The sequence below is a fragment of the Solibacillus sp. FSL W7-1464 genome (assembly GCF_038004425.1).
GTDB lineage: Bacteria > Bacillota > Bacilli > Bacillales_A > Planococcaceae > Solibacillus.
Genome location: NZ_JBBORC010000001.1, coordinates 1,147,741 through 1,263,083 on the forward strand (window position 1 = coordinate 1,147,741; position 115,343 = coordinate 1,263,083).

Sequence of the window (115,343 nt, forward strand, 5' to 3'; positions counted from 1 at the left end):
CGTTCTATAGAAAGGTCTCTTTTTCTGCTGTGAGAAAAAGAGACCTGACGGATTATTTAATCGTAAATTGTTTTGTTTGGCCTGATTGTAACGCTTGTTTTTGCGCTGATCGGACAGACGGCTCTACGTATAGCGTGTAGGTCTCGCCTGAAACATAGCCTTCAGTCGGGGCGAAAATATACACTTGATCGCCTTCTACTTTATACGTTGTATCCATTTTGTCACCTTGTGGATTCAAAACATAAATGGAATCTAGATTTACCGAATCTTCATCGACAGCTGCCGAAAATTTGATGGTCCATTTTTTATCCTGATCATAGGTTACAGAAGTTACTGGTGGTGCCGGGACTACTGGCTGGATTTGGATGACCTCACCTGTATATTTACTGCGATAATTTACTTCGTCCCAAAAGAATTCAACTGCATAGAAAGAATCATCTGATAATTTATAAATAGAAGCATCTGAATATTCTTTTACCACTTTTCCTGTCGCAGTCTCGATCAGCTGTGTGCTCAATCCGCCTTGCGGGTTATATTTCATGACCGCAAAATAGTAATCCGAAAGAACATCGGGATGATTGAAAACATCGTGAAGGGTATACATTTCTTCATTGGCTTCGTTTTTAACGACAATCGAATAATAATCATTCGCTTCAATAGTTTGGGCAGTATAGCTGCTGTTCAGCTTTGTCTGATCAAAAACCGGATTAACTGGCTGATTTAATTTTAATTCGTTCGTATTCAAATCGTAGACAGCATATTCGAATGTCGGTTTATAGTCATAATTAGGGTCATAGCCGATCCCTTTTAAATAAACTGTGTCATTTTTTTGGATGGCATCCCAATATTCCTGGGTTTTTGGCAGTTCGATTTGGTGCAGGACTGCTCCTTCTTTGGAAATCGTGTAAAGGGATTTAGTATCCGCAACTAAGTCTGTGGATAAGAATGTAAAGGTATCTTTAAATTCGAATAAATTATTTTCCGCAAAATTTTCAGAGCCAAGAACGGAAGCCAATGACATTTCCTTGTTTGCGATCTTTAATGCATTATAGAAATAGATGGTATGGGTTCTATTTTCAAAATCCCTTAAAATCTCATAGCTGACTGTTGGCAGTGATACATTTTCCACTAATTTCAGTTGTTTTAAATCATAGATCAGACTTGACTTGAAGCCCTCTGATTCACCGTAAGTACTTGCTGCAAAACGAATGTACTCATCTGACTGGTAAATGGAAATCTTGCTCTCGGAATATAAATTAAAAGGTTCTGTATCGATTAATGCAAAGTCTTCGTCATATACTTCCAGTTGTTTTTTTGCATAATTGAAAAACAGTACATAGGCCTTTCCCTCATAATACACTAATTTATTGAGACCGTTTTCTAACTGTTTCGTGTTTTTTACACCTTGTTCATTCAGCTTTACGACATCGTAATTATAAACTTGTTGGTACGTCGCACTATCATAGCCAATCTCCAAATCTTCTACTATTACATCGCCAGATCCTGTATATACAGGATCGCTGATGCCATGGTAATGGTTGTATGTATATTTGACCCAACTTTCAACTGCTGCTTGAGCAGGAGCTACTACTGTGAATAATAATAGCGCACTCATCAAAAAAGCTAATTTCTTCATCCGGACACACCTTTTTTCTTAATTTTCTTTTTACTACTTAGTAATATTATAATAGTTTTTTTATTGATGTTTATATCCATCTCCCTTGATTTATATTAATTAAATAATCGTAATTAACTATATTATTATAATAATTAAAAATCAACAGTATTTGTGGAATGCAGCGGATGCCCCGATAGTTTAACAAAAAAAACCAATACCTTAGAAGTAATCATAAATGAATCAAAATCTTAGCCGCCGGATTCTATCAAATTCTCTGATTAGACCAATGTATTCCCGTATAAAGATGAATCATTCTGCATGATGTTGTCCGTCATTTTTCCGCAATCTTAAAGGAAAACTTCCAATATGAGGAATATATTAAACTGCTCGGGACTATACTATTAAAAAGACTATATTCAAACTTTCTGAAATATTGCATCACTATTCATGTCACCTTTTTCTCACTCTATTATTCACAGCTGAATTTTTACTAATCTTCCTGAACCAGTCTTAGTTCGTAACGTGAAAAAAATAATAGAAGGAGCTGTGATTCGTTTATGCAAATCCCTGCACAAGCAAAGCGCTATGCTTTAACGCAAATCGTAAAACTGTCCCCAATTGCTGCAAGTAAATTATTGTATTGGAACACATTCAAAACTCGTTTAAACCTGGAGAATCCAAAAACCTTCAATGAAAAATTAATGTGGCTGAAACTGTTTGAAGATGTTGAATTTAAAAGAAGATTTACAGATAAGGTGAGGGCACGTGAATATATGATCACGGTCGGCTACAACTATTTACTGCCGCCGCTGATTGGTATTTTTGATGAAGTAGAGGATATTATTTTTGAGCAGCTGCCGAGAAAGTTCGTTTTGAAATGCTCGCACGGTAGGGGCATGACGATTGTTTGCGAGAATAAACGAGAAATGGATTACCCGAAAACGAGGCGGCAATTGGCAGAAATGATGGCGACAGATTACTCGCTGAAATATGCGGAGCCTCACTATGGATCGATTCAGCCTAGAATTATTATCGAACGTTTAATCGAATCATCAACTGGGGATGATGCACAGGAATACAACATTCATTGTTTCCACGGGATACCGAAAATTATCGAATCGACGTTCGACCGCTTTACACCAAAAGAGCAAACGCTCATGTTAACACCTGATTGGTTCAATACGAATTATTTGAAGAAAAAGCATCCGTTTGACGAAGCAAAAGCAAAGCCTGCACAGCTCGATGAACTGCTCGCCATTGCCAAAAAGCTGAGCAAGCCGTTTACGTATGTAAGGGTTGACTTAAAGGTAGTGGATGAAAAAGTTTACTTTAACAATTTTACTTTCACACCGGACGCTTGTTTAAATAACCAGATTCAAGAAGATGACAGTCTGAAGCTTGGACAATGGCTTGATTTGGATATTGAGAAGTCAAGGCACCCGGTTTCTGTAGCACGTACAAAATATTAAACACTTTACTGTTTAGGGGGATTTCCATGATACCGATTGTGTCTGTAATTGTGGCAACACATAATGTTGAATATTCAATCAGAGAATGTCTGAAAAGCCTGCAGCAGCAAACATTGCAAGAAATCGAAGTGTTGATTATGAATAACGGTTCTTCTAAAGGAACAGCTCTTATTTGTGAGGAATTCGTCAGTGAGGATGAGCGTTTTAGTTTATTTAACGCACAAAGACTGACGCTGAGTGAAGCGCGTAATTACGGGATTCAGGAAGCAACAGGTAAATATATTGCCTTTATGGATGGACATGATTTTGTGGAAAGTACGATGTATGAGAAGCTCGTGCAGCGTGCAGAGCAGAAACATGCGGATCTTGTCCTGTGCGGCTATACGAAATACTGGCCGGAAACGGAGCGCAGAAAACAGGTGAAGGTGAGTGAAGCCTTATTAACAAAACCGAACCCTGTTAATTATTATCTGACAAAGCACACTGAGGCGTATATCATGCCATGGAACAAACTGTTTTTGCGTTCCATCATTATGGAGGAACAATTATATTTTGATAACCACCCATTTTTTGAGGATGTCGAGTTTATCGCGCAGTACTTATCTTTTGCGAAAAAGATCGCGATTGTAAATGAACCGCAGTATAACTTTGTGCAATATGAAGACATGCTGATGAAAAACTACAGTCCATCCATTGCCCATTCCCATGCGCAGACATATGCACACTTGAAGCAGTTTTTTGATAAAAGGCAATACCGCAATGTGATGGAAGGTTTAAATTTACGTTTGTACATTCATCGTTATCATCATGTGTTGTTAACTTCGTCAAACACAAGGCAAGTGAAATCGCTGGAACGGCAGATTATCCGGGAAAGCAAAAATTTTTCACAGCTTCCATGGAATCTGCGCATGATGAAGCCGTTAGTGAAAATGAGGGTGTATCCGACATTTTTCCGGTTAGTTCATAAAGTAAAGGCCTAAATTTAATACTGTACAACTAAAATTCGAAGCTGGATAAGGGGGGATATTTGTGATATTAGTCGTTGGTGGAGCGGGCTTTGTTGGAAGTCATGTCGTAAATTTATTGCTGGAAAAAGGGCCGGTCGTTGTGTATGATAATTTATCCACTGGGCACCGCGGGGCAGTTGATGAGCGGGCTATTTTTATTGAAGGCGATTTAGCGGATCAGAAACGTCTAACGCAAATATTTACATTGTTTCCGGTTCACACAGTGCTCCATTTTGCAGCATCGGGTTCGGTCAAGGAGGCAATGGGCAATCCTGAATATTACTATGAAAATAATGTCGGCGGCACTTTGTCGTTGTTGAAAGTAATGCGGGCATGCCGAGTGAAAAATATTGTGTTATCTTCTGCTGCATTAGCTGGTACAGAGGAAAATGAGCTTATACAAGGGCAACCATGCATGATCGAACAGATGCTTGAAGTGTATACGAAAGCCTACGATATGAATGGCATCGTACTTCGTTATTGTAAGAGCGCCCGTGTCCAAGCTTCGGTTACGGGGAGTCCTGAAGCTGCGATTCCTGAAAGCGCAGGAAACCAGGAGGGTAGCAATATAAGCGATGTAGCAAATGCCTATGTTTCGGCACTCGAAGCGCTGGAGCGGGAGGAGCCGGCATTTAGGATGTATGATTTGTCGGCGGTTAGTTCAAAAAACAGACATCCGGAGCATGGCTGGCATGCAGAACGAAATGTCCATGAATTGATAGAAGATGCCTGGAATTGGCAACAAAACTCGAAATGTTAGCTTCTTACGCTGTTACAAATCATTTTGTAGCAGTTTTTTTGCGTCTAGCGTGGGAAAAATGATAAACTAGTACGATGTTGAAGAAGAGAAAGAGTGGTTTTTAAAAATGAAAGTATTATTTATTGGCGATATTGTCGGTTCAATTGGTCGCGATGCGGTAGAGCAGTATTTGCCTCGATTGAAGAAGAAATATAATTTGGATGTAGTGATTGCAAACGGTGAAAACGCTGCAGCAGGGCGCGGCATTACACGTGCGATCTACAATGATTTACTGCAAATGGGTGTCGATGTCATTACGATGGGGAACCATACATGGGACAACAAAGACATTTTTGATTTTATCGATGATGCCGATTACTTAGTACGTCCGGCAAACTTTTCGAAAGATGCGCCAGGACGCGGTATGACACAAGTGTCGAAAAACGGTGTGACCATTTCGGTTATCAATCTCCATGGACGTGTATTTTTACCGCCGCATGAAGATCCGTTTGCGATGGCAGTCGAAATGGTCGAAGAAGCGAAAAAAACGTCGCCAATCGTATTTGTCGATTTCCATGCTGAAGCAACAAGTGAGAAAATCGCATTAAGCTGGCATCTGGACGGCAAAGCATCCGTAGTTGTCGGAACACATACACATGTCCAAACAGCGGACAACCGCATCTATCCAGGCGGTACAGCCTACATTACGGACGTTGGTATGACAGGTCCATACGATGAAGTGTTAGGCATGGGGAAAGATAACGTCATTTATAAATTCCTGACAAATATGCCGGCGCGCTACGAAGTACCAAAAAAAGGTCGCGCTGTACTAAGTGCCTTCTTCGTAGAAATCGATGATAAAACAGGAAAAGCCATCCGCCAGGAACGAGTATTGATTAATGAGGATAATCCGTTTCGTGGTTAAATAGAATTTTAGACACCTATTACTGAAGAAGGGGTAACAGCCTTTTGCGTTCAGTGATAGGTGTTTTTTACTAAGGGTTATTTAGGGTAAAGATTTAAAGCTGAGTTGATTGGAATGGAGGGGAGGAGACTCCACCGGGAACAGCAAAATTTATTTTGCGACGAAAGCGAAGCGACAGGAGCACCGAGTGAGAGGAGGAACAAAAGCTAAAAACGCCACGTCCTGTGGCAACGCTTTTGTGACCAACATCGTGTTGGCCTCGTGCCCGGGGAAAGCGTCCGACCCGGAATGGAAATCAACGGACTTTATGAAAAGGCAAAAATTATTTAATCGCGTTTGAAGATTAATAAAATGTACTGAGGCTTACATTTGCAACCCATTCCACAAACCTGTAAAATCTGTTGAATATTTAGGAACAGACAATGGCATTCGAAAAGAAATTAGAATAAAATGGGAAATGCGTGGAAATAATAGTAGCACGGTAAACCGTCGAACAAAGATGGTTTGAATAAAAGAGGTGGAAACAAAAATGAGAAAAATACTCGCTTGGGTGATTGTTGTATTGTGGATGATGCTCATTTTTTACTTTTCACAACAACCCGTATTCGATTCAAGAGATTTGAGTTCTAGTATTACAAAACAACTGATAGAGTTTGCTGAAAAAGTGACACCACTGGAGAATGTACAGGAAAGCCAGGTGCATCACCTCGTCCGGAAAAATGCGCATTTCACGATTTACTTTTTCCTTGGTATTTTTGCACTGCTGGCATTGAAATTAACCGGTTTAAAGCATTCATGGAGTGCAGTCATTGCCTTAGTACTATGCATGGTTTACGCGGTTACCGATGAATATCATCAGCTCTTTGTTGAAGGGAGAGGGGCACAGCTGAAAGATGTTTTCATCGATTGGGCAGGGGCTGCGGCGGGCATTGCTGTTGCGACACTTTTCGGTTTGATCGGCAAAACAGCCAAGGCTCGTTCGGAAAACAGAAAAAGCACCCGTTTCAAAGTAAGCGAACATTAATTGCTAGGTTGTTGAATAATCATGAATAGCTCCCCGTTTTTATGAATATGTATATATGTACATGAAATAAAAGGAAGGGAGCACAGGATGAAAGAGCGATGGAAATGGGGGATTATCACCGTTATGGTTTTTTGCATCGTATCGCTGATCATCTCGCTCAATAGTTGAACGTGAACGTGATATTAGGTAAAGCCAATAGATGCTAATTGAATGATCGAGAGTAGAACTTTGTCGAATACAAAGTTTTACTCTCTTTTTTTAGGGAATATTGAATAGTTTCAAATCAATTAGAATATGATAAAATTACTATACATTTGGTTAAAGATGTAAATTACAATTTATCTTTCAAAATGTATAGTACTATTTTAAGTTATTTACATAAGAAAGGGGATAGCGTAAATCGTTCGGCATGCAAGAAAATATTTATCGCCAAATTTTCGGGCGGGTTGAGCCGTAATGCCTAACAATCCGGAAGTGCACAGAAATACTGAGGGAATCATCGGAATATATATTGTCTAGTCGGGGAGGATTTGGATTGAGCTATACTGCAAGATACACGACTTTTTCCATTTTGGATTCATTGATTGTCGTGTCGGCCATTTTTATCAGCTATTTTTTACTGCATCCGTCGTTAGCAGTCTATTCGGATACAGTCATTGTTTTAAGTGCCGTCACACTGCTGGTCAGCCATCATATAACGGCACATTTTTTCCATTTGTACAACCGACTATGGAGTTTGGCATCGGTTAAAGAGTTGCTCATTATCGGCTATGCCGTTACCACCTCTGTTATCGCAGCCAGTGCCATGCAATACGTCATTAAGCATGATATTTATTTTCGTGTGATGGCCGTTACTTGGCTCTTGCATATTTTATTGATCGGCGGTTCGCGTTTTTTGCTGAGAGTGGCTCATGACTGGTCTGTCCCCAAACCGGCTGCAGATGTAAAACGGGTATTAATTGTCGGTGCCGGGGAGGCGGGGACAATGCTTCTGCGCAGTCTTAAGCGCAATCCGTCTGAATATCAGGTGGTAGCCATAGTAGACGATGACCTCAATAAACAGCATTTAAAACTGCTGGACGTCAATGTATGCGGGACAACGAAGGAGATTCCACAACTTGTACAGACGAAGGGAATCCAGGAAATTATTTTAGCTATTCCTTCTTTAAGCAAAAAAGAAATCCGTGAAATTTATAACCGCTTAGGAGAAACAAAAACAACAATCAAGATTATGCCGAAAATTGAAGATGTGATGACGGGAAAAGTTTCGGTGAATGATATGCAGGAAATCAAAATCGAAGACCTGCTTGGGCGGGAGGAAGTCAAACTGGATATGGTGGCGCTCTCGAACAAACTAACGAATAAAAAGGTCCTCATCACGGGTGCCGGCGGATCGATCGGTTCGGAAATATGCAGGCAAACCGCCCAGTTCCATCCGAAACAAATTATCATGCTTGGGCATGGAGAAAATTCCATCTATAAAATCCATCTGGAATTATCTGAAAATACTGAATATGGGGATATCGAATTTATTCCGGTCATTGCGGATGTGCAGGACAGGGAGCGTATTTTTGAAGTTGTTCAGCAGTTGGAGCCGGATATTATTTACCATGCGGCAGCCCATAAGCATGTGCCGATGATGGAAAGCAATCCACGGGAAGCAGTAAAAAACAATATTTTCGGTACTAAAAATATAGCCGAGGCTGCCCATTTTTACGGTGTTCCGAATTTTGTCATGATTTCAACCGATAAAGCGGTCAATCCTCCGAATGTCATGGGTGCGACAAAGCGGATTGCGGAAATCATCATTCAAAACCTGGCAACATACAGCGATACAAATTTTGCTGCTGTTCGTTTCGGAAATGTTCTTGGATCAAGAGGCAGTGTTATTCCAAGATTTAAAGACCAAATTGCGGCAGGAGGGCCTGTTACGGTTACGCATCCAGATATGACCCGCTATTTTATGACGATACCGGAAGCATCCAGACTTGTGCTGCAGGCAGGAGCACTTGCCAGAGGCGGGGAAGTGTTCGTCCTCGATATGGGCGAACCGATGAAAATAGTCGATTTGGCGAAAAACCTCATTCGACTATCCGGTTTTTCGGAAGAGGAGATCGAAATTGAATTTACCGGTATTCGTCCTGGTGAAAAAATGTACGAAGAATTATTGAATGCAGAAGAGATACAGGAAGAACATATTTACCCGAAAATTCATGTCGGGAAAGCGAGCCGGATTGAAGGGCAGCTACTGTCAAATTTACTGCAAGATATTGATGAGTGTCAGCCGTCTGAGTTAAAAGCGAAACTGATTAAAATTGCAAATGCAAAATGGAATCAGGATCTGATCGGTGTGCAGGAGACGAGTGCCTGAATTATAAATAGAAGCAGTTGAGGGGGAAAACTATTGGGAGAAACAATCAGTCTACAGGAAATAATAAAAATCATCAAAAAACGGCTCGTACTAATAATCGCGCTTACAGTAATCGGCTGTTCAGTGGCAGCTGGCATCAGTTTTTACGCGATTACCCCGATCTATGATGCACAAACACAGATTTTAGTGAATCAAAAGGGCAATGCCGATCAAGTATATTCCATGCAAAGTACCGATACCGATTTGCGCTTAATTAATACGTATCAAGTTATTATTACAAGTCCGGTTATTTTAACTCCTGTACTGGAAAGCCTTGATTTGGATATAACGACAGGACAGCTGGCACAGCAAATCTCTGTGTTCAGTAAAACGGATTCGAAAGTGGTCAATATTCGTGTGGAGGACCCGATTCCGGCAAAGGCTGCGGACATTGCAAACACGCTGGCGGATGTATTTAAAGAGAAAATTCCGCAGTTGATGAGTATTGATAATATTTCGATTTTGTCCGCAGCGAAATTAAGCGAAAATCCGTCACCGGTAAAGCCGAATAAGCTGATGAATCTCGCTATTGGCGCGGTTATTGGGTTAATGATTGGGATAGGGCTGACATTCCTCGTGGAGTATTTGGATATGTCGATCAAAAGTGAGCGTGATGTGGAAGAATACTTGGAATTACCGGTAATCGGAATGGTTGATTTAATCAAGGAAGAAAATCAAAAGAGGTTTTCATGGATTCCCCGAAAAGCGAGGAGAGGTTAAATGGTGAAGCTGAGTCTGAGAAAAAAGAAGAAAGAGTTGCAAAGTTCAAATGTAGCAAGAAAACTCGTCACATTTACTGAAACGAAATCCCATGTAATCGAACAGTTTCGCACAATCCGTACAAATATTCGATTTTCCATGCCGGATGAACCATTAAAGACGATTTTAATTACTTCTTCTACACCGGGGGAAGGAAAATCGACAAACGCGGCGAATCTCGGCGTCGTGTTTGCACAGGAAGATAAAAAAGTGCTTATTATTGATGCCGATATGCGGAAGCCGACACTGCATCATACATTTAAAACGTTCAATAAAGTGGGCCTCTCCAATATTCTTGCAAGAAGATCCGTGTTGCAAGAGGCGATTCAGGAAACCTTTATCGTTGGGCTTGATGTCATTACGAGCGGTCCGATTCCGCCGAACCCTGCAGAACTGCTTTCTTCACAGGGGTTGGACGCATTATTTGATGAAGTGAAGAAACTGTATGACATCATCATTATTGATTCGCCCCCATTATTATCCGTGACCGACGCCCAGATCCTTGCGAATAAATGCGACGGGGCGATCATGATTTTAAATACGGGGGTGATCGACAAACGTGCCGCGAAGAAAGCGCAAATGCTGTTGTCAGCTTCCCATACAAAGATATTGGGTGTCGTGTTGAACAACTGTAAAACAACCAATCACTATCATTATTATGATGGATACCGTTACGCCGAATAAATTCTTTACGATGTTAGGAAAAACGGATTCTAATTAATCATTGAAGCGCATACAATGACGTACAGGCAATAAAAATTGCCTAAAAAAAAGATAAAGCAGTACTAGATGAGGAGGAAATAGCTGTGGATTCATTAAAAGTATCATCTCGTTCTAATCCTAATTCTGTTGCAGGAGCACTCGTTGCGGTTATACGAGAGCAAGGGTTTGCTGAAATGCAGGCGGTAGGTGCAGGTGCGTTAAACCAGGCAATTAAAGCAGTAGCAATCGCTCGAGGGTTTGTAGCCCCAAGCGGCACAGATCTGATTTGTGCGCCGGCTTTCGCGGACATCATCATTGCAGGAGAAGATCGTACGGCATTAAAACTACTCGTTGAAAAAAGAACTCGTTAATTCATGAAGACCCATACACCCGCTTAGCATCCATATTGGACTAAGCGGGTGTATTTTTGTTTTGCGGTTCTATTTAAATAGAAGAGATTAAAATTGATCGTAAATTTATCGGCGTTTTTTAATTGCCAATTTTGGTGGTTTATTAGTCAAATGCGTTTGCTTATTTGTCAGTTTCGCAAATATTCTTGCCACTTTGCAGTATATATTTGCCGATAGTTAGCGGATATTCGCCACTTCCCCTTTTACGCCTTATTTACAATGCAACCCACGTACATAAACAATCGTCCTCCACTAAAAGATTTCCCATCTAAATTTTAGGGAATAGAAATCTTGTTTTAATTCAAAACAATTTGTGTACAGAACTTTCCGTCAAAGGTCTGATTTTTTGGCTCGATATGACATTTGCAATAGTAGAGACGAAAACTTCATGTTAAACTAATTTAGGGAAAAACTATAAAATAGCTGTGCAATACGACAGCTGCCAGATAAAGCATCTTATACGCTTTATTTATAAATACAGAAATCTTAAGGAGATGTTGATATGTTACATCAGCTTTCATGGAAAGTCGGTGGGCAGCAAGGTGAAGGGATTGAGAGTACAGGTGAAATCTTCTCAATGGCAATGAATCGTCTAGGGTATTTCCTATACGGTTACCGTCATTTCTCTTCTCGTATTAAAGGTGGCCATACGAATAATAAAATTACGGTTCGTCCGACAGAAGTACGCGCAATTGCGGACGACTTAGATATACTCGTGGCGTTTGACCAGGAAACGATCGACGTGAACTATAAAGAATTAACACCAAGCAGTATCATTTTAGCGGATGCGAAATTTGATCCGAAAAATCCGGAAGACAGTGTCGCGCCATTATACGCGGTGCCGTTTACGGAAATTGCGGCAGAGCTAGGCACGTCTCTAATGAAAAACATGGTTGCGATTGGTGCAACAGCAGCACTTTTAAACTTGGATGAATCGGTTTTCCAAAGTGTTGTCAATGAAATTTTCGGACGTAAAGGTGAAGAAGTCGTTGCGAAGAACATTGAAGCGATCGAGCGTGGTCGTCAGGCGATTTCAGAGCAGATCGGTGACCGTGTAGGTACATGGGAAATTGCGCCTGCTGACGGAAAACGCCGTATGTTCATGATCGGTAACGATGCAGCGGCATTAGGTGCACTTGCAGCCGGCTCTCGTTTCATGGCGGCTTATCCGATTACACCGGCATCTGAAATTATGGAATACATGATTAAAAAGCTGCCATTAGTAGGTGGAGCAGTTATTCAAACTGAAGATGAGATTGCTGCAGCAACAATGGCGATCGGTGCAAACTACGGTGGTGTGCGTGCATTTACAGCATCAGCTGGTCCTGGTCTTTCATTGATGATGGAAGCAATCGGTCTTTCAGGTATGACGGAACAGCCGCTTGTCATTTTCGATACACAGCGTGGTGGTCCATCAACAGGTTTACCGACAAAACAGGAGCAGTCGGATTTAATGGCGATGCTTTACGGTACACATGGTGAAATCCCGAAAGTCGTGATTGCACCTTCTACAATGGAAGAAGCGTTTTACGATACGATTCAGGCGTTTAACATCGCCGAAGAGTTGCAATTACCGGTAATCGTCATGACAGACTTGCAGTTATCATTAGGTAAACAGTCGGTTGATCCGTTCGATTACAGCAAAATTGAAATTCGCCGCGGTAAAATTGTCGAAGCGGTTGAAGACGAAGAAACTAAAGACTACTTCAAGCGTTATGAAAATACAGAAGACGGCGTTTCTCCACGTGTCCTGCCAGGTACAAAAGGCGGTATTCACCACGTAACGGGTGTAGAGCACGATGAAACAGGGAAACCATCTGAAGCAACAGGCAACCGTCGCACGCAAATGGATAAGCGTATGCGTAAACTGCAGCATGTCCGTTTTGAAAACCCGGTATACGTGAACGCACCTCATGAAGATGCAGACATACTGCTTGTAGGCTTCAACTCAACGCGCGGAGCAATTGAAGAAGTTCAGGAAAAGCTGAACTCTGAAGGCGTAAAAGTCAACCACGCACATATTAAGCTGATCCACCCATTCCCGTCTGAAGAGATGAGTGCATTGATGGATAAAGCGAAAAAAGTGATTGTCGTGGAAAACAATGCGACAGGTCAGCTTGCAAATGTAATGAAAATGAATATCGGTGGTCACGCGAAGACTAAATCGATTTTAAAATACGATGGTACACCATTCCTGCCACGTGAATTAACAAACTTAGTGAAGGAGGAAATTTAATCATGGCAACATTTAAAGATTTCCGAAATTCCGTAAAACCTAACTGGTGTCCAGGCTGTGGTGACTTCTCCGTACAAGCGGCGATTCAGCGTGCAGCAGCAAATGTAGGCTATGAACCGAGCGAATTAGCGGTGATTTCAGGTATCGGCTGTTCAGGCCGTATTTCAGGCTATATTAACTCATACGGCTTCCACGGCATTCACGGTCGTGCATTGCCGATCGCGCAAGGCCTTAAAATGGCGAACAAAGACCTGAAAGTTATCGCTTCAGGCGGTGACGGTGACGGTTTCGCAATCGGTATGGGTCACACAATCCATGCAATCCGCCGTAACATCGACATTACGTATGTCGTAATGGATAACCAGATTTACGGATTAACAAAAGGCCAAACTTCTCCACGTTCTGCTGCTGGTTTCATTACGAAATCAACACCAGGCGGAGCAATCGAGCCATCATTAAAACCATTGGAAGTTGCGTTAACTGCAGGTGCGACATTTGTGGCACAAGGCTTCTCAACAGATATTAAAGAACTGACAGCAATGATCGAAGCAGGGCTGAACCATAAAGGCTTTTCATTCATCAACGTATTCTCGCCATGTGTAACGTACAATAAAGTAAACACGTACGACTGGTTCAAAGAGAACCTGACAAAGCTTGCCGACATCGAAGGCTATGATTCATCTAACCGTGAAGCAGCGATGCAAACAGTAATGCGCCATGAAGGTCTTGTAACAGGCATCATTTATCAGGATACTGAAACAACTTCGTATCAGGAGAAGATTAAAGGCTATTCAGAGCTGCCGTTAACAGATATCGATATTAGCTTATCTGAAGAACAATTTGATCAGCTGACGAAAGAATTTATGTAAATAATGATTTGATGACTATACAGGCTGGGGTTTCCGGCTTGTATAGTTTTTTGTTGCTGAAATGATCGATTTGGGTATTGTGCTTGTTGGTGATGCAGGTGGCGAGGAGGCACTGGCTTTTATTAGAACATTGTAGCGGTTTATTAGACAATAAGTTGAGTTTATTAGACAAAGTTGGTGTCTTATTAGAAAATCGAACAATAACATTTGAATAAAGCTTCTTTAGAGCTGTTTTTGCATTCAAATGCGATAGGGAATGAGTGAGCTTGGGTTTTTATTAGAACAATTGCATGGTTTATTAGAAAAAGTCACCGTGATATTAGCAGATCCGGAGGTAATATTTGAACATCCCGAACACTTATTAGAACAACAGGGAGATATATTAGAAAATCCGCATTTTATTAGAATAAATAAAAATATATTAGAAGATTTCTAAATATATTAGAACATCTCCAGCCGACAGCCTTCTTAATGCAAAAAGAACTATGGCCCAATCGTTCAATCAACATATTATCCGACACTATATACAGCTATTTCTATCCCCAACAATAATGCCTCTAAGAAAAAATCTTAAACACCATCCCACTTCCACGACCTCACACTTTTACAACAATTTAACATATTTACATTAATCCATTTACATAGTCCCTTTATACTGAATTAAAATACATAGATAAAAGAGGTAGTGTACCATGCGCTTTCGTAATGCGATTCAATTTAAAGACCGGCTTGCAGTGTTAATGATCATATGTATCTGTTCGAATATTATTCTGACCGTATTCAGTATGGACTATTTACGGAAAATGGAGAGGGAAGCACAGGCTTTATATGAAGAAAAACTGATGACACTTCATACGATACAAGACATTGAACAGCAGTACCTCCAGACAAATGAAATCCCGCCGCAATCCAGGGAACAATTAGCAGCAGCTTCATTCGATTCCAAAATGGAGTTTTATATGAAACAGCTGGCGAGTAACCCATCGGCCGGACTATTCGAGGAAATCGACACATACATAATCGAGCGGGCATCGGCGCAATTAGCCAGTCATGAGAACGATATAAAATTCGGCTACAGCCTCCTGTTATCCATATCCATCCTATTGATGCTGCTCGTACTGTTTTTCGGCGTTCAGGCGATCCGCTCGATCAATAAGCCGACGCGGGAACTGAAGCAGCTGTTTAAACTTGTACAGCAAGGAGATTTAACGAAGTACGCGACATACTCGGCACGCGATGAGCTCGGGGAAACAACGAAATATTACAATTTAATGATCGGGGATATGAAGGAGCTGCTAAAAACGGTCCGGAATAATACAGAATCGGCGTCAGAAGCGAATAACGAGCTTCAGACAAATGCGGAGCACATTACAACGGGGGCAGTAAGAATTGCCGCAAGCTCGGATGACATGACCGGTTCACTGCAATATGCAACAGCCCGATTATCGGATAATGCGGCATCCGTTCAGCAAGTAGCTGCAGGGATTGATGAAATAACCGAGCGCATGTACCATGTCGATCACTATATAAAAGAAACGATCGCACAGGCTGTGGACGGGGAAGCGATCGTCGGGCAAAATCTGCAGCAAATGCAAGATGTGCAACAGGCGGTGCAAATAGCCAGTAATACGATTACTCAGCTCAATGCACAGACACAGCATGTTTCGCGTGCGGTCATGATGATTCATTCGATTGCTGACCAGACGAATTTGCTGGCACTGAATGCCTCCATCGAAGCAGCAAGGGCCGGGGAACATGGGCGGGGTTTCGCAGTGGTTGCCCAGGAAGTGCGTAAGCTGGCGGAACAATCGCAGGAGTTCACAAAATCGATTGCAACAATCGTCGCGAGTATTCAGCAAGATGCCCTGGAGGCGGCAGACAATATGGAAAATGCAATGCGCAGTGTGGATACAGGGGTCTCTACAACGGAACATAGCGCGGCAAAGTTCAGGGAAATTACGATGCAAGTCCAACAAATCGGTCCGCAAATGGAGCATGTTTCTACTATTATGAATGAAATTTCGATGCATACTCGGGACGTCGCGCAAAGTTCGATTGAATTAAGCAACCGCTCCGAGGAAAATCTCCTGTCGATGCATCAAATTCAAGAGCAAATCGACATTCAAAAAAAATCTACGACCGAAATCTATGAAGATATCCAGAACATTGCAAAAAATATGCGTTCCTTAACACATGCAGTAAAACGATTTCACATTTAATCCAAAAAATGCTTTTTGACGTATTTTGTCGAAAGCATTTTCAATTTTGTTATATTACTGTAATATTTAATCATGATCATCGATAAAAGATAAAAATCCGATAAATTTTGTAATTATTTTCTGAAAAATGATGAAATTTATTATGAAAACTGTTATCTTTAATCAAGAAGTCATATTAATGAACGATATGTAAATTTATTCCATAATTCAATACACCTATAGTCATTGATTTAATATTAAGAATATTTTTAAGAATGTAGCTTTTAATAAATTATTGACTGTAGTAGAATAGGGTATAAAATTACGTGTTTTTTAGTTAATACGAAACCAGATAGAGAGAATGTTAGTAGATTATACTTGTTTTAGCTTCATTATTCAGAAATTTGCAAAAAGCAGTCGTTATGTTCACTGTGGCAAATTACTAATAATTGCTGTAATCAGTTAGGCTTGTTATTAGATAAATATATTAATTAAGGGGATGTATTTTATGAACAGTCAAATTCAACTAATCGCACCGAAATGGTTTGTCCAGGATGAGCTACATATTATCGAAACAATTGTCAGCAAAGTGTCAGCGAATACAGGTATTGTCATTGCAGGGGAAAACTTTGATGCAACAAAGCGTTGCCACCCAACGGTACGCGTTTATATGATCCAACTCTTGGATGATCAATATGAAATAACAAAAGAACTGGATGCCTTCCCATTCGACACTGCTGAAGAAGCACAACAATTTTGCGCAAAGCTGCCTGAAATGTCAGCTATTGATTTAATCATGTTAATGAATAACGAAGAGCCAGTATTTTCTATTTAATAAATGAATCCAGCTTTGTTGAATGAATCTTCATTTAGCAAAGCTTTTTTTGTTGTTCATTTCCGAGGGTCCGTATTTGTATTTTAGTGGAGAAAGGCTACAATAAAAGAGAACATCTAGAATAAGGAAGTGATTTAAATGGCTAGAGGTGTATATATTCACATTCCTTTTTGTCATCAAATTTGTAACTACTGCGATTTTAATAAAGTATTTTTTAAAAATCAGCCAGTAGATGAATATATTGAAGCGCTTGGACGGGAAATGGAAATGACGGTTGCCGGGATGCCGGAAGCGTTCACGAATATCGAAACGATTTTCCTTGGCGGGGGTACGCCAACCGCATTGTCCGCACAGCAAATCGAAAAATTATTGTCGCTTATTACGAAACATATTCCGATGTCATCCGTAAAAGAGTTTAGCAGTGAAGCAAATCCCGATGAGCTGACGATCGAAAAATTGCAGGCCCTTTACAACGGGGGCGTCAACCGCTTAAGTATGGGTGTCCAATCATTCGACCAGTCGCTCTTAAAGAAAATCGGGCGTACCCATTCAAATGAGCATGTATATGAAACAATCCAAAACGCTAAAAATGTTGGCTTTGAAAATATAAGCATTGATTTAATGTATGGTCTGCCTGGTCAGACGATGGAACAATGGCAGGAAACGCTTGAAAAGGCACTGGCACTGAAGCTGCCGCATTATTCGGCGTACTCGCTTATTGTAGAGCCTAAAACGATCTTTTATATCCAGTATGCGAAAGGGAAGCTCCATTTGCCGACAGAGGATCTGGAAGCGGACATGTACGGAGTTTTGATGGATACGATGGAAACGCATGGACTTCTGCAGTATGAAATCAGTAATTTCGCGAATGAAGGCTATGAGTCAACACATAATAAAATTTATTGGGATAATGACGAATACGCGGGATTTGGCGCTGGTGCTCACGGTTACCTGGAAGGGATACGCTATTCCAATGTCGCTCCGATCAAAAAATATATTGAAACAGTGATGGCAGGAGAACGGCCTTTACTTCATGAACATGAAGTGACAGTGGATGAGAAGCTGGAAGAGCAGATGTTTTTAGGACTAAGAAAGACTGCTGGCGTGACACATGAAGAATTTGAAACAAAATTCGGTCAGCCGATGCTTTCTATATATAAGGAAATCATCGAACGATTGCAGGAAGAACAACTGATTGAGCTTGACGCTGAAGGAATCCGTCTGACACGGAAAGGCCGGTTTATCGGCAATGAAGTATTTCAGCGGTTTTTGGTAGGGGAATGATCTTTTTACACAGGTGCTTGAAAAAAGTTAAAAAAAACGGACGAATTCATTGACATCAATTTAGAGATTTGCTAATTTATAAATATATTAGCACTCCTCTTAACCGAGTGCTAACAGAGGTGAGAAAGATGTTAACAAATCGGCAGTTACAACTATTGCAAGTAATCGTAGACGAATTTGTGATGTCAGCACAGCCTGTTGGTTCGCGTCAACTATCCAAAAAAGAAGGTATTACGTATAGTGCTGCTACAATACGTAATGAAATGGCAGATTTGGAGGAGCTGGGTTTTTTAGAAAAAACGCATACTTCTTCAGGCAGGGTCCCTTCTGAAAAAGGGTATCGCTTTTATGTCGACCATTTACTTCAGCCTCAAATTATTACGAGTGGCGAAGTAGCGCAAATCCAGTCGCTCTTTAAAAAGCAGATTGTTGAAGCAGAACAAATTATAAAAGAATCCGCAAATATATTATCGGAATTGACGACTTACACGACCATATTACTCGGTCCGGATGTGCAAAAACATCGTGTCAGAAAATTCCAGATTGTACCATTAACAGAACAGACAGCGGTGGCTATTATCATCACAGATAACGGTCATGTAGAAAATCGCACGCTAACGTTACCACCGGGTTTCAACCCGCATGATATTGAAAAAATGGTTAATATTTTGAATGACCGCCTAGTCGGTGTACCGCTTTATGAGCTTCCGGTAAAGCTTCAAACCGAGGCATTATCGGTATTGAAATCTCATATTCATGCATCCGATTCAATTATCCGGTCATTGTTATCCATTACTTCAAACAATCACGAAAATAAAGTTTATTACGGTGGTAAATCCAATATGTTGAATCAGCCGGAGTTCCATGACTTAGAAAAAGTGCGAATGCTGATGGATCTGATCGACAAGGAAAGCCAAGTTCAAACTTTATTCAATGAACAGAAAAATGGTATTCAAATCCGAATAGGTTCAGAAAACAATCATTTAGCGATGGAAAACTGCAGTGTCATCACCGCATCCTTCCTTGTCGGGGAGGAACAGCAGGGGGCGATTGCGATTATCGGCCCGACACGCATGGATTACCGACGTGTTGTCACATTATTGGATGTTATGGCAAACAGTCTGTCCCGGGCGTTTTTCGATAAAAAGCAGTAACACCATTGATTTTGCGGGCGTAGTGTTTTATATAGCCGCAGAATTCATAAATGATTGATACTCGAGGAGGAAAAGAAGTGTCAGAAACAAAAAACAATGAAGAATTGCAGCAGGAAGAAACTACGGAAGAAGTAGTGGGAACAGCTGAAACTACTGAAACCGAAGAAATCGCAGTAGATGAAAAAGATCAGAAAATTGCTGAACTTGAGGCGAAACTGTCAGAAGAGGATGCACGTTATCTGCGTCTGCGTGCCGACTACGATAACTTGGCCCGCCGCACACGTTTAGATCGTGAAGCAGCGGAGAAATACCGTGCGCAAAACTTGCTGACTGAACTTTTACCGGTGCTGGACAATCTGGACCGTGCACTGCAAGTAGAAGTGACGACTGAAGAAGCGGCTTCATTGTACAAAGGTGTACAAATGGTATATGACCAGCTACTTGCTGCAACGGAAAAAGAAGGTCTAACAATCATTCCGGCAGAAGGCGAAAGCTTTGATCCGAACTTCCACCAAGCTGTAATGCAGGAGCAGGACAGTGAAAAGGAAACAGGCATCATTTTACGCGAACTGCAAAAAGGATATCAGTTAAAGGACCGTGTACTGCGTCCGTCAATGGTATCTGTAAACGAGTAATTTAGTGCTTTTCGGTGCTATCTGTATATATTTATTTATTAGATTTTATGTTTTATCAAACACATTTTGTTTTTTACTATTAGGAGGAAAATTAAATTATGAGTAAAATTATCGGTATTGACTTAGGAACAACAAACTCTTGTGTATCTGTATTAGAAGGCGGAGAACCAAAAGTAATTCCAAACCCAGAAGGTAACCGTACATCTCCATCTGTAGTAGCATTCAAAAATGGAGAAAAACAGGTTGGTGAAGTTGCAAAACGCCAAGCTGTAACAAACCCGAACACAATCATTTCAATCAAATCAAAAATGGGTACGAACGAAAAAGTTAAAGTGGATGATACAGAGTACACGCCACAAGAAGTATCTGCAATGATTTTACAATACTTAAAAGGCTATGCTGAAGATTATCTAGGCGAAAAAGTAACAAAAGCGGTTATTACAGTTCCTGCTTACTTCAACGATGCGCAACGTCAAGCAACAAAAGACGCTGGTAAAATCGCTGGTTTAGAAGTAGAGCGTATCATCAACGAACCAACAGCTGCAGCTTTAGCTTACGGTTTAGATCAACAAGATGTTGACCAAAAAATCTTAGTATTCGACTTAGGCGGCGGTACATTCGACGTATCGATCCTTGAATTAGCTGACGGCGTTTTCGAAGTATTAGCAACAGCAGGTGACAACAAACTTGGTGGTGACGACTTCGACGACAAAATCATCGCTCATTTAGTAGAAGAGTTCAAAAAAGAAAACTCTGTAGATTTATCAAAAGACAAAATGGCAATGCAACGTTTAAAAGATGCAGCTGAAAAAGCGAAAAAAGACTTATCAGGTGTAACTTCTACTCAAATTTCATTACCATTCATCACTGCAGGTGCTGATGGCCCGCTTCACTTGGAAATGTCATTATCACGTGCGAAATTCGATGATTTAACAAAAGACTTAGTTGAGCGTACAATTGTTCCAACTCGTCAAGCATTATCAGATGCAGGTCTTTCTGCTTCAGAATTAGATAAAGTAATCTTAGTTGGTGGTTCTACTCGTATTCCTGCAGTAGTAGAAGCAATTAAAAAAGCAACTGGTCATGAGCCGCACAAAGGCGTAAACCCGGACGAAGTAGTAGCAATGGGTGCTGCTGTACAAGGTGGCGTATTAGCTGGTGACGTACAAGGCGTATTATTATTAGACGTAACACCATTATCATTAGGTATTGAAACAATGGGCGGCGTTATGACGAAACTGATCGATCGTAACACAACAATCCCAACATCTAAATCTCAAGTGTTCTCAACAGCTGCAGACAACCAGCCAGCAGTAGACATTCACGTATTACAAGGTGAACGTTCAATGGCTGCAGACAACAAAACACTTGGTCGCTTCCAATTATCTGATATTCCACCAGCACCACGTGGTATTCCACAAATCGAAGTAACATTCGATATTGATGCGAACGGTATCGTATCGGTTAAAGCGAAAGACTTAGGTACACAAAAAGAACAAACAATCGTGATCCAATCTGATTCAGGTTTATCAGAAGAAGAAATCGAGCGTATGGTGAAAGATGCAGAAGCGAACGCTGAAGCAGATGCAAAACGTAAAGAAGAAGCAGATCTTCGCAACGAAGCTGACCAATTAGTATTCCAAGTGGATAAAACAATTACAGACTTAGGCGAGCAAATCACAGAAGACGAAAAGAAATCTGTTGAAGATGCACGCGACGAGTTAAAAGCAGCTTTAGAAAAAGGCGAGCTTGAAGGCATCAAAGCTTCTAAAGAAAAATTAGAAGGCGTACTGCAACCGTTAGTAATGAAAGTTTACGAGCAAGCGGCAGCAGCTGCACAAGCACAAGGCGGCGCTGAAGGCTTCGAAGGCGCAGCAGACGCTGGTCAAAAAGACGATGGTATCGTAGACGCTGATTTTGAAGAAGTAAAAGACGACAAAGACAATAAATAATTCTTTCTGATTTCCACATAAAAGCCAAAGACCGCTTGCGGCTTTGGCTTTTAAGCTTGTATATGGTTAGGTGGAATCTTGCTACATTTATTTTGAAAAAGGTCAACCGTGCTACGAAGGTAGAACATCGTAGAGCTGAATTTAGTTAGAACACGAAACTGTATCCTAAACGAGAAGTGCTTGGAATGGAGGGGAGGCGACTCCAGCGGGAATAGCGTGACGCCTGAGCAAAAGGAACAAAAGCTAAGAACGCCACGTCCTGTGGCAACGCTTTTGTGACCAACATCGTGTTGGCCTCATGCCGTGCCCGCGGAAAGCGTCCAACCCGCAATGGAAAGCACTGGACTTTATAAAAAGAAGAAATTATATATTGCGAAAAGTGATGTAGAAAAGGTTTATTATTACTAACCGGTAGTTGTGCGGAGTGGAGGGGCCGACTCCTAGGGGATTAGCGTGCGCGGAAAATCCACTTGATGTATGCCGCCGTAAAGGCATACATCAAGTTAGTTGGAGCCACGCCCCCAGGAAAGCGTGCCCCGTAACGTAGCACAACGGGCTATATGGATACAACGAATCATTAATTGCATTCATTATGCAAAGCAAAAGCTATACATCAATTTTTCAACATGTTAAAATAGACGTTATGTAAAAAGAGCGGAGAGTGAACAATGAGTAAGCGCGATTACTATGAAGTACTTGGCCTGAGCAAAGGTGCAAGCAAAGATGAAATAAAAAAAGCGTATCGTAAATTATCAAAACAGTATCACCCGGATTTAAACAAGGAAGAAGGCGCGGACGAAAAGTTCAAGGAAGTCGCAGAAGCATATGAAGTGCTGTCAGACGACCAAAAACGCGCACGCTATGACCAATTCGGCCATGAAGATCCAAATGCAGGCTTTGGTGGCGGCGGCTTCGGAGGCGGCGCTGGATTCGGCGGTTTCGAAGACATCTTCAGTTCGTTCTTCGGAGGCGGTCGACGCCAAGATCCAAACGCCCCGCGTAAAGGCGACGATCTACAATTCCGTATGAACATCTCATTTGAAGAGGCAGTATTCGGTAAAGAAACAGAAATCGAAATTCCTAAAGATGAAACATGTGATACATGTCACGGTTCTGGCGCAAAACCAGGTACGCAGCCGCAAACATGTTCACAATGTAATGGTGCGGGCCAAATTAACCAGGCGGTTGACACACCATTTGGTCGTATGGTAAACAAACGTTCTTGTCCATCATGTCGTGGTCAAGGGAAAATCATTGTGGATAAATGTTCACCATGTCGCGGTACTGGTACGATTACGAAAAAGAAAAAAATCAAAATTACGATTCCTGCAGGTGTTGATGATGGTCAACAATTACGTGTGGCAGGTCAAGGCGAAGCAGGATTCAACAACGGTCCGGCAGGCGATTTATATATTATTTTCAATGTTCGCAAGCATGAGTATTTCGAACGTGACGGCGACGATATTTTATTTGAATTAAAGTTAACATTCCCGCAAGCAGCGTTAGGTGATGAAATCGAAGTACCGACAGTCCACGGAAAAGTGAAGCTGAAAATTCCTGCAGGTACACAATCCGGTGCACAATTCCGCCTGAAAGATAAAGGTGTAAAAAATGTACACGGCTATGGCATGGGGAACCAGTATGTCATTGTAAATGTAGTGACACCGACAAAATTAACGGAAAAACAAAAACAACTTTTACGTGAATTTGCAGAAATTAGTGGAGACATTCCGGAAGAACACGGAAGCTCACTATTTGATAAAATCAAGAAAAAAATTAAAGGTGACTAAGGAGTGTATTGCAAGTGAAATGGACAGAACTCTCGATTTTAACAACGCATGAGGCTGTTGACGCAGTGACGAACATTTTACATGAAGCCGGTGCAAGCGGTGTAGTAATTGAAGATTCAAAGGAATTAGACAAAGAGAGAATCGATAAATTCGGTGAGATTTATGCACTGAATCCGGAAGATTTTCCGAAAACAGGTGTCATTGTAAAAGCATATTTATCAGCTTCAAGTTTTTTAGCGGAAACAATCGAAGAAATTAAGCTTGCAATCGCAAATCTTGTAAACTTTGATATTAACATTGGTGAGAATGTATTGACACTATGCGAGGTTGATGAAGAAGACTGGTCAACAGCATGGAAGCAATACTACCATCCAGTAAAAATTTCCGAACGTTTCACAATTGTACCGACTTGGGAAGACTACAAACCTGTATCAACGGATGAGCTGATCATTGAGCTGGATCCGGGGATGGCATTCGGAACTGGAACACACCCAACAACGGTAATGTGTTTACAGGCACTTGAAAAAGTTGTACAACGTGACCATACTGTAGTCGATGTTGGTACAGGATCGGGCGTACTGTCAATTGGTGCTGCCATGCTTGGAGCGAAAAGCGTTCATGCGCTGGATTTGGATGAAGTGGCAGTAAATGCAGCACGTGAAAACGTTGAATTGAATAAAATGAGTGATATTGTTGAAGTATTCCACGGCAATTTATTGGATACAGTAAAAGAGCCGGCTGATATTGTCGTAGCGAATATTTTAGCAGAGATCATTATGTCATTTACGGATGATGCGTTTTCAATTGTAAAATCAGGCGGCATCTACGTTACATCGGGCATTATCGGAGCAAAGAAAGATGATGTAAAAGCAGCTCTGGAAGAAGCCGGATTTGTTATTGAAGAAGTATTGATGATGGAAGACTGGGTAGCGATTATTTCACGTCGTCCATAATTAGACCGTTTAATCGAAAATCGAACATTTTGCTATTGGGCAAAATGTTCGATTTTTACGTTACCAACCGACAAGGAGTGAAGACAATGCAAAGATATTTTGTAGATACAGTGGATCATGACACGGACCACTTTATCATTTCCGGAGAAAATGCGCGCCATATATCAAAAGTAATGCGTATGACGGCAGGGGAAGAGATCATTGTTGTGCATGATAATGTAGCATATATTTGTGAAATCATCGAGCTGGACCAGGATGTACACGCGAAAAAAACAGGTGTAACGATTCCTTCACCGGAAATGCCGGTAGATGTCGATATTGCATGTGGCTTACCGAAAGGCGATAAACTGGAACTGATTGCGCAAAAAGCGACTGAGCTTGGTATGCATGCGTTGATTCCATTTGCTGCGGAACGTTCGATTGTTAAATGGGATGAAAAAAAAGCGAAGAAAAACCAGGAACGTCTGCAAAAAATCGCCCAGGAAGCGGCCGAGCAATCGCACCGTACATATGTCCCGGAAGTTGTACAACCAATCAGTTTCAAACAGCTTGTACAAACTTTCCCTCACTATGACGCTGTATATATTGCCGATGAAGAAGATGCAAAATTGGCGACACGAACAACATTTAAACAAAAGCTGCAATCGTTAAATGCTGAAAAGACACCGCGCATCTTATGTATTTTCGGCCCTGAAGGCGGCATTTCCCGCAATGAATCGGCCGTTTTGCTGGAAGCAGGTGCACAGACAATGTCGCTCGGCCCTCGTATTTTAAGAGCGGAGACGGCACCGCTATATGCGCTGGCTGCGATTTCCTATGAATTTGAATAGTGGATTGGGTTTGGGGTAACAAAACCAATTGAAGCAAAAAAGCCTTAATTTCTCACACAAGAGATATTAAGGCTTTTTTTGCATACCGGAAACTTACTTTCACAAACTAAATGAATTTTCTCCTTGTATAACGTAAAACTATTATGTATAATGTTTGTATAACATATATCAGTATCTTTGGATAGATTAATAGTGTAAACAGTTAAAATGTGAAATTTTATTAATATTAACGGTGGGAAGAATTAAGAACACTTCTAAACATTATACAAACTTAAATTACCGAGTGAATCATTGTACAATATCGAATCGAAACAGGGAGGAACTATACATGAAAAAAATTGCAGTTGTAGGAGCAGGGCCTGGCGGATTGGCGGTCGCGATGTTATTGGCGCATAAAGGTTATGAAGTGACGATCTATGAAAAGCAGGCATATGTAGGCGGGCGAACAAGTGAGATTAAGCTTGGTGACTATAAATTTGATATGGGACCGACATTTTTAAATATGCTGTACATTGCGGAAGAAATTTTTGAATTAACAGGCCGCGATATTCACGACTATGTGGATCTGATTGATTTAAATCCGATGTATCAGTTAATCTACCATAATAAAAAGATTAATATGACACGTGATGCAGATGAAATGATTCGTCAAATTGATGAGCTTTTCCCTGGTAATGAGGGAAGCTATGAGCGTTACATGGAGCAGACCCAGAAGAAACTCGAAGTGCTGGCTCCTGTACTGCAGGCACCGATGAACAAGCTGACAGATCTGTTCAATCCGAAAGTAATGAAAGCGTTCAAGGAGTTGGAAGTAGGGAATTCGCTTGTTGATACACTGTCCAAGTTTTATAACGAAGAAGAACTGCAGCTCGCTTTCACATTCCAGGCAAAATATTTAGGGATGTCCCCATGGGAAAGTCCCGGCGCGTTTTCGATTCTTTCGTATATTGAACATGCGTACGGCGTCTACCACATTAAAGGCGGCATCAATAAGCTGACTGAAGCGATGGCGAAAGTTGTACTGGAATCAGGCGGGAAAATCCTGCTCAATAAGGGCGTAAAAAAATTAAAAACATCCGGCAGAAAAGTGACGGGCTTACTGCTGGAAGATGATCAGGAAATCGAAGCGGATGAAGTGATCATTAACGGAGATTTTGCACATGCGATGACAAAACTTGTGGAGCCGGGCCTATTAAAAAAATATACACCGGAAAAACTTGAAAAAAAACAGTACTCCTGTTCAACGTTCATGCTGTATTTAGGTGTCAATAAACGATTTGATTTACCGCATCATACAATCTGGTTTGCAAAAGATTACCGGAAAAATGTAGAGGAAATAACAAAAACGAAACTGATGTCCGAAGATCCGTCAATTTACATCCAAAATGCTGTAGTAACGGATGAAACGGTTGCACCAAAAGGAAAATCGACATTGTATATTTTAGTGCCGGTACCGAATAATATGAGCGGCATCGACTGGTCGGAAAAGGCAGGTCCTTTCCGGGATATGATTTTGAATATGGTGGCGGATAAACTTGGTGTTAAGGACATTTGGGAATATATCGAAGAAGAGCGGATGATTACGCCTGCTGACTGGGAACGTGATATTCATGTATACAAAGGAGCGACGTTCAACTTAGGTCATCAATTGTCGCAAATGCTTGTATTCCGTCCGCGCAATAAATTTGAAGAACTGGATCAGTGCTGGCTGGTCGGTGGGGGTACGCATCCGGGCAGCGGATTGCCGATTATTCTGGAATCTGCCCGAATTACAGCGAACGGCATTTTGCAGCAGGATAAACAGACGATGCTTCCTGTTAAACCACTGCCGAAAGTGGAACTGTATAAAAAAGCGCATTCACAATTACAGCATCAGCCTGCAGCGATTCAAACAAATGCTTAAAGAAGATTTCAGTGCAACGAAACTTTTAACTGAATGGAAACGTATATTAACTATTCGATTAAAGGAGGCAATACAATGTTCAAAAAATTAGCATCAGATGCATTAGGTCTATCAGATATAGGAGTAGTGATTTCAAGACAGGACTTTGACAAAACGGATTCGGATGATTTTATTTTTAATGAGGTCGATGAGAAAATCTACTTCCTGATCAAAACAAAAGCGGATGAGTATTGCTTCACAAACTATGCGTTAATCCATGTGGACGGCGCGAATGCGATGAGCAAAAAACGTATGCTGCGTCGCTATGACTATGAACATTTTGCGATTGAAGAAGTGCTGCTGGAAACTGCCGGTACAATCGATCTGGATGTTGAAATTAAGTTTGTCATCGGAAATGTGCCGTTAAGTATCGATATTCATAAAAAACACTTAACGGAAATTAAAGATCTGTACAAAGCGCTTCATGCGATTTCACTAGAACAAAAAGCGAATACATTCAGCATGGATGCGGCAAAACAAAGCTTGAATTTAGCTGCATCTGCAATCGGCCGCGCCGGCAGTGATGGTATCTCACCAGCTGCTGCATTTAAGGAAATCACGGCATTTTCACATAGATGGATGCTTGAGCAGAAGAAAGCATTTGTAAAAAAAGATTTTGGCGATGTTTTCGAGAAATATATTAACAATTAATCGTAGTAGACGACACCCATTTCTGAAATTGAAATAGGGTGTTTTCTTTTTGGTCATTTTCCGTTTTTTGACCGTATTTAAGGGGAAGAGAAACAATAAAGTGATTTTCCCCCTTTTTAATAATGAATGATGGCAGGTGGCGCTGATGAAAAAAATATTACTCGTACTAGGATTGCTGCTCATTACCGTTCCGCTAGGGATTTATTTAATGAATAATAAATCAGAAAAGGATGATGTAGATGTGGATTCCTCAACATCAAAACAACTTACCGCAACATCTGTTAAACCGGTCTATGAGCAGGATATTGCCTATAATGCGCGGGTATTAAGCGATCGGTATGAGGTACTGCAAAATGGCGAATGGCAGGAGATAACCGTTAAAGGGGTAAACATCGGGATGGCTAAGCCAGGTCTTTTCCCGGGTGAAGCAGGCATCACAAAAAAAGACTATACTAGATGGCTGGAATGGATTGGTGATATGCACGCAAATGCAATCCGTGTTTACACAATCCACCCACCGGCATTTTATGAAGCGTTGCTCGAGTACAATGAGTCACATGAACAGCCGATTTACTTGTTTCATGGGGTATGGCTGGAAGAAGAGCCGGTAGTAGAACAAATGGATGTATACGGTGAACCGACAGAAAAGTTTCAAAAGGAAATCAAACATATTATCGATATTCTTCATGGCAATGCGGAAATTGAACATCAGCCCGGTCATGCATCAGGGAACTATACGGCCAATGTTGCTCCGTATGTCATTGGGTGGATGATCGGCATCGAGTGGTATCCTTTTGCGGTGAATTCAGTGAATGAAAAATATAAAGGCAAGGCTCAATTCGAAGGCAGATACTTTGCAACAAAGGACGCCGCACCATTTGAAATATGGCTGGCTGAACAAATGGAATATGCTGCCCGCTATGAAATCGATCAATACAAATGGATGCGCCCGTTCAGTTTTACGAACTGGGTAACGACCGATTTACTGGCCCATCCTTATGAGCCGAGTGAAGAGGAAGATATGGCATCGGTAAACCCGAATGTTATTTATGAAAAGAAAGAGCTGCAGCAAGTAGGCCAATTCGCAAATTATCATGTGTATCCGTATTATCCTGATTTTATGAATTATACCCCTGACTATTTGGAGTATATCGACCACCGCGGTAAACGAAACAACTATGCGGCGTATTTGAATGATCTGAAGAAAGCGCACAGATTGCCGATTTTAATATCGGAATTTGGGATACCGGCTTCCCGCGGTTTGACGCATAAAAATCCGTTTGGCTGGAATCAGGGTTTTGTGACCGAGCGCCAGCAGGGGGAATATTTAGTCAGTCTCTATGAAGATATTCTGGATGAAGGCATGCTTGGAGGCTTAGTGTTCTCCTGGCAGGATGAGTGGTTTAAACGGACATGGAATACGATGGATCTCGATAATCCCGATCAGCGGCCATTTTGGTCAAATGCGCAAACAAATGAACAGCAGTTCGGACTGCTCAGCTTTGATACATTGAAAATAAAAGTGGATGGGGATACATCGGACTGGGCCGATAAAAAGCCGATGTATGAAACGGAACAGATGACCATTTATCTGGATTCTGATGAACGTTATTTATATTTACGGATAGACGCGGAAAATGTGGTGTTTTCTGATGATTATTATCCACTGATCTACTTCAGTACAGTAAAAGGGCAGGGGAATTTAACGTATCAGGGCTACCCGTTATTAAATGAAGCGGATTTTGTACTCACGATAAAAGAAGAAGACAACAGCAGAATTGAAGTTGATGCCTACTATGATCTGTTCCAGAAACTGTACGGCGATCGTTTAAAGCAAGTTCCGTTTGAAGGTACAAAGCAAAAAAACAGAGGCCAGTTTAACCCAATCGAATATGCACTAAACAAAGAAATGACGATTCCGGTACTGAACAAAACTCATCCATTCGAAAAATACGAAACAGGGAAGCTTCGAAAAGGAAACGGCAACCCGGAAAGTCCGGATTATGATTCACTTGCCGATTATGCGATTAATGAAGCGGACGGGGTTTTAGAAATTCGTATTCCTTGGCTGTTGCTGAATTTTACGGATCCGAGCCGTCTGGAAGTGTGGTCGGATTTATACAGAAATGAGGAAATGACAACGGAAATCACAAAGGGAATTGAAGTCGGTGCATTGATCATCGAAAATGATGAAATGAAAATAAAGATTCCGGAAAGTAAAACAGACCTGAAAACCTACACATGGAAAGGTTGGACAATACCGCAATATAAGGAACGTTTAAAGGAATCGTATTATATTTTGCAGGAAAAGTTCTCAAATATACAGTGAACTTTGGCGTAAAATCCGGGCGCCGGTTGGATTATATGTATGAACAGGGGTGAAATAAAAATGAAAGAAACGAAGAACCAGTTCGGTAATGGCATAGAGAATTTTCGGGATTTGAAGCATCTCTATAATTTGCAGCTGGCTTATGTCAGAAAAAAGGGGATTCATTTTTCGTTTGTTCTCGTGAAATATACAGATGATGCTTCCGCAAGTTATGAAGATTTCTATCAATTAGTAAAAGATCATTTACGTAAGTCGGATTTTGTTTTTGCGCATCAGTCAAAACAATATATCATTCTTCTTCTGTCAATCAGCAAAGTAATGGAATCACAATCTTTTCTAAGCCGGCTTCAATCTGCACTATCACCGTTAAAAATGCCGCTTGTCGCCGTTATAGCAGAAATAGCGAATTCTTTGCATCCGCTTGAAGAAGTGCTGGAAGCTGGTGAAGCAAAATTGTTGGGCCTGGATTTTTCAGATGCTCAAATAGTGGCAATTCCACATTTTGCGGAAAAAGAGCGAATCAAGATGAAGATAAGCATAATTGAAAATGATCCTATTACACAATCTATTTTTTCGAATCTGTTTCATAATCTGGAAACAGCTGAGCAGAATTTGGAGGTTAAGGTGTTCAATGACGGACTTGAATTTGTAGAATCAGACTGGTACCGAAGTGAGCATCATCATATTGTCGTGCTGAATGATATTTTACCTAGGAAAAATGGCTTTGAGGTTTTGCATTATTTGCGCGGTTTACCTAATGAACAAAAGTATTTAATTTTATTCATATCATCGCGCAATTCCGAGGAAGCCCAGCTTTACTGTCTTGAAAATGGTGCTGATGCTTACTTTGTCCGTCCCTTTAATTTGAAGATATTTGAGATTCGCATTAAAAATCATTTGAGAAGGTCGCGGTAATATGATTGATCGCCAATTTTTAGTCGGTGCGGTCATAGTGGGCGCCATCTTGCTGATTGTTGTTTTGTGTATATTTATATATTTAGTGTATAAAGGGATGCAAAGAGACCGGATCAATGAAAAGATGAATGCATATTTCGAACAATATCAAACGGAATGGTATAACTACCTCGTTTATAATGAACCGCTGGACCACAGGCCGGATGATACTACGATGAGGGCGATTGATCAACTGTTTGTATCATATCTGACCACACTTAATAATGAGTCTATTCACCGGAAAGTTTCCGAATATGCGGCATTGAATATGCAGAATTACTATGTCGAGCAAATAAAAAGCCGTGATCGATCGGTCCGTTTGAATGTATTGCAACGTACATTATTGCTGGAGCTGGAATTTTTAGTACCGATCATTGAGCGGCATTTAAAAAATAAACGCGATTATGAAATGGAAGAATATTTATTGATGCTGCGTGTAGTCGCAAAATATAATCGTAATTTGTTTTTTGCCCATGTTTATAAACCGAGATTACCGTTGGATGACTATGAATATAAACTTTTGTTGTCGACGATTGATGAGGGCTATATCGACTATTTCACACATCATTTTGAATCCTTGCCAATCCAACTGAAACTGGCGCTGCTTGATTATCTGAGCCTGAGCACAAATGTAAGCAATGATTTTCTCTCTTTCTATGAGCTTTTGTTGGCATCGGAACAGCAGGAGATAAGAATCCGGGTTCTAAAGGCGATTGCCTCATTTGGTATGATTTCTGATTTACAGTTATATGAACGCTTCGTCGTTTCTTCCAGCTGGGAAGAAAGGCTGATGATGGCGAAAATTTTGCGGTTTGAAAAAAAAGAGGAATCGTATCGGTATCTTCAGCGGTTAATCACGGATTCGAATTGGCAAGTACGTAAACAGGCCGCCTTATCCTTACTCAATATGCCAAAGGGACAAGTAATATTAAAGCAAATAATCGACAGTAAAAATGATTTGTATGCAGCAGATATGGCAAGGGAAGTCCTAAAGTTAGGGTGATGTCAAATGAATACAGATAAAATACTATATTGGTTCAACGAAGTGTTCAGTTCCCTGATCTTCATATATATGTTAACAGTTATTGCGGTTTATACATTAATGTTGATCTTTGCTTTTTTTCAGTTGAGAAAAGACAGGAATCTGGACAAGCATCTGGAAGGGAAGGTAAATTTGAATGCAGTTTATTCAAAGCCTGTATCAATCATTGTCCCTGCTTATAATGAAGAAATCGGAATTATCAGCACGGTTCAGTCATTACTGACGCTTGAATACCCGCAATATGAGATCGTGATTGTAAACGATGGTTCGAAAGATGCGACATTGCAGACGGTGATCGATGTCTTTCAGATGGAGCCTGTTTTCCGGACAGTGCAGAATCAGCTGCCGTCAGCGGAAATCAAGGGCATTTATCATTCGAAACTCCACTATAACATTGTTTTAGTAGACAAGGACAATGGAGGAAAGGCGGATGCGTTAAACGCAGGCATTAATGTCTCGAGATTTCCATATTTTTGCTCGATTGACGGTGATTCGATTTTATCCACTAAATCTTTGCTGCAAGTGATGAAGCCAATTGTCTCGTCTAACGGGAAAGTCATTGCTGCAGGCGGAAGTGTGCGTATAGCGAACGGTTCGGAAATCGAATACGGCAGTGTTCTGAAGTCGGTTGTGCCGAATAACCCGGTTGTCGTCATGCAGATTATTGAGTATTTACGTGCATTTTATATGGGGAGAATTGCGCTGAGCCGTTTTAACTTATTATTAATAATATCTGGTGCATTCAGTGTCTTTTCGAAAGAATATACAATAAAAGTCGGCGGCTACAATAAGAATACGATTGGTGAAGATATGGAACTGGTCGTCCGGCTGCACCACTATTTACTAAAAAATAAAATAAAAAAATCCATTGAATTTATTCCCGATCCGGTATGCTGGACAGAAGCACCGGACAATTTAAAGGATTTAAGAACACAGCGGAGACGATGGCATCAAGGGCTGTTAAGCAGTCTTATGCTGAACCGCGGGATGTTGCTCAATCCGAAATACAAACAGATCGGTCTAATATCTGTTCCGTATTTTGTCTTTGTTGAATTGATCGGTCCGATTATTGAACTGCTGGGCTATCTGTATGTTATTTTATCCTTTGTGATAGGGAGTATTTCTTGGGAACCCGCACTTACATTATTTGTCCTGTTTTTAATTTACAGTACCGTAATCTCGATGTTTTCCATTTTGCTTGAAGCTTGGAGTATGGGAACTTATCCGCGCATCAGGGATTCCGTGAAACTTTTACTGTATTCTTTGTCGGAAGTATTCTGGTTCCGCCCGCTGATGGTTGTTTTCCGCCTTCAAGGATTCTGGTACTTTATTCGGGGCAAAAACGAGTGGGGAAGCTTAACTCGTTCTGGATTGCAAAAGAAAGCAAATGATACTGTATAATATAAACTAAGTCGATAGGCGGAAGTTCTCCGTCTATTTTTATTGTTTCTCTTTATTACATTTTACATATATAAAAGGAGTATTGGACATAGGAGAAAAAATTGGATGTATAATCTTAACGGAAAAAGGTGATATATTAGTAATTAACATAGAAAACAGATTGAGAGGGTCGCGATAATAATGGGAATTGAAGAAATTTTGATGGGGATCTTAATTATCTGTAGTGTAATGCTTTTTATCTTACTATGTATTTATAGTTATACGATTTATCAAAAGAACAGAAAGAAACGCGCTTTCAATAACATAAATGACTATATCCAGGAAAATGACAGGGACTGGTATAATTATTTAGTTTTAAACAAACCTCTTGGGCATCATTCAAACAAGAAAATGGAATTGGCAGCAATTGATACGATATTGGTTTCATATATTACAACAATGAATAAAGACGAAATTCGGGAAAAAGCTTCAACATATGCTGTGTTAAATATGAAAAATTACTATGTGAAGCAAATGATGAGCCGTGATGAATCTGATCGCCTCCATGCTTTACAGCGCACACTGATTATTGAGCTTGAATTTTTAGTTCCGTTGATCGAACGTCGTTTAAAAGAGAATCGTACGGGTTCTGTGAAAGAGTATTTATTAATGTTACGTGTAATGGCGAAATATAATCGGAATTTATTTTTGGCACATTTGTACAAACCTCGATTGACTTTTCGTAACGATGAATACCATATGCTGCTGGCGAATATGGATGAAAATTATCTGGAACATTTTAAAGACCGTTTTGAAGAGCTGCCGATTCAGCTGAAGTTAGCGTATTTGGAATCTTTATGTCTGAAACAAAACTTAAATAGTGCATACCTTCAATTATTTGAATGTTTACTGAAATCCGAGTGTGCCGAAATTCGTCTGCGTGCATTAAGAGCTATTTCTTCGTTTGGCGAAATTTCGCATATAAAGCATTACGAAAACTTTGTTCAGTCCTCTCTTTGGGAAGAGCGCCTGTTACTTGCGGAAATTTTACGTTTTGTTACAGAAGAGAAGTCCTATACTTATTTGCAAACGTTATTGCAAGATTCGAATAGCAATGTCCGTAAGCAGGCAGCATTATCGCTTATGGATTTACCGGACGGAAAAACGATACTCCAGCAAGTATCCGGGAGCGGGGAAGAAAGCCCGGCAGCAACAGCAGCGGGAAATAGTGCGGTAATTTAACAAGTAGTTAAAAAAATAGGCTTTGTATAGTGATTTATGCTATTATAAAACACGTTGATATTTTTCTTCATTAAGTGAATGAAGAGCATGCTACCGGCGAATTTAAAGATGCAGCGTTGCCGGAGTAAAGTATATAAGTGCTAACCTTGAAAGGATGATATAAATTATGAGTTACGAACGTACGAAAACCGTATCTCTACATACATTAGGGTGTAAAGTAAACCACTATGAAACAGAAGCTATTTGGCAGCTATTTAAAGAGCAGGGATATGAGCGTACTGAGTTCGATCATCAGGCGGACGTGTATGTTATTAATACATGTACAGTAACAAACACCGGCGATAAAAAATCCCGCCAAGTAATTCGCCGTGCCATTCGTCAAAATCCGGATGCGGTAATATGTGTAACGGGCTGTTACGCACAAACGTCACCGGCTGAAATTATGGCGATTCCAGGGGTCGATATTGTTGTTGGGACACAGGACCGCGAGAAAATGCTTGGATATATCGATCAATACCGTAACGAACGCCAGCCGATCAATGCGGTACGCAATATTATGAAAAACCGTGTGTATGAGGAGTTGGATGTACCGGCATTTACTGACCGTACTCGTGCCTCACTGAAAATCCAGGAAGGCTGCAATAACTTCTGTACGTTCTGTATCATTCCTTGGGCGCGCGGCTTAATGCGTTCACGTGATCCGGAAGAAGTTATTCGCCAGGCACAGCAGCTTGTTGATGCGGGTTATCTGGAAATCGTCCTTACAGGCATTCATACAGGCGGATACGGACAAGACTTCAAAGACTATAATCTGGCACAGCTGTTACGCGATTTGGAAGCACAGGTTAAAGGTTTGAAACGTTTGCGTATTTCTTCAATTGAAGCATCCCAATTAACAGATGAGGTTATTGAAGTACTGCAAAACTCTGAAATTGTGGTAAACCATTTACACATTCCGATTCAATCGGGTTCGGATACGGTATTAAAACGTATGCGCCGTAAGTATACGATGGAGTTTTTCGCAGAGCGTCTTGAAAAGCTGAAAATCGCTTTGCCGGACCTAGCTGTAACTTCTGACGTAATCGTAGGTTTCCCGGGTGAAACAGAAGAAGAGTTTATGGAAACATACAATTTCATCCGCGATCACAAATTCTCGGAGCTTCATGTATTCCCGTATTCTCAACGTACAGGTACACCTGCAGCGAGAATGGAAGATCAAGTTGACGAAGAAATCAAAAACGAACGTGTTCACCGTTTAATTGCGCTGAATGATCAGCTAGCAAAAGAATATGCTTCCCGTTTTGAAGGGGAAGTACTGGAAGTGATTCCGGAAGAACGTTTTAAAGATGGCGACAATGAAAACTTATATGTAGGTTATACAACAAACTACTTAAAAGTTATTTTCGAAGGAACAGAAGAAATGGTCGGACAACTTGTAAAAGTTAAAGTTACAAAAGCTGGCTATCCGTACAACGAAGGACAATTCGTTCGCGTACTGGAAGGCCAGGCAATTTAATATTGTGTTTCGACATAATTAAATAATTTTATGAAAAAAGAGAGATTGCACTGTGCAATCTCTCTTTTTGTGTTAGATGACATTACTTGCTGTGAAAAGATTAATTAGTTGTTCGTAGTGAAGGCGGCGACTCCTAGGAGATAAGCACGATGTCTGAGATAAGGAACAAAAGCTAAGAACGCCACGTCCTGTGGCAACGCTTTTGTGACCAACTTCGTGTTGGCCTCGTGCCCCTGGAAAGCGACCGCCGCAACGAAGAACAACGGCTAAGAAGCAGGCACTAAATTAGCCAGCTCTTTTTATTTCCATAAAAATAGGGTAGAGAAAATAGTGTGTGCAAGTTTTCATAATCGGGCGAAACATAATGTACTTTTTAGGCAGCAGATTAATTTACAAAAAGTTAGTCGTAAACGAATGGAAATTTAAGTATATTATGAGGGAGACAAGCCAACACTATAATTTGAAACATTGTGTTTATCCCGATTACAAGTAAAGAAGGTGAGCAATTTATATGAAGAAAATATGGATGTTTGCTGCAATTCTATTTATTTTATATGGTTGCACGGAGAAAAAGGAAGAACCTACAGTGGAAAGTGAATCAGCTATGGTGGAGGTCAAAATCCCGACAGAAGTAGCCCAACATTACGGCTCGCTTAATATTGAGCACAAGGTATCGGATATTTTTAAAACAATTCAGCCAAATGGTGTCGTTTCTTTAGAAATGAATCAGCAACAGTTAACTGAAATTGCGCAACAAACGGAACAGTTCCTGGAACAGTACAAAGAGACGAGTGAAAAAAGCCCGGAAAATGGAATTATGCATATCGATGCAGATGAAGACTATTCGAATTGGGAAATTGTATTGTCGGATGATTTACTTTTAGGACAGGAAGCATTTGATTTGGCACAAGAGTATTTAATCAAAAATATTTTAACGTACCAGTTAGTCCATCGTAATATTCCCGAGTTGAATATACGGTATATCACAGATTCAGGAGAACCTTTGGACAGAAAAAATATTCGTACAAAGTTTACCTATTCGGATGAATAATTTAAGTTGTCTGATAATTTGCGTCAATTAAAATACATGCTAAACTATAGATGTACGGACAACTAATGTTTAGTAAAAGGAGTAATGAGAAATGACTCAAAATTATGCAGTAATGATTGATCATACTTTATTAAAAGCTGAATCTACAAAAGAACAGGTAGAAAAAATTTGTGCAGAAGCGAAAGAGTACGGTTTTGCTTCAGTATGTGTAAACCCGACATGGGTGAAATTCAGTGCAGAGCAATTGGCTGGGACAGAAGTTAAAGTATGTACAGTTATCGGCTTCCCGTTAGGTGCTACAACTTCTGCAGTGAAAGCATTCGAAACAAAAGACGCTATTGCAAATGGTGCCGGCGAAATTGATATGGTTATTAATATTGGCGCTTTAAAAGATGGCAATTATGATTTAGTTCGTGAAGATATCAAAGCAGTAGTAGACGCTGCAAATGGTACATTAGTAAAAGTAATTATTGAAACTTGTCTATTAACGGATGAAGAAAAAGTAAAAGCTTGCGAACTTTCTGTTGAAGCAGGTGCTGATTTCGTTAAAACTTCTACTGGATTTTCAACAGGTGGAGCAACAGCGGAAGATATCGCTTTAATGCGTAAAACAGTCGGTCCGGATCTTGGTGTGAAAGCTTCCGGCGGTGTTCGAAGCCTGGAAGATATGCAACGTATGATCGAAAATGGGGCTACTCGAATTGGTGCTTCATCTGGTGTTGCTATCATGAATGGTCTAAAATCAGATTCTAATTACTAATTCGATAGTTTTTGTTGACTCTTTTTTAAGGATACGCTATACTACTTTAGTACACATTAGCTAACAGTTAATGCATGTATGACGTGTGTTCGGAGGGAGGGAAAGAGAGATGTCAAAAACTGTCGTTCGCAAAAACGAATCGCTTGAAGATGCTCTTCGTCGCTTCAAACGTACTGTATCAAAATCAGGTACAATTCAGGAAGTTAGAAAGCGCGAGTTCTACGAAAAACCTAGCGTTAAACGTAAAAAGAAATCAGAAGCTGCACGTAAACGTAAGTGGTAATTTTCCCTGTAAAAACCCTACGTTCATAACACGCAATTTTCAGATTTAACTGAGCAGACAAATGATATACCCCGCAGTTATTTATATAACTGCGGGGTATTTGCATTTGTTTTTATTCTCCAAATCCCCCATAATAGAGGAGAGAAAGAAAGCGTTTTCGAGAAACCTTTAATAATTCGCAGCAAATACCGTATAATTGGTATATGTTAGCAAATAATAACGGAGGAAGTTTTTCGGGGATTTTAAAAAAATTGAAACTTTTCTTATTCTCATCCGTAGAATTAACTGTACATAACTTTGCTAAAGGGGTGATAAAATTGAAACGAACGAAAGGATTTAGTTGGATTTTTCTGATGGTCATGTCATTCGTCTTAATACTCCCTTCTTTAACTGTATCCGCGAATGGTAAAGGTAAAGTATATGAAATTGCCATCAACAATGAAATTGAAAAAGGGTTGGTGGAGCATCTCAAACGAGGATTTGATGAAGCGAAAAGCAATAATGCAGAAGCAATCATTCTTAATATGCATACACCGGGCGGATTTGTTACAGCGGCTTCGGATATAGGCAGAATGCTGGACGAAATCGAGATTCCGGTCATTGCTTTCATCAACTCGGATGCACTTTCGGCTGGGGCGTATATTGCCTTACATGCCGACGAAATCTATATGACACCAAACGCAACGATGGGTGCAGCAGCGGTTATTGATTCTGCAGGCAACACAGCAGGAGAGAAGGCGGAAAGTGACTGGCTTGCAAAAATGACAGCAGCTGCCGAAAACTCCGGCAGGGAAGCTAAATATGCGAAGGCAATGGTCAGAAATGACTATGATTTGCCGGAACTAAGAGCGCCTAAAGGAAAGCTCCTCACGTTAACTGCCAAAGATGCGGAAAAAGTTAAGTACTCAAACGGTACTGTCGCTTCGATGACAGAACTGCTTGAAAGAGCAGGGCTTGAGGACAGCGATGTTGTCAAGGTGGAGCAGACATTTGCCGAAAAACTGGCACGCTTTATTACAAATCCGATTATCGTTCCTATTTTGCTGTCGATTGCAAGTATCGGACTAGTTGTTGAGCTGTATTCACCAGGCTTTGGTGTTGCAGGGACAATGGGGCTTGCTTCGTTAGGTATGTTCTTCTTTGGACATATGATTGCCGGTTTTGCCGGATATGAAACCGTCATCATTTTTGTAATCGGGCTTATTTTACTCGTTGCCGAGCTATTTGTACCAGGTGGCATAATTGGTATTATCGGTGGCGCATTAATAATAGGAAGTTTGCTGTTTGCAGGGGAAAGCTTTGTTCATATGGCTTATTCGATTTTAATCGCAATGATAATTGCAGGTATAGGAATGGTGATACTTATGAAATTCTTCGGGAAAAAGTTGCATATGTTTAACCGTCTCGTGCTGAGAGATGCAACGACGACGGAAGAAGGTTATGTTTCAAACAAAAACCGAATTGAATTAATAGGCAAGACAGGGCAGGCTATTACGCCTTTACGACCATCAGGGACCGTTCTTGTTGATCAGGATCGTCTTGATGTTGTAACACAGGGCGGATATATTGATGCTGGTAAAACAGTTGAAGTAGTAAAAGTAGAAGGCTCTCGTATTGTCGTAAGAGAATTTATTGGAAGAGGTGGAGAATAAGTATGAATATGTTGGCAGATGCAGGAACAATTACATTAATTGTCGGATTAGTCATTGCATTTATTATCCTGGCAGTATTTTTCACATTTGTTCCGGTTGCACTATGGATTAGTGCACTAGCAGCAGGTGTAAGAGTAAGTATTTTCACATTAATCGGAATGCGTTTACGTCGGGTAATTCCTTCACGTATTGTGAATCCGTTAATTAAGGCTCATAAAGCTGGTTTAGAAGTAACAATCAACCAATTGGAGTCACACTATTTAGCAGGTGGTAACGTAGACCGCGTTGTCAATGCATTAATCGCGGCACACCGTGCGAATATTGAGTTAACATTTGAACGTGCTGCAGCAATTGATTTAGCTGGTCGTGACGTTTTGGAAGCGGTACAAATGTCGGTAAACCCGAAAGTTATTGAAACACCATTTATTGCCGGTGTTGCGATGAACGGGATTGAAGTAAAAGCAAAAGCGCGTATTACAGTACGTGCCAACCTGGACCGCTTAGTCGGTGGTGCTGGTGAAGAAACGATCGTTGCCCGTGTTGGTGAAGGTATCGTATCGACACTAGGTTCTAGTGAATCACATTCAAAAGTACTGGAAAATCCGGATCTGATCTCTCAAACGGTATTATCGAAAGGTTTAGACTCTGGTACGGCATTCGAAATTCTGTCGATCGATATCGCGGACGTTGATATCGGTAAAAACATCGGTGCCGAGCTTCAAATCGAGCAGGCACAGGCAGACAAAAACATCGCTCAGGCAAAAGCCGAAGAACGTCGTGCAATGGCCGTAGCAAGCGAGCAAGAGATGATTGCAAAAGTTCAGGAAATGAAAGCGAAAGTAGTAGAAGCAGAGGCAGAAGTTCCAATGGCTCTTGCAGAAGCGCTTCGTTCTGGCAACTTCGGGATTATGGATTACATGAACTACAAAAATATTCAGGCGGACACATCAATGCGTGATTCGATTTCTAAAGTTTCGAATGACGACAACAACAAAGATCCGAAAAACAAATAATCGAGGAAAGGAGTGAGCACTAAATGGAAGGACTTATCATTATGGTGATTGTCTTTATTGTCAGTTCTTTATTGGGCAAAGGTAAAGAACAACAGCAAAAAAAAGAATCAAAACAGATGCCGCCATTTAGCAGTCAACCTGCTCCTCGAAAACAGGAAGTTGAACGCCGAACAGAGCAAAAACGTCCGAAAACGTTGGAGGATTTTGCGAATGAAGTATTCGGTCAGCTGAATGAAAAAGTAAAACCAGTAAGTCAAAGAGTAGAAAGAGAGCTCCCTAAACAAGTAGAAAAGCCTGTTGAAGTTGCTCGCTCTACAGTGGAACCAGTAACGGAGAAGATTCATAATGCTCGTTCATTAAAGGAGCGTCCAATTGTTGCAATGGCCAAAAAAGAAGCAGAAGCCTTCCAAGTCGTGCCATCGAACAAACGTGATTTAATGCAGGCCATTATTATGACAGAAGTTCTAGGTCCCCCTAAAGCAAGAAGAAAATAATATGAGACTACCTATTTCTACGTAATGTGGAAATAGGTAGTTTTTTTATAGGATATAATGTAGTGGCGGATATAATGGCCTAACAGAAGTTGATTGGAATGGAGGGCGGCAGACTCCTGCACATAATAGTTAGATCTATGAACATATCAAGTCGTTGCTTCTGCGGTGGTCGCAATAAATTGCCACCATCCTCGGCGCAAAGAATGAGAGACAAACAAGTTTGACTCTCATTCTTGCCCGCGGAAAGCGTCCGCCCGCAATGGAAATCAACACACATTATGAAACAAGCAATTAAATTTCTGTGGAACCGGGTATATCTTTTAGGAGAGGGGGAAACAGACATGAAAAAAAGATGGATGTCATTGTTAATACTTATTTTAGTACTGGCTGCATGCGGTAAGGAAGTAGCAGAAACGGATTCTGCGACGGATGGCTCGGCTACTGTATTCGAGAGTGAAGAGTCATTGACACATAATATGGAAGGGGTCGCTTTAAATCTCGATTATACACTTCAGAAAGTTTCCGCTGAGCCGGGTGAATTGATTCTTGAAATTAACGGCACTCTTGAAAATGAGTACAGCCAAATTGTTTATTTTACACCGGATTTTACAATTCAAACACCGGAGCAGGATGAGATAGAGCAGCTGTCGTCTTCTGTTGAGAATGGACAAATTATGGTGAACCCACAAATGGAAACGACTTTTAACGTGACGTATTTGATCCCTCAGCACGTTTATGATGAAAATTCATCGCTGAACCTACAGGTGCCGGCTGCATATAAGGAGCCGGAAAGCGACAGTCCCGGTGATGCGCTAGGTGACTTTGCGAATTGGGAAATTCCTATAAAATAATCTATACATGCCTTCTTTTTTCCAAGCATATAGTGACGTAAAAAGGAGGCTTTTATTGAAAAATTTATTTCCTAAAAACAATAAATTGCAAATCACCTCTTTTATGGATATCCGCTATGATGGTTCCTATACGATAGGTGATGTTACCCCGACCGAATATAACTGTACGACTAAAGATTTTACGATGTATGTTCATGCAGGGGAAGTGGAAGTCCAGCATTTATTCGAAGAAGGGTTTCTAATTCAATGTAAAAATCTGCAGAAGCTTACGATTGAGCGGAATGCAAAATGAACAGATCCTATAAAAAACTAATAACGATTAAACTTAAGCAATCTAAAGAAGCAAGCACTTTCATCATGCTGATGAAAGAGCATAAAATTCAAATTTTCCATTTGAAATTTCAAAAGAACGAAATAACTTTTCAAGTAGCGCATAGTAATTTGTCTTTACTGCGCAAACTAAGAAAAAAAGCGAAAGTAAAAATTACAATCCGTTATAGCGAGCCTGAGAGAATTCTGCAAAAAGATATGGTTACGGCAATTGGAATGATTATGCTAATCATCCTCCCGATTATTCTGTCCCGGTTCGTATGGCAAGTCGAAGTTGATGCCGCTACAATCGAGCTCGAAGATGAAGTAGCACTCTATTTACAAAATGAAATGGGTGTGAATTTTCCTGTACCCAAAAAAACGTTTTTATCCGATAATGAAATCCGACAGACGATGATGAAGGAGTTTCGGGAGTTTTCATGGGTACATATTATGAAGAACGGAAGTAAAATTACGATCAACCCGCAATTGGCACCAAAGATTGAACCCGTTCCAAAAGTGAACAAGAATCAGCATTTAGTGGCGAACAACAGTGGTGTCGTCACTCATTTCCAAATTGAACGGGGTGTACGTCAAGTTGAACAGAATATGACGGTATACAAGGGAGATGTTCTCGTTTCAGGTTTGCTGCAGCATGGGGAAAAAGAAATCGTTATCGGTGCAGAAGGAGAAGTATTTGTTGATTACTGGCTCGAAACGTCATTTTCCGTTCCGAAATCAATTGAAATGGAAGTATTGGATGACCATGGCTGGAAGTATGATGTGAACTGGGAGAAAATCGGGACAGCGATCGAACAGATGTCCATTGAACCGTTAAAGTCTGTTGTCACGTATAAGCCTTATCGAATGTTTCATAAAAAAAAGGAAAAGATAAGTGAAAAGGATGTAGAAACAATCATCATGCCGTTATTGCATGAAAAGATGATTTCTTCATTACCGCTTGAAACCGCCATAAAAGCAGAAAAACTTTTGCACGTCTACAGTGATGATGATACAGTTAAAGGGAAAGTCTTGTATTTAATTAATGAAAATATCGCACAACCACATCCAATTCACCAAGGAGAATGAGTATGTCAGAAAAATATGTTGAGCTCCAAATCGACAATCCGAATGAAGCTGTAATGCTTTTAGGAATGTCAGATGCAAATATAACATTGATTGAAGAAACTTATAGCGTACAAATTATTACGCGTGGGGAAGTCATACAAATCGCAGGCGATGATTTAGAAAAGAAAAATCAAGCATATGCCGTTTTGGAAGCGTTATTGAAAGTTATACGAAAAAATATTAATATCGATCAGCGTGATGTATCGACAGCTATTGAAATGGCCAGCAAAGGTACGATTGAATATTATGCGGAGTTATATGATGAAGAAATTGCGCGTAATACAAAAGGGAAGCCGATTCGTGCAAAAACGATCGGACAGCGTGAATACATTCGGGCAATCCGTCATAAAGACCTGATTTTCGGAATTGGACCAGCCGGAACCGGTAAAACGTATTTGGCGGTTGTGATGGCCACACAGGCATTAAAAAATGGCCATGTAAAACGTATTATTTTAACACGCCCTGCTGTTGAAGCCGGGGAATCATTAGGATTTTTACCGGGTGACTTAAAGGAAAAAGTAGATCCGTATTTACGTCCGCTCTATGATGCCTTACATGACATTTATGGACAGGAACAGACGCAGCGCCTGATCGAGCGCGGGACGATAGAAATCGCGCCGTTAGCGTATATGCGTGGCCGAACACTGGATGATGCCTTCGTTATTTTAGACGAAGCTCAAAATACGACGCACCAGCAAATGAAAATGTTTTTAACCCGTTTAGGTTTTGGCTCGAAAATGGTCATCACGGGTGACAAAACACAAATAGATTTACCTAAAAACACGGAATCCGGTCTGATTATTGCAGAGCGTACATTACGCTATGTAAAAGACATTCACTTCCAAATACTTGAGCAGGGCGATGTTGTCCGTCACCCATTAGTAGCGAGAGTAATACAGGCTTACACAGAGCAGGAGTTATAAAAAGGGAACTTTCAACTTTTATTGTAAGGTTGAAAGTTTTTTTATTCGGAAAAATAGCATGAAACTTATTGGAAAAATTTACGTATATAAACTAAGAGAAGGGATTGATGTCATCGTTAACCGCTGGAAAGACATTTATTTCAAAAACATACGTACTTTTCGTAACACCAAACATATAAATTTGATAAAATGTACATAGAAACAAAGGGAGGTGCATGATCATAGAAAGATTAAACAAGCTCATCCAACTAATCAGCTTTCGCGCACTGTTAATCATCGTACTTGCGGCTGCTGCACTTCTGCAGTTTTTCCTGATGATTGATAATGTCCGGGGCGTTACATATGATATCCAGCTAACTGAATTATCACCGGAAACCATTCGGTCAACCAAGACAGTGGAGGATACGGTAAAGACGGAAATAGAAAGGGAGAATGCGGAGAAAGCCGTAGATCCTGTATACATATATAAAGATGAAGTGCCAAGTCAGCGTGCAACTTTTGTAGCAACCATTTTTGATATCGCATTGGAAGTGAAGAAGGATATTGCAGAGGCTGAGGAAGAAGTGCCGCAGTCCGAACAAATAAAAAAACTGCGTTCAGGATTAAAAGATATTTTTGATAATCAGCAAAATCTGATTTTATCAGATGCACAGCTGCTGAATGTATTAAGTGCACCACTAGCAACACTTGAATCAACACGTGATGCATTATCGACATTGGTTGAAGTGAACTTAAATTATCCACTTCGTAAGGATAGCTTGCTGCCGTATCGAAATGAACTGGAAAGCAAGATCCGTCAACAGCCTTCGATATCCGAGGGGTTAATGAGTGTGGCTATTGCAATAGGCCGTGCAGCGATCGTTGAAACCGAAGTGCTGGATGAAGAAAAAACGGCGATTGCGAAACAGCAGGCAAAAGACGCAGTGGAGCCGACACGTATTTTGCAAGGGCAGATTATCGTTCAGGAAGGCGAAGTCATTACACGCGAAATTTACCGCCAGCTTGAACTATTGGGGATGCTAGACAGTGAAGAGTCGATTAAACCGATTGCAGGGTTAATCATTTTGATCTTACTGCAGATGACTTTCCTGTTTGTTCTGTTTGATCGCTCGGAAAAAGACATTGCTTCAAAGCGCAATGAACTGCTCGTTACCATTATTGTGTATGCGATTGCGTTAATTATGATGAAACTGATTGCACTGATTTCATCGAATTTCGATCTGATGATTGCCTTTATTTTCCCGTCAGCATTAGTGACAATGCTTGTTCGCGTGCTCGCCAATGACCGCGTCGCAAGTATATTAACAATTATTACTGCTGCATCTGCTGGCATTATCTTTCATGAAGGATTATCCGGTATTTTGCAGATGGATACAGCGCTTTACATTTTATTTGGCGGATTTGCGTCGATTATTTTTATGCGCAGTCTGGAAAAAAGAACGGATATTTTGCAGGCGGTTGGTATTGTAACGCTTGTTAATATTGTATTTATCGCATTTTATATGCTGATGGCCCAGTCAGGCTACGGAATGAAAGAGGTTTCGTTTTATGTAGCTGCGGCAATTATTTCGGGACTGTTATCTGGTGCATTGATGATGGGTCTTCTGCCATATTTCGAAACGGCTTTCGGAATTTTATCGGTCGTGCGTCTTATCGAATTATCGAATCCGAATCACCCGCTGTTAAAGAAAATTCTGACGGAAACACCCGGTACGTATCACCATAGTATAATGGTTGCGAATCTGGCCGAAGCGGCATGTGAAGCGATCGGGGCTGATGGCTTGCTGGCAAGAGTAGGCTGCTATTATCATGATGTAGGAAAAACGCGAAGACCTCTATTTTTCATTGAAAACCAAATGGGGACAAATCCTCATGATACGATGGCACCCGAAAGTAGTGCGGAAATTATTATTGCGCATACTACAGATGGGGCAGAGTTATTGCGCAAGCATAAAATGCCACAGGAAATCATAGATATATGTCTGCAGCATCATGGGACAAGCACTCTGAAATTCTTTTTGTTTAAGGCTAAGGAAGAAGGGAAAGAATTGGACGAAAGTATATTCCGATACCCGGGTCCAAAGCCACAGACGAAAGAGACCGCAATCATCAGCATTGCGGACAGTGTGGAAGCGGCAGTCCGTTCGATGCAGCAGCCAAATGCAGAGAAAATACAGAAGCTTGTGCAATCGATCATTCAGGATCGTGTGCAGGATGACCAGTTTGATGAATGTGATATTTCGTTAAAAGAACTTAAAAAGATAGAAGACGTATTATGTGAAACATTGAATGGAACGTTCCACTCGCGTATTGAATATCCAAAGGAATAGTAGGAGGGAACAACATGTTATTAATTGATTTTTTAGATGAGACAAATGAAGTACAAGAATCCCACTTGGAGTTGGTGGAAAAATTACTTCAGCATGCAGCAGAGCAGGAAAGAATTGAGGATGGCTCGGAAGTGTCCGTGACGTTTGTGACGAATGAAGCGATCCATGAAATTAACCGTGAATACCGCGACAAAGATCAGCCTACTGATGTCATTTCGTTTGCAATGGAAGAAATGGGGGAAGGGGAAATACAAATTGTTGGTGAAGGGATTCCGCGAATTTTAGGAGATATTATCATTTCGACAGACCGTACACGTGAACAGGCTGCCGAATATGGACATACATTTGAACGTGAGCTCGGCTTCCTGGCTGTTCATGGCTTTTTACACCTGCTGGGCTATGATCATATGACACCGGAAGATGAAAAAGTCATGTTCGGGAAGCAGGATACGATTTTGCAGTCATACGGCCTAGGTCGGGATACAAATGAACGTCCGTAAATTTTTACGTTCTTTTCGCTATGCAATGGAAGGACTCGTTACGGCTGTACACGAACAGAATTTCAGATTTCACTTAGTGAGTGCCGTCATTGTTATTATGGCAGGCTTATTGACAGGACTATCGACCATCGAATGGTGCATCATCATTTTAGTCATAGCGTTTGTCATAGGAACTGAGCTGATCAACACGGCAATCGAGCGTGTTGTGGACTTGGCATCACCCGAAATTCATCCGCTCGCCAAGCAGGCGAAGGATGTTGCGGCAGGTGCTGTACTTGTTTTTGCGCTCGCAAGTGTTATAATCGGACTACTCATATTTTTACCAAAATGGTTTTAAAAATAATGTTTTGGGGGAACCAAAGATGAACATGGAACAATTAATGGAACAATCAAAAATTGCACGTGAATTTGCTTATGTACCTTACTCGAAATTTAAAGTAGGTGCGGCGTTATTAGCGGAAGACGGTACAGTGTACAATGGCTGCAATATCGAGAATGCAGGATACAGCATGACAAACTGTGCGGAACGTACGGCGTTTTTCAAAGCAGTGTCAGAAGGCAATATGAAATTTAAAGCGCTGGCAGTCGTAGCAGACACACCGGGTCCATGTTCCCCATGCGGAGCTTGTCGACAAGTAATGAGTGAATTTTGTGCACCGGACATGCCCGTCTACTTAACAAATCTGAATGGTGACGTTCAACAAACAACGGTAGCTGAGCTGATCCCGGGTGCATTTAATACGGAGGATATGAAAAATGCAGGAAAATAAAGGTTACAAATCGGGTTTTGTCTCGATTGTAGGTCGTCCTAATGTGGGCAAATCAACATTCTTAAACCGAGTGATCGGGCAAAAAATTGCGATTATGTCTGATAAACCACAAACGACACGTAATAAAGTACAAGGTGTACTAACACAACAAAACTCTCAAACAATCTTCATCGATACACCGGGGATTCATAAGCCGAAACATAAACTTGGCGAATTTATGCTGAAAACTTCCCGTAATGCATTGCGCGAAGTCGATGTGATCATGTTCATGGTTAACGCTGAGCAGGCAATCGGAAAAGGTGACGAGTTCATCATCGAACTGCTGGAAGGCAATAAAACACCGGTATTTCTGATCATCAATAAAATCGATTTAGTGCATCCGGATGAACTGGTAAAAATCATTGATTCGTATAAAGATAAGTTCGACTTTGCGGAAATCATTCCAATTTCGGCATTACAGGGCAACAACGTGGAAAACTTATTGACGACAATCGAAAAGTATTTGCCGGAAGGGCCTCAATATTACCCGGCAGACCAAGTAACGGACCATCCGGAACGTTTCATTATTTCTGAGTTGATTCGTGAAAAGGTATTGCACTTAACACGTGAAGAAATTCCTCATTCAATTGCGGTTGTGATCGAGCGCATTAAGCCACATGAAGAAAAAGAAAATATGATTCATGTACAGGCAACAATCATGGTAGAACGCGATTCTCAAAAAGGGATTGTCATCGGGAAACGCGGTGCCCTTTTAAAAGAAGTCGGTTCACGTGCCCGCCAGGATATTGAAATGCTACTAGGCTCAAAAGTATACTTAGAGCTTTGGGTAAAAGTTCAAAAAGACTGGCGTAACAAGCAAACACATTTACGCGATTTCGGATTTAGAGAAGACGAATATTAAGATGAAGCGAAGGAGGCTGGGACATAAGTAAAATGACCGTTAAATAACAGGAAGCACTTTGTTAAATAACGGATATTTTGCAAAATTGATTGGAATGCAGGGCGAGTGTTCGTGCTGACGGTTTCACCTTTCGCACTGTTAAAACACTAGCTGACGGCTACGCCTTTCGCTACAAGATTTTCTCTGTGACGAAAGCGTAGCGACAGTCACAAGCAAAGTTTCCTGCGGGAATAGCGTGACGCCTGAGACATTCGTGTAAGGCCACGCCCGCGGAAAGCGTCCCGGAATGGAAATCAATTTTAACGCTCAGCAAAAAAAAGCTATTTTTCTCTCAGAGAAAAATAGCTTTTTTGGATTATGTCCCAGGCTCTTTTTTGATACTCCGATTTCAGGCAATGGGTAAAGAAAAGGATGGGGCGATCTGTGACCGTTTATTAAACTTTTCTGCCAATAGTGCGGTATAATAGAGTTACGAAAGAAATAGAAGGATGTGCAACAGATGCTACATAAATGGGAAGGCATCGTTTTAAAAGCGCGTGCTTATGGTGAATCCAATAAAATCGTGACCCTTATGACACGTGAAGCCGGTAAAGTCGCGTGTATGGCACGTGGAGCGAAAAAACCGACGAGCCGTTTAGCAGGTGTAACGCAAACATTTATGCATGGCTCGTTTTTAGTCCAGCGAACATCAGGCATGGGGACATTGCAGCAAGGGGAACATTTCAATTCGATGCGTCATATACAAACAGATATTGTCGCAACCGCTTATGCAAGCTATATCGTGGAAATTGTGGACCGCCTTGTTGAAGAAGGCCGCCCCGAACCATATGCTTTTGATATATTGATTCAGGCATTGAATGCAATTGAAGAAGGATATGATCCAGAAGCAATTACATTGTTTGTCGATTGGAAAATGCTCCCGTTTGCAGGGATCCAGCCGATTTTGCATGCATGTGCAGGGTGTGGTGCTGTTGATGGGGAATTTGCCTTTTCATTTACACAAGGCGGATTTATATGTCATCGATGCTTCCATCTGGATCCGTATATCATTCGGTTGTCACCGACACAGCTCAAGCTGATCCGCATGTTCTATACGGTGCCGATTGAGCAGGTCGGCAAACTTGAATTAAAGCCGCAAACGAAGCAGTTCATCAAAAAAATCGTGACGACAATTTATGAAGAGCAAACAGGAATCCGTCTGAAATCACGCAAATTCATCGAACAGCTGGAGCGTACCCCGTTACTGCATCGTGAAAAGAAGGAAGACGAATAGAAAAATTGATTTAATCCCATTATTTCAAGAGGAAAAAGGGAATATCGGGCCCGGGGAAGTCTGACCCGACCCGTAATCAATCAACATTTGTTCAATTACCGTGAAAATTATTGCCTAGGAAATATTGCGAGTCGAAAGTGCGTAGAATTGCGCAGACCCGCTTTGTTTTATTGAGGAGGGAAATTCAATGCGCCAATTTGAAAGTGAGCAACTAACCGTTTTTCAAAGTGTGCTGTATCAAACGACATCAGCCGTAATCAAAACAAAAGAGGCAATAATCGTAACGGATCCTAACTGGCTGCCCAACGAAATTGCCGAAATAAAAGCCTATATCGAATCGATCATTGGAGACCGGAAACTGTATATTATTTATACACATAGTGACTATGATCATATCATTGCAGCGGGTGCATTTCCTCAGGCGACGACAATTGCCAGTGTAGCCTTCGTTAACCGGACGAATAAAGAACAGGTTTTAGAACAAATCCGTCAGTTTGATGCCCAGTACTATATTGAAAGAGATTATCCGATCGTTTATCCTCATATCGATATTGTGATAAAAGAAGATGGCCAAACACTCGAATTTCCGGATATAACGTGTACTTTCTATTTGTCGCCGGGACATACGGCAGATGGATTATTCACAGTTGTAGAACCATACGGAATTTTATTGGCGGGGGATTATTTGTCGGATGTCGAGTTTCCTTTTATCGAGGATTATGAAGCATATGCAGCAACCGTCCAGCATGCGCAAACAATCATCGCGCATAAAAAAGTTGAAGTCATCGTACCCGGACATGGGACTACGACAAATAACCGGGCTGAAATTCAGAACCGAATCGATACCTCGTTATTATATTTAAATAATTTAGCGAACGGTAGTGTTGACGAAACGGAACTGCAAAAACTTTATCCGTTTTATACTGGCTTAACAGAAATGCACGAATTGAATAAAAAAGCCGTACACAAATAAAAATAGCCAATGAATTTAAGGGGTCACTACCTGATAACTTAAATTCTTGGCTATTTTTTATGTGCAATTAGTTGTTTGCCAGTTCATTCATTCGTTCCAGCACGCGGCGCTTGCGGTAAAGCATCATGCCTGCCTCGGCAATATCTTCAATCATCGATTTATTAATAAAGGCGCCGAAAATCATGCCTGCTACAGGAATCATTTGAAAGAGCTTTTTCATGCCGAAATTATCCCGGTACGTAAAGAAGACTTCCTGCCAGCCCTGCAATTGGGAAACCATATTTTCTGCAGCATGAGGCTTTTCGTAATGTTGGGCCAGCTCATTTAATATCGCCTCTTTGCCGACAACATCGGAAGACGCAAATTGCAGACATTTCACGATGAAAATACGCTCTGCTTTTTCATTTGGATCATAGCCATGGATCATCGCAATTTCCTGCAGTGTTTTTAGCGCAATTCCTAGAATGACAGGAATATCGAGTGCCAAAGTAAACACACCGCCAAAGCCGGTAGATGCACCTTGTACGGTTGCAACCTTAGCCCGGTTTTTCTGCAGCTTCTCACTCAGTTCCACCATATCTTCAATTGGCATTTGCCCAATGTCCTCCAATGTGGAAACCGAATGCAGTGTATGTTTTTGAATATGACGCATCATCGATTTTTCGCTTACTAAATATTTTCCGCCGGTTTGGACATAGCTCACCAGTTCATCGATCAATACGGAAATTTTCTCTTGAATGAACTTCGGTGTTAATTTATCGAGTATTTTAAATGGGATGCGGCCAATCTTCTCCCAAAACCATAAACCGCTTTGATCTTTTTCCCATTGTTGGATTGTTAATAAGTGATGTTCCAGCTGTTGTTGTGTTTCCATAAATCGCCCTCCTGATGGACATGTTCCTTATCTTACGTTCCAGACATAAAAAGGTTTCAGCGAATTACTCGAATTGTGTCAGCAATGGGATGATATCTTCCTTTAACCGCTCATAAAATACGGCTTCAAGCTTTAGTAGTTCATGATGATGCATCTGTTCGAAAAGAGTGAACATATCCTCGATTCTTTCTTTGGAAAAACGGAAGTGATGATTAAAATGGTCGCGCTTATTGTGGTCGCTTAAATGCATATAGCCCCGGATAATTGTAAACAGCTGATTGTATTTTCGGTTTGCCAGTTCATAAGCTTCGCGGCTCAAACAACCGAGTGCATTGCTCGGATCGTCAAATTTTCTATAAAATGACTGTGCTTCCCGATAGGTTTCAAGCTTCATATTCGCCGTGTAGAGGATATGATGCTGTGCGCGGTGCTCCGGGCATTCAAAGTGGAGTATTGCTTTTACAAGGTGAGAAATTTTATCAAATGTGTCTAAAGATGTGTCGGTTTTATCCTTTAACTGAAAAAACATAGAATCCCCTCCATCTATTACTTTCTTAAATTATAACGTATTTTCAAGCTTAATTATCTAAATAATCCGAAAATTAAAACGGGTTCTTTTATGGGTTTTTCCATATACCTAGCGAATTTACTAGATAAATAACGAATTCTCGCTAAGACGAAATTTTTCTGGATAAGGTAATAATATTGTACAAAAGTTTTGACAATTCTGGAAAATATAAATTATAATATCGTTATTAGAAAGTCGTTACACAATATGCGTAATTGGAGGTAAAAATATGAATCTACCGAATGTACAATTTACAGAAGAGCAAAAGCAGTTTAGACAGGAAGTGCGTAGCTTTTTAAAACAACATATTGAAAAGGGGACATTTGAAACACGCTGTGACTCGTGGTTGAGTGGCTCTGATCCTTCTTTTTCAAAACTGGTGGCAGAGCAAGGGTGGATCGGAATGACATGGCCGAAACAATATGGCGGCAGTGAGCGAAGTACAATTGACCGCTATATTTTAACGGAAGAATTTTTGGCATATGGCGCGCCGGTCGCTGCACACTGGTTTGCGGATCGCCAGACAGGACCGTTGCTGTTGCGATTCGGTACGGACTATCAGAAGGAATTCTTCCTGCCGAAAATTGTGAAAGGAGAATGTTTTTTCGCTATCGGGCTAAGTGAGCCGAACAGTGGATCTGATCTGGCATCCGTTGCAACACGTGCCGAAAAAGTGGAAGGCGGCTGGATTGTAAATGGTGCAAAAACCTGGTCCAGTAATGCCCATGATGCACATTACATGGTAACGCTCATTCGTACAGAACCATTAGGTGAAAAAAAACATGAAGGTCTTTCACAATTCATTATCGATTTAAAAGGTGAAGGTGTAACAATTGCGCCAATCCGTTATTTAACAGGAGAACCGCATTTTAACGATGTTTACTTGGATAATGTCTTTGTTCCGGATGAGATGGTAGTTGGGACACTAGGTAACGGGTGGAAGCAAGGGTTGGCAGAGCTGGCATTTGAGCGCAGTGGGCCTGAGCGAATTTTAAGTACATTCCCGCTGCTGAATGAGGTAATCGAACAACTGAAGATTAAGAGAGATTTGGCTGGTCTGGAAGAAGCGACGAAGCTCGTTGCAGAATTATGGTCCTTACGCAACTTATCGATCGGGGTAGCAAAAGTATTGGAAGAAGGCGGCGAAGTTGCGGTACCTGCAGCACTTGTAAAAAGTATCGGCACGAAGTTCGAACAGAAAATTCCTGAAATCATCCGCCTGTTGCTTGATGTGTATCCAAACTTGCAAAGTGACAATAGGGTTGAGCGATATTTGGCTGAATCGATTTTACATGCACCCGGATTTACGATTCGTGGTGGAACATCAGAAGTTCTGTATGGAATTTTAGCGAAGGGGGTTATTGCACAATGAGTGAAATTAAAGAAATGGTCGTAGAAGTAGTTGAAAAGATCTTTAAAGATAAAGTCGAAAAGGAAACGGTTGATCTTTTGGAAGAAAACAAGTGGGCTGAAGATATTTGGCAACTGTTGCTTGAAAATGAACTTCATCATGTAGCGGTAAGCGAAGAAGATGGAGGAGCCGGCGGGGATATTGAAGATTTATTGGCCCTGTACGAACTTGTAGGGAAATACGCGGCACCTGTTCCGTATGTTGAGCATACGTTAGCCAATTTTTTATTGCAGCAAGTGGAGTTGAAAGGTTACGAGCAGTTAACTACGTACAGTATAACAACTCCGCTGCAGCTGAAAGGCGATGCTTTATTCGGAACACTGAAGCATGTAGGGTGGGCACAGTATGCCAAAAAACTTGTGACGATGGCACAGGAAGGTTCGCAGCAATTTATCGTTGTTGCCGATTTACAGGATGCACAGCTGAAAAACAGCACAAACCTGGCAGCTGAACCACGTTCAGAAGTCGTATTCGAAAATTTGAAAGCGCTTCAAAAAGTACCGGTTTCCGAAAAGCAGTATGACGTATTTAAAAAGTTTGTTACAGCGGCATCTGTCAGCAAAATGGGCGGGGCATTAACAACTGCATTCCAGCTAAGTGTTCAGTTCAGTAAAGAACGGGAACAGTTTGGTCGTCCAATCCACCGGTTCCAGCTCGTCCAGCAGCACTTGGCGAGTATGGCGGGGGAACAGACACTTATGACAGTGGCTGTCAACAATATCCGAACATTATTGGCAGCCGGGCGAGAAGAACGCGAAGTGGCATATGCACGCTTGCGTATGGATGATGCGAGTCGTACAGTGGCAACTTCTGCTCACCAAGTTCATGCGGCGATCGGTGTGACACATGAACATCGCCTTCACCAGTATACGCGCCGCCTATGGGCTTGGCGTGACGAGGAGTTTACGGCACGCTACTGGAAAAAACAGTTGGCACAGCAACTGCTGGAAACAAAAATTGACTTATGGGAAAGCATTACAGACCAAGCAGAAACGCATGTACATGCATAAGGAGGAAAAATAATGTCGGATTTATTATTTGAAGTGAAGGATCATATTGCAACAATTACACTGAATCGCCCGGAAAGTTTAAATGCATTTAGCGAAGAAATGATTCTTTCGTGGATTAAAGCGTTGGAAGAAGTGCGTGACAATGATGATATCCGAGCGGTCATTCTAAAAGGCAACGGCAAAGCGTTTTGTGCAGGCGGCGATATAAAAGCAATGGTGGCAGGCAAGGGCTTTTACCATAGTGAGGAAGATATTACTTCAACGGCGCTGGCACGCAAAAATTCCTTATGGAAAAAAGTGCAGCGCGTCCCTTTATTACTTGAAGAAATCGACAAACCGGTTATTGCACAGATGCACGGCTTTGCAATGGGTGCAGGACTTGATATGGCATTGATGTGCGATATCCGTATTGCAGCACAATCCGCGAAGTTTTCGGAAAGCTATATTAATGTAGGAATCGTTCCTGGTGATGGCGGTGCGTACTTTTTGCCTCGTCTCGTCGGGGTCGACAAGGCACTTGATATGCTATGGACAGCACGTGTTTTAACGGCAGAGGAAGCAAAGGAAGCGCGTCTTGTGACATTTGTTGTGAATGATGAGGAATTGGAGAGCTTTACACAAAGTTATGCGGAAAAGCTGGCGAATGGACCGATTGAAACAATCAAAATCATTAAGAGGGCAGTTTACCAAAGCCAAACAATGAGCCTGCGTTCGTCGCTTGACTATATATCATCAAAAATGGGCTTAGTAACAGAATTGCCAGCATTTGAAGAAGGGGTCAAAGCAATAGTGGAAAAACGAAAAGCCGTTTTTAAATAATACATGTGAAAATGGGGGGACGCGGATGAAGAAAAGATTTCTCGCAATAGTTTCAATCGCTGCTATGCTGCTGATAGGTTGTCAAAGTAATGTTGAGCGTTATGGGGAGCCGCTTATTTTTACAACAGGTACAACAACAGGTGTTTTCTATTCCCTTGGAGCAGGAATCTCGACAATGTGGACAAATGAGCTGGAAAAACGCGTCGCTTCACAAGCTTCAAATGGAAGTATTGAAAACTTGAATTTAATGCGTAAAGGTGAAGCGAATATTTCATTTACTACGGTGAACATTGCCTATGAAGCATATAACGGTGTTGGAAGTTTCGAAGGAAAACAGTATGAAGACGTTCGCATATTAGGAAACCTATACCCGAATATTAGTCATATTATTGTGAAAGACGATGAGAAATACAGTTCGATAGAAGATCTTAAAGGAACGAGCTTCGTATTTGGAGCTGCGGGTAGTGCGACTGAAGTGGAATCCCGTCTTGTCCTTGAAGCACATGGTATTGGAGAAAAAGATATTAAAGCAAACTATGTCGGCTTTACAGAAGCGACAGATTTAATGCGAAATGGTCAGGTGGAAGGTGTCAATATTTACACAGGCGTACCGGCTGCTGCAGCGACAGAGCTGATCTCAACGGTAGATTCCAGAGTTTTAAGCTTTTCTGACAGCGCCATTGACTATTTAGTAGAGGAATATCCTTGGAACTTTGCCTATACGATCGAGCCAAACACATATGATAAACAGCCGGAAGCGATTCGAACTGTCGGTCAGTACAGCACAATCGTAATTGACGAAAGCGTCAGTGAAGAAACCGTTTATCAGTTGACGAAAGAGCTGTGGGGAAACTTGGGCTCACTGCAAAAATCATTCAGCATTGCGAAGCAGTTCAGTCCGGAAAGCGCTGTTGCGGGAACGGCGGATATCCCGCTCCATCCAGGTGCAGAGCGCTATTATCGTGAAATTGGTGTAATTGATTAAAAGTAAAGTACAAGGAGGGGACGGTATGACAGAAAAAGTACTTGAAAAAGATGAAATTCAACAACTAATGGACCTTGAAGATAAAAATATCAATTCACGTAATTATATTGGGATATTTGGGAAAATTTTGATAGGTGTTGCAATCATCTGGTCCATCTTCCAAATATATATGAGCAGCATCGGTGTGATGGAAGCGACAAAATTTCGTGCGTGGCATTTAGGGTTTTTGCTTTTATTTAGTTTTATTTATTATCCTGCTACAAAGAAAAGTGTTGGGACGAGAAAGTTGCCTACATGGTTTGACAGCATTTGCATTACATTATCTATTTTCGTGACCCTTTATTTTGTCATTGTTTACGATATTTTAGTTCGTGACCGCGCAGGAGAAAATACGGTTCTTGATTTATGGGTCGGCGGGATAGCGATCGTATTACTATTTGAGGCGGCACGTCGAGTTGTCGGCAATGCGCTGACATTAATTGCACTGTTTTTCCTGGCCTACAATTTCTTTGGCGCCTATATTCCAGGGATTTTAGGGCATTACGGATTTAGTCTTGAGCGAATCATCAACATTATGTTCTGGGGAGGGCAAGGAATTTTCGGAACGGCCCTTGGTGTTTCGGCCACATATATCTTCATTTTCGTGCTGTTTGGCGCTTTCTTGAAGAATAGTGGATTTTCCGATTTTATCAATGACCTGGCACTGACAATTGCGGGCCGTACAGCAGGAGGACCTGCTAAAGTGGCAGTCTTTGCAAGTGCGCTGATGGCCACGATCAGCGGGAGTGCTGTAAGTAATGTTGTAACAACAGGTACCGTTACCATCCCGATGATGAAAAAGGCCGGCTATTCGAAAAAATTTGCCGGGGCAGTTGAAGCGGTTGCTTCGACAGGGGGCTTAATTGCACCACCGGTAATGGGCGCCGCAGCCTTTATTATGGCCGAGTATTTAGGTGTTGCGTATTCTGTTGTCATGCTGGCAGCAGTTGTACCGGCAATCCTATACTATTTAACATTGTTTATGATTGTACATTTTGAAGCGAAAAAAATGGGGTTATCAGGTATTTCAAAAGAGAATATTCCGGTAGCGATGCAGGTTCTTAAAAACGGGGGCCATTTATTAATCCCTTTATTTATTTTGTTGGTAATGCTGTTCGCAGGCTATTCGCCGTTATACGCGGCAATCTTCGCGCTATTTTCAATCGTGCCAACAGCGGCCATACGCAAACATACACGCATGAATCTGAAAACGGTAATCGACTCTGTTGTTGAAGGGGTTAAAGGAGCAATTAGTGTAGGAATTGCCTGTGCGATTGTAGGGATTGTAATTGCGACGATCACGCTAACAAGTATCGGTTTGATCATCGGAAACAATGTATTAAGTTTTGCCGGAGACAGTGTCATGCTGGCAGCTATTTTAACAGCGGTCATCAGTATTATTTTAGGAATGGGGATCCCGGCAACAGCGGCCTATATTATCGTTGCAACAATTTCAGTGCCGATCTTAACACAATTGGGTGTACCGGCGATTGCAGCCCATATGTTTGCCTTCTACTTTGCCGCTTTATCAAGTATTACGCCACCTGTAGCATTGGCGCCATATGCCGCAGCAGGTATTGCCGGAGAATCGCCGAACAAAGTATCGTTTGAGTCGGTTCGTCTAGGGTTGGTCGGCTTTATCGTCCCGTTCTTCTTTATATTTAACCCGGCGCTGCTGCTGACGGGCGGTACGATCGGAGAATATATTTTTGCGGCGATTACAGCCTGTATCGGCGGTGTATCGATTGCTGCCGGCATTAAAGGCTATTTATTCCGACACACTTATTTCATCGAACGACTTGTCTTCTTCGGCGCAGGGATTGCGTTAATGGATACAACGTTAATTTATAATCTTATCGCGTTAGCAGTAATTGCCGTTGCTGTTGCGACACAAATTTTATTGAAGCAGCCGGAACAGCATGTTGCACCTTCGTTAATAAAAGAGTAGAAGAGTGAGGTGATGGGGATGCGCCCATTGGATAATGTTAAAATATTGGATTTATCGCGTGTGTATGCAGCTCCGGCCGGAACGATGATTTTGGCTGATTTAGGTGCTGAAGTCATCCGGGTCGAACATCCGGCTGGATCGGATAGTATGCGTGGCTGGGGACCCTTTATAAATGGGGAAAGCACGTATTATATTTGTGCGAACCGCAATAAAAAATCCGTTACGTTAAATTTAAAAGACTCGTCCGATAAAGAGGTGCTGCTCGATTTAGTAAAAGAAGCAGATGTCATCATCGATAATTTTAAAGCAGGCGATATGAAAAAGATGGGGCTCGATTATGAGCAGCTTAAGCGAATCAATCCGCGCATTATTCAGTGCTCGGTGACCGGGTTTGGACAGACTGGTCCACTGGCGGCAGAGCCGGGATTTGATCCGGTTATACAGGCGATGAGCGGTTTAATGGATGTAACAGGACATCCAGAAGGGGAGGCGACAAAAGTAGGGGTACCGATTGCGGATATTTTAACTTCCCACTATGTCGTAATTGGAATATTGTCGGCATTAAGAATGCGTGACATGACGGGAAAAGGTCAATTTATTGATCTGGCACTGCTTGATGTGCAAATGAGTTCACTCGCAAATGTGGCAAGCGCGTATTTAAATACCGGCTTCAAGTCGAACCGTCTTGGCAACCAGCATAATAACGTAGCGCCGTATCAGGTGTTTGAATGTTCGGATGGCCCGCTCATGTTTTGCGTCGGAACCGAAGATCAGTTCAAAAAGTTTTGCGAGATGATTAATCGCGATGGCTGGGTGACAGATGAGCGCTTTAGAACGAATTCGTTGCGCAAACAAAATGAAGCTGTACTGGCAGGCTATATTTCCGAAATTACTAAAACGAAAACCCGTGATGAATGGCTAGAGCTTTTACAGCAGTACAAAATTCCTGGTGGACGTGTCAATACTGTGGAAGAAGCATTTCAGCAGCCGCAAGTTATCGCACGGAATTTAGTAGGAGAAATCGAACATCCTTCATACGGGACGATGAAATTTGTGAAAAACCCTTTACAACATTCGGATCTTAATATTTCCTATGAATACGGTGCACCCCAGTTAGGGGAACATACGGAAGACCTATTGAAAATCAACAAGAACCAGGTATAGAGCAATTGTTGGGGGAGAATTGCTTATTATTCAGTTATTATTAAAGCAGTAGATTAAGAATTATTGTCTGTCGGAGAAGATAGGAGTAAAGTTTATATGACTTTTAACATAGCCCCTTCTTTTTAATATAATCTAATTTTGCTACTATTAGAAAAATGGGGGGCTTTAGTATGGAACAACAAAAATTTGAAAAAATGTATTTAATGCAAACCGTTCAAAAAACAATTGTAATATTGCGGGCTTTTACGAAAGAACAGCCAAAGCTTTCTTTAACTGAATTAAATAAAAAGACAGGAATCGGCCTATCAAGCCTGCAGCGTTTTGTTGCTACATTAGTATATGAAGGTTTTTTAATCCGGGATGACCGGACGAAGCAGTACCAGCTCGGCTTGTCGTTAATTCACTTAGGGAAGCTGGTGGAGGAAGAATCAAGCATTATTACGATTGCCCAGCCAATTCTTCAGCAGCTGAACAAAGAGACAAAAGAAAGTATTTCGATGAGCATTATTGATGGCAATGAGCGCCGATGTATTATGAATATCGAAAGTTCATATGCTTTATCGGCACGTAATCATGTCGGGGATACATCACCGCTTTATGCGGGAGCCTCTGCAAAATCATTGCTTGCGTTTTTGCCGCAGGAAGAAATTGAACATTATTTGAATGAGGTGGCGATGGAGCACGTAACGGAAAATACGGTGGTCGACCGTGACCGGCTGTTGGAGCAATTGCAGGAAATTCGCAAGCAGCAATATGTCTTTACACGGGCTGAGCGCATTATCGGTGCCTGTTCGTTCAGTACAGCGATTATTTCAAACGGGCAGCCGGTTGCATCAATCGCGATCATCATTCCGGAAGCACGCTTTGATGAAGGGCAGTATGATGAATTGCGTGAACTCATTTTACGTGCGAAATTCGATATTGAAAAACAGCTGAATAAATAAAACAATCCAACCGGATGAAAATCGGTTGGATTGTTTTTGTTAGAAAGAAAAAGCACTTTCTGCTCATATCGAACAGAAAGTGCCTTGTAAAATTAGAATTGTAGATGTTTCTCGATATAAGCTTTTACTTCAGCGATCGGCATACGGATCTGTTCCATTGAATCGCGGTGACGTACTGTTACTTGACCGTCCTCTTTTGAATCGAAATCGTACGTGATACAGAATGGTGTACCGATTTCATCCTGACGGCGGTAGCGTTTACCGATAGATTGTGACTCATCGAAATCAACCGGGAATGCTTTACGTAAATCTGCCCATACGTCGCCGGCTTCTTCAGATAATTTTTTAGAAAGTGGCAATACCGCTGCTTTGAATGGAGCTAGTGCAGGGTGGAAGCGTAATACTGTACGTGTATCGTCGCCATCTAATTGCTCTTCTTCGTAAGCATCACATAAGAATGCCAAAGTTACACGGTCTGCACCTAATGATGGCTCGATGCAATATGGTACATAGCGCTCATTTGAAACAGGATCGATGTATGTGAAATCTTCACCTGAATGTTCCATATGCTGTTTCAAGTCGTAATCTGTACGGTCTGCGATACCCCATAGTTCTCCCCAGCCGAACGGGAAGCGGAATTCGATATCTGTTGTCGCGTTTGAATAGTGTGAAAGCTCATCATCTTCATGGTCGCGTAGACGCATTGAATCTTCTTTCATACCTAATCCAAGAAGCCAGTTTTTGCAGAACTCTTTCCAATATGAGTGCCACTCAAGGTCTTCACCCGGTTTACAGAAGAATTCAAGTTCCATTTGTTCGAATTCACGTGTACGGAATGTAAAGTTACCAGGTGTGATTTCGTTACGGAAAGATTTACCGATTTGTGCGATACCAAATGGTGTTTTTTTACGCATTGAACGCTGAACATTTTTAAAGTTTACGAAAATACCTTGTGCTGTTTCCGGACGCAGGTAGATTTCGTTTGATGATGATTCAGTTACACCTTGGTGCGTTTTGAACATTAAGTTGAACTGGCGGATATCTGTGAAATCGATTTTACCGCAGTCCGGACAAGCTACTTCAAGCTCTTCCATTTTTTCTTTCATTTGATCGAATGTCATACCGTCAACGATGATTTCTTTGCCTGTTTTAGTTAAAGAAGCATCCTCGATCAATTTATCTGCACGGTGACGAGCTTTACATGCTTTACAGTCGATCATCGGGTCATTGAAGTTACCTACGTGACCAGATGCAACCCATGCTTTTGGATTCATTAGAATTGCAGCATCCAAACCTACGTTGTGTTCTGATTCCTGAACGAATTTCAGCCACCATGCTTTTTTTACGTTGTTTTTAAGTTCTACACCAAGTGGACCGTAATCCCAAGTGTTTGCTAAACCACCGTAAATATCAGATCCCGGAAATACGAATCCGCGGTGTTTTGCTAATGATACAATTGTCTCCATTGATTTTTCTGCCATGAAAAAAACCTCCTGTTCGGTAATGAAAAAATAAAAGCACCCGTCTCCGGGCACAAAAGCTCTGCCCGGGGACGAGTGCATCAAGACGATGTACCCGCGGTTCCACCCCGCTTGTTTTTAATAAATTAAAAACCTCTTTTATAAAAATAGCTCAGGGGTGCCGTTTCTCAATTCAATGTAGGCTTGCACTATCCCTACTCGCTTATGTTAGAATTGATACTTATAAATCCCTTCATCGCTTACATATTAATATTCATAAACAACAAGTGTGTTGTTCGCTAATATTGTAGCATGGGTTTGTTTTCTTCGCAATATAGAAGGAAATAGTATATAATAATTAATGAAAAAGTATAACATTATTTGAAGCGGGTGAGTCCAATCGAACTCAATAAACGTCAAGATGTAATCTTGCAAATTGTAAAAGAAAATGGCCCTATTACGGGCGAACATATCGCTGAGCGCCTTGGATTAACGCGCGCTACACTCCGACCTGATCTAGCTATATTAACGATGGCTGGATTTTTAGATGCGCGCCCACGTGTCGGCTACTTCTATGCAGGTAAAAAAACAACAGCTGCCTTTACGGAATCCATGCTGAATTTAAAAGTAAAGGATTTTCAGTCGATCCCGGTAGTTGTTCCGGATGATATGACAGTCTATGATGCGATTATCCATATGTTTTCCGAAGATGTCGGAACACTTTTCGTTATTGATAAAGATAAAATATTACAAGGTGTGCTGTCTCGAAAAGATTTACTTCGTTCGAGTATCGGAACACAGGATTTAAATAAAATGCCTGTGCATATAATTATGACGAGAATGCCGAACATTGCCTATTGTGTTAATTCGGAGTCATTAATCGTGGCTGCCAAAAAGTTAATAGAACGAGAGATTGATTCGATGCCGGTTGTTGAAGAAACCGAGCAGGGATTGGTCATTACCGGACGATTAACGAAGACAAATATTACACGTGCGTTTATTTCGTTGGCAGAAACGCATGATTTATAGGTGACCTTATGAAAAAATTAACTATATTTGTCGTATCAGATTCCGTCGGTGAAACAGGAGAAGCTGCTGTCAAAGCCGTAGTAAGCCAGTTTCGGCCAAACTTTGAAAAAGTAAGAATTCGAAAGTTTCCTCATATTGCAAATGTGGACGTCCTCGAGAAAATTGTACAAATTGCTATTGCAAATGAAGCAACGATTGTCTTTACACTTGTTGAAAAGCAGATGAGACAAGCACTTCAAAAAATCGCAAGTGAATATAAGGTGCATGCGATCGACTTATTGGGATCGATGCTTGACCTGATCGAAACTTCCTTTGATGAAATGCCACTGCAAAAGCCGGGGCTTGTTCATCAATTGGATGATGATTATTTCAAAAAGATCGAAGCAATCGAATTTGCCGTTAAATATGATGATGGGCAGGATCCGCGCGGCATTTTGCTGGCGGATATTGTTTTGGTCGGTGTATCCAGAACATCGAAAACGCCTTTATCTCAATATTTAGCGCATAAACGATATAAAGTGGCAAATGTGCCGCTCGTTCCGGAAGTTGAACCCCCTATAGAATTGATGCAAATCGATCCGAAAAAATGTTTTGGGTTAGTCATTACACCGGAAAAACTCAACAATATTCGGAAAGAGCGTCTCATAACATTAGGTTTAACTGAAAACGCCTTTTATGCACAGCATACTAGAATTGAGCAGGAAATTAGCTATTTTTATAGTATTGTTGATAAAATAGGTTGTCGAACGATAGATGTAACAAATCGCGCTGTTGAAGAAACAGCACATAAAATAATTGATATGCTAGAGCTTGATTGTTGATAGCAACCAAAGCCGCCTCTCCAAATTAGAAGAGGAGGTTTTTTTGGTGGAATAATATTTGCGTTTTTTAAGAAACTAAGTGAACTATACTTTTGTTCCAGAAAAACGTTTATATTTTGCCGAAATTCGACATTTATAGTTATATTCTGATTATTTTTTTGAAATTCTATAGCAACAATAGTCTTTTTGTTTTATAATAATAAAATTGTGGTAAAAATAATTATTATAGGGTAATTACAAATTTTTTAAGAAATTTTGTCGTATTATAGAGGAAATTTGTAATTTATCTCGAATACTGTAGATGGTGATAATGTGGCTGGAAAAATACCCGAACATGTGATTGAACAAATTCGCTCGCAGTCCGATATAGTCGATGTCATTAGCGATTATATGCAGTTAACGAAAAGAGGGCGCAACTATTTTGGATTATGTCCATTCCATGGTGAGCAAACACCCTCTTTTTCCGTATCCAGCGATAAACAGATATTTCACTGTTTTGGCTGTGGGGCAGGAGGAAACGCCATTACATTTGTAATGGATATGGAACACCTTTCGTTTCCGGATGCACTCATAAAACTAAGTCAGCGTGCGGGTATTCCGCTTGAAATGGAATTATCGACCGATCAATCGATGTCGAATTCGCCCATTTCAAAAAAAGAGCAGCAAATGCGAGAGGCTCATACGTTTGCAGTGGAGTTTTATCATCATATTTTAATGAATACAGAAGATGGCGAACCTGCATTGAATTATTTGCTTGAAAGAGGATTTACACGCGAGCAAATCGAAACACATCAGATAGGATGGGCGATGCCGAATTGGGACACGCTGTCAATCTTACTGGAGCGTAAAGGTTATGATTTGGAAGAAATGGCCGAAAGTGGTCTCATTATTCGTAAAGAAAGTGATGACAGCTACTTTGACCGTTTCCGAGGACGGATCATGTTTCCGATCCGAGATGAAAATGGAAAAACGATTGCATTTTCTGGCAGGATTTTAAATTCCGATGGCGAAGATGCTAAGTACTTAAATAGTCCTGAAACGCCAATCTTCCACAAAAGTCAAGTACTTTATAATTTGGATAAGGCGCGGGCATCTATCCGTAAATCAAGACAAGTAATTTTAATGGAAGGCTTTATTGATGTTTTAGCAGCAAACCAAGCAGGTATATACAATGCTGTAGCAACGATGGGTACGTCTCTTACGCCCCAGCATATTACAAAGCTCAAACGCTTAGTTCAGCAAATTACGATTTGCTATGATGGTGATAATGCTGGTTTTGAGGCTGCCAAGCGTGCTGCACATATGCTTCATCAAGAACAGATTAAAGTTGAGGTCGCTGTTTTACCAGATAAACTTGATCCGGACGAGTACATTCGCTCACACGGACAAGAGGCATTTAAAAATCAAATAATAGAAAAGCCGCACGCTTATATTGCATTTATGATGATGCATGCGAAACGCGGCAAAAATTTTCAATTTGAAAATGACACACTTCAATACATTCAAGAAGTTCTGGAAACATTAAAAAATAATACTTCTCCAACCGAACGTGATTTATACATTCGTCAATTGGCAAATGAAACGAATATTTCCCAAGAGGCGATCAGTACCCAATTAAGAAAAATGGTCGCAGATAATGTAAAAGAGCAGAAACGCGATCGGAAAATGGTGGAACAACCAGCTGTCCTTCTTCAAAGGGAGCGTAAAAAAGATGCAACAGACCGTGCGGAAAGTATACTTTTAGCACATATGTTGCATGATGTAAATATTGTGAATAAAGTTCTCAGAGAGGGAAATAACGAACCTTTCATCCATGAGGAATATTTATCCGTATTTGTTCGTTTAATTGGTTTTTACGAAGAATATGAAATGGCTGATTTCCATCGATTCGTCGAAGTGTTGGATGATCATGATTTACGTAAAATCGTGATGGATGCTGCGTTACTTGAACGTGACCCTGATAATGGTGAAGCGGAGATAACTGATTGTTTAAAACAAATCGAAAAACGCCGATTAGAACTACAGATTGAACAATTGAAGCATCAACAAAAAGAAGCAGAAAAAATGCATGAGCATAGACGAGCACTTGAGATTGCCCAACAGATAATTAACTTAAATAGAAAGATAAAAATGGGCGTTTAACGCGATTTGTTTTTAGAAGGAGGAAGGTTTATGGCGGACAAGTCAAAACATTCAAAAGATACGGTAGTAAACGGGGTTTCATTAGAGCAGGTAAAAAAGCAACTGTTAGCTAAAGCAAAACAGGTTGGCGAAATGTCAATGAAGGAAATTTCTGATACATTAGCATTTTTTGAACTGGAAAACGAAGAGATTTTTAACTTTGCCGATGAAATCGAAAAAAATGATGTAACAGTCGAAGGAAAAGAAGAATTTGAAGAAGAAGCGCTTTCTAAGCAGGAATCGAGCGAAGAAGCATTCGACTTAAATGATTTAAGTGTTCCTCCTGGCGTTAAAATTAATGACCCGGTACGTATGTACTTAAAAGAAATCGGACGTGTGGATTTACTTTCTGCCGATCAGGAAATCCGCTTAGCGGAACGTATCGAGCAAGGTGACGAAGAAGCACGTAAACGTCTGGCTGAAGCCAACCTGCGTCTTGTAGTTTCGATTGCAAAACGTTATGTAGGCCGTGGGATGCTGTTCCTTGATCTTATTCAAGAAGGGAATATGGGTCTGATTAAAGCGGTTGAAAAATTTGACCACCGTAAAGGCTTCAAGTTCTCGACTTATGCAACATGGTGGATCCGTCAGGCGATTACACGCGCGATTGCAGACCAGGCACGTACAATCCGTATTCCGGTACACATGGTTGAAACAATCAACAAATTAATCCGTGTACAACGCCAGCTTCTTCAGGATTTAGGCCGTGAACCTTCTCCGGAGGAAATTGGGGAAGAAATGGATTTAACACCTGAAAAAGTCCGTGAAATTTTAAAAATTGCACAAGAGCCTGTATCATTGGAAACACCAATCGGGGAAGAAGATGATTCACATCTGGGTGATTTCATTGAAGACTCGGAAGCACAGTCTCCTTCTGATCATGCAGCATATGAATTGTTGAAGGAACAGCTAGAGGACGTGCTGGATACATTAACAGACCGTGAAGAAAACGTATTGCGTTTACGTTTCGGTTTAGATGATGGCCGTACACGCACTTTAGAAGAAGTAGGGAAAGTGTTTGGCGTTACACGTGAACGTATTCGTCAAATCGAGGCGAAAGCATTACGTAAACTACGTCATCCATCTCGCTCAAAACGCTTAAAAGATTTCTTGGAATAAGCAAACATGGAAAAGATGAAGGAGTATATTACTCTTCATCTTTTTTTGTGTAAATATAGCGGATAATTACTATTTTCCGAGAATAATGATATTGCTTTTTACCGATGTTGTTCAGTCGGGAATTATCTACAATATGATAGAGCATATAAATTCAGATTTGGAGCGAAACGATGTCAAATCCAAAAAAACAAATTATTATGAATGAAATTACGTTCTGGAAACAAAACAAAATGCTACCGGAACATTACTGTGATTTTCTGATGTCCCTTTATTCGGAAGGAAATCAGCAAGAAGAAATTACAGGAAAATCAAAAAACGCCGTCATAAATGTCGAAAAACGAAGAAACCGCAATGTATCGATGTTTTTCCCGATTATTGCAATGGTGATGTTGCTGTTGCTGTTTACGATGCAGTTTGAATGGGTTGTCATTGCAGTTGCGGCAGTTTTTGCAGCGGGCTGTCTGATCGGGGCGATCTACTTTGCAAAACGAAATCATCTTATGGCAGTGATGCTGCAGCTGGCGACCGCATTAGCGATTCTAGGTGTTTCATTGAAAGTGAGTACAACGTATTTTGCCGGAAACAATGAAATGCTTTATATTATCCTTATTGTAAACTGTGTATTTTGGCTGTTAAGCGGGATCAAACTGAAAATTATTTATTTTACGATTTCAGGCATTCTTGGTTTAATTGCCATTATTGGTGCATGGATATATTTCATTTAGGAAAAGCAAAATCCTACATAAACCTATACTATTCTTTTTAAGCTATGCAGATTCAGTGAAACTTTCTGTATAGCCTTTTTCGTCTGTTTTTTACAAATTACTCTGCAAAAAACATATATTTTCTGTAAAAATACATATTTTTGGATTACAATAGAATTGAAATGAAATAGGCTGAGAGGATGAATGGTATGCATTTTGATTTAACAACAGAGCAAGCGATGTTACAAAAGATGATACGTGAGTTTTCAGATGAAGTAGTGGCACCAGGAGCAGTCGAGCGGGATAAAACGAAAGCCTTTCCAGTAGAAATTTTTAAAGAACTATCCAATATGGGAATTATGGGTCTGCCGTTTCCCGAACAATATGGCGGGGCGGGTGCAGATACAATCAGCTTTGCAATCGTTACAGAAGAGCTGAGCCGTACATGTGCATCAACAGGGATTACGTATTCGGCTCATATTTCATTGGGCGGAGCACCACTAAATTTATTCGGTACCGAGGCGCAAAAGGAAAAGTATTTAACGCCGATCTGTACGGGCGAATCTTTCGGGGCATTCGGTTTAACAGAGCCTAATGCCGGTTCAGATGCAGGCGGTACAGAAACGACCGCTGTGCTGGAAAATGGAGAATTTGTCATTAACGGATCGAAGGTTTTTATAACAAATGCAAGTTATGCCAAACATTTAGCGTTAACAGCTATCACAAATCGGGATGGAAACAAAAAAGAAATTAGCGCCATTATCGTACCGACAGATGCGAAAGGATTTACGATCAAGTCGGAATACGAAAAGATGGGCTTGAATGCTTCGAATACAACAGAACTGATTTTAGAAAATGTCCGGGTGCCGGAAGAGAATTTACTAGGGGTCCGGGGAAATGGTTTTAAGCAATTTTTAACAACGCTGGATGGTGGCCGAATCGGTATTGCGGCAATGGCTGTAGGAATTGCACAAGGCGCACTGAATAAAGCGGTTCAATATGCAAAAGAACGCAAGCAATTCGGAAAAGCGCTGGCGGAGTTTCAGGCAACACAGTTTAAACTGGCTGATATGGAGGTAAAAATACAATTAGCACGGACATTTGTATACAAAGCGGCATGGCTGAAAGATCAGGGGCGTCCATTCGGGAAAGAGGCTGCGATCGCAAAATACTATGCTTCCGAGATGGCTATGGAAGTTTGCGATGAAGCCATTCAAATTCATGGCGGCTACGGCTATATGAAAGAGTATGAAGTAGAGCGCTATTTACGGGATGCGAAACTGCTGGAAATCGGTGAAGGAACATCCGAAGTACAGAAAATGGTAATTGCAAGACATATATTATGATAGAAATAGCAAATTGGTAAAATTGTTACAAAGCTAGTAAAACTTGTTCATTAAGCCTTTCAGTTTTCTATAGAATCAAGTACAATTAATATTGTTTACTAGGCAAAAGTCTAGCATGTAATAGAATATTTAATGAGGGAGGGGAACGCAATGAGAAACAATCCACTTATTCCTTACGTACTTATCATGGCATTCGGTATCGGACTAATTTTCTTCATGTCATTTGAGGGTGCAGCTGATAAAAACAGTGCGGACGGTGAACATTCAGGGGAAACTGCTGAATTAAATGGTGAAGATATTGCTCAAAAGAACTGTATTTCGTGCCACGGTGGTGATTTAACTGGTGGTGGAGGTCCTTCAATCGTTGGATTAGATGCTGAGCATATTAAAGATTACGCATTAAATGGTTCAGAAAACGGCATGATGCCACCGGTTCTTAAAAACGAAGCGGAAGCAGATGCAGTAGCCGAGTATATTTCAGGTTTATAATGAATAGCCAAGTGCAGAAATGGAGTGATCCTGTTCTGCACTTTTTTGTATTCTGGAAAGAGACGTTTCAAGTAAAGTTCTATATAATAGGGGTAGTTTGTGATATAGAAAAGAGGATATATAAATATGAACGCACAAAAACTTTCAAAACGACTTGAAACGGTCGCTTCATTTGTCCCGACAGGAGCAATTGTAGCGGATATCGGAAGTGATCATGCCTATTTACCGTGTTATTTGGTGCATAAAGGAATTGCTGCACGTGCAGTAGCGGGTGAGGTTGTGAAAGGACCTTATGAATCAGCTGTAAAACAAGTCCGCACTGAAGGCTTGACAGATAAAATTACGGTACGCATGGCTGATGGTCTGGCGGCTGTTGAAGAAGCGGATGGAATTACTGCTGTGACGATTGCAGGAATGGGCGGACCACTCATTGTATCCATTTTGGAAAAGCATCCGCAAGCGCTAAAAACGGTAACCCGTTTAATTTTACAGCCGAATATCCATGCAAAGGCGATCCGCGAATGGGCCATGGCAAATGGCTGGGCAATCCAGGATGAGGTTATTTTAGAAGAGGACGGGAAAATCTATGAGGTCCTTGTATTACAGCGCGGGGAAATGAAATTAAACGAAGCGCAAACTTTGCTTGGTCCAAAGCTGATGGAAACGAAAGTACCTGTTTTCATTGAAAAATGGTCACGTGAAATCGCGAATTGGCAACGTGTTCAACAAGCGATTTCAGAAGCTGAAAAAACAGCTGAAAATCAGGAAAAATTTGAACAACTGACACATTACATTAAAATGGTACAGGAGGCGATTGCGTGAAATCCGTAAATGGCAACGAGATTATCCAACTATTCGAATCATGGTCACCTAAAAAATATGCATGCATGCCGAATGACCCGATCGGATTGGCCATTGGTACATTAAACAAACCTGTCACGAAAGTGCTTGTGACACTGGACGTGACAAATGAAGTCGTAGATGAGGCCATCGATAACGGCTGTGAGCTCATCATTGCACATCACCCGCCGATTTTCATGAAGCTATCGAATTTGCGTACAGATAATCCGAAAGGGGCACTGTATGAAAAGTGCCTGAAAAATGATATCGCTGTTTATGCAGCCCACACGAATCTCGATGTAGCACCAGGCGGAGTCAATGATTTGCTGGCAGATGCCCTGCAACTTGAGAACCGTAAAACGCTGGAAGTAACCTTCGAAGAAAAAATGATGAAACTCGCCGTATTCGTTCCTGTGGATGATGCAGATGCTTTACGGGATGTCCTGGCTAAAGCCGGAGCAGGTCGTTTGGGCCACTATGAGGCGTGCAGCTATACATTGCAGGGGAAAGGCCGTTTCCGTGCCACAGAAGGAGCAGACCCGGCTGTAGGAGAAATCGGTGAGCTTCATATCGAGGAAGAGGAAAAGGTGGAAGTCGTGTTCCCGCAATCGATGAAAAATAAAATATTAAAGGCGATGCTGAACAACCACCCGTATGAAGAACCTGCATATGATCTGTTTACGATGGACGTAGACACAAATGAACAGGGGCTTGGCCGAATCGGCAAGCTGAAACAACCGATGACATTACGAGAGTTTGCAGAGTTTGTGAAAGTGCAGCTGGACGTGCCTTGCCTCCGTGCGGTTGGACCTTTGGATCGGGTTGTCCAGAAGGTTGCAGTTGTCGGGGGAGACGGCAATAAATATATCCGGGCTGCAAAATTTGCAGGGGCCGATGTATTTGTGACGGGAGATATCGGATTCCATATGGCTCAGGATGCAGAAGTGGATGGTTTAAGCATTGTTGATCCGGGCCACCATGTTGAAAAAGTCATGATTAAAGGCGTAGCGGAAAAAATGGCTTCTTTATGTGAGGATCAGAAATTGCCAGTAGAATTTATCCAATCAAAAATTAATACTGAGCCGTTCCAGTTTATTTAATCCGAAACAACAAAAATCTCAATTTTCTCCGAGGGAAGAAAATTGAGATTTTTTGTATTTATGAAATAAGCGGTTATGCTCCGCTTACTGGCTTTTAGTAAGGCATAATTTTTTCAACAGGTTTTGGTGCTTTAATCTTCGGCAGAATTTTATCCAAAGTTACGGAGCGTACAATTTCATGTGTTGCAGGATCGTTTTTATCGAACTTCTCCAAGAATGATAGGACTTCCTTAACGATTGGCGTCGGTGTTGAAGCACCTGCTGTTACTGCTACTGTTTCAACATTTTCCAGCCACTCGATCTGCAGCTCTGAAATATCCGAAATGCGGTAAGATGGCGTCCCGGCTATTTCTACCGATACTTGTGTCAGACGGTTCGAGTTGTTCGATTTTGGATCGCCGACAACGATTAATAAATCGGAAGCACCCGCTTGTTCAGCTACTGCTTCTTGGCGGACTTGTGTGGCCAGACAAATTTCTTTATGCACTTCGACATGCGGGAATTTTTCTTTTAAACTATCCATCAGGAAAGCAACATCCCATTGACTCATCGTCGTTTGGTTTGTTACAAGAATTTTTTCGTTTTCAAAAGACAGGTTATCGATATCTTTCATCGATTGGACTAGGTGAACATGGTCTGGTGCAACACCGATTGCGCCTTCTGGTTCAGGATGTCCCTTTTTACCGATGTAAATAATATCGTAGCCTTCCGCTGTTTTTTCACGGATTAGATCATGTGTCACCGTAACGTCCGGGCATGTCGCGTCAATTGATACGAGCCCTTTACGTCTGGCGATTTCGCGAATTTCAGGTGATACACCGTGTGCTGTGAAAATAACCGTGCCCTGCTCTACCTGTTCGATTATTTCTTTGCGATTTTCGCCATCAAGCGTAATGATGCCATCTTGTTCAAATGCATCTGTAACATGTTTATTGTGTACAATCATACCTAAAATGTAGATTGGTCTTGGTAATGTCGGATCAAGTGCGGCATTGCGTGCAATGACCATAGCGTCTACTACCCCATAGCAGTATCCACGCGGATTAATTTTTAAAACTTTCATTTATACGTAACTCCTTTCAAAGCCATGTAATTTCATTATATAGGACGTGTATGTTTAATTCAAAGTTCGCTTACTGAAATCTCTATGAAATTCGACGGAAATGGCGATATGTACCGAAATGATAGCTTAAGTACAGAATTTTGCGAACGTTTGCTATAATAGCAGAAATAAATAAAACGTAAAGCGGGGAAATGGAATGGCGTTTTCTTTTTTTAAGAGGAATAAAACGGTCGCTTTAAAAAATCAGGTAGAGTTTTGCATGACGAATTTATCGCTCGGTGCAGCGGATGTGTATGATGTGCTGCTGGAGCGCGACGATTTGGAAATAACGGAATCCGGCTGTACTTCAAACTGTGAAATTTGCGAATGTCATTTATTTGCGATTGTAAATGGGAATCTTATTAAATCAGAAAATGCGGAAACCCTATTACAGAACGTAGAAAATGAGCTGGAGGAGAATTCAGTCCTGTTTTAAGAGCTGGCCGGTAGATGTACGGGATAAAAAATGGACAATTTATAAAAATAGAAAGCTACTCCAGAATGCAAAAGAGAGAGGACTCGAGGTAAATTGTCGAATCTGCACCCAGTTGCTTGGGGTAGCTTTTATGGTGTTATTCAAAAGGCGGCTGAAATATTTTCGGTAATGATGGTTTTGATGTAATTTTCTCTTCAACCGGTTCTTGTTCTTGTCGGTTGCCTCGCTGATTGCCTCTTTCTCTCATTCTTTCTCTTGGTCTTTCTTGTGGCATCGAAACAGTGGAAGACTCCAGCGGGTCCGATGTATCTTTAAATCCTTTGTATAAACGCCATAAAGCCGGCAGATTTTTAAACATTGGGGCCGCCTGCTGAATATAAGGCGTGAATTTTTGGGCATTATTAAATAAAGAGTTTGCTCCTGACAAAAAACCTTCAAGTTTCGGTACATTTCCTGCAACTGCTCCTGCTCCAGGCATAGGTGCTTGAGGCGGAATAGGCATTTGATTCATAAACTGACCAGCTCCAGGTATTGGACCTATCCCAGGAATCGGACCTGCCCCTGATGCCGGACCTCGCATCATGTATGGTGCATACATTGGAAAGCGTGGTGCAACCGGCATTTGATTCATCATTGCTTGAGGTTGGAAGTAATAAGGTGGGCGCATAATAGACTCCTTTCTAAAAATCGACATGATATTACAATTTTCTTTCATAAATTCGTCTCAACTGTTTGACGTTGAAACTATTTACCGTTATGATATGCAGATGGTCACTTAAATGTACGAATTATGGTACAATAGGAAAGATGTAAGGAGGTACGTGAATGTCAAAATATACTGATTATCAATTCAAGCCATTTTTGCAGGACGCCATTGCAAAGCTTGGATTTACAGAGCCGACACCCATTCAAAAAGAAATGATTCCACTCGTATTAAAAGGTAAGAGTGCAATCGGACAAGCTCATACAGGTACAGGAAAAACACATAGTTTTTTATTGCCAATCGTAGAGCGTATCGTAGAAGAAAATCAAGAAGTACAGGCGGTTATTACATCGCCTACGCGTGAGCTGGCACAACAAATTTTTGATGCATTAAACCAGCTGGTTGAAGGAACGGAAATTTCAACTAAATTATTTATCGGCGGTACGGACAAACAACGTACAATCGATCGTTTAAAAACACAGCCGCAAATCGTTGTAGGCACACCGGGTCGTATTAAGGACTTGGTAAAAGAAAATGCATTGCTCGTACACACTGCTCCGATTTTAGTTGTCGATGAAGCAGATTTGGCATTTGACATGGGCTTCATTGAGGATATTGACGGTTTTGCGTCGCATATGCCGGAAAAGCTTGAAATGTTCGTTTTCTCAGCGACAATTCCTGAAAAATTAAAACCATTCTTGAAGAAATACATGGATTCACCGATTCATATTCATATGAATGACAAACGTCCGGTAGCGGAAGGCATTGATTTTGTATTAGTACCTGTACGTTCGAAAGCGCGTAATACACGATTACTTGAAGTAATTAAAGGAATTAACCCATTCTTGGCGGTTATTTTCTGTAATACACGTAAAAATGCAGAATCTGTAGCGAGCTTTTTAGCAGAACAAGGTATCCGTGCAGGACAAATCCACGGCGATTTAAGCCCGCGTGACCGTAAAAAAATGATGAAGCAAGTACGTGATCTTGAGTTCCAATATATTGTAGCGACAGATTTAGCTGCACGTGGTATTGATATTCAAGGAATTTCGCATGTCATTAACTATGAAATTCCGGAAGATCTTGAATTCTTCATTCACCGTGTTGGCCGTACAGCACGTGCCGGTTCTAAGGGAACAGCAATTACGTTGTACCAGCCGGAAGAGGAAGATGCAATTGTACGCATCGAAAAAATGGGCATACCATTTGTACAAAAAGATATTAAAAATGGCGAATGGTCTGATTTAAAAGACCGTCACCAACGTGCAAACCGTAAAGGTGAGCGTAAAGAAGATGAAATCGATGCGAAAGCCAAAGCCCTCGTACGTAAGCCGAAGAAAGTAAAGCCAGGCTATAAACGTAATATGAAGTGGGAAATGGAAAAAGTGAAAAAACGCGAACGCCGTATTAAAGCGCGCCGCAACAATAGATAATTTTACAAGGGGCTGCCTAGAAATATACTTCTATGCAGCCTGTTGTTCGTTAAATGGAGGAAAGTAGAATGTTATTAGGTTCACATGTTTCAATGAGCGGAAAAAAAATGCTGCTAGGTGCCAGTGAAGAAGCATTAAGCTATGGTGCCAATACTTTTATGATCTATACGGGCGCACCTCAAAATACGCGTAGAAAGCCGATTGAAGAGCTGAATATTATGAAGGGGCTGCTCCATATGAAAGAAAACGGGCTATCCAACATTGTTGTCCATGCACCTTATATTATTAATTTGGGAAATACGACAAAGCCGGAAACGTTCGAGCTTGGCGTAAACTTTCTGCAGGAAGAAATTAAACGTACAGCTGCACTTGAAGCGACACAAATCGTGCTGCATCCGGGTGCTCATGTCGGTGCAGGGGTTGATGCGGGTATTGAGCGCATTGTAGAAGGTTTGAATGAAGTGCTGACTCAGGACTACCCGGTACAGATTGCACTCGAAACAATGGCCGGCAAAGGCACTGAAATCGGCCGTACATTTGAAGAGTTGGCACGCATTATCGATGGGGTGACAAACAATGAGCGCCTGTCGATCTGTATGGACACTTGCCATATCCATGATGCTGGCTACGACGTTGTAGGTGACTTTGACGGTGTGTTAAATGAATTCGACAAAACAATCGGATTGGACCGTTTAAAAGTGCTGCACATCAATGATTCGAAAAATGTGCGCGGTGCTGCTAAAGACCGTCATGAAAATATCGGTTTTGGCGAAATCGGTTTTGAGGCGATACATTATATCGTCCATCATCCACAGCTGATGCATTTGCCGAAAATACTGGAAACACCATTTGTCGGTCCGGATGCTAAAAATAAAAAAGCGCCATATTTACACGAAATTGCGATGCTTCGCAACAGTGAATTCCAGCCAGCATTAATTGATGCACTGCGCGAATAATAAAAACAAGGAAAACATACTTTGCATAAATTTGATGCAAAGTATGTTTTTTTGCTTTTTTTATGTCATAATTTGTTATAATAAGTTAACTGTAAATTAGCAATATTCAAAAGGAGGAATCAGCTGATGAGAAAAATAATTCAGCTCGTCATTTTATTTGCATTATTCTTTTCATTGCCTATTCAAAGTTTTGCATCGGTCAATAGTACCGTAACAACACATTTAGGGAAAAATAATGCAGCTGTGACGGTTCGTGACGCAGAGACCGGTAAAATCGTTTATTCGCAAAATGGGGACAAGCTGATGCGGCCAGCTTCGAATATGAAGTTAGTTTCCGGGGCTGCAGCATTGGAAATGTTAGGAGAGGATTACCGTTTTAAAACAGATTTATATATCGATGGCCTTATCGTCAACGGTACATTGAACGGGAATGTGTACATAAAAGGAAGCGGCGACCCTACATTGACAAGGGAAGACTTTATCGAGTTTTCCGACATCTTGATGAAGAATGGCATTCGCACGATCAATGGTCACTTAATCGGCGATGATAAGGCGTTTTCCGGCAGTACATTGCCGCCCGGTGTCATAAAATCAGATGAGACTTATTACTTCGGAGCACGTACTTCCGCCATTACGATGTCGCCGAACAACGACTTTGATGCAAGCACGATTATTATTACTGCTAGCCCGGGTAAAGTCGGTGCAAAACCGAGCTTTACGATCTATCCTAATTCAAGCGGTATGGTCATTTCCAATCAGGCTAAAACGGTCAAAAAAGGGAGTGCCAATACAGTAACGATCAAGCGTGCATACAACACAAACCGCATCATCATTTCAGGCAATCTTCCGCAGGGCAGCAGCAAAAAGGAATGGGTAACATTGCAGGACCCTTCGAAAAATACAATGGATGCCATCAAGCAGACGCTGAAAGGCAAAGGGTTGAAATTTGTGAAAAGTTCACAGCTGAAAATCGGGAAAGTTCCGCAAGATGCAACACTGCTTTATACAAATGAATCCCGTACATTAGCGGCCATTTTCCCGGCGTTTATGAAGCTGAGCAACAACAGTATCGCTGATATTCTTGTAAAAACGATGGGCAAGGAGCAGTTAGGGGAAGGCAGCACGACTAAAGGGGTCACGTTATTAAAAAAATATAGTGAATCATTGGATATCCCAGTTAGTAACTGGCGTTTTACTGATGGCTCGGGACTGTCCAATTCAAACCGTGTCACATCAAACGGACTTTCGCAGCTGCTGTTCAAAGTTCAAGAGGAACCTTATTTTGATACATTTTTTGATTCATTGCCAGTCGCCGGCAATAAAGATCGCATGGTCGGCGGGACACTAAAAAGCCGTCTGACAAGCAGTGGGCTGCAAAATAGAATCTATGCAAAAACCGGGTATATTCCGAATGTATATACATTATCAGGATATATGAAGGGCCAAAGTGGAAAACAATATATTTTCTCGATCTTACTGGAAAACAAATCGAGTGGAAATGTATACATTGACCGTACAATGGCAGCGCTTGTAAAAAACTTATAAAGGGGCAGAACAGATGGAGAAATTACTTTTAACAGGATTTGAACCGTTTTTATCAAATCCGATCAATCCTACAATGGAAGTCGTGCAGGCACTGAACGGAAAAACGACCGGCCAGTTTGAAATTGTTGGTCATGTCCTATCTGTTGACTTCGCAAAAGCACCGGAACAATTTATGGCACTGGTCGAAGAAGTAAAGCCGACGATTATCATTTCATTAGGGTTAGCGTCGGGCATTACAAAAATTTCTCCGGAACGTGTTGCATTGAATGTAAAGGATGGAGAAAAGGACAATGCGGGGAATGCGTTTGAAGATGCACCGATCAAAGAAGACGGGGATGTTGCGTATTTGTCGACATTGCCGATCCGCAAAATCGTCAACCGATTAAATACTGCAGGTTATCCGACGGCAATATCGAATTCAGCAGGAACGTATTTATGCAATAATATAATGTATGAAGGCTTGTACTATGCTGCGAAGAATGAAGCGATTCGAGCTACAGGATTTATCCACATCCCTGCATCATTCGAGCTGGCGATTGAGCACGGCCGAATTCCAGGCTGGTCAATGCGGGATCTGACAGCGGCCATTGAACTGGCAATCGAAGTTTGTGTAGAAAATGTGGAGCTGGCACGATAGGAATTTAAGTTATATCTTTTGAAGTTACGCAAAGTGGTTAGCTGAAGTAATCCCTATTTTCCCTTACCATTAAAATAAACACAATATAATATCTTAAAAGGGGTAAATTAATGGCAGTATTTAAAGCGCAAGGCGTAGTAACAAGTGAAACGGACAAGGGCGTCTATAAGGACATGGCAAGCGTAAGGGTGTACCTTCAAAAAAAGGATATGACCATGCGTATTAAGTTTTACGATTTAGAAACAGTGCATTATATACCTAAAGACAGTAAAATGTACAATGATTTAATGCGAGACTTATTTAGCAACGAAATGGAATAAGGTTACAATTTGTCACAATGTCAATAAAGCATTGAAAGTAATGAAAAAAGTAAGAATAAAAAATCAGCCGTGTTGCGGCTGATTTTTGCTTTATATGGGAGATAATTTTACGGGTTTTACAAAAGTGTGTACACGAAAATTCCGATTAATAATAAATTACAATCCGACGAGCTTCATCAACTTTTTATAGCGTTTATCCCCAAGCAGCTTCTGAATTTTTTGTAATACCTCTTTTGGAATGCCGGTCAGAGCCCAGCTGATATTGGCATGCTTCAAAATTTTTTGCAGCTTCTGAATTTCTTCCAGGCTCAATTCAAGCCCCTGCTGTTTTGCAAAATCCTGTAGCTGGCTGTCATTCATTCCTTTTAGGTTATCAAACCACTGTAGCATTTGAATTGTCTCCATCCTCTCAAGTTTATTCCCTTTACATGAACAAAAAACTGCATTATACTAACATGATGTAAATCGTAATGATTTTGAATTAGAAAGAAGCGAACGAAATGAAAAAACCATTGATTGAATTGAAGGATGTTTCCTTTCAATATGAATACACGCAAGCACTGAAGAATATTTCGCTACGTGTCAATGAAGGCGACTTTTTGGCGTTGATCGGACAAAACGGTTCCGGTAAATCGACACTTTTGAAATTGATTTTAGGACTGTTGAAGCCCATGTCAGGGGAAATTAAATTATTTGGCGAACAGGCAAGCCATTTTAAACACCGCGAATGGATTGGCTATGTCTCGCAAAAATCCAATGCCTTTAACTCGGGGTTTCCTGCAACGGTCGAAGAAGTCGTGAAAAGCGGTCTATCGCAAAAGGTCGGACTTTTTAAACGCTATCCAAAAGATGCGGACTTTTTAGTAAAAGGTGCTTTAAAAGATGTCGGCATGGAGAAATTTCTGAAACGGAATATTGGACAGCTTTCCGGCGGGCAGCAGCAACGTGTGTTCATCGCTCGTGCATTAGTGTCCGATCCGAAGCTCCTTATTTTGGATGAACCAACAGTCGGCATTGACCGCGAAAATGTGCAGGCATTCTATGATATGCTCGCACATTTGAATAAGCATCACAATATGACAATGATTTTAGTTACACACGATGTGGACACGGTTTCGGATCGGGTCAGTCATGTCGCATGCTTAAATCAGTCGATCCATTTCCATGGATACAAAAATGATTTTGATACGATTTCGGAAGAACAGATTGCTAGCTGGAACGGCCACTCTGTTCGAAAGATTCATTAAGAGGAGCAGGCCGTTATGATAGAAGCTATATTAAACTATGAATTTTTACAAAATGCCTTTTTCTCAGGGCTTGTTATTGGAGTCATCGCACCACTATTAGGTGTATTTATCGTAGTAAGACGTTTATCGCTCATTGCGGATGCACTGTCGCATGTTACACTGGCGGGGATTGCCGGGAGCCTGTACTTGAGCCAATCGTTTGCAGCGTTGGCATTGCTGAATCCGATTTATTTAGGGATTATCGCATCTGTAAGTGGTTCGATTTTAATTGAACGATTACGCCGACTATATAAACATTATGAAGAACTTGCGATACCGATTATTATGTCGGGCGGAATCGGTGTGAGTGCCATTTTAATTTCACTTGCAAGCGGATTTAATACCGATTTAATGAGCTATTTATTCGGTTCTGTATCTGCTGTATCGCGCCAGGATTTATATGTTGTACTGGCAATTGCAGTCGTTGTCGTATTATTTTTAGTCCTGTTTTTTAAAGAGCTTTTCGTCTTGTCGTTCGATGAGGAATATGCGAAAGCGAGCGGTTTACCTGCGAAGTGGATTCACTTATTGTTTATGATTGTTGTCGCTCTCGTTATCGCAGCAAGTATGCGTATTGTCGGAATTCTGCTTGTTTCAAGCTTAATGACATTACCGGTAGCTGCAGCGATGCGACTGGCTCGCGGCTTTAAAGAAGCAATTATTTTAGCGATTGTATTTGGAGAGCTGGCCGTAGTAATCGGACTCATTTCTGCATTTTACCTGAACTTGGCACCTGGTGGAACAATTGTTGTTACCTCCATTTTGATCTTGCTGTTCGTAATTTTAATTAAAAAACTTGTTTTGAAATTCACAATTAAATCGGAAGGGGAAGAACTACTGTGAATGCAACGCGCGCGTGGGAAATATTAAAGGAAAATGGCTATAAAAAAACGGATAAACGAGAGTTGATTTTGGATATGTTTGCAGCTACAGAAAAGTATTTGACTGCCCGTGACTTGTTATCAGTATTGAAAAAGGATTTCCCCGGGATGAGTTTCGATACAATTTACCGTAACTTGGCAACTTTCGTGGAGCTTGATATTTTAGAAGAAACAGAATTAAACGGTGAGCGAAATTTCCGTATGCACTGTGAGTCGGATCACCATCACCACCACTTTATTTGCAGTGATTGCGGGAATGTAAAGGAACTGTCTGTTTGCCCGATGGAAATGCTCGGTGAAAAGCTGCCGGGTTATGCTGTTGAGGCGCATAAATTTGAGATTTACGGCAAATGTCCGGAATGTTTATAGTAAACTGAAAATATTTTATTTGCATAATAATATTATTATGCTAAAGTGATAAAGACAAATTGAATAAATTTGCAGGAAAAAGATGCATGATGCATAAATGGGAATTCGGTGTAAATCCGAAGCTATATCCGTAACTGTAAGCGTTGATGAAAATAAGTGTGATACCACTGCTAAACTAGCGGGAAGGTACTTATGAGTAAAGTGAAACGCAGAGCCAGGAGACCAATCTTTTTCTTATCGTAACATCCCTCTTCGGAATTAAAGAGAATGTACGGCAGTCACTGATCGAATGAGCATCGTTTTACACTCTTTTTTGATTATTGAAGCCATCCATTTTCTTGGGTGGCTTTTTTTTCGTACACTCGGTAATTTCGGCGGGGCACTACTTGAAGTGAGGAGAATTTTATGAAAAAGGATATCCGTTATTCCTGCTATCCGTTTATGCGGGAAAAATCAAGCTGCGTCGATTATGAAATTCGAACCGACTCTTTAACAACCCGCATCGGTACAGTCTTTCCAACATTAGTCGATGATGCATCCGGTCAAGTCGTCTTGGAAGACTTAAGGAGGATACAACCGTTAGCCTATCATGCCAATGGTTCTGTCCGTGGCAAATTGGCCATTACATCTGAGGATTTACAATGGCTAAGCGATCGATACGATTTTTATGTAGGTGAAGTCGGAGAAACGATTCAGCAGTTTGTTCTGCCACAAGGAATCGAAAGTGCAGCAAGACTGCATATTTGCCGCAGTGAGGCAAAAAAGTCTTACAGAGCATTACATAAAGTAAGTGAAGAAAGAGAAGTGGATGAAATTCTGTTCGATTTTCTCGGGCTGCTTGCCAATGTGTTTTTTGTCATGGCGGTCTATATGAATCAGCAGCATCAACAAGAGGAAATTCCATTTATCTCAAAATCCTATCCAACGAAAAAGAAAAAAGGAGTTACAACAAATGAAATTTAATAACAAATGGGTCGTTGCTTTCGCGGCAACATTATTACTGGCAGCATGTGGATCAGATGAGGAAAAAACAGATGGCAATGCGGAAAAAGAAACACAGACTGCATCGAAAAATGAAGGAGCACCCTATACAGTTGTAGATGACCGTGGTGTGGAAGTAACATTCGATGAAGTACCGGAAACGATTATTTCCCTACAGCCGAGCAATACAGAAATTTTGTTTGAGCTGGGTGTCGGTGAACAAATTGTCGGGGCAACAGAATATGATACATATCCGGAAGCCGCACAAAAAATCGAGCGTGTGTCGACTTCTACTGTCATCAATGCAGAGCGAATTCTGGAATTAGATCCGGATGTCGTTATAGCTTATACAATTGGGGAGGAAGCACAAATTGCCCAATTGGAAGATGCGGGTCTTAAAGTATTTGTAATTGCTTCGGCGGCGACATTTGATGATGTTTATTCGGATATTATCCAGCTGTCGGAAGTAATGGGTGTGGACGATAAAGGTGAAAAAGTTGTAGCGGACATTAAAGCGCAAATCGAAACAGTACAGGAAAAAACAGCAACACTTGATACGAAGAAAAAAGCCTATTATGAAGTGTCACCAGCTCCGAATCTTTGGACTACCGGCAGCAGTACGTTCCAGCAGGAAATAATGGATCACGCAAATGTTGAAAATATTTTTGCGGATCAGAAGAGCTGGATCAGTGTAACGGAAGAAGATATCATTACACGTAACCCTGAAATTATCATTACACCTGCAACATATATGGAAAATGCGGTCGAAGAAATTTTAGGACGTACAGGCTGGGAGAAAATACAGGCAGTCACAGACAAGGCAGTTTATTTAGTGGATGGGGATATTATGTCCCGACCTGGACCGCGTATTGGTGAAGCGGTAGAAATTATGGCACAATCAGTATACCCGGAACTGTTTAAATAAGTATAGAATAGAAGGACATGCCTTAGTTTCGGCATGTTCTTTTTACATATAAGGACGAGGAGGTAGCCGATTGATCTTTATAACGGGTGGTGTACGAAGCGGGAAAAGTGCTTTTGCAGAAAAATACGCAAGGCAGTTAGGTGAAGAGAAGACGCTCTACTATGTTGCGACAGGCGTATCCTTTGATGAGGAAATGAAAAAACGGATTATCCGCCATCAGCTGGACCGTGATAGTCAGAACATCAACTGGAACACAGTGGAAATGCAAGTCGAAGTTCCACCAGCTATTCAAGAATTAAATAATGATACAGTTGTGCTTTTTGAATGTGTGACAACATGGCTTTCGAATGTACTTTATACATATGAACAAAGGAATGAAAATAGCGAATATATTGATAATTGTATCGGATCGCTGCAAAAGCAATTGCTAACTTGGCGTAAGCAGGGTGCTACAATTATAGTTGTATCAAATGAAGTGCTGGATGAACTCCCATCACAATATGGGGAAGTAAATTTATATCGTAAATTGTTGGGTGAGCTTCATCAATGGATTGTCCAAAAAAGTGATGAAGCATATGAAGTACAATTTCAGCTTGTACAGCGGTGGAAGTAAGGAGGAAACAAGTTGAAAAATAGTTGTAGCGGTTTTTTATTAGCGTGGCAATTTTTTTCGGCAGTGCCGATTAAAAAACAGTTGGATATGAATGGCAAGTCGGTTACATGGATGTATGGTTTTTTGCCGATTGTTGGATTGCTGATTGGATCAATAATTAGTAGTGGCGTATTTATACTATCTCGCTATAGTGAGATTTCGGACTTGTTATTGGCGATTTTGATTGTTATCGGGTTAATCGTCCTGACAGGGGGACTGCATTTAGACGGATGGATCGATATGAGCGATGCGTTCTTTTCCTATGGAGAAAAAGAGAAACGGCTGGAAATATTGGATGATCCGCGTACAGGCGCTTTTGGAGTTATTAGTGTTTTTTGCTTACTCGTATTAAAAATCGGTATTATTTATGAAATGCTGTTGCAGGGGCAATTTGAGATTGTGCCGTTTTTAATCTTTATTCCGTTTATCGCGAGAATGGGGATGCTGCTCTATTTTATAACGATGCAGCCAGCAAAGGAAAAAGGACTTGCTGCTTATTTTAAAGGGATCGTCATTCCAAATAAGCTTGCTGTTTTAATCGGCGTTCAAAGTTTCCTTGCATTTGTCTGCTGGTTTTACATCGGTGTTTTCAGCTTGTTTATTTTGGTCGTAGTAATGCTGATTGCCGTTGCAATATACCGGAATTGGTCAAAGAAATATTTTGGCGGAGTAACAGGTGATTTACTCGGTGCACTCGGTGAAGGTTTGGAGGTCGTTTTATGGCTGACGATATTACTGTGCATTTAATCAGGCATGAAAAAACGAAGGCGAATATGGAGCGTAAATATATTGGCTGGACAGATGAACCGATACAAAAAAAAGTCGTAGCCGAAATTGATCTGCAGCCTGCTATCGTTTATGGGAGCGATTTGCGGAGATGTCGTGAAACTGCACAATGCTATTTTCCTGATGCCGAATTTATCGCATCAAGGGATTTGCGTGAGCTGCATTTTGGGGACTTTGAAATGTGTACATATGAACAATTACAGCATAACGGAACATACCGGGCTTGGATTGATGACCCGCTTAACAATCCGATTCCAAACGGAGAAACTTTTCTTCAATTCCAGCAGCGTGTATTAAACGATTTTCGTGAAATTGTATATGAGAATAAAGAATATACGTTCATCGTACATGGTGGAGTGATTCGGTTATTACTCGCCGTATACGGGTTGGAGGAGCAATCCTTTCAGCAAACAGTGGCCAATCATCGTACGATTTATACACTTGGCTGGAATTCGGTAGATGAACTCATAGGAGGTGCGAGATGTACGTTATACTCGGAGGCGCACATAACGGTAAACGAAAATATGCAGAAAAACTGATTGAACAATTACCGGCAAAAGAATTGATGATTTGTGAAGGATACTTGCCAAAAGCGGAAAATATAAATAAAAACGAGCGCTACGTAATCACTGATTTTGAACAGATCATTTTACCGTATCTTCATGAATCCGAAGAACAGGCTGCCCGGCAGATTTACGAACAGATGATACAGATTGCCGAGCAGGCAGAACTGTTTTGTATTTGTACAGATACGAGCCGCGGTGTTGTACCGCTTGAAAAGGAAGCACGGTTGTTAAGAGATACTTGCGGTCGCCTTTACCAGAAGCTTTGTAATGAGGCCCGGACAGTTGTTCGTGTATGGTACGGCATCCCGCAAATTTTAAAAGGAGATTCTCATGGACAAGAGTAAATTACGTTTAATTATTTTAACAGCATTCATTGCCGCAATTTGCGTCATTGGCAGTTTTATAAAAGTACCGGTAGGAATCGTTGGAACAGCTGCACTCGATTCTGCTCCCGCTCTCATCAGTGCAATATTTCTACCGCCAGTTTTTGCAGGCGCGGCAGGAGCACTCGGTCATATCGCGACAGGTTTTACATCCGGTTTTCCGCTCGGCATTTTACATCTTTTAATTGCAGCGGAAATGTTTATTATCGTTGCGGTTTTTGCGATTATGCATCAAAAAGGGCATCATATTTTAAAATGGATATTTGTAATTATCGCAAATGGTGTCATTGCACCGATTCCATTTTATTTTATTATTTCTCCTGCATTTTACATCGGCTCAATTGCCTCATTAACAATTGCGACAGCTGTGAACTGTCTGATCGCAATACTTGTCATCCCTGTATTGAAAACGGTTGTGCAGCGAGTAGGGGTTAATGTATGAGAAATGCGATAGAAGTTAACGGGTTAGTCGTATCGATTGATAATTCGGGTTGTATCGGCACAAAAGAGCACGATATTGTACATGTACCGAATGAAATTACCGCTTATTTTACAGCGCGTACCGCTATTTTAGAGCAACTTTGCGCGGGTGCTGTCCCGGTTCAATTATTAATGGCCAATTTTTCAGGCGATGATGTTTGGACTGAATACGAGCAAGGTTTTAAAAAGGCATTTTCCGAAATGGGGCTTGTGATGCCACCTTTAATGGGCTCGAGTGAAACGAATTTCCAGTCGCTTCAGTCAGCTGTCTCTCTCACGATGCTAGGGAAAAAGCAATTCGAACAAAATACTAACGATTGCGAGTTTTATGTTGTCGGCGAACCGCTTGTCGGAAATGATGTGACAGAAAATCCACACAAAATAGCCCAGTTAGGTGAGTTGTACGAAGGACTGATCAACGGTATGATACAGGCAATATGGCCAACAGGTTCTAAAGGAGTTGGCGCAGAAATAATACGTTTTGCCGGAGAAAATTATACAGCAGATGTCGATTTCACCGGTTCTGCAGGTCCATCATGTGCGGTATTAGTTGCTGTAAAAAAAGAGTATGAAGAACTATTCAAAACGAACATGACAGCACCTGTTAGAAAACTTATAAAAAAAAATGATTGTAGATGAATTTGCTCGAAAACTGATGAAACTGCTAGAAAAAAATATTTTTTGACGGAAATTAAAAAATACTAAATTTTCTAAAAATAACATGGTATGATAAAGTGTATCAACTTAAAATTAGTTAAGGAGCATGAAATATGACAACATACCAAATTACAACTGAGTTATCAACAAATAGAAAAGAAAAAACACCTGCAGAACAGCTTGGTTTTGGTAAGATTTTTACTGACCATATGTTTGTTATGGATTATGAAGATGGAAAAGGATGGCATAATGCGACAATTACACCATATGCTCCGATTACATTAAGCCCTGCTGCAATGGTATTTCACTATGGACAAGCGGTATTTGAAGGTCTGAAAGCATATATGACAGAAGATGGAGAAGTCCAGTTATTCCGCCCGGACCGTAACTTCCAACGATTAAATTCTTCCAATGCACGTCTTTGCATTCCACCGATTGATGAAGACTTTGCTTTAGAAGCATTAAAAGAATTACTTCGAGTAGATCGCGAATGGGTTCCGACTTCACCAGGTACATCTCTTTATATTCGACCATTTATTATTGCAACAGAGAGCTATTTAGGTGTAAATCCTGCGAAAAGCTATAAATTTATGATTATCATGTCACCGGTTGGCTCTTATTATAAAGAAGGCATTAACCCGGTCAAAATTTTAGTGGAACAGCAATATGTTCGTGCCGTAGTTGGCGGTACCGGCGAAGCAAAAACAGCCGGCAACTATGCTTCAAGCCTAAAAGGTTCTGAAATTGCTGCCGAGCAAGGCTATTCTCAAACATTATGGCTGGACGGCAAGGAAAATAAATACGTAGAAGAAGTGGGCAGTATGAACATCTTCTTTAAAATTTCAGGAAAAGTAATTACTCCTGCATTAAACGGCAGTATTCTACCAGGGATTACGCGCGATTCAATGATTCAAGTATTAAAATCGAAAAATATTCCAATTGAAGAGCGTGCCATTGCTTTTGAAGAAGTTATAGAAGCAGCAAAAAACGGCACATTGGAAGAGGCATTCGGTACAGGTACTGCAGCTGTCATTTCACCGGTAGGGGAGCTGAAGTGGCTGGATGATATCATCTCTGTCAACAACGGCCAAATCGGTGAAGTAACGCAAATGCTTTACGATACTTTAACAGGCATCCAGTACGGTAAAGTTGAAGACCCGTTCGGCTGGACGGTTAAAATTTAATAAAAATAAGCTATAATATAACCCAAAAACACCATTTTTCTCAGGGAGAAAAATGGTGTTTTATTGTGTGTAAAATTGATATCCATTCCGGGATGCTTTCCATGGGCACGACGTTGGGCCAACATGAAGTTAGTCACAAAAGCGTGCCACAGGACGTGGCATTCTTAGCTTTTGTGACTAAGTCTCAGGCGTCGGTGCACCTGCCGCTTCGCTTTCGTCACAAAATAAATTTTGCTCTTCCCGTAGGAGTCGCCCTTCATTCCAATCGATTTTATAAAATATCCGTTTCTTAATAAGTTTTTTAACTAACTTTATTTTTCCAGTACTTCCTCAACTCGTGAAAAATCTTCGCGAGGGATGATTGCCGATTTTTCAAATGCATTTTTGCCGACATATGTTTCGATTAGTTCTTTCACATCGATACCGGAAGATGCTTTTAATGTTTCCTGCAAGCCGGCCATTAAATCCGTCGCATAACCCGTCACTTTACCAGCACCGCCGTTTGCGCCGCCGCCTGTATCAACAACTGTAATCTTGTCGATATTTGAAAGTGGGCTGGCAACTTGTTTCGCGTACTCCGGTAACATTTTAACAATCATATCAAGGACAGCCGCCTGACCGTACTGTTCAAACGCTTCTGCAATTTTCTCTTTCGCTTCTGCTTCTGCAAGACCGCGTAGTCGGATAATTTCCGCCTCAGCCGTACCTTGTGCACGCTCTGCATCTGCTTTCGCCAGACCATCTAAACGAATGCGTTCAGCTTCAGCTTGTGCGTGTGTTTCAATACGGTATTTCTCCGCATCAGCCTGAGCAAGCTCTTTACGTTTTTGAGCTTCCGCGTTTTGTTCGATTGCATAACGATCCGCATCAGCTTTTTTCTTCACTTCAGAGTCATATTGCTTTTCACGACGCAGAATTTCTTTTTCTTCCAGTTCGATTTGTTTTTGACGCTCGATGATCTGTACTTGCATTTCCTGTTCTGTTACTTCCTGTTTAGCACGAGCAGATTCCAATTCGTACGCCTGGTCGGCACGGGCTTTGGCAATGTCCTGCTCGCGGCGGTATTCAGCCACTTTTAACTGATTATTTTTTTCGGCTTCCGCAATTTCAGTAGCGCGCTCCAATTCAGCCTGTTGCGCTTCCTGAGCTGCCTGAGCACGTTTAATACGTGTTTCCTTGTCAGCTTCCGCAGTTGCGATATCGGCATCGCGCTTCACTTGAGCGATTCGTGGCTTACCTAAAGAATCCAAATAGCCGTTTTTATCACGAACATCTTTAATTGTAAACGATACAATGATCAAACCCATTTTCGCTAAATCCTGGGATGCAACACGTTGTACTTCCTGCGAGAACTTATCACGGTTTTTATAAATTTCTTCAACCGTCATCGATCCTAAAATCGAACGTAAGTGACCTTCCAGAACTTCGCGTGCTTCACTTTCGCGTTCCTGTTTATCTTTCCCTAAAAATTGCTCGGCAGCCGTTGCGATTTCCGAAATTGAACCGCCGATTTTGATGATGGCTGTACCATCAGCCATAACAGGAACACCTTGCTCCGTATAAACTTCCGGAGTTGTTACTTCCAGTTTACTTGAAAGAAGACTTAGTGGTTTTGCCTGCTGGAAAACCGGGAATACAAATGTACCACCACCGCGAATAATCTTAATGCGATTTCCAGATTCATCGGTATGTACATTTTTGCTTCCTAAATAACTGCCTGTTACGATTAATGCCTCATCCGGACCAGCTGTGCGATATTTCATAATATAGACCGCTACAAGTGCGACAATTAGAAATACTACTACCCCGACTGCTATTAAAATTCCTGATATACCTGCCAAACCTGACATAAAAATTCCTCCCTGTTTTTAAAATTGAAGTTCTTCTTTCTCATAAATCGCGACCATTGCTGTACCATCCTGCATCTCAATAATTAAAACTCGCGTGTCATATGGAATCTCTACTTGATGAAAACTTGCTGCACGCTTTGATATAATGCCGTTTGCCGTTTCAATCACCATTTCACCAAAACCATCCAGTGGAACGGGTACGATCACTCTTCCAACCTGACCTTCAAGCGATTCATCCGTATAGGCAAGTGACACTTCCGCTGAACGTAATGGAACGAGCAGGAAAAAATAGAGTAGTGCTGTAAATAAACTTGCAATTATAAGAGCGATAATGAATATGATGAAACTTGTTAAACCGGTAAACTGTTCCAGCAAATAGCCCGCAGCCGAAGTGAACGTGATAAACGAAAGGATAACAGCCGGGTCAAAAAATGGCGTTCCATCGATGGCCACATCCGCAACATCTGCAAAAAATAAGTAAAGAACAGTACAACACCCAATAACGATTAAGATGAATAAATAAATGGTTTCAATGGAATAACCAAACAAGTTGCCACCTCCTTCATGCTATTTAATAAATTTACGGATGAAATGGTAAAAAGTTTCAAAAATATTAATTATTTTCCGAAAAATACAAAATGTATGCCAATTCAACTGATTGACATACATCTTGTGCAGAAGAGAATTATTTCATTTGGAAATCATTTTTGATATGAACGGTAAGCGTACTGTTTTTATCTATGTATTCCATCATTAATTCAGGGATGAATTTATCGGCTTCACGAACAGGCTTTTTCTGAAACATCTGCATGTTGTGCGCACCTGTTGCACGGTAGCTATTGACGGCTACTTCAAAAATTTCATTATCCTGGATGGGATTGCTTTCAAAAGTTAGCTTTGTGACGCGTTGACCTGTTTGTTGACGTAAATCAATTGTGTAATCAATGCCACCCCACAAATCATAAATATACGGCTGCGGCTCCGGGTAGTGTACTGCCATACTGAAATCGATTTCCCCTTTGTCATTGAGCGCAAAGACCGCCGCACTCTGCTCAATCGCCCGGCGGATTTCAGCTCCGGTCATTCGGATGACGAGCAACCGGTTAGCTCGGGGAAGATTATGTAAAACATGCTCACGTGTTATTTCTTCCGGAAAGCCGCCCTGTGCATGATAGGGCAGTTCAATGACCGAAATTTGGGCACCCGTGTAATGGAGCTGCATATCATGAAGAAGTTGGGTATATGCGGTCGTTTTTGTACGGGGCGTAAAAAAGTCTGCATAAGTCAGTGCTTTATCCGCTGTTCCGAGTTGTTGTTTTTTCCATGCATCAAATTCGGGAAAAGACTGCATGTTTAATGAGGCATCGACTTGGACGATAGATGGTTCAAAAGAAAATGTACCGTTTTCCACAGTGACATCGATCTGCGCGAAGCAATGTGCATTTGCTCCAGGTTGCACGATTGCTACACCATTTTGCACCGCAGCTATTTCCAAATGCTGATGCCCGGTAATGAAGAGATCAATGCCTTCTATTTCATGAAGCATACGATAGCCTTCATTTTCGCCTTGTTCCAGATCGATTAGGTGACCGTTATGAAGATCCCGTTCAAAACCACCGTGATAGCTTAAAATGACAAGCTGTGCCTGTTCGAACTCGCGGACATGCCTTACCGTATTTTTCGCACATTCAAAGGCATTCTCGAAATGTAGGTGCTTTGTCGATCCACATTCATCCCAGTTTTTTGTGAAATGCGTTACGACCCCAATGACAGCAAGGCGCAGCCCGTTTATTTCTTTTATGAAATACGGTTCGGCAAACCCTGGAATATTGGCGGCGATCCAAGGGAAATTGGTGGCGTTGCGAATCGATTGGATTTTTTCGGGAGAATAGTTGAATTCATGGTTTCCGAAAACCGCAACATCATAGCCAAGGGTGTTCGCAAGTTCGATTTGCGGGTGCTGTTGTTGGACAATGTAATCGTAATAATAACTTAAATGACTCCCGTGCAGAAAATCGCCATTATCGATTAACAGTGCGGGCTGTCTGGCGGAAATCATTTGCGCAAGCTGTGAAAAGCGTTCTGTATGTCCATGAATATCGCTCGTTGCAATAATAGTAAATTTCATTGAGAAAACTTCCTTTAATCTTTCATTTTTCTTATTATAGCGTGAATTATTGCGCAACAGTTCCGAAAGTGATTAAATAAAATATATAGGCAATTACGCTAAATTATAGGAGTGGGTAATTATGATCACAGTAACAAACCGTATTCAAGTAAAAAAAGGTTTTGCTGAAAAAATGGCACCGCAATTTGTACAACCAGGTCCATTACAGGAGTTTGAAGGTTTCCAGAAAGTAGAAGTATTAGTTTCAACGCAATTTGAAGAATATGACGAAATGAGCGTTGTGATGTACTGGGATTCAAAAGAAAGCTTTGCTGTATGGCGTGAAAGTGACGCATTCAAACAATCGCACAAACGTCCAGAAGGGCAAGGCGGAGGCCACCAAGGCGAATCTCCAATGTTAGGTTCACAAATCGTGATCGCCGAAGTAGCAGGCACAATCTCAAAATAGTGTTAAGGGGTGTCCTAATGTTTTCGTTAGGGCACCTTTATGCTATACATACTATGATTGAAATACATACAGCTTAAGCTTTAATAATTTGTGAATGAAAAACAGAAAGGTGTTTTTAATGTCGAACATGGTGCAGTTTTTTTATGACGGACAGTTTTTGAAATGCTTTGAAGAAGCGAAACGCCAATTACAGGGCGGTGAAAATGAAGAACAGGCTAGGCAGTTTTTAAAAATCTTTGAGAAATACGAATATGGAAAATTCCCGAAGTCGACAGCACAGATTCCGCAAAGTGTCGAACGTGCGAATGAAAGCTATCCGGAAAATGATGAAGTCGAACAACTGCGCGCGATTCAGGATGAGCAGCAGTTTTCGGAAAAAGTGAAACAGCTTGAACACGATGCAAGAACAGCGGATGATGACCGGAAAGCACAGTCGTTTTATGTACAGGGCCATCTTTTTTTAATGGCGCACCATTATGATGAAAGTGTGCACTGCTTTATGCAAGCGGTGAAGCATGTTCCAAATAAGGCATTGTATTACGGAATTGCAGGGCAGACGATGAACCGCTTTAACTGGTCGCCGTTTGATGTGATGGTCTATATCGAGCGGGCGATCGACCTGGATCCGGAAAACGCTAGATGGTACTGGAATAAGGCGCTCGTTTTAACACAGCTTTACAAAGATTTGAATGCTGATCCGTTTTTGGAAAATGCATTGATTGCAATTGAAAAAGCAATCGAGACTTGCCGCGAAGATCAAGTATCGCTGCGATCGGGCATCGATTCAACATTGGAGAATTTGAAAGAATATCTTTTCAATTAACGAAGCACCGGTAGATGGAGGAAAGAGCATGAAGTTTTTATCTTGGAAAGGTATTTCGATATACTTAACGATCATTCTATTTTTACTCATTTTTATCCAGATTCTGGACTGGAATAAAGGGAAAGATAAAGAGGGTCAATACGCGGTAGAGCTGGAAAAAGCGTATACAGATCTGGTTGATTTCCAGACGCATATTTTAAACGATGAAGTGCAGATCGATGACAATAAGCATGTGCTGACAATGTATGATAAAAACTTTCAATATCAGCTGAGCATGTTCATAGATATTTTCGGCAATAAAAAAGTAGATGATGCGAACCTTTTTGACTCCTATAAACAAATTGATGAGGCATTGGCTGCATTTTATGAAGCGGAAAGTGCGGAACAGCAGAGTCAGGCACATGAGCAATTGCTCGCAGCGAAACAAGCGCTGTTTACAATATTGAATGATCTGAAATAGTAAGATCTGGAGCACACGAACGCTTGGGGGAAGCGGGCGTGTGCTTTTTTGTGGAGTGGGTGCGGTATGCGGTGGCATAAAAGTTCTAATATCCATGCCGGAAGTTCTAATAAAACCTGAAAAGTTCTAATATATCACTGGTTTTCTAATATATGGTGAAGAAGTTCTAATAAGTGTTTCCGATTTTCCAATATCGCTTTCAGAAGTTCTAATAAGTCCCTTCGATTATCTAATAAACTAGAAAAAGTTCTAATAAAACAATACTGGTGCATGCCGTAGCCGCATGATACCTTATAAAGAACGGTTCTTCGGCCAATAATTCCCCAGTCTTCTAATATCACTGCCAAAACTTCTAATAAGCCTCTCAGATCTTCTAATAAACCGAAAAAAGTTCTAATAAATAAAAGTTGTGCAATCATTTGTATATAAGACTTATAAAATGCTGGTTGTTCTAATATCCTTGCCGGAAGTTCTAATAAAACCTGAGAAGTTCTAATATATCACTGGTTTTCTAATATATGGTGAAGATTTTCTAATAAGTGCATCCGATTTTCCAATATCGCTTTCAGTTCTAATAAGTCCCATAGATGTTCTAATAAACCGGAAAAAGTTCTAATAAATCAAGCCCGGCACACTCTACAAACCCCTTGAACCCCTAAAAGGAGCGGATCTTCGGTAAAAAACGCCCTCTCTTCTAATATCGCTGTCGAAAGTTCTAATAAGCCACTCAGATCCTCTAATAATAAACCGAAAAAAGTTCTAATAAATCAAGCCCGGCACACTCTACAAACCCCTTGAATCCCTAAAAGGAGCGGATCTTCGGTAAAAAACGCCATATCTTCTAATATCGCTGCCGAAAGTTCTAATAAGCCACACAAATCTTCTAATAATTAACCGGAAAAAGTTCTAATAAATCAAAGCCAAACGTATTCCACAGCCCGCAGCTCAACGCATTCCCAAAACTTAAAAAAAGCCGCCCTAAAGTTCTCTACCAAACTTCAGGACAGCCCCAGCCATTACTATTTCTTCTTTTTTTCCTTCACAAACCCAAATACGATCATCCCAATCCAAATCAAAACGATCGCTATAAAAATATAAAAGTTTTTCGATGAGCTGGATAAACCCAACTCATCCGCCAATATTCCACCAATCGACTGCAATTGTGCGCTTAATAAAATAATGAGTGCGCCAATAAATAACATGATTTTAGGATTGATCGCAAAGCGCAGCACCACAATGATGAACAATGCTGAGAAAATCAGCAACAATGTGAAGAGGGGATCCAGTAATGTAAGTGTCCCGTCCTTTGCAAAGTTTTCGTACGTAAATGTCATGAAAAATTCTCCTTACTTTACTAAGCCATTTTGAAATGCATAGACGACAGCCTGAGTACGGTCCTGCACTTCGAGTTTACTTAAAATGTTGCTGACATGGGTTTTCACCGTTTTTAAGGCGATAAACAGTTCTTCCGCTATTTCCTGATTGGCAAGCCCGCGTGCCATACATAACAGTACTTCCATTTCCCGGTCTGTTAAATGGTTATGCAGGGCAGGGGCTGTTCCGCGCATACGTGCCATTACCCGCGTCGTTGCTTCCGGCTCAAGAACGGTTTCCCCGGCCATTGTTTTCCGGATCGCGTCGGCAATTTGTTTGGCGTTGCTTGTTTTCAGTATATAGCTGACAGCCCCTGCTTCAAGCGCCGGGTATAATTTGTCGTCATCGATAAAGCTTGTGACAATCATAACTTTTGCTTGCGGCCACTGTGCCAGTATTTCGGCAGTCGCTTCAGCCCCAGTTTTAATCGGCATTACATTATCCATCAGTACAATATCCGGCTTCAGCGAAAGTACTGTTTCAATCGCTTCCTCGCCATTTGTCGCTTCACCGATGACTTCAATATCGGGCTGTGCCGATAAATAGGCGGCAACCCCGATTCGAACCATCTCGTGATCATCTACTATGACAACTTTAATCATTCATTGGTTCCTCCTTTTTAAGCGGAACTTTCACCTCGACAATCGTTCCTTCATCCGGTACAGACACGATTTTATACGTACAGCCAATTTCGACGGCGCGTTCGGCAATATTGCGCAGCCCGTAGGAAGTCGTTTTATCTCCGTCAATATTAAAGCCAAGCCCATTATCCTGAATGCGCAAAATCGCCAGCTGGTCGCGTGCGATCAATAACAGCTCGACTTCCGTTGCTTTTGCATGGCGCAATGTGTTCGATAAAGCTTCCTGGGCAATTCGGAATAGATGATCTTCCTCCGCTTTCGATAATGCGATCTCTTCGATTTGGTAGTCAATATTGAAAAACACTTTTTCCTGTAATTCTACAATCAGATCTTCCAAACCTTCTGCCAAGCTTTTATTGTGCAGGGCAACTGGCCGTAAGTGAAGAAGAAGGGCGCGCATTTCAAGCTGTGCCTGCTGGACGATTTTTTCCACCTGCGCCAGCTGCTTTTGAGCAAATTCATCCTGACGCTGTTCTGTAAGAGCGGAGAGAAGCATGGATGCGGCAAACAGCTGCTGGGATACAGAATCATGCAGTTCGCGTGCAAGCCGCTGACGTTCAGCAAGAAGCCGCTCCTGAACGATGGCGTCATTTGTTTCCGCCTTTTCATTGGAGAGGCGCTGTAAAGATGTCCGCTGTGTTTCGATTAATTCGTTCGTTTCACGCAATGCTTTCTTCAATGAGCCATTCGCTTTCTTGAACTTTTGTGCAAAATCAGGCTCCGCCACTTTTTTCACGATGCGGGTCATCTGATTTTCTTTCATTTTTAGTGCAATTGATATCCATAATGAAATAAAGAAGCTCGTCGTTGTTGCGATAATGGCGATGACAGCGACAATCGGAATTGAGTAATCATTGTTTTCCCATAAAAAACGCCAAGTCTCTTCTTGTGGCTGGCCGAGCAGGAAGACGAAAATATTCATAGCAAATGTCGCGAAAACCATCATGAGTATAAAAAAGCGTATAATAAATGCAATCATCCGCGCTGCACCTCCACATCGCCAATCCAAGATGTTACATAAACAACAAGGACACGTTTTGCATCCATTTCTCCATCTTCAAAATGAAGCTGTTCATTAATACACTGCTTTGGCGCATAGTTCAGGTATGTTGCTTCACCGTATAAAGTGGAGTAATGAAGCTGAATTGTCACTTCATAAGGCACAATAACCCGTACTTTTCCGAGAGATTGATGGATCACGATAATCGATTTTCCATTTGGTAAAATGGTTTCGGTCGTATCGATCGTAATATCGCCGATAAATCGTTGAATATGAACATCTTTCCAATGATAGCTTTCAGTCGGAGCACCTGTTGTTCCGATTAATTGATTCTGATTTGATGTATTGGCAAAGTGGCTTTTGATTTCCATCACTTGCTCTTTTTTCGTTAAGTATTGGTATAAAAGAAAGACAAGTACACCAATGATTAAAAGGCGCAGTGTCCAAATATTAATAATAGCAAAGAATAATAGAACGAGTCCCGTCCATAATAAGTAACGCTTCTTCTTTTTAAAGCTGAAAAATAGAAACAGTGCACCCAAAATTAGTAAAAACACGGCGCCATTATTGAAAAGTGTCAATTCGATCAATACGACAAGAGCCATACTAATCGCGATAATTGCAAGCTGATCAGATGTAATTTTCGGCATAGTGCCTCCCCCTATAACGTGCAAAATGGAGAAAGCACTTTGCCTTCTCCTTTTACGCATTATATCATTATTTTGGTTGTTCTATGAGCTTTTGTTCTTTTTCAAGCTGTGCCAATCGAGCTTCAAAAGAGGTTACTTCATATTTACGCTCAATATTTTGAGATAATTCATCAATATAAGTTGATAGTTCATCAAAATTGCCGGCATTGTCCGATGTGAGAACTTTATCCATCTGGTGGTTGGCACGCACGACATTTTCTTTGCCCATCAGCTGGAGCTGGCGCACTTTCATGTCTTTGATTTTGTGTTTCATCGTTTCAAATTTGCGTTCCAGTGCAAAGTATTCTGTATTCGCAGCATCAATGCTGGAAAGAAGGGCATGTTTTCTGGCTGTATAAGCCGTTACTTCCTCTTGTGCAAATGCAATCAGTTCCGCTTCTTCAGTCGACTGAGCCAATAAAAGCTGTTTTTCACGCTTTTCAAGCATTTCGATTGTTTGTGAAAGTTGAAGTTCCAGCTCTTTTTTCAACTGTGCCTGACGCGCAAGCAGTTTGCCCGTTTCTTCCGTTTGTTTTTCTGCTTCACGAATATAGTGATTCAGCATTTTAATCGGGTTTTTATCGACCTTTTTGTCAAACATATCATGTAAATCCGCCTGTATTGAATATTTGAATTTTGTAAATAAATTTCTCATTGTCCATCGCTCCTATTTGTTTAAATTTGCCCATTCACGTTCAAAGTTTGTAAATGGATCATCATCTTCTTTTTTGCCTGGTAAAAATTCAATCTTTTCGTTTTTACGTTCTTTGTAAAGATAAAACAGTACACCGATTGCAGCTAAACCGATAAAGCCCGGGATATTGGATAAGGCACTTACTAAACCGGCTAAAGCGACAACTAGGCTCATTACTTTTCCGAAAGTAGATTTACTTTCTGTGTAATAGTGCAGACCTGCTGCCAGAAGTGCCCCCGAGATTAATAAGCCGGCTACCGGTGCGAGCAGGCAAAGTGCGATGATCGCTGTGATAAAAGCCGCTGAATATAAGAAAAACTTTTTCATTATGTGTTCCTCCTTGTCGTTGATATGTTCATGTTACCGTGGATTTAAAAATCCGATAACGACCTGTTACCGTATTTTCATCTAGGTCTAGAGGCTGAGACGGTCTCAGACAGCCATTCGCAAGACTTAACTTCTGCCAGGAGAGTTAAAATATATAGAAACGGAATAACTTTTAATGTATAATGCTTGTTGGAGAGTTTTTCTCGGTACATAAGTAGTGGAGGAGGTTGGACTAGTATGCAAACATGGATTTGGATTATTATTGTAATCGCAGCTTTAATCGGGGGCGTGGCAATTGGGTTCTACGCAGCTCGTCAATATATGATGAAGTATTTAAAAGAAAACCCGCCAATTAATGAACAAATGATTCGCGTGATGATGGCACAAATGGGACGTAAACCGTCTGAAAAACAAGTGCGTCAAATGATGGCACAAATGAACAAATTCCAGGATAAATAATGAAAAGTTGGACTACCTTTCGCATTCTATTGAGTGAAGAAGGTAGTTTTTATTTTCCTTAAAATAAAATTCAGAATATTCCGTTGAAAAGAACCGTAATCTAGTCTATCCTTATATAGATTGTAAGTATTGGAGGGAAGTAAAATGGCAACAGAAAGAACGAATGTAGAGAGCTTCGATTTGAACCATACGATAGTCGCGGCACCATATGTACGTTTAGCAGGTACAAAAGAAGGGGTGAAGGGCGATGTCGTGACAAAATACGATATCCGCTTCAAGCAGCCTAATAAAGAGCATATGGAAATGCCGGCACTTCATTCACTGGAACATTTAATGGCAGACCGTATCCGCAATCATAGTGACGCGGTTGTCGATATATCGCCAATGGGCTGTCAAACAGGCTTTTATGTCTCCTTTATGAACTATGATGACTATGAAGGCGTGTTGGCGATATTGGAAAAGACGGTTCAGGATGTGTTGGCGGCGACTTCTGTTCCTGCCTGCAATGAAGTCCAGTGCGGTTGGGCGGCAAGCCATAGTTTGGAAGGTGCGCAGCAGTTGGCAAAAGAATTTTTAGCTAAACGCGGTGAATGGCATATCGTTTTTAATGGTTAATAAATGTGTAGTGCCCTCATTCAATTGGGGGCATTTTTGTGTTTCTTCCAACAAAAAAGCACTTCCTGTTCAACGAAACGAACAGAAAGCGCTTAGTTCCTTTATAATAAAAAATCCGTTGTATTGCGGTATGCCGGGATATAATCATACAGGAACTTGGCGACCGTTTGCTCATAGTCACCCGGGTTATCGTTGAATGATTTCGCATGCTCACCCTTGTCAAACAGTTTCAGCATTTTAGGTTCGGGTTTTTGTTCGAACAATTCTTCGGTCATCGAGGAAGGGATGAAGTCATCCGGCGTACTGTGAATAAAGAGGACGGGCTTTTGAATTTGTTTTACTGCATCGATAGGCATGACTTCTTTTACGGAATAGCCATCGCGGATCCGCATGAAAAAGTCGGCGAAAGGGAGTGTATACTTTGGATCGATCGGTACGACGCTTTCAAAAATCCGCTTTAAAAGCTCTGGAAAGTTCGAGAAGGCACAGTCGGAAACATAGAAATCCGCATTATCTGATAAGGTGCCTGCATAGAGCAGTGTCGTTGCCGCACCCATGGATTCCCCGTGAATACCGAGCAGGGCATCTTCCCCGGTAATATTTCGGATCGTCTCAACAACTGCCTGCAAATCGTATTTTTCATAATGGCCGTAACTTGTTGTTTTCCCTTGAGATTCTCCGTGACGGCGGTGATCGTATACAAAAGCATTAAAACCAAGCCGTTCAAACATGCGGGCATAGCGCATCGAGTTAATTTTATTTTCAGTGACGCCATGACAAATAATGACTGTATTTTTCGTTTTCAAAGGTTTTAAATAGATGCCGCTTATTTTATAGCCATTCGGAGAATCGATCAATAAAATTTCTTTCGGACAGCCTTCATACCATGCTTCATCAAAGCGTTTTGCCGTAATTTCACGTTCGCGGATGAAAGCATCGTCCTTTTTCTTTATATACATAATGTGATTTGTCATCACGACACCTGTGATCGTTGTAGCAGCTGCCAGCAGCGTTGTTACAATACTGCCAGATAAAAACAGTGTACGTTTTTTCATGAAAACCACTCCTTAATTAATTTAATATTCGATGAATTATTAGGATAAATCAACTAATATGTATCTATTTATTATTGGAATCTTTTGTGTGAAAAATGCGGAATGTTTGATAAAATCTGGTTAAGCAAGTAATTTGTTTCGCGGGTTTGTCATCCGCTGAAATAAATTGCTGCTTCAGGCGGATGTCAAAGATACGGTAATAAGTTCTAAAAGGAAGTCAGCCAAATAACGTCACCTCGTGCGACAATTGCTGACGGACCCGCATCGGGTGAGCCTAAAGCCGAATCCTGACACAATTACGTCAAAGCGTAATTGATTATATTTGCTCACAAAGGGACCATTCACAATAAGGGGGATATATTCATGACAGAAGTTGTAATAGTAAGTGCAGTACGTACGCCAATTGGTGCTTTTCAGGGGGCATTGAAAGATATTTCGGCTCCGGCTTTAGGGAGTATCGTAATAAAAGAAGCATTGAATCGTGCCCGATTAGATCCATCAACCGTTGATGAAGTTATTATGGGGAATGTTCTCGCGGCAGGTTTAGGTCAAAATCCGGCAAGACAGGCGAGTATCCAAGCTGGTTTACCATACACAGTTCCAGCGATGACAATTAACAAAGTATGTGGTTCAGGCTTAAAGGCCGTTCATTTAGCAGCACAGGCAATCATTGCCGGGGATGCGGAAGTTGTGGTCGCTGGAGGCTTTGAAAATATGAGTCAAGCACCATATATTATGCGAAATGCAAGAGAAGGTTTCCGCATGGGAGATCAAAAAATTATCGATACATTGATTCAGGACGGCCTATGGTGCGCATTTAATGATTACCATATGGGAGTTACTGCAGAAAACCTGTGTGATCAGTATGACATTTCCCGTCAGGAACAGGATGAATTTGCAGCACGTTCCCAAGCCCGTGCATCGGAAGCCATTTCGACAAATAGATTCGCTGAAGAAATTGTCCCTGTTGAAATTCCTCAACGTAAAGGGGAGCCGGTTATTTTTTCACAAGACGAATATGTAAAACATGGAACAACAACAGAAAAATTAAACGGATTGCGTCCAGCTTTCAAGAAAGACGGTTCGGTTACGGCAGGGAACGCTTCCGGTATTAATGACGGAGCAGCAGCAGTTGTCGTTATGTCAAAGGAGCGTGCTTTTGAATTAGGGCTTACACCACTTGCCACAATCGTCGCTAATGCGAGCGCAGGGGTTGATCCTTCTGTAATGGGTATCGGGCCAGTATCGGCAGTGAAAAAAGCTTTATCGAAAGCGAATGTAACATTGGATGATATGGACTTAATTGAAGCGAATGAAGCATTTGCCGCTCAGGCGATTGCAGTTGATCGCGAATTGGCGTTCAATCATGATAAACTAAATGTAAATGGCGGGGCAATTGCACTTGGTCACCCAATCGGGGCAAGCGGAACACGCATTTTTGTAACATTATTACATGAAATGCAAAAGCGCGATGCAAAGCTGGGTCTTGCAACATTATGTATTGGTGGCGGGCAAGGTGTAGCAACAATTGTACAACGCTAAAATTAATTGTAGGTGAGAACGATGGCAAAAAAGAAACAGCAAAGAATGACGAATGAATTTGAGCTTCCAAAAGATAAGGCGGCAACATTGGCCGATCAGTTAGGCGGCGATGTCTTGGCCAAGCTGAAAGCAGCGAAGCAGGAAATGGTGGCTGACGAAAAGGCGAAAGAAGAAGAGCGTCTGGCGAAAGCGGCATTCGAACGCAAACAACGCGAAAAAAATATGAGCTTTGAAGAACTGTTAAATCAATACGGCGACAAAGGTTCGAAATTTTAACGGTCAAGAAGCTTACTAAATAGGAAAAGATAGCACACTATTTTTGGAGGGCACTAAAAAAGTCATTCAATTATAAGGAAGGGCATGTTGGAACGAAAATTCGTTCCAACATGCCCTTTTCTTCGATGCCGTTGATTTCCATTGCGGCGGACGCTTTCCGCGGGCACGGCTCCAACTAAATGATCTGCGCCTAAACGGAGGCACAGATCATTGGATTTTCCGCACGTGCTGTTCCCGCAGGAGTCGCCGCCTCCATTCCAATCAACTGGAGTGTCTTATGAAGAGAATTTTTTTCTCCTTCTGCGCCCTCCTATTTTTGTGTGCTATCTTTTTTAAATACACCCATAATAAGTTTTGCAAACACTAGCAATGTTAATGCACCACATGCATCGAGCACCACATCTTCAGCGAGACCGCTGCGACCCGGAATCATACTTTGGCGGTATTCATCGAAGCTTGCGATTACTACGGCTGTAACAAAGGCAAGAACGATTGGAAAACGCCATTTCAGTTTCCGGTATAAAATATAGAATATAACCGCTAATAAACCGTATCCGAAGAAATGCGTTGCTTTCCGGATAAGAAACTCAAGAAATTGAAAATAGCCTCTTGTTTCAACCGATATAATTTTTCCCCAATAAGGAATTTCAAATTGACTTAACCATGCTTCGAAAGGTTTGTCCTTTAATAAATCTTTTAACGCCGGAACAATCGTTTGCTGTTCATAGCTCATGTTGGACATGACAAAGACAGCAATTATCCCGATGACAACGAGAGCAATCCACTTTTTCATCTATGCTCAGTATAACGGTCGGTTTTTGTCCAGCTATCAATCTCCGAAATATTTTGCAGGGATCGGGCTTTTTCGTAGGCATCCAGATTTTGCTGCAGTTGCGTAAGTGTACGAGCACCAATGACTGTTGAAGCGACCGTCGGATACTGTAAATTGAAAGCGAGTGCAGCTGCATGAACATCACCATACTGCTGTTCAATTTCCTGCAGCACCTCTTTTGCCGCGGCTTCATCATAGCTCATATAAGATTTTAAACGAGTGCGCCATTCATTTGTCAGCAAACCTTTTGCAATCGATCCGCGTGTTACGACAGAAGCACCTGTCTGTTGGATCGGGTCGAAAAATTCGCTTGCACGTTCATCAAAAATATTAAACTGCATCATATTGCTGATGGCATCACTGTTTTGCAGAAATGGCATGAAAACATTCGGTCGGATGGAGGAAATACCATATTCTCGAATAAGCCCTTCTTTTTTCAGACTTTCAAATGTGTCGGTAATTTCTTCCCAATTATCTTCGGTCGTCCCGCCATGTAACTGGTATAGATCCAGATAATCTGTCTGTAGCCGCTGCAGACTGTCGCGTACCGCTTTATTAATATAATTTGCGGATGTATCCCAGCTCCAGCCTTCCTTGCCTTCCTCCCAACGATTCCCGACTTTCGATGCCAGATAAATATTGGGGCGGTGTTGCTTCAGTGCCGCACCAACTACTTTTTCGTTTTCTCCCTGATTATACAGATCGGCGGTATCAAAATAATTAATGCCTGCATCTAGTGCAGCATGAATGACTTCCTCTGCTTCTGCTGGTTTTGGAGGTAATGACATACAGCCTAAACTAATTTCAGAAATATGAAGATTGCTTGTACCTAATTGTCTTTTTTTCACGTTAATTCCTCCCTGGTTCAATATTTTAGAAAAGCTCTCACTAATGGTACAATGAATAGAAGCAATAGAACAAGTGGAGGCATGGTCATGAAAAAATTTGAAGAAAAAACAATTCAATCCCAACCCATCTATTCAGGGAAGGTCATTTCATTAAAAGTAGACGATGTATCGCTTCCGAATGGTGAAACAGGGAAGCGTGAAATTATTAATCATCCAGGTGCAGTCGCGGTAATTGCCATCACAGAAAACAATAAAATTTTACTTGTTGAGCAGTACCGTAAAGCTCTTGAACGTTCAATTATAGAGATTCCTGCCGGTAAGCTGGAAAAAGGGGAAGAGCCCATTGTAACGGCCCGCCGCGAGTTGGAGGAAGAGACAGGTTATACATCGGATCATTTCGAATTTATACAGGCTTTTGCTACATCACCGGGATTTGCGGATGAAATTATTCATATTTTCGTAGCAGAAAAGTTAAAAAAATTAGACATTCCGGTTGATTTAGATGAAGATGAATTTGTAGAGCTAATGGAAGTATCACTGGAAGAAGCAGAAGCGATGGTTGCGGACGGCCGTATTTATGATGCCAAAACGGCTTTTGCGATTTTATGGCTGAAGTTAAAAATGAAATTAAATCAATAATTGTTTACGCATAAGGACAATTTATGTGCATAAGTTGTATGGACAAGGAGGAGTCCAAATGCGTAAATATCTATATATTCAATATACTTCGATGATTGTCGTATGTTTCATTTGTGGTGTGGTATGTTATCAGCTATTCGATATTGGACAAGTGCAGCAAATTATAAAGTATAGTGATCGTAGACTGCTCCAACTGGAAAAACCTGAATTACTTTGGAGTGTAGTTCCTTTCATAGTTGCCTTAAGTATTGTATTATTCTTTTCGACACATAAATATTTGCCGCGTATAGGTCTTATATTTATTGCGATAAAAGTAACATTTTTAGGATTTAGCTCGGTCTATTTACTTGTACAGCATGAATCTATTAAACTTTATGCATTTTGGTGGTTTCCATTTCAGTTAATATATTGTGTATTATTAATTATGCTCTATCAAATAACTACTAAAACTACGAGTAGACGAGCCTTGAAAACGGTGATGCCATGGAAGAAGATTATATTCCTGATAGTCGTGATGGTAATTGTTTTTGCAGTGGAAAATTTAGCAATTACTTATTTATTTAAATAATCATTGTCTTGTAATGAGATTTATTCATTTGGTATAATGAAAAGAGTTTAGGAGGGCGTCACATATGGAGAGCCGTATTGATCGAATTAAAAAGCAACTGCATAGTGCGAGCTATAAGCTGACGCCACAGCGAGAAGCAACAGTAGCGGTTTTACTGGAGCATGAGGAAGATCATTTAAGTGCTGAGGATGTTTACTTATTAGTAAAAGAAAAGGCACCAGAGATTGGACTGGCTACTGTATACCGTACATTGGAGCTTTTAACAGAGCTGAAAATTGTCGATAAAATTAATTTTGGTGATGGTGTATCCCGTTATGATTTACGTCAAGAGGGCGCGAAGCATTTCCATCATCATCTAGTTTGTATCGAATGTGGCGCAGTAGATGAAATTCAAGAAGATTTACTGGAAGATGTAGAAGAAATTGTGGAGAAACGTTGGAACTTTATTATCAAAGATCACCGTCTGACATTCCATGGCATCTGCTGGCGTTGTCATGATAATAATGACAACTCTGGAGACAGCAATGCATAATCTATAATCAAAAAAAGAGCAGCGTATATTGCTGTTCTTTTTTTGTGCGTTTTTTTTGCTTTTAACGGTATTTATAAAAGACCAATCAGTTCGCAGTAAAAAAACTCTATTTCCCCTCAGCTGAGGAGAAATAGAGTTATATTTTTATTTATTTCGCCGGATGATGGGCAACAATCAGAACCTTGCCTGCATTCAGATCATTCTTCGCAGTTGCCTGTTCATTTTCGCCTACACCGATGTCAGCAAGCTGATGGTGCAGATCTTCCGGAGTACTTTGGAAGAAGTTTTTAATCGATGCGAAGAAGCCTTTGTCATTTTCCGTTGTTCCAGGAGTTTTGCTCGCATCTACATTGAAAAAGTCGGCAATGTCTTCTGCACGTTTATTGCTGTTTGCGAAGACATGAATATGATCGCGATCATAGCCCTCTGTAATAAATGATTCGATTACTGACTTTGCCTGCACACCGTTTTCTACTGATTTCATAATTGCCATATATATACACTCTCCTTTGTATGAATACTTATGTTATTCCCGAACTCCAACAATTAAAACGTTAAGAGATTCATACAGGCGTAATTCAAATTCCGGGAGAACGTGCATCCAGATGAAAATTATGTTCTTCAAATAGTTATTGTTCTATTAGATCATGCATTTTTTTAATCTCTAAAAATTGCAGCTGATGGCCATCGATTTCATGGATTTTAAATGCATAGTTTTCAAAAATAAATGTATCTTCAATATTCAGGTCCGGCATGTTTGTGAAGTACCAGCCACCGATTGTATCAACATTCGATTCTTCAATATCAAGGAACAACAATTTAGAAATATCTTCAAGCAATACTTTTGAATAGACTAAATAATGATCTTCACCGATTTTACGAATATCTGAAACTTCATCATCGTCAAACTCATCGCGAATTTCACCGACAAGTTCTTCCAGAATATCTTCAACGGTAATCATACCGCTCGTTCCGCCATATTCATCAAGCAGGATCGCAATATGAATACGCTTTTTCTGCATAATTTGAAGCAGACTTTGAATAGGTGTTGTTTCGATTGTGCGAACGACCGGGTTAATATAGTCTTCCAATTTAAATGTTTCCGGATCGATCCGGTTATTCATGCCAAGTGTTAAAAAGTCTTTAATATTTAAAAAACCTAATATATTATCGCGGTCCCCATCGTAAACCGGGTAGCGTGTATAGCGTTCCTCTGAAACTTGTGTTAAAACTTCTTCGAACGTTGCAGTCACATCAAAGCCGACAATATCTGTACGGGGAACCATAATTTCGCGGGCGATTTTATCATCGAATTCAAATACATTGTTAACATACTTTAATTCGTTGACATTGATTTCACCGGATTTATAGCTCTCAGATAGAAGCAGTCGCAATTCCTCTTCCGTATGAGAGAGTTCATGTTCGCTCGCTGGTCGCATCCCGAACAATTTCAATAATAAACGTGCTGAACCATTTAATAGCCAAATTAACGGGAACATAAGTTTATAGAATAATTGAATGGGCTTCGCGAATGCCAGAGTAATCGCTTCTGCTCTTTGAATAGCAATCGTTTTAGGTGCAAGTTCACCTACTACTACGTGGAAGAAAGTCGCTAAAAAGAATGCGCCACCTAATGTAAACCAATGAATATGTTCTGTGCCAATTCCGATCGATTCGAATAGCGGGTGAAGTATAAACTCAAATGTGGATTCACCGACCATCCCGATTCCCAGCGCTGTTACCGTAATACCTAATTGACAGGCCGATAAATATTCATCAAGGTGGGTTGTTACATTTTTAGCTGAAATGGAACCGGCTTTACCTTCAGCTACAAGTTGGTCAATACGGGATTGACGTACTTTTACGATGGCAAATTCCGTTGCAACGAAAAAGGCCGTAAAAGCGATTAAAACCGAGAAAATAATTAAGTTAATGATTGTGGTCAAACGAGCGTCCTACTCACGAAGTAGAACGTTCACCTCCTAGTTATTTAAAATTAATAATAGTGATTGCATGAGTGCAACACTTTCAGGCGAAACTTTTTTACGGAGTTTCTGCCGCTCTTTGTCATCTAAATGCTCCATTAATACCGTTACATCATGTTCAAGCTTGCGCATTTGCAATCGAATATCCTGAATATCGATTTCTTCGGGTTCCTCTTTTGTTGGGCCAAGTAAGCTGTAAATTTCTTCGAGGCACTTGCCAAGCTTCTTCTGCTCTTCAATCCAGTGTATTCGTTCAATCATCTCTTTATCATAATAGCGATAATTGGATGCCGAACGTTCTACTTTTAGGAGACCCAAGTTTGTATAATAATCAATAGTTCGTTTTGTCACGCCAGTTGCTGCAGCAAGCTCTCCGATTTTTAGTTTATCGATCCCAAATTATCACCTCTATCTGTCACGTTTTACTTTTAAGAATACCGTAAATAGTACATTTTGTAAATGGAACGCTATCATTCGAGAATGCTTTGCTGCACTGAAAAAATGAATGAACGAAGGGTAAAACGCCACTTCAATTGTACGAAAATGGTAATATAGATGTATAGAATGCAAGAGGGGCGATTTATATGCAAGCTTTAAAAGATTCAATAGAAGATTATCTACATTTTATCAAAGTCGAACGTCAGCTATCTGATAATACATTACAATCGTATAAACGTGATTTAGTCGCATATGCCCGTCATATTCATCATGAACAGCAGATCTTGGAATTTGATAAAGTAATGCGCGATCATATTTTGCTTTATTTGGACAGCTTACGGTCTGTAGGAAAATCATCGAAGACGATATCGAGACAAATTTCATCGATCCGTTCTTTTCATCAGTTTTTGTTGAGGGAAAAAGTGACGAATCAAGATCCTACCGTTCATTTGGAAATGCCTAAAAAAGAACTGTCCTTACCAAAAGTATTATCAATAGAAGAAATTGATGCACTTTTGACTGCACCTTCCGTAGAAAAACCTCAGGGCACCCGGGATATCGCCATTTTGGAAATGATGTACGGTTCCGGCATGCGTATAAGTGAACTGATTGAACTGAACTTGGAGGATGTTCATATGACAATGGGCTTCGTCCGCGTATTTGGTAAAGGCGGAAAAGAACGTATTATCCCGCTTGGGCGAAGTGCAATTTCTGCTTGTGTCAATTATCTGGAGCAGGCAAGACCTCAGCTTTTAGGCAATGCCCCTAAAAATGATGCGTTTTTCATTACGCAGAGAGGGAAAAGATTCACAAGGCAAGGGTGCTGGAAAATCATTAAGGAGCATGCGGCATCAGCAGGTATTTCCAAAGAAATTACACCGCATGTTCTGCGTCATTCCTTTGCGACACATCTGATCGAAAATGGTGCAGATTTGCGTGCAGTACAGGAGCTGTTAGGCCATGCAGATATATCAACAACACAAATTTACACACATGTAAGCAAAACCCGTTTATCGGAAGTATATAAACAATTCCATCCTCGTGCTTAAAAACGGCATAATCGCGAAAGACTAATGGGGTGCTTGACTTTTATCTATTAAAATAAATCTTTTTGAAATCGGATGTCTGACCTTTACTTTGTTTAGACGTTTTATGTAAAATAGAATGGAAGAAGAGGAGTTGAAAGCATTATGCAACCGTTTAAGAAAGTACATGTAATTGTAATGGATTCTGTTGGTATCGGTGAAGCACCGGATGCCGATAAATTTGGCGATGCTGGCTCAAATACATTAGGACATATCGCAGAAAAAATGAATGGCTTAAATATGCCGAATATGGAGAAATTAGGTTTATCGAATATTCGTGAACTTAAAGGGATTAATAAAACTGAAAAACCTGCTGCATTTTACGGCATGATGCAAGAGGCATCTGTTGGTAAAGATACTATGACAGGTCACTGGGAAATCATGGGGCTGAACATTGATACGCCATTTAAAGTATACCCGGACGGCTTTCCCGCAGAACTGATTTCTAAGCTGGAGGAAGCAACTGGCCGCAAAGTTCTTTGTAATTTACCTTACAGTGGAACCGCTGTCATTGACGATTATGGTCCGGAACATATGGAAACAGGTGCACTTATTGTTTATACATCGGCAGACCCGGTTATGCAAATTGCAGCACATGAAGAAGTGATTCCAGTAGAAGAACTTTATAAAATTTGTGAAATTGCACGTGAACTTACATTGGATGCTGAATTTTTGGTAGGCCGTGTAATTGCGCGTCCTTTCGTTGGCGAACCAGGCAACTTTACACGTACATCAAACCGTCATGACTATGCATTGACGCCATTTGGACGCACGACAATGGCTGAAATGAAGGATGCCAATCTTGATGTCATTGCGATCGGTAAAATTTCGGACATCTTTAATGGTGACGGGGTAACGGAAGCGATTCGTACGAAAGACAACACGGATGGAATGGACAAAATGGCGGAAGTTGTTCGTCGTGATTTTCATGGTATCAGCTTCCTGAATTTGGTGGACTTTGATGCGAACTTTGGACATCGACGTGATCCGATCGGCTATGGTCAGGCATTGGAAGAATTTGATCGTCGTTTACCGGAAGTACTGGAAGCGTTATCACCGGATGATTTGCTGATTATTACGGCAGACCACGGGAACGACCCGACATTCCCGGGTACGGACCATACACGTGAATACGTACCGTTAATCGTATACTCACCGCGCTTTACAGCAGGATCTGAATTGCAGCTGCGTGAGACATTTGCGGATATTGCAGCAACAATTGCAGATAATTTTAATATTGCAGCACCGCAGTTCGGAAAAAGCTTTTTATCAGAGCTGAAATAAGGGGGACTTTCCACATGAGAATGGTAGATATTATTGAAAAAAAACGTAACGGCGAAGAATTGACAACAGCTGAAATTCGTTTCTTCGTAGAAGGATATACAGATGGTACGATTCCTGATTATCAGGCAAGTGCATTATGTATGGCGATTTACTTTCAGGATATGACAGATCGTGAACGCGCGGATTTAACAATGGCAATGGTTGAGTCAGGTGACCAGATTGACCTTTCTGCAATTGCCGGTATAAAAGTAGACAAACACTCAACTGGCGGAGTCGGCGATACAACGACATTGCCTTTAGCTGCAATGGTAGCTGCTGTCGGAGTTCCGGTAGCAAAAATGAGTGGGCGTGGATTAGGGCACACAGGCGGTACGATCGACAAGCTTGAAGCGATTGAAGGCTTCCACGTTGAATTAACAAGTGAAGAGTTTTCGAAACAAGTAAACGAAATCGGAATGGCTGTTATCGGTCAATCAGGCAACTTGACACCGGCGGATAAAAAACTTTATGCGCTGCGTGACGTTACAGGAACGGTATCAAGCATTCCGCTAATTGCCGGTTCAATCATGTCGAAGAAAATCGCTGCAGGTGCGGACGCAATTGTTCTTGATGTAAAAACAGGTGACGGCGCATTTATGAAAACGGTTGAAGATTCAGTTAAACTGGCTGAAGCGATGGTGAAAATCGGGAATAACGTTGGACGTAAGACAATGGCGATTATTTCGGATATGAGTCAACCTTTAGGATATGCAATCGGAAATGCTCTTGAAGTTCAGGAAGCGATCGATACATTAAAAGGTAATGGTCCGGCCGATTTAAATGAACTATGCTATACATTAGGTTCTCAAATGGTTGTTGTTGGCGGAAAAGCAAACACAATCGAAGAAGCTCGAAAAATGCTGGAGGAAGTTGTAGCAAACGGAGCAGCATTGGAAGTACTGAAAAAATTTATCTCTGCTCAAGGCGGAGATGCTTCAGTTGTTGATGATCCATCGCGTTTACCTCAGGCTAAATTCCAATTCGATGTACCTGCTAAACAGGCAGGCTATGTTTCAAAAATTGAAGCGGATGATATCGGGACAGCAGCAATGCTTCTTGGCGCGGGTCGTGCAACGAAAGAATCTGAAATTGATTTAGCGGTAGGACTTGTCCTTCATAAAAAGGTAGGCGATCAAGTCGAAGTAGGCGAATCGCTTATGACAATCCATGCCAACACAGAAAATGTCGATGCAGTATTGGAAAAGATTTATACACATGTATACATTTCTGCAGAAAAAGTCGAAGCACCGAAATTAATCGAAGCAATTATTACACAATAACAAAAATTAAGAATCTTTCGCAGTCCGGAATGGATTGCGGAAGATTTTTTTGTACTTTAAATATTTTACAAATATGTTAAAATAAGAAGTACATTACTGCTTTAAGTAATAAAAATTCTGTTTTATGAATATTTATAAGAAGAAGGGATACTATGAAAGTTAAATGGTCTGGAAGGTTTGAAGGCTATTCATTCGCCCATTTCAAAAAAGATTTGTTATCCGGGACGATTGTCGGGATTATTGCTGTACCGTTGGCGATGAGTTTTGCCATTGCTTCCGGGGTCAAACCGGAATACGGAATTTACACAGCGATTATCGCAGGGATATTGATTTCCTTATTCGGGGGTTCAAAGTTCCAAATCGGTGGTCCGACAGGTGCTTTCGTTCCGATTTTGCTCGGGGTAGTGCTCGTATACGGGTACGAAAACTTGCTTATCGCAGGTTTAATGGCAGGAATTTTGCTGCTGCTGATGGGGATTTTCAGGCTGGGTACACTGATTAAATTCATCCCAAGACCGGTTACTGTCGGTTTTACAGCAGGAATTGCCGTCATCATTTTTACAGGACAAATCGGAAATTTTTTAGGGTTAACAAATATGGAGCAGCATGAGAAGTTTCATATGAATGTTATTGAAATTGCTTCCAATTTAGGAACCGTTAATTTTTATAGTTTACTTGTTGCAATTATTAGTTTCACATTGATACTTTTGGCTCCGAAAGTTTTGCCGAAAGTGCCGGGTGCGCTTATTGGAATTATTGTATCGTCCGTTGTGACGGTTCTTTTTTTACAGGGGCATGTTGCAACAATTGGCTCCACTTATGGGGCAATACCGAACACATTGCCGGAATTCCACATTCCTGAAATTACATTAGAACGTATTTACATGCTCATCGGGCCGGCGTTTGTCATTGCAATGCTCGGCGGGATTGAATCACTGCTATCGGCGGTTGTTGCAGATGGTATGACGAACAGCAAACATAACAGTAATCGGGAGCTGATCGGGCAAGGGGTCGCAAACATAGTGACACCGTTTTTTGGAGGAATACCTGCAACAGGCGCGATTGCCCGAACGGCTACAAATATTAAATCCGGTGCTGTTTCACCAATGTCCGGGATAATCCATGGGTTCTTCGTTTTAATCACACTATTGCTGCTTGCACCATTTGCGGTACATATCCCACTTGCGAGTTTAGCGCCCGTACTCATGATGGTCGCATGGAATATGAGCGAACGTCACCATTTTGTACACATACTGAAATTGAAATCCGGGGATTCGCTTGTTTTATGCATAACATTTTTATTGACGGTATTTATGAGTTTAACGGTTGCCGTAATGGCCGGGCTCATTTTAGCGGTCATCCTTTTTGCGAAAAGTATGAGTGATAGCCTGACCGTTTCCAAAGTGTTGCCGAATCTGGAGAAGGCAAACGGAAAGTTGCAGTCTCACATCGTATCGGATTTTCATGATTGTCCACAAATCAGTATTTATACAATAGAAGGTCCTCTATTTTTCGGCGCTGCTGAAAAATTTGAACAGACGCTGCAAATTACAATACAGGAACGCCCGAAAGTGTTTATCCTTCGCATGCGAAAAGTACCGTATATCGATTCGACAGGGGAAGAATATTTCCGCAATATCCTTCAAAAAATAAACTCCTATGGCGGTAAAGTTTTTGTCACGAATGTTCAGCCGGGATTGGAACAAATGCTTAAACGAAGCGGGTTGTATGATTTAATGGAATCGGAGCATTTTTATCAAACGACAAGTGACGCAATTTCAGCGGCATGCCGGTATATCGAGGTAAATAAATGTATCGGATGCACCCACTATGCGTTTAAAGAGTGCCAATTACTGTCAAATGGTATCCCGCTATCCGAGCAGGAAGTGCAGGCACAGAATAAATTAGCCGAAGCAACAATATAACAAGTATAAAATTCTGAAAAAGAACAAAGAATAAGAGACTGAATGGAAAGGTAAAACTTTCTGTTCGGTCTCTTTTTTCATTTTAGGGATGATTAAAAATAGACCGCACTACCTATACTGATTTTAGTTGTCGCAGGAGCACTACTTTTAACGAATGAACACTAGTTTTGTCAGCTAGATAGGATTCTTTCTGAACTTGCCGAATTTGCATGCAAGAAGGAGGCGATGTAGGTGAACTTTAATTTAACGATGTATCCGAATGATGTATTAATTGTCCAACTATTTGGCGAACTGGATCATCATGAGAC

General features: G+C 41.0%; 117 protein-coding genes and 1 riboswitch (1 of these 118 running past the window's edge). Of the genes, 95 read left to right on the forward strand and 22 right to left on the reverse strand.

Features of this window, described 5'->3' with window-relative positions:
* Positions 1 to 52 precede the first annotated feature (52 nt).
* Positions 53 to 1,636 (reverse strand): Ig-like domain-containing protein, encoded by a 1,584-nt coding sequence (locus MKZ25_RS05420; RefSeq protein WP_340800571.1) that lies wholly within the window; start codon positions 1,634 to 1,636, stop codon positions 53 to 55.
* Positions 1,637 to 2,175: 539 nt separating this feature from the next.
* Between MKZ25_RS05420 and MKZ25_RS05425 the strand changes: the two genes are divergently transcribed.
* The 46 genes from MKZ25_RS05425 to MKZ25_RS05650 all read left to right on the forward strand — a co-directional run bounded on the left by MKZ25_RS05425 (position 2,176) and on the right by MKZ25_RS05650 (position 52,066).
* Complete coding sequence (locus tag MKZ25_RS05425) at positions 2,176 to 3,087, forward strand: ATP-grasp fold amidoligase family protein (protein ID WP_340800573.1); 912 nt, start codon at positions 2,176 to 2,178, stop codon at positions 3,085 to 3,087.
* Positions 3,088 to 3,113: 26 nt separating this feature from the next.
* Entirely contained in the window at positions 3,114 to 4,067 is a 954-nt protein-coding gene (locus tag MKZ25_RS05430) for a glycosyltransferase family 2 protein (protein ID WP_340800574.1), read from the forward strand.
* A gap of 49 nt (positions 4,068 to 4,116) precedes the next feature.
* Positions 4,117 to 4,854, forward strand: coding sequence for an NAD-dependent epimerase/dehydratase family protein (locus tag MKZ25_RS05435; RefSeq protein ID WP_340800575.1), 738 nt, complete (start codon positions 4,117 to 4,119; stop codon positions 4,852 to 4,854).
* A 106-nt stretch (positions 4,855 to 4,960) separates the two neighbouring features.
* Positions 4,961 to 5,758 carry a TIGR00282 family metallophosphoesterase gene (locus MKZ25_RS05440; RefSeq protein WP_340800576.1) on the forward strand — a complete coding sequence of 266 codons (798 nt, stop codon included), beginning with the start codon at positions 4,961 to 4,963 and terminating at the stop codon, positions 5,756 to 5,758.
* 529 nt (positions 5,759 to 6,287) lie between these two features.
* Positions 6,288 to 6,782 carry a VanZ family protein gene (locus tag MKZ25_RS05445; protein WP_340800577.1) on the forward strand — a complete coding sequence of 165 codons (495 nt, stop codon included), beginning with the start codon at positions 6,288 to 6,290 and terminating at the stop codon, positions 6,780 to 6,782.
* 535 nt (positions 6,783 to 7,317) lie between these two features.
* Positions 7,318 to 9,153, forward strand: a complete 1,836-nt coding sequence (locus MKZ25_RS05450; protein WP_340800578.1) for a polysaccharide biosynthesis protein — start codon at positions 7,318 to 7,320, stop codon at positions 9,151 to 9,153.
* 33 nt (positions 9,154 to 9,186) lie between these two features.
* Positions 9,187 to 9,912: a YveK family protein gene (locus MKZ25_RS05455; RefSeq protein WP_340800580.1), complete on the forward strand. Its 726-nt coding sequence runs from the start codon at positions 9,187 to 9,189 to the stop codon at positions 9,910 to 9,912.
* A complete protein-coding gene (locus MKZ25_RS05460; RefSeq protein ID WP_340800581.1) occupies positions 9,913 to 10,635 on the forward strand; it encodes a CpsD/CapB family tyrosine-protein kinase in 723 nt (240 codons plus the stop codon).
* Positions 10,636 to 10,757: 122 nt separating this feature from the next.
* Entirely contained in the window at positions 10,758 to 11,024 is a 267-nt protein-coding gene (locus MKZ25_RS05465) for a stage V sporulation protein S (protein WP_251689152.1), read from the forward strand.
* A 541-nt stretch (positions 11,025 to 11,565) separates the two neighbouring features.
* Complete coding sequence (locus tag MKZ25_RS05470; RefSeq protein ID WP_340800582.1) at positions 11,566 to 13,299, forward strand: 2-oxoacid:acceptor oxidoreductase subunit alpha; 1,734 nt, start codon at positions 11,566 to 11,568, stop codon at positions 13,297 to 13,299.
* 2 nt (positions 13,300 to 13,301) lie between these two features.
* Positions 13,302 to 14,168: a 2-oxoacid:ferredoxin oxidoreductase subunit beta gene (locus MKZ25_RS05475; protein ID WP_340800583.1), complete on the forward strand. Its 867-nt coding sequence runs from the start codon at positions 13,302 to 13,304 to the stop codon at positions 14,166 to 14,168.
* Between the two features lie 256 nt (positions 14,169 to 14,424).
* A complete protein-coding gene (locus MKZ25_RS05480; RefSeq protein WP_340800585.1) occupies positions 14,425 to 14,604 on the forward strand; it encodes a phosphomannomutase in 180 nt (59 codons plus the stop codon).
* 256 nt (positions 14,605 to 14,860) lie between these two features.
* Positions 14,861 to 16,387 carry a methyl-accepting chemotaxis protein gene (locus tag MKZ25_RS05485; protein WP_340800586.1) on the forward strand — a complete coding sequence of 509 codons (1,527 nt, stop codon included), beginning with the start codon at positions 14,861 to 14,863 and terminating at the stop codon, positions 16,385 to 16,387.
* A gap of 487 nt (positions 16,388 to 16,874) precedes the next feature.
* Positions 16,875 to 17,201, forward strand: coding sequence for a geranylgeranyl pyrophosphate synthase (locus MKZ25_RS05490; RefSeq protein ID WP_340800587.1), 327 nt, complete (start codon positions 16,875 to 16,877; stop codon positions 17,199 to 17,201).
* A 138-nt stretch (positions 17,202 to 17,339) separates the two neighbouring features.
* On the forward strand, positions 17,340 to 18,485 hold the full coding sequence (hemW, locus tag MKZ25_RS05495; protein ID WP_340800588.1) for a radical SAM family heme chaperone HemW: 1,146 nt from the start codon (positions 17,340 to 17,342) through the stop codon (positions 18,483 to 18,485).
* A 128-nt stretch (positions 18,486 to 18,613) separates the two neighbouring features.
* Positions 18,614 to 19,639, forward strand: coding sequence for a heat-inducible transcriptional repressor HrcA (gene hrcA / locus MKZ25_RS05500; protein ID WP_340800589.1), 1,026 nt, complete (start codon positions 18,614 to 18,616; stop codon positions 19,637 to 19,639).
* Positions 19,640 to 19,716: 77 nt separating this feature from the next.
* Positions 19,717 to 20,274 carry a nucleotide exchange factor GrpE gene (gene grpE, locus MKZ25_RS05505; protein WP_340800591.1) on the forward strand — a complete coding sequence of 186 codons (558 nt, stop codon included), beginning with the start codon at positions 19,717 to 19,719 and terminating at the stop codon, positions 20,272 to 20,274.
* A gap of 98 nt (positions 20,275 to 20,372) precedes the next feature.
* Positions 20,373 to 22,226: a molecular chaperone DnaK gene (dnaK, locus tag MKZ25_RS05510; protein ID WP_340800592.1), complete on the forward strand. Its 1,854-nt coding sequence runs from the start codon at positions 20,373 to 20,375 to the stop codon at positions 22,224 to 22,226.
* Between the two features lie 668 nt (positions 22,227 to 22,894).
* Positions 22,895 to 24,016: a molecular chaperone DnaJ gene (gene dnaJ / locus MKZ25_RS05515; RefSeq protein ID WP_340800593.1), complete on the forward strand. Its 1,122-nt coding sequence runs from the start codon at positions 22,895 to 22,897 to the stop codon at positions 24,014 to 24,016.
* A gap of 14 nt (positions 24,017 to 24,030) precedes the next feature.
* Complete coding sequence (gene prmA, locus MKZ25_RS05520) at positions 24,031 to 24,969, forward strand: 50S ribosomal protein L11 methyltransferase (protein WP_340800595.1); 939 nt, start codon at positions 24,031 to 24,033, stop codon at positions 24,967 to 24,969.
* A gap of 86 nt (positions 24,970 to 25,055) precedes the next feature.
* Positions 25,056 to 25,799, forward strand: coding sequence for a 16S rRNA (uracil(1498)-N(3))-methyltransferase (locus MKZ25_RS05525; protein WP_340800596.1), 744 nt, complete (start codon positions 25,056 to 25,058; stop codon positions 25,797 to 25,799).
* Positions 25,800 to 26,127: 328 nt separating this feature from the next.
* Positions 26,128 to 27,702 (forward strand): phytoene desaturase family protein, encoded by a 1,575-nt coding sequence (locus MKZ25_RS05530; RefSeq protein ID WP_340800597.1) that lies wholly within the window; start codon positions 26,128 to 26,130, stop codon positions 27,700 to 27,702.
* A 75-nt stretch (positions 27,703 to 27,777) separates the two neighbouring features.
* A complete protein-coding gene (locus MKZ25_RS05535; protein ID WP_340800598.1) occupies positions 27,778 to 28,392 on the forward strand; it encodes a PH domain-containing protein in 615 nt (204 codons plus the stop codon).
* Between the two features lie 145 nt (positions 28,393 to 28,537).
* The gene (locus tag MKZ25_RS05540; protein WP_340800599.1) at positions 28,538 to 30,721 is read left to right on the forward strand and encodes a hypothetical protein; all 2,184 of its coding nucleotides are present in this window, start codon (positions 28,538 to 28,540) and stop codon (positions 30,719 to 30,721) included.
* A gap of 60 nt (positions 30,722 to 30,781) precedes the next feature.
* Positions 30,782 to 31,636 (forward strand): response regulator transcription factor, encoded by an 855-nt coding sequence (locus MKZ25_RS05545; protein WP_340800600.1) that lies wholly within the window; start codon positions 30,782 to 30,784, stop codon positions 31,634 to 31,636.
* Position 31,637: 1 nt separating this feature from the next.
* Complete coding sequence (locus MKZ25_RS05550; RefSeq protein ID WP_340800601.1) at positions 31,638 to 32,678, forward strand: HEAT repeat domain-containing protein; 1,041 nt, start codon at positions 31,638 to 31,640, stop codon at positions 32,676 to 32,678.
* A 6-nt stretch (positions 32,679 to 32,684) separates the two neighbouring features.
* Positions 32,685 to 34,118: a glycosyltransferase family 2 protein gene (locus MKZ25_RS05555; RefSeq protein WP_340800602.1), complete on the forward strand. Its 1,434-nt coding sequence runs from the start codon at positions 32,685 to 32,687 to the stop codon at positions 34,116 to 34,118.
* A gap of 180 nt (positions 34,119 to 34,298) precedes the next feature.
* Positions 34,299 to 35,339 (forward strand): HEAT repeat domain-containing protein, encoded by a 1,041-nt coding sequence (locus MKZ25_RS05560; protein WP_340800604.1) that lies wholly within the window; start codon positions 34,299 to 34,301, stop codon positions 35,337 to 35,339.
* Between the two features lie 166 nt (positions 35,340 to 35,505).
* Positions 35,506 to 36,855, forward strand: a complete 1,350-nt coding sequence (mtaB, locus tag MKZ25_RS05565; RefSeq protein ID WP_340800605.1) for a tRNA (N(6)-L-threonylcarbamoyladenosine(37)-C(2))-methylthiotransferase MtaB — start codon at positions 35,506 to 35,508, stop codon at positions 36,853 to 36,855.
* A gap of 511 nt (positions 36,856 to 37,366) precedes the next feature.
* Positions 37,367 to 37,906: an adenylate cyclase gene (locus MKZ25_RS05570; RefSeq protein ID WP_340800606.1), complete on the forward strand. Its 540-nt coding sequence runs from the start codon at positions 37,367 to 37,369 to the stop codon at positions 37,904 to 37,906.
* Between the two features lie 91 nt (positions 37,907 to 37,997).
* Positions 37,998 to 38,666 (forward strand): deoxyribose-phosphate aldolase, encoded by a 669-nt coding sequence (gene deoC, locus MKZ25_RS05575; protein WP_340800608.1) that lies wholly within the window; start codon positions 37,998 to 38,000, stop codon positions 38,664 to 38,666.
* Positions 38,667 to 38,775: 109 nt separating this feature from the next.
* Positions 38,776 to 38,949, forward strand: a complete 174-nt coding sequence (gene rpsU / locus MKZ25_RS05580; RefSeq protein WP_004227078.1) for a 30S ribosomal protein S21 — start codon at positions 38,776 to 38,778, stop codon at positions 38,947 to 38,949.
* 317 nt (positions 38,950 to 39,266) lie between these two features.
* The gene (locus tag MKZ25_RS05585; protein ID WP_340800609.1) at positions 39,267 to 40,601 is read left to right on the forward strand and encodes an NfeD family protein; all 1,335 of its coding nucleotides are present in this window, start codon (positions 39,267 to 39,269) and stop codon (positions 40,599 to 40,601) included.
* A gap of 2 nt (positions 40,602 to 40,603) precedes the next feature.
* Entirely contained in the window at positions 40,604 to 41,614 is a 1,011-nt protein-coding gene (gene floA / locus MKZ25_RS05590) for a flotillin-like protein FloA (RefSeq protein ID WP_340800610.1), read from the forward strand.
* A 23-nt stretch (positions 41,615 to 41,637) separates the two neighbouring features.
* Positions 41,638 to 42,108, forward strand: coding sequence for a hypothetical protein (locus tag MKZ25_RS05595; RefSeq protein WP_340800611.1), 471 nt, complete (start codon positions 41,638 to 41,640; stop codon positions 42,106 to 42,108).
* Positions 42,109 to 42,449: 341 nt separating this feature from the next.
* Positions 42,450 to 42,959, forward strand: a complete 510-nt coding sequence (locus MKZ25_RS05600) for a hypothetical protein (protein ID WP_340800613.1) — start codon at positions 42,450 to 42,452, stop codon at positions 42,957 to 42,959.
* 55 nt (positions 42,960 to 43,014) lie between these two features.
* A complete protein-coding gene (locus MKZ25_RS05605) occupies positions 43,015 to 43,251 on the forward strand; it encodes a hypothetical protein (RefSeq protein WP_008403137.1) in 237 nt (78 codons plus the stop codon).
* Positions 43,248 to 44,357, forward strand: a complete 1,110-nt coding sequence (locus MKZ25_RS05610; protein ID WP_340800614.1) for a sporulation protein YqfD — start codon at positions 43,248 to 43,250, stop codon at positions 44,355 to 44,357. Before MKZ25_RS05605 ends, MKZ25_RS05610 begins: the two co-directional genes overlap by 4 nt.
* Positions 44,358 to 44,359: 2 nt before the next feature.
* A complete protein-coding gene (locus tag MKZ25_RS05615; protein ID WP_008403135.1) occupies positions 44,360 to 45,319 on the forward strand; it encodes a PhoH family protein in 960 nt (319 codons plus the stop codon).
* A 215-nt stretch (positions 45,320 to 45,534) separates the two neighbouring features.
* Complete coding sequence (locus MKZ25_RS05620) at positions 45,535 to 47,649, forward strand: HD family phosphohydrolase (protein WP_340800615.1); 2,115 nt, start codon at positions 45,535 to 45,537, stop codon at positions 47,647 to 47,649.
* Positions 47,650 to 47,663: 14 nt separating this feature from the next.
* Positions 47,664 to 48,149: an rRNA maturation RNase YbeY gene (gene ybeY, locus MKZ25_RS05625; RefSeq protein ID WP_340800616.1), complete on the forward strand. Its 486-nt coding sequence runs from the start codon at positions 47,664 to 47,666 to the stop codon at positions 48,147 to 48,149.
* Complete coding sequence (locus MKZ25_RS05630) at positions 48,136 to 48,486, forward strand: diacylglycerol kinase family protein (protein WP_340800617.1); 351 nt, start codon at positions 48,136 to 48,138, stop codon at positions 48,484 to 48,486. Before ybeY ends, MKZ25_RS05630 begins: the two co-directional genes overlap by 14 nt.
* Positions 48,487 to 48,511: 25 nt before the next feature.
* Positions 48,512 to 48,919 (forward strand): cytidine deaminase, encoded by a 408-nt coding sequence (locus MKZ25_RS05635; RefSeq protein WP_340717765.1) that lies wholly within the window; start codon positions 48,512 to 48,514, stop codon positions 48,917 to 48,919.
* Positions 48,906 to 49,820 (forward strand): GTPase Era, encoded by a 915-nt coding sequence (gene era, locus MKZ25_RS05640; protein ID WP_339175687.1) that lies wholly within the window; start codon positions 48,906 to 48,908, stop codon positions 49,818 to 49,820. Before MKZ25_RS05635 ends, era begins: the two co-directional genes overlap by 14 nt.
* Positions 49,821 to 50,319: 499 nt before the next feature.
* Positions 50,320 to 51,093: a DNA repair protein RecO gene (gene recO, locus MKZ25_RS05645; protein ID WP_340800619.1), complete on the forward strand. Its 774-nt coding sequence runs from the start codon at positions 50,320 to 50,322 to the stop codon at positions 51,091 to 51,093.
* A 187-nt stretch (positions 51,094 to 51,280) separates the two neighbouring features.
* Complete coding sequence (locus tag MKZ25_RS05650; RefSeq protein ID WP_340800621.1) at positions 51,281 to 52,066, forward strand: MBL fold metallo-hydrolase; 786 nt, start codon at positions 51,281 to 51,283, stop codon at positions 52,064 to 52,066.
* Positions 52,067 to 52,133: 67 nt separating this feature from the next.
* Here the strand turns inward: MKZ25_RS05650 and MKZ25_RS05655 are convergent, their stop codons facing one another.
* Positions 52,134 to 52,940: an EcsC family protein gene (locus MKZ25_RS05655; RefSeq protein WP_340800622.1), complete on the reverse strand. Its 807-nt coding sequence runs from the start codon at positions 52,938 to 52,940 to the stop codon at positions 52,134 to 52,136.
* A gap of 64 nt (positions 52,941 to 53,004) precedes the next feature.
* The gene (locus tag MKZ25_RS05660; protein WP_340800623.1) at positions 53,005 to 53,469 is read right to left on the reverse strand and encodes a hypothetical protein; all 465 of its coding nucleotides are present in this window, start codon (positions 53,467 to 53,469) and stop codon (positions 53,005 to 53,007) included.
* A gap of 268 nt (positions 53,470 to 53,737) precedes the next feature.
* Between MKZ25_RS05660 and MKZ25_RS05665 the strand changes: the two genes are divergently transcribed.
* The 7 genes from MKZ25_RS05665 (at position 53,738) to MKZ25_RS05695 (ending at position 61,828) form a co-directional block, all read left to right on the forward strand.
* The gene (locus tag MKZ25_RS05665; protein WP_340800624.1) at positions 53,738 to 54,880 is read left to right on the forward strand and encodes an acyl-CoA dehydrogenase family protein; all 1,143 of its coding nucleotides are present in this window, start codon (positions 53,738 to 53,740) and stop codon (positions 54,878 to 54,880) included.
* On the forward strand, positions 54,877 to 55,929 hold the full coding sequence (locus tag MKZ25_RS05670; RefSeq protein ID WP_340800626.1) for an acyl-CoA dehydrogenase family protein: 1,053 nt from the start codon (positions 54,877 to 54,879) through the stop codon (positions 55,927 to 55,929). Before MKZ25_RS05665 ends, MKZ25_RS05670 begins: the two co-directional genes overlap by 4 nt.
* A 12-nt stretch (positions 55,930 to 55,941) precedes the next feature.
* The gene (locus MKZ25_RS05675) at positions 55,942 to 56,748 is read left to right on the forward strand and encodes an enoyl-CoA hydratase/isomerase family protein (RefSeq protein WP_340800627.1); all 807 of its coding nucleotides are present in this window, start codon (positions 55,942 to 55,944) and stop codon (positions 56,746 to 56,748) included.
* Positions 56,749 to 56,773: 25 nt separating this feature from the next.
* The gene (locus tag MKZ25_RS05680; protein WP_340800629.1) at positions 56,774 to 57,733 is read left to right on the forward strand and encodes a TAXI family TRAP transporter solute-binding subunit; all 960 of its coding nucleotides are present in this window, start codon (positions 56,774 to 56,776) and stop codon (positions 57,731 to 57,733) included.
* A 25-nt stretch (positions 57,734 to 57,758) separates the two neighbouring features.
* Positions 57,759 to 59,720 (forward strand): TRAP transporter permease, encoded by a 1,962-nt coding sequence (locus MKZ25_RS05685; RefSeq protein ID WP_340800630.1) that lies wholly within the window; start codon positions 57,759 to 57,761, stop codon positions 59,718 to 59,720.
* An 18-nt stretch (positions 59,721 to 59,738) separates the two neighbouring features.
* Positions 59,739 to 60,884, forward strand: coding sequence for a CaiB/BaiF CoA transferase family protein (locus MKZ25_RS05690; RefSeq protein ID WP_340800631.1), 1,146 nt, complete (start codon positions 59,739 to 59,741; stop codon positions 60,882 to 60,884).
* 170 nt (positions 60,885 to 61,054) lie between these two features.
* Positions 61,055 to 61,828 carry an IclR family transcriptional regulator gene (locus MKZ25_RS05695; RefSeq protein WP_340800633.1) on the forward strand — a complete coding sequence of 258 codons (774 nt, stop codon included), beginning with the start codon at positions 61,055 to 61,057 and terminating at the stop codon, positions 61,826 to 61,828.
* Between the two features lie 92 nt (positions 61,829 to 61,920).
* On the opposite strand, the gene MKZ25_RS05700 is transcribed toward MKZ25_RS05695, so the two are convergent.
* Positions 61,921 to 63,309, reverse strand: coding sequence for a glycine--tRNA ligase (locus tag MKZ25_RS05700; RefSeq protein WP_340800635.1), 1,389 nt, complete (start codon positions 63,307 to 63,309; stop codon positions 61,921 to 61,923).
* Positions 63,310 to 63,678: 369 nt separating this feature from the next.
* Between MKZ25_RS05700 and MKZ25_RS05705 the strand changes: the two genes are divergently transcribed.
* The 9 genes from MKZ25_RS05705 (at position 63,679) to MKZ25_RS05745 (ending at position 72,917) form a co-directional block, all read left to right on the forward strand.
* On the forward strand, positions 63,679 to 64,317 hold the full coding sequence (locus MKZ25_RS05705) for a helix-turn-helix transcriptional regulator (protein ID WP_340800636.1): 639 nt from the start codon (positions 63,679 to 63,681) through the stop codon (positions 64,315 to 64,317).
* 8 nt (positions 64,318 to 64,325) lie between these two features.
* On the forward strand, positions 64,326 to 65,138 hold the full coding sequence (locus MKZ25_RS05710; protein WP_340800638.1) for a pyruvate, water dikinase regulatory protein: 813 nt from the start codon (positions 64,326 to 64,328) through the stop codon (positions 65,136 to 65,138).
* A 312-nt stretch (positions 65,139 to 65,450) separates the two neighbouring features.
* Positions 65,451 to 67,280, forward strand: a complete 1,830-nt coding sequence (gene dnaG / locus MKZ25_RS05715) for a DNA primase (RefSeq protein ID WP_340800639.1) — start codon at positions 65,451 to 65,453, stop codon at positions 67,278 to 67,280.
* 30 nt (positions 67,281 to 67,310) lie between these two features.
* On the forward strand, positions 67,311 to 68,438 hold the full coding sequence (gene rpoD, locus MKZ25_RS05720; RefSeq protein WP_008403109.1) for an RNA polymerase sigma factor RpoD: 1,128 nt from the start codon (positions 67,311 to 67,313) through the stop codon (positions 68,436 to 68,438).
* 170 nt (positions 68,439 to 68,608) lie between these two features.
* Positions 68,609 to 69,163: a hypothetical protein gene (locus tag MKZ25_RS05725; RefSeq protein ID WP_340800640.1), complete on the forward strand. Its 555-nt coding sequence runs from the start codon at positions 68,609 to 68,611 to the stop codon at positions 69,161 to 69,163.
* A 188-nt stretch (positions 69,164 to 69,351) separates the two neighbouring features.
* Positions 69,352 to 70,488: an acyl-CoA dehydrogenase family protein gene (locus MKZ25_RS05730; protein ID WP_340800641.1), complete on the forward strand. Its 1,137-nt coding sequence runs from the start codon at positions 69,352 to 69,354 to the stop codon at positions 70,486 to 70,488.
* A gap of 150 nt (positions 70,489 to 70,638) precedes the next feature.
* Positions 70,639 to 70,977, forward strand: a complete 339-nt coding sequence (locus tag MKZ25_RS05735; RefSeq protein ID WP_087615306.1) for a c-type cytochrome — start codon at positions 70,639 to 70,641, stop codon at positions 70,975 to 70,977.
* Between the two features lie 126 nt (positions 70,978 to 71,103).
* Positions 71,104 to 71,799 (forward strand): tRNA (adenine(22)-N(1))-methyltransferase, encoded by a 696-nt coding sequence (locus tag MKZ25_RS05740; RefSeq protein WP_340800645.1) that lies wholly within the window; start codon positions 71,104 to 71,106, stop codon positions 71,797 to 71,799.
* Positions 71,796 to 72,917 (forward strand): Nif3-like dinuclear metal center hexameric protein, encoded by a 1,122-nt coding sequence (locus MKZ25_RS05745; RefSeq protein WP_340800646.1) that lies wholly within the window; start codon positions 71,796 to 71,798, stop codon positions 72,915 to 72,917. The genes MKZ25_RS05740 and MKZ25_RS05745 overlap by 4 nt, the downstream gene beginning before the upstream one ends.
* A 94-nt stretch (positions 72,918 to 73,011) precedes the next feature.
* Here MKZ25_RS05745 and MKZ25_RS05750 read toward each other — a convergent pair whose 3' ends face one another.
* On the reverse strand, positions 73,012 to 73,980 hold the full coding sequence (locus tag MKZ25_RS05750) for a 4-hydroxy-3-methylbut-2-enyl diphosphate reductase (protein ID WP_340800647.1): 969 nt from the start codon (positions 73,978 to 73,980) through the stop codon (positions 73,012 to 73,014).
* A 196-nt stretch (positions 73,981 to 74,176) separates the two neighbouring features.
* Between MKZ25_RS05750 and MKZ25_RS05755 the strand changes: the two genes are divergently transcribed.
* Positions 74,177 to 74,455 carry a DUF1450 domain-containing protein gene (locus tag MKZ25_RS05755; protein WP_340800648.1) on the forward strand — a complete coding sequence of 93 codons (279 nt, stop codon included), beginning with the start codon at positions 74,177 to 74,179 and terminating at the stop codon, positions 74,453 to 74,455.
* A gap of 136 nt (positions 74,456 to 74,591) precedes the next feature.
* On the opposite strand, the gene vrrA is transcribed toward MKZ25_RS05755, so the two are convergent.
* Positions 74,592 to 75,122: a VrrA/YqfQ family protein gene (vrrA, locus tag MKZ25_RS05760; protein ID WP_340800649.1), complete on the reverse strand. Its 531-nt coding sequence runs from the start codon at positions 75,120 to 75,122 to the stop codon at positions 74,592 to 74,594.
* A 158-nt stretch (positions 75,123 to 75,280) separates the two neighbouring features.
* Here vrrA and MKZ25_RS05765 point away from each other — a divergent pair, with 158 nt between their 5' ends.
* From MKZ25_RS05765 to MKZ25_RS05785, 5 genes are all read left to right on the forward strand, one after another.
* On the forward strand, positions 75,281 to 76,591 hold the full coding sequence (locus MKZ25_RS05765) for a DEAD/DEAH box helicase (protein WP_340800650.1): 1,311 nt from the start codon (positions 75,281 to 75,283) through the stop codon (positions 76,589 to 76,591).
* A gap of 68 nt (positions 76,592 to 76,659) precedes the next feature.
* The gene (locus tag MKZ25_RS05770; protein WP_340800651.1) at positions 76,660 to 77,547 is read left to right on the forward strand and encodes a deoxyribonuclease IV; all 888 of its coding nucleotides are present in this window, start codon (positions 76,660 to 76,662) and stop codon (positions 77,545 to 77,547) included.
* A gap of 126 nt (positions 77,548 to 77,673) precedes the next feature.
* Positions 77,674 to 79,092, forward strand: a complete 1,419-nt coding sequence (gene dacB / locus MKZ25_RS05775; protein ID WP_340800652.1) for a D-alanyl-D-alanine carboxypeptidase/D-alanyl-D-alanine endopeptidase — start codon at positions 77,674 to 77,676, stop codon at positions 79,090 to 79,092.
* A 13-nt stretch (positions 79,093 to 79,105) separates the two neighbouring features.
* A complete protein-coding gene (locus tag MKZ25_RS05780) occupies positions 79,106 to 79,729 on the forward strand; it encodes a pyroglutamyl-peptidase I (RefSeq protein WP_340800653.1) in 624 nt (207 codons plus the stop codon).
* A 110-nt stretch (positions 79,730 to 79,839) separates the two neighbouring features.
* A complete protein-coding gene (locus tag MKZ25_RS05785) occupies positions 79,840 to 80,049 on the forward strand; it encodes a hypothetical protein (protein WP_340800654.1) in 210 nt (69 codons plus the stop codon).
* 156 nt (positions 80,050 to 80,205) lie between these two features.
* Here MKZ25_RS05785 and MKZ25_RS05790 read toward each other — a convergent pair whose 3' ends face one another.
* Entirely contained in the window at positions 80,206 to 80,439 is a 234-nt protein-coding gene (locus MKZ25_RS05790; RefSeq protein WP_340800655.1) for an isopropylmalate synthase, read from the reverse strand.
* A 110-nt stretch (positions 80,440 to 80,549) separates the two neighbouring features.
* Here MKZ25_RS05790 and MKZ25_RS05795 point away from each other — a divergent pair, with 110 nt between their 5' ends.
* The 12 genes from MKZ25_RS05795 (at position 80,550) to MKZ25_RS05850 (ending at position 89,199) form a co-directional block, all read left to right on the forward strand.
* Positions 80,550 to 81,296 (forward strand): metal ABC transporter ATP-binding protein, encoded by a 747-nt coding sequence (locus MKZ25_RS05795; RefSeq protein ID WP_340800656.1) that lies wholly within the window; start codon positions 80,550 to 80,552, stop codon positions 81,294 to 81,296.
* A 15-nt stretch (positions 81,297 to 81,311) separates the two neighbouring features.
* Positions 81,312 to 82,178, forward strand: a complete 867-nt coding sequence (locus MKZ25_RS05800; protein WP_340800657.1) for a metal ABC transporter permease — start codon at positions 81,312 to 81,314, stop codon at positions 82,176 to 82,178.
* Entirely contained in the window at positions 82,175 to 82,585 is a 411-nt protein-coding gene (locus tag MKZ25_RS05805) for a Fur family transcriptional regulator (RefSeq protein ID WP_340800658.1), read from the forward strand. The genes MKZ25_RS05800 and MKZ25_RS05805 overlap by 4 nt, the downstream gene beginning before the upstream one ends.
* Before the next feature lie 63 nt (positions 82,586 to 82,648).
* A riboswitch (cobalamin riboswitch) is annotated at positions 82,649 to 82,830 on the forward strand.
* Positions 82,831 to 82,990: 160 nt separating this feature from the next.
* Complete coding sequence (locus MKZ25_RS05810; protein ID WP_340800659.1) at positions 82,991 to 83,548, forward strand: hypothetical protein; 558 nt, start codon at positions 82,991 to 82,993, stop codon at positions 83,546 to 83,548.
* Positions 83,538 to 84,491: an ABC transporter substrate-binding protein gene (locus MKZ25_RS05815; RefSeq protein ID WP_340800660.1), complete on the forward strand. Its 954-nt coding sequence runs from the start codon at positions 83,538 to 83,540 to the stop codon at positions 84,489 to 84,491. The genes MKZ25_RS05810 and MKZ25_RS05815 overlap by 11 nt, the downstream gene beginning before the upstream one ends.
* 70 nt (positions 84,492 to 84,561) lie before the next feature.
* Positions 84,562 to 85,104 carry a bifunctional adenosylcobinamide kinase/adenosylcobinamide-phosphate guanylyltransferase gene (locus MKZ25_RS05820; protein ID WP_340800661.1) on the forward strand — a complete coding sequence of 181 codons (543 nt, stop codon included), beginning with the start codon at positions 84,562 to 84,564 and terminating at the stop codon, positions 85,102 to 85,104.
* Positions 85,105 to 85,116: 12 nt separating this feature from the next.
* Positions 85,117 to 85,890, forward strand: coding sequence for an adenosylcobinamide-GDP ribazoletransferase (cobS, locus tag MKZ25_RS05825; protein WP_340800662.1), 774 nt, complete (start codon positions 85,117 to 85,119; stop codon positions 85,888 to 85,890).
* Positions 85,863 to 86,468, forward strand: coding sequence for a histidine phosphatase family protein (locus MKZ25_RS05830; RefSeq protein ID WP_340800663.1), 606 nt, complete (start codon positions 85,863 to 85,865; stop codon positions 86,466 to 86,468). The genes cobS and MKZ25_RS05830 overlap by 28 nt, the downstream gene beginning before the upstream one ends.
* The gene (locus tag MKZ25_RS05835) at positions 86,411 to 86,839 is read left to right on the forward strand and encodes a bifunctional adenosylcobinamide kinase/adenosylcobinamide-phosphate guanylyltransferase (protein ID WP_340800664.1); all 429 of its coding nucleotides are present in this window, start codon (positions 86,411 to 86,413) and stop codon (positions 86,837 to 86,839) included. The genes MKZ25_RS05830 and MKZ25_RS05835 overlap by 58 nt, the downstream gene beginning before the upstream one ends.
* Positions 86,826 to 87,320: an ECF transporter S component gene (locus MKZ25_RS05840; RefSeq protein ID WP_340800665.1), complete on the forward strand. Its 495-nt coding sequence runs from the start codon at positions 86,826 to 86,828 to the stop codon at positions 87,318 to 87,320. The genes MKZ25_RS05835 and MKZ25_RS05840 overlap by 14 nt, the downstream gene beginning before the upstream one ends.
* Positions 87,317 to 87,997, forward strand: a complete 681-nt coding sequence (locus MKZ25_RS05845) for a hypothetical protein (protein WP_340800666.1) — start codon at positions 87,317 to 87,319, stop codon at positions 87,995 to 87,997. The genes MKZ25_RS05840 and MKZ25_RS05845 overlap by 4 nt, the downstream gene beginning before the upstream one ends.
* A 131-nt stretch (positions 87,998 to 88,128) precedes the next feature.
* Positions 88,129 to 89,199, forward strand: coding sequence for a branched-chain amino acid aminotransferase (locus MKZ25_RS05850; protein WP_340800667.1), 1,071 nt, complete (start codon positions 88,129 to 88,131; stop codon positions 89,197 to 89,199).
* A 311-nt stretch (positions 89,200 to 89,510) separates the two neighbouring features.
* Here the strand turns inward: MKZ25_RS05850 and MKZ25_RS05855 are convergent, their stop codons facing one another.
* The 3 genes from MKZ25_RS05855 to MKZ25_RS05865 all read right to left on the reverse strand — a co-directional run bounded on the left by MKZ25_RS05855 (position 89,511) and on the right by MKZ25_RS05865 (position 93,177).
* Positions 89,511 to 91,049 carry a flotillin family protein gene (locus MKZ25_RS05855; protein WP_340800668.1) on the reverse strand — a complete coding sequence of 513 codons (1,539 nt, stop codon included), beginning with the start codon at positions 91,047 to 91,049 and terminating at the stop codon, positions 89,511 to 89,513.
* Between the two features lie 18 nt (positions 91,050 to 91,067).
* Complete coding sequence (locus MKZ25_RS05860) at positions 91,068 to 91,598, reverse strand: hypothetical protein (protein WP_340800669.1); 531 nt, start codon at positions 91,596 to 91,598, stop codon at positions 91,068 to 91,070.
* Positions 91,599 to 91,734: 136 nt separating this feature from the next.
* Complete coding sequence (locus MKZ25_RS05865; RefSeq protein ID WP_340800670.1) at positions 91,735 to 93,177, reverse strand: bifunctional metallophosphatase/5'-nucleotidase; 1,443 nt, start codon at positions 93,175 to 93,177, stop codon at positions 91,735 to 91,737.
* Positions 93,178 to 93,298: 121 nt separating this feature from the next.
* Between MKZ25_RS05865 and MKZ25_RS05870 the strand changes: the two genes are divergently transcribed.
* The 3 genes from MKZ25_RS05870 to MKZ25_RS05880 all read left to right on the forward strand — a co-directional run bounded on the left by MKZ25_RS05870 (position 93,299) and on the right by MKZ25_RS05880 (position 94,908).
* Positions 93,299 to 93,625 (forward strand): heme oxygenase, encoded by a 327-nt coding sequence (locus MKZ25_RS05870; RefSeq protein WP_340800671.1) that lies wholly within the window; start codon positions 93,299 to 93,301, stop codon positions 93,623 to 93,625.
* 118 nt (positions 93,626 to 93,743) lie between these two features.
* Entirely contained in the window at positions 93,744 to 94,448 is a 705-nt protein-coding gene (locus tag MKZ25_RS05875; protein ID WP_340800672.1) for an O-linked GlcNAc transferase, read from the forward strand.
* A gap of 28 nt (positions 94,449 to 94,476) precedes the next feature.
* On the forward strand, positions 94,477 to 94,908 hold the full coding sequence (locus tag MKZ25_RS05880; protein ID WP_340800673.1) for an iron ABC transporter substrate-binding protein: 432 nt from the start codon (positions 94,477 to 94,479) through the stop codon (positions 94,906 to 94,908).
* 1,019 nt (positions 94,909 to 95,927) lie between these two features.
* Here MKZ25_RS05880 and MKZ25_RS05885 read toward each other — a convergent pair.
* From MKZ25_RS05885 to MKZ25_RS05910, 6 genes are all read right to left on the reverse strand, one after another.
* Positions 95,928 to 96,242, reverse strand: a complete 315-nt coding sequence (locus MKZ25_RS05885) for an acyl-CoA dehydrogenase (protein WP_340800674.1) — start codon at positions 96,240 to 96,242, stop codon at positions 95,928 to 95,930.
* A gap of 12 nt (positions 96,243 to 96,254) precedes the next feature.
* Positions 96,255 to 96,884: a response regulator transcription factor gene (locus MKZ25_RS05890; protein ID WP_251689019.1), complete on the reverse strand. Its 630-nt coding sequence runs from the start codon at positions 96,882 to 96,884 to the stop codon at positions 96,255 to 96,257.
* Positions 96,877 to 97,902: a sensor histidine kinase gene (locus MKZ25_RS05895; RefSeq protein ID WP_340800675.1), complete on the reverse strand. Its 1,026-nt coding sequence runs from the start codon at positions 97,900 to 97,902 to the stop codon at positions 96,877 to 96,879. Before MKZ25_RS05895 ends, MKZ25_RS05890 begins: the two co-directional genes overlap by 8 nt.
* Positions 97,899 to 98,573: a cell wall-active antibiotics response protein LiaF gene (gene liaF, locus MKZ25_RS05900; RefSeq protein ID WP_340800676.1), complete on the reverse strand. Its 675-nt coding sequence runs from the start codon at positions 98,571 to 98,573 to the stop codon at positions 97,899 to 97,901. The genes MKZ25_RS05895 and liaF overlap by 4 nt, the downstream gene beginning before the upstream one ends.
* A 67-nt stretch (positions 98,574 to 98,640) precedes the next feature.
* Complete coding sequence (locus MKZ25_RS05905; protein ID WP_340800677.1) at positions 98,641 to 99,267, reverse strand: PspA/IM30 family protein; 627 nt, start codon at positions 99,265 to 99,267, stop codon at positions 98,641 to 98,643.
* Between the two features lie 12 nt (positions 99,268 to 99,279).
* Positions 99,280 to 99,633 (reverse strand): lmo0954 family membrane protein, encoded by a 354-nt coding sequence (locus MKZ25_RS05910; protein ID WP_340800678.1) that lies wholly within the window; start codon positions 99,631 to 99,633, stop codon positions 99,280 to 99,282.
* Between the two features lie 237 nt (positions 99,634 to 99,870).
* Here MKZ25_RS05910 and MKZ25_RS05915 point away from each other — a divergent pair, with 237 nt between their 5' ends.
* Positions 99,871 to 100,092, forward strand: coding sequence for a YneF family protein (locus MKZ25_RS05915; RefSeq protein WP_340800679.1), 222 nt, complete (start codon positions 99,871 to 99,873; stop codon positions 100,090 to 100,092).
* 144 nt (positions 100,093 to 100,236) lie between these two features.
* The gene (locus tag MKZ25_RS05920; protein ID WP_340800680.1) at positions 100,237 to 100,707 is read left to right on the forward strand and encodes an S-ribosylhomocysteine lyase; all 471 of its coding nucleotides are present in this window, start codon (positions 100,237 to 100,239) and stop codon (positions 100,705 to 100,707) included.
* Between the two features lie 101 nt (positions 100,708 to 100,808).
* Here MKZ25_RS05920 and MKZ25_RS05925 read toward each other — a convergent pair whose 3' ends face one another.
* Complete coding sequence (locus tag MKZ25_RS05925; RefSeq protein WP_340800681.1) at positions 100,809 to 101,762, reverse strand: alpha/beta hydrolase; 954 nt, start codon at positions 101,760 to 101,762, stop codon at positions 100,809 to 100,811.
* A gap of 363 nt (positions 101,763 to 102,125) precedes the next feature.
* On the opposite strand from MKZ25_RS05925, the gene MKZ25_RS05930 reads away from it, so the two are divergent.
* On the forward strand, positions 102,126 to 103,304 hold the full coding sequence (locus MKZ25_RS05930; RefSeq protein ID WP_340800682.1) for an acetyl-CoA C-acetyltransferase: 1,179 nt from the start codon (positions 102,126 to 102,128) through the stop codon (positions 103,302 to 103,304).
* A 21-nt stretch (positions 103,305 to 103,325) separates the two neighbouring features.
* Positions 103,326 to 103,580, forward strand: coding sequence for a YqkE family protein (locus MKZ25_RS05935; protein ID WP_340800683.1), 255 nt, complete (start codon positions 103,326 to 103,328; stop codon positions 103,578 to 103,580).
* Positions 103,581 to 103,890: 310 nt separating this feature from the next.
* Here the strand turns inward: MKZ25_RS05935 and MKZ25_RS05940 are convergent, their stop codons facing one another.
* Together MKZ25_RS05940 and MKZ25_RS05945 are read right to left on the reverse strand one after the other, a co-directional pair.
* Positions 103,891 to 104,373 (reverse strand): VanZ family protein, encoded by a 483-nt coding sequence (locus tag MKZ25_RS05940; RefSeq protein WP_340800684.1) that lies wholly within the window; start codon positions 104,371 to 104,373, stop codon positions 103,891 to 103,893.
* On the reverse strand, positions 104,370 to 105,260 hold the full coding sequence (locus MKZ25_RS05945; RefSeq protein ID WP_340800685.1) for an aldo/keto reductase: 891 nt from the start codon (positions 105,258 to 105,260) through the stop codon (positions 104,370 to 104,372). Before MKZ25_RS05945 ends, MKZ25_RS05940 begins: the two co-directional genes overlap by 4 nt.
* 87 nt (positions 105,261 to 105,347) lie before the next feature.
* Between MKZ25_RS05945 and MKZ25_RS05950 the strand changes: the two genes are divergently transcribed.
* The 3 genes from MKZ25_RS05950 (at position 105,348) to fur (ending at position 106,999) form a co-directional block, all read left to right on the forward strand.
* Positions 105,348 to 105,899 carry an NUDIX hydrolase gene (locus tag MKZ25_RS05950; RefSeq protein WP_340800686.1) on the forward strand — a complete coding sequence of 184 codons (552 nt, stop codon included), beginning with the start codon at positions 105,348 to 105,350 and terminating at the stop codon, positions 105,897 to 105,899.
* Positions 105,900 to 105,957: 58 nt separating this feature from the next.
* A complete protein-coding gene (locus MKZ25_RS05955; protein ID WP_340800687.1) occupies positions 105,958 to 106,467 on the forward strand; it encodes a hypothetical protein in 510 nt (169 codons plus the stop codon).
* Positions 106,468 to 106,531: 64 nt separating this feature from the next.
* Positions 106,532 to 106,999, forward strand: coding sequence for a ferric iron uptake transcriptional regulator (gene fur, locus MKZ25_RS05960; RefSeq protein ID WP_079525722.1), 468 nt, complete (start codon positions 106,532 to 106,534; stop codon positions 106,997 to 106,999).
* Positions 107,000 to 107,147: 148 nt separating this feature from the next.
* Here the strand turns inward: fur and MKZ25_RS05965 are convergent, their stop codons facing one another.
* The 3 genes from MKZ25_RS05965 to MKZ25_RS05975 all read right to left on the reverse strand — a co-directional run bounded on the left by MKZ25_RS05965 (position 107,148) and on the right by MKZ25_RS05975 (position 109,335).
* Positions 107,148 to 107,492 (reverse strand): general stress protein, encoded by a 345-nt coding sequence (locus MKZ25_RS05965; protein WP_340800688.1) that lies wholly within the window; start codon positions 107,490 to 107,492, stop codon positions 107,148 to 107,150.
* Positions 107,493 to 107,628: 136 nt separating this feature from the next.
* Positions 107,629 to 108,945 (reverse strand): hemolysin family protein, encoded by a 1,317-nt coding sequence (locus MKZ25_RS05970; protein WP_340800689.1) that lies wholly within the window; start codon positions 108,943 to 108,945, stop codon positions 107,629 to 107,631.
* Positions 108,946 to 108,981: 36 nt separating this feature from the next.
* A complete protein-coding gene (locus MKZ25_RS05975; protein WP_445326853.1) occupies positions 108,982 to 109,335 on the reverse strand; it encodes a MerR family transcriptional regulator in 354 nt (117 codons plus the stop codon).
* A 233-nt stretch (positions 109,336 to 109,568) separates the two neighbouring features.
* On the opposite strand from MKZ25_RS05975, the gene xerD reads away from it, so the two are divergent.
* From xerD to spoIIAA, 5 genes are all read left to right on the forward strand, one after another.
* A complete protein-coding gene (gene xerD / locus MKZ25_RS05980; protein ID WP_340800690.1) occupies positions 109,569 to 110,471 on the forward strand; it encodes a site-specific tyrosine recombinase XerD in 903 nt (300 codons plus the stop codon).
* A 141-nt stretch (positions 110,472 to 110,612) separates the two neighbouring features.
* Positions 110,613 to 111,791: a phosphopentomutase gene (gene deoB, locus MKZ25_RS05985; protein ID WP_340800691.1), complete on the forward strand. Its 1,179-nt coding sequence runs from the start codon at positions 110,613 to 110,615 to the stop codon at positions 111,789 to 111,791.
* Between the two features lie 14 nt (positions 111,792 to 111,805).
* A complete protein-coding gene (locus tag MKZ25_RS05990) occupies positions 111,806 to 113,110 on the forward strand; it encodes a pyrimidine-nucleoside phosphorylase (protein WP_340800692.1) in 1,305 nt (434 codons plus the stop codon).
* A gap of 152 nt (positions 113,111 to 113,262) precedes the next feature.
* Entirely contained in the window at positions 113,263 to 115,035 is a 1,773-nt protein-coding gene (locus tag MKZ25_RS05995; protein ID WP_340800693.1) for a SulP family inorganic anion transporter, read from the forward strand.
* A gap of 231 nt (positions 115,036 to 115,266) precedes the next feature.
* Positions 115,267 to 115,343 carry the 5' end (the start) of an anti-sigma F factor antagonist gene (gene spoIIAA, locus MKZ25_RS06000; protein ID WP_008408083.1) on the forward strand. Its footprint extends 286 nt past the window's final position, so the window shows 77 of its 363 coding nt (coding positions 1-77); the start codon lies at positions 115,267 to 115,269; its stop codon lies beyond the right edge, outside the window.

Coding starts and splice junctions, on each gene's coding strand:
- MKZ25_RS05420 (WP_340800571.1), bottom strand. CDS start 1,636: ATGAAGAAATTAGCTTTTTTGATGAGTGCGCTATTATTATTCACAGTA.
- MKZ25_RS05425 (WP_340800573.1), top strand. CDS start 2,176: ATGCAAATCCCTGCACAAGCAAAGCGCTATGCTTTAACGCAAATCGTA.
- MKZ25_RS05430 (WP_340800574.1), top strand. CDS start 3,114: ATGATACCGATTGTGTCTGTAATTGTGGCAACACATAATGTTGAATAT.
- MKZ25_RS05440 (WP_340800576.1), top strand. CDS start 4,961: ATGAAAGTATTATTTATTGGCGATATTGTCGGTTCAATTGGTCGCGAT.
- MKZ25_RS05445 (WP_340800577.1), top strand. CDS start 6,288: ATGAGAAAAATACTCGCTTGGGTGATTGTTGTATTGTGGATGATGCTC.
- MKZ25_RS05460 (WP_340800581.1), top strand. CDS start 9,913: ATGGTGAAGCTGAGTCTGAGAAAAAAGAAGAAAGAGTTGCAAAGTTCA.
- MKZ25_RS05470 (WP_340800582.1), top strand. CDS start 11,566: ATGTTACATCAGCTTTCATGGAAAGTCGGTGGGCAGCAAGGTGAAGGG.
- MKZ25_RS05475 (WP_340800583.1), top strand. CDS start 13,302: ATGGCAACATTTAAAGATTTCCGAAATTCCGTAAAACCTAACTGGTGT.
- MKZ25_RS05480 (WP_340800585.1), top strand. CDS start 14,425: ATGAGTGAGCTTGGGTTTTTATTAGAACAATTGCATGGTTTATTAGAA.
- MKZ25_RS05485 (WP_340800586.1), top strand. CDS start 14,861: ATGCGCTTTCGTAATGCGATTCAATTTAAAGACCGGCTTGCAGTGTTA.
- MKZ25_RS05490 (WP_340800587.1), top strand. CDS start 16,875: ATGAACAGTCAAATTCAACTAATCGCACCGAAATGGTTTGTCCAGGAT.
- hemW (WP_340800588.1), top strand. CDS start 17,340: ATGGCTAGAGGTGTATATATTCACATTCCTTTTTGTCATCAAATTTGT.
- hrcA (WP_340800589.1), top strand. CDS start 18,614: ATGTTAACAAATCGGCAGTTACAACTATTGCAAGTAATCGTAGACGAA.
- dnaK (WP_340800592.1), top strand. CDS start 20,373: ATGAGTAAAATTATCGGTATTGACTTAGGAACAACAAACTCTTGTGTA.
- dnaJ (WP_340800593.1), top strand. CDS start 22,895: ATGAGTAAGCGCGATTACTATGAAGTACTTGGCCTGAGCAAAGGTGCA.
- MKZ25_RS05525 (WP_340800596.1), top strand. CDS start 25,056: ATGCAAAGATATTTTGTAGATACAGTGGATCATGACACGGACCACTTT.
- MKZ25_RS05530 (WP_340800597.1), top strand. CDS start 26,128: ATGAAAAAAATTGCAGTTGTAGGAGCAGGGCCTGGCGGATTGGCGGTC.
- MKZ25_RS05535 (WP_340800598.1), top strand. CDS start 27,778: ATGTTCAAAAAATTAGCATCAGATGCATTAGGTCTATCAGATATAGGA.
- MKZ25_RS05540 (WP_340800599.1), top strand. CDS start 28,538: ATGAAAAAAATATTACTCGTACTAGGATTGCTGCTCATTACCGTTCCG.
- MKZ25_RS05545 (WP_340800600.1), top strand. CDS start 30,782: ATGAAAGAAACGAAGAACCAGTTCGGTAATGGCATAGAGAATTTTCGG.
- MKZ25_RS05550 (WP_340800601.1), top strand. CDS start 31,638: ATGATTGATCGCCAATTTTTAGTCGGTGCGGTCATAGTGGGCGCCATC.
- MKZ25_RS05555 (WP_340800602.1), top strand. CDS start 32,685: ATGAATACAGATAAAATACTATATTGGTTCAACGAAGTGTTCAGTTCC.
- MKZ25_RS05560 (WP_340800604.1), top strand. CDS start 34,299: ATGGGAATTGAAGAAATTTTGATGGGGATCTTAATTATCTGTAGTGTA.
- mtaB (WP_340800605.1), top strand. CDS start 35,506: ATGAGTTACGAACGTACGAAAACCGTATCTCTACATACATTAGGGTGT.
- MKZ25_RS05570 (WP_340800606.1), top strand. CDS start 37,367: ATGAAGAAAATATGGATGTTTGCTGCAATTCTATTTATTTTATATGGT.
- deoC (WP_340800608.1), top strand. CDS start 37,998: ATGACTCAAAATTATGCAGTAATGATTGATCATACTTTATTAAAAGCT.
- rpsU (WP_004227078.1), top strand. CDS start 38,776: ATGTCAAAAACTGTCGTTCGCAAAAACGAATCGCTTGAAGATGCTCTT.
- floA (WP_340800610.1), top strand. CDS start 40,604: ATGAATATGTTGGCAGATGCAGGAACAATTACATTAATTGTCGGATTA.
- MKZ25_RS05595 (WP_340800611.1), top strand. CDS start 41,638: ATGGAAGGACTTATCATTATGGTGATTGTCTTTATTGTCAGTTCTTTA.
- MKZ25_RS05600 (WP_340800613.1), top strand. CDS start 42,450: ATGAAAAAAAGATGGATGTCATTGTTAATACTTATTTTAGTACTGGCT.
- MKZ25_RS05610 (WP_340800614.1), top strand. CDS start 43,248: ATGAACAGATCCTATAAAAAACTAATAACGATTAAACTTAAGCAATCT.
- MKZ25_RS05615 (WP_008403135.1), top strand. CDS start 44,360: ATGTCAGAAAAATATGTTGAGCTCCAAATCGACAATCCGAATGAAGCT.
- MKZ25_RS05620 (WP_340800615.1), top strand. CDS start 45,535: ATGATCATAGAAAGATTAAACAAGCTCATCCAACTAATCAGCTTTCGC.
- ybeY (WP_340800616.1), top strand. CDS start 47,664: ATGTTATTAATTGATTTTTTAGATGAGACAAATGAAGTACAAGAATCC.
- MKZ25_RS05630 (WP_340800617.1), top strand. CDS start 48,136: ATGAACGTCCGTAAATTTTTACGTTCTTTTCGCTATGCAATGGAAGGA.
- MKZ25_RS05635 (WP_340717765.1), top strand. CDS start 48,512: ATGAACATGGAACAATTAATGGAACAATCAAAAATTGCACGTGAATTT.
- era (WP_339175687.1), top strand. CDS start 48,906: ATGCAGGAAAATAAAGGTTACAAATCGGGTTTTGTCTCGATTGTAGGT.
- recO (WP_340800619.1), top strand. CDS start 50,320: ATGCTACATAAATGGGAAGGCATCGTTTTAAAAGCGCGTGCTTATGGT.
- MKZ25_RS05650 (WP_340800621.1), top strand. CDS start 51,281: ATGCGCCAATTTGAAAGTGAGCAACTAACCGTTTTTCAAAGTGTGCTG.
- MKZ25_RS05655 (WP_340800622.1), bottom strand. CDS start 52,940: ATGGAAACACAACAACAGCTGGAACATCACTTATTAACAATCCAACAA.
- MKZ25_RS05660 (WP_340800623.1), bottom strand. CDS start 53,469: ATGTTTTTTCAGTTAAAGGATAAAACCGACACATCTTTAGACACATTT.
- MKZ25_RS05665 (WP_340800624.1), top strand. CDS start 53,738: ATGAATCTACCGAATGTACAATTTACAGAAGAGCAAAAGCAGTTTAGA.
- MKZ25_RS05670 (WP_340800626.1), top strand. CDS start 54,877: ATGAGTGAAATTAAAGAAATGGTCGTAGAAGTAGTTGAAAAGATCTTT.
- MKZ25_RS05675 (WP_340800627.1), top strand. CDS start 55,942: ATGTCGGATTTATTATTTGAAGTGAAGGATCATATTGCAACAATTACA.
- MKZ25_RS05680 (WP_340800629.1), top strand. CDS start 56,774: ATGAAGAAAAGATTTCTCGCAATAGTTTCAATCGCTGCTATGCTGCTG.
- MKZ25_RS05685 (WP_340800630.1), top strand. CDS start 57,759: ATGACAGAAAAAGTACTTGAAAAAGATGAAATTCAACAACTAATGGAC.
- MKZ25_RS05690 (WP_340800631.1), top strand. CDS start 59,739: ATGCGCCCATTGGATAATGTTAAAATATTGGATTTATCGCGTGTGTAT.
- MKZ25_RS05695 (WP_340800633.1), top strand. CDS start 61,055: ATGGAACAACAAAAATTTGAAAAAATGTATTTAATGCAAACCGTTCAA.
- MKZ25_RS05700 (WP_340800635.1), bottom strand. CDS start 63,309: ATGGCAGAAAAATCAATGGAGACAATTGTATCATTAGCAAAACACCGC.
- MKZ25_RS05710 (WP_340800638.1), top strand. CDS start 64,326: ATGAAAAAATTAACTATATTTGTCGTATCAGATTCCGTCGGTGAAACA.
- rpoD (WP_008403109.1), top strand. CDS start 67,311: ATGGCGGACAAGTCAAAACATTCAAAAGATACGGTAGTAAACGGGGTT.
- MKZ25_RS05725 (WP_340800640.1), top strand. CDS start 68,609: ATGTCAAATCCAAAAAAACAAATTATTATGAATGAAATTACGTTCTGG.
- MKZ25_RS05730 (WP_340800641.1), top strand. CDS start 69,352: ATGCATTTTGATTTAACAACAGAGCAAGCGATGTTACAAAAGATGATA.
- MKZ25_RS05735 (WP_087615306.1), top strand. CDS start 70,639: ATGAGAAACAATCCACTTATTCCTTACGTACTTATCATGGCATTCGGT.
- MKZ25_RS05740 (WP_340800645.1), top strand. CDS start 71,104: ATGAACGCACAAAAACTTTCAAAACGACTTGAAACGGTCGCTTCATTT.
- MKZ25_RS05750 (WP_340800647.1), bottom strand. CDS start 73,980: ATGAAAGTTTTAAAAATTAATCCGCGTGGATACTGCTATGGGGTAGTA.
- MKZ25_RS05755 (WP_340800648.1), top strand. CDS start 74,177: ATGGCGTTTTCTTTTTTTAAGAGGAATAAAACGGTCGCTTTAAAAAAT.
- vrrA (WP_340800649.1), bottom strand. CDS start 75,122: ATGCGCCCACCTTATTACTTCCAACCTCAAGCAATGATGAATCAAATG.
- MKZ25_RS05765 (WP_340800650.1), top strand. CDS start 75,281: ATGTCAAAATATACTGATTATCAATTCAAGCCATTTTTGCAGGACGCC.
- MKZ25_RS05770 (WP_340800651.1), top strand. CDS start 76,660: ATGTTATTAGGTTCACATGTTTCAATGAGCGGAAAAAAAATGCTGCTA.
- dacB (WP_340800652.1), top strand. CDS start 77,674: ATGAGAAAAATAATTCAGCTCGTCATTTTATTTGCATTATTCTTTTCA.
- MKZ25_RS05780 (WP_340800653.1), top strand. CDS start 79,106: ATGGAGAAATTACTTTTAACAGGATTTGAACCGTTTTTATCAAATCCG.
- MKZ25_RS05785 (WP_340800654.1), top strand. CDS start 79,840: ATGGCAGTATTTAAAGCGCAAGGCGTAGTAACAAGTGAAACGGACAAG.
- MKZ25_RS05790 (WP_340800655.1), bottom strand. CDS start 80,439: ATGCTACAGTGGTTTGATAACCTAAAAGGAATGAATGACAGCCAGCTA.
- MKZ25_RS05795 (WP_340800656.1), top strand. CDS start 80,550: ATGAAAAAACCATTGATTGAATTGAAGGATGTTTCCTTTCAATATGAA.
- MKZ25_RS05800 (WP_340800657.1), top strand. CDS start 81,312: ATGATAGAAGCTATATTAAACTATGAATTTTTACAAAATGCCTTTTTC.
- MKZ25_RS05810 (WP_340800659.1), top strand. CDS start 82,991: ATGAAAAAGGATATCCGTTATTCCTGCTATCCGTTTATGCGGGAAAAA.
- MKZ25_RS05815 (WP_340800660.1), top strand. CDS start 83,538: ATGAAATTTAATAACAAATGGGTCGTTGCTTTCGCGGCAACATTATTA.
- MKZ25_RS05830 (WP_340800663.1), top strand. CDS start 85,863: ATGGCTGACGATATTACTGTGCATTTAATCAGGCATGAAAAAACGAAG.
- MKZ25_RS05835 (WP_340800664.1), top strand. CDS start 86,411: ATGTACGTTATACTCGGAGGCGCACATAACGGTAAACGAAAATATGCA.
- MKZ25_RS05840 (WP_340800665.1), top strand. CDS start 86,826: ATGGACAAGAGTAAATTACGTTTAATTATTTTAACAGCATTCATTGCC.
- MKZ25_RS05845 (WP_340800666.1), top strand. CDS start 87,317: ATGAGAAATGCGATAGAAGTTAACGGGTTAGTCGTATCGATTGATAAT.
- MKZ25_RS05850 (WP_340800667.1), top strand. CDS start 88,129: ATGACAACATACCAAATTACAACTGAGTTATCAACAAATAGAAAAGAA.
- MKZ25_RS05855 (WP_340800668.1), bottom strand. CDS start 91,049: ATGTCAGGTTTGGCAGGTATATCAGGAATTTTAATAGCAGTCGGGGTA.
- MKZ25_RS05865 (WP_340800670.1), bottom strand. CDS start 93,177: ATGAAATTTACTATTATTGCAACGAGCGATATTCATGGACATACAGAA.
- MKZ25_RS05870 (WP_340800671.1), top strand. CDS start 93,299: ATGATCACAGTAACAAACCGTATTCAAGTAAAAAAAGGTTTTGCTGAA.
- MKZ25_RS05875 (WP_340800672.1), top strand. CDS start 93,744: ATGTCGAACATGGTGCAGTTTTTTTATGACGGACAGTTTTTGAAATGC.
- MKZ25_RS05880 (WP_340800673.1), top strand. CDS start 94,477: ATGAAGTTTTTATCTTGGAAAGGTATTTCGATATACTTAACGATCATT.
- MKZ25_RS05885 (WP_340800674.1), bottom strand. CDS start 96,242: ATGACATTTACGTACGAAAACTTTGCAAAGGACGGGACACTTACATTA.
- MKZ25_RS05890 (WP_251689019.1), bottom strand. CDS start 96,884: ATGATTAAAGTTGTCATAGTAGATGATCACGAGATGGTTCGAATCGGG.
- MKZ25_RS05895 (WP_340800675.1), bottom strand. CDS start 97,902: ATGATTGCATTTATTATACGCTTTTTTATACTCATGATGGTTTTCGCG.
- liaF (WP_340800676.1), bottom strand. CDS start 98,573: ATGCCGAAAATTACATCTGATCAGCTTGCAATTATCGCGATTAGTATG.
- MKZ25_RS05905 (WP_340800677.1), bottom strand. CDS start 99,267: ATGAGAAATTTATTTACAAAATTCAAATATTCAATACAGGCGGATTTA.
- MKZ25_RS05910 (WP_340800678.1), bottom strand. CDS start 99,633: ATGAAAAAGTTTTTCTTATATTCAGCGGCTTTTATCACAGCGATCATC.
- MKZ25_RS05915 (WP_340800679.1), top strand. CDS start 99,871: ATGCAAACATGGATTTGGATTATTATTGTAATCGCAGCTTTAATCGGG.
- MKZ25_RS05920 (WP_340800680.1), top strand. CDS start 100,237: ATGGCAACAGAAAGAACGAATGTAGAGAGCTTCGATTTGAACCATACG.
- MKZ25_RS05925 (WP_340800681.1), bottom strand. CDS start 101,762: ATGAAAAAACGTACACTGTTTTTATCTGGCAGTATTGTAACAACGCTG.
- MKZ25_RS05930 (WP_340800682.1), top strand. CDS start 102,126: ATGACAGAAGTTGTAATAGTAAGTGCAGTACGTACGCCAATTGGTGCT.
- MKZ25_RS05935 (WP_340800683.1), top strand. CDS start 103,326: ATGGCAAAAAAGAAACAGCAAAGAATGACGAATGAATTTGAGCTTCCA.
- MKZ25_RS05940 (WP_340800684.1), bottom strand. CDS start 104,373: ATGAAAAAGTGGATTGCTCTCGTTGTCATCGGGATAATTGCTGTCTTT.
- MKZ25_RS05950 (WP_340800686.1), top strand. CDS start 105,348: ATGAAAAAATTTGAAGAAAAAACAATTCAATCCCAACCCATCTATTCA.
- MKZ25_RS05955 (WP_340800687.1), top strand. CDS start 105,958: ATGCGTAAATATCTATATATTCAATATACTTCGATGATTGTCGTATGT.
- fur (WP_079525722.1), top strand. CDS start 106,532: ATGGAGAGCCGTATTGATCGAATTAAAAAGCAACTGCATAGTGCGAGC.
- MKZ25_RS05965 (WP_340800688.1), bottom strand. CDS start 107,492: ATGGCAATTATGAAATCAGTAGAAAACGGTGTGCAGGCAAAGTCAGTA.
- xerD (WP_340800690.1), top strand. CDS start 109,569: ATGCAAGCTTTAAAAGATTCAATAGAAGATTATCTACATTTTATCAAA.
- deoB (WP_340800691.1), top strand. CDS start 110,613: ATGCAACCGTTTAAGAAAGTACATGTAATTGTAATGGATTCTGTTGGT.
- MKZ25_RS05990 (WP_340800692.1), top strand. CDS start 111,806: ATGAGAATGGTAGATATTATTGAAAAAAAACGTAACGGCGAAGAATTG.
- MKZ25_RS05995 (WP_340800693.1), top strand. CDS start 113,263: ATGAAAGTTAAATGGTCTGGAAGGTTTGAAGGCTATTCATTCGCCCAT.